The following is a 112,969-nucleotide window of genomic DNA, read 5'->3' on the forward strand; positions in this document are numbered from 1 at the left end:
GCGGAACTTGATCGCCTGCATGTCCTCGCGGTTGGCGCGCAGCGTTTCCTCGGCATAGGAGCCGCGGTCGCAATAGTCGAAGAACGCCTTCGGCACGCGACGCTGGTGCAGCGTGCGAAGATCGTCGATACACGTGATATGCTTCATGTCGTTTCCCCGGCCCGTCTTACTCGGAAGTCTTGCATCGGAAGATTTCGGGGTCATCTAGCATGGTTGGATGCACAGCCAAATCGTTTGCAGAGCGTTTTGCAGGAGGGCGCCATGACGCGGCCGCACACTGGACCTTCGCCGGAAGAGATCAAGGAGAAGCACGATCTCGAGGAGGCGCTGGAAGAGGGACTGGAAGAGACCTTTCCGGGCTCCGATCCGGTCAATGTGACCCAGCCGGCGCCGAGCCGTGAGGACGGTCATGTGAAGCGCAAGGGTTAGAGGCGGGTTCCGCCCCGGTGCGGCCTTCCGTCAGGAATTATAATATTAACAGAAGCTTACTGAGCCCGCCGGTCTCGGTTCCGTAATGATTTATCATATTTTTTGAAGCCAAGTTAGCCGCAATGGCATTATAAGAACCCCAGCAAATCAGGGATGCGGGCCGTCTTCGAGCAGCCCGTGGTTGTCGAGGGGATACCCCTGGTTGTTGCCTTGGGGGACGATATGAGCCGCAAATATTTCGGGACGGACGGGATCAGGGGCCGCGCCAACGGACTGATCACGCCGGAGCTCGCGCTCAAGGTCGGCCAGGCCGCTGGCCTTGCGTTTCAGCGCGGCGACCACCGCCACCGGGTCGTGATCGGCAAGGATACGCGGCTGTCCGGCTACATGATCGAATACGCGATGGTCGCAGGCTTCACCTCGGTCGGTATGGACGTGCTGCTGGTCGGCCCGATGCCGACACCGGCGGTCGCAATGCTGACCAAGTCGATGCGCGCCGATCTCGGCGTGATGATCTCGGCCTCGCACAATCTGTTCGAGGACAACGGCATCAAGCTGTTCGGGCCGCAGGGCTTCAAGCTTTCCGACGACGTCGAGAGGCAGATCGAGCAGTTGCTCGACGAGTCTCTCGACAAGCGGCTCGCACAGAGCGCGAGCCTCGGGCGCGCCCGCCGTATCGACGGCGTGCACGATCGCTACATTGAATTCGCCAAGCGCACGCTGCCGCGCGATCTGTCGCTGGACGGCCTGCGCGTCGTGGTCGATTGCGCCAACGGCGCCGCCTACAAGGTGGTGCCGGAGGCGCTGTGGGAGCTGGGCGCCGACGTCGTGCCGATCGGCGTCGAGCCCGACGGCTTCAACATCAACAAGGAATGCGGCTCCACCGCGCCGGAAGCGCTGTCGAAGAAGGTGCGCGAGATGCGCGCCGACATCGGCATCGCGCTCGACGGTGACGCCGATCGCGTCATCCTGGTCGACGAACGCGGCCACATCGTCGACGGCGACCAGCTGCTCGCGGTGATCGCGCAGAGCTGGAAGGAAGACGGCCGGCTGTCGCGGCCGGGCATCGTCGCCACCGTGATGTCCAATCTCGGGCTCGAACGCTTCCTGCAAGGGCAGGGACTCGAACTCGTGCGAACGCCGGTCGGCGACCGCTACGTCCTGGAGCAGATGCTGAACGGCGGCTACAATCTCGGCGGCGAGCAGTCCGGTCACATCATCCTGTCCGACTATGCCACCACCGGCGACGGCTTCGTTGCCGCCTTGCAGGTGCTGGCCGTGGTGCAGAAGCTGCGCCGGCCCGTCTCCGAAGTCTGCCACCGCTTCGATCCGCTGCCGCAGATCCTCAAGAACGTCCGCCACAAGGGAGGCAAGCCGCTCGACGATTCCGACGTCAAATCGGCGATCTCCGACGGCGAGAAGCGGCTCAACGGACACGGCCGCCTCTTGATCCGCTCCTCGGGCACGGAGCCCGTGATCCGCGTCATGGGCGAAGGCGAGGACCGCATCCTGGTCGAAGACGTCGTCGACACCATCGTCCTGGCGCTCGGCCAGGCCGCGGCCTGAATTCTTTTCCTTCTCCCCTTGGGATTGGCCCGGCAGATCGCGGCACGTGGCGGCTGGCTGCGCTGACGGGGTTTGCCCGCGTCTGGTAGCCCCGCGCTGTACGGCCTTCCAGGGCCGCCCCCGCTGGGGCGGCCCGGCTCCCGTGCTTGGCCGAAATGAACGGCCTACTTTTTCTGCCCTGTGGTGGTCGTCGTGGCAGCAGGGGTGCCGTCGCGAGCGTCCCGCCGCTCGTCGCGCCCGGTGCGCCGTTCCTGACGCCGCTCGGCGCGTCCCGTGCGGCGTTCCTGTCGTCGTTCTGTGCGTCCGCTTCGCCGTTCCTGACGCCGCTCCGTGCCAGACTTCACCGCGTCTGCGGGCGGCGTCGTTGGCGTGGCAGGCGTGGTGGTGGCTTGGGCTTCCGCCCCAGACGCCGTCAGAATTGCTGACGAGGCGACAACTCCAAATGCAGCCGCGCATCCAAGAAAAGCAAGCGCGCCGCGCCGGCAGACCTGCTTGGCCTTTGAAGCTTGATCCATTTCCTTGCTCCGGTTTCCTGCCACGGAGCATGTCATTATCGTTGCGAGCCGAGTTATTGATCTGGATCAACTTGGCGCGCGCTTCCGAGCCACGCTGGAATATCCACTGACGGTATCGCCACTCTCGGAACGTGAGGGATGATGGTCCCCGCAGTGACAATCAGCCCGTCGTTGAATTTGGCTCGCGCAAAATCCTTAGCCGCAGCTTCGGTCTCAACAAACATAGCGTGAGCGCAAAGGGTGCTGACGTTGACGCAAATCAAAGAAGCGTCCCGGTGGCGCGCCTGCCGTCCGCTATCGGTGCGGTGCACGCCGTCCCGTCGCCTGCCGTGGTGAGGGTGACGCGGTGATGGTGCGAGCCGTTGCCCCCGGTCCCGCGCCTGCCCGCTACTGCCGGTCGCGAGCGCTGACGATGACGCGCCGGCGGTGGGAGGTTTTAATCCATCGTGGGTAAACCAGTGCGCGGGTTCGATTGATCTACATCAACCTCCCGCGCGGAGAGAGCCGCACTCTCGCCAGCGGGGCTCAACGAATTCATGGAAGGGTTCCGTCATGCTCCGCTATATTCTCGCTCCTCTTGCGGCTCTCGTTTTTCTCATCGTCTGCTTGATCCCCGATGATGCCGAGGCTCGGCGCGGCGGAGGTGCCTATCGGGGTGGCGGCGGTTACCGCGGCGGTGCGGTCGCAGTTCGAGGACCGCGGGGCGGCGGCGCTGTTGCAGTGCGCGGCGCAGGCTACCGGGGCTACGGCTATCGGGGCGGCTATCGCGGCTATGGCTATCGGGGCTACGGTGTAGGAGCGGCAGCGGTAGGCGCGGCTGCCGTTGGCGCTGCTGCGTACCGCCGCAGTTGCTACGATGCTTACGGAAACTATATTTGCGCCTATTAATCCGTGGCGACACCCGATAGCGCGGCTCGGCCCTCAGCGGGTCCTTCTGAGGGCGTGGTTTTGTAGGGGGACCGCGCGACGGCCCCGTATGAGCCGTCTCGCCGCTCACGCGGCGAGCCATCCTCTCCCACGAGGGCCACAAGGGGAGAGGGTAAGATGAGGACGCTCGCGCATCCCAGCCATCGACGATTGGCGGTGGTTCGGCGGCTGCCATCATCGTAACCAGCAGGTCGCGGCAGCCTGCCGCGCCGGAATGCTGCATTGAACAAGCCTGTCGTCGTCTCCGAGGAAACGCTGACCGAGCCCGTCGTCGTCGCCGACGTGGCGCCCGCTTCCGTCAATGGCGCGGGGCCGGCCTATGTCGTGCTTGCCGGCATCAGCTTCTCGCACTTCCTCAACGACACCATGCAGTCGCTGATCGCGTCGGTGTATCCGATCCTGAAGGACACCTACGCGCTCGACTTCGCGCAGATCGGCATGATCACGCTGGCCTTCCAGTTCACGGCCTCGCTGCTGCAGCCGGTGGTCGGTCACTACACCGACAAGAAGCCGCAGCCCTATTCGCTGGCGATCGGCATGGCCTCGACCTTCTTCGGCCTGCTGCTGCTCAGCGCCGCGCATCAATATCTCGTCATCCTCGTCGCCGCTGCGCTGGTCGGTCTCGGTTCGGCGGTGTTTCACCCCGAGTCGGCGCGCATCGCCCGGCTCGCGTCCGGCGGCCGCTACGGCTTTGCGCAATCGGTGTTCCAGCTTGGCGGCAGTTTCGGCACCTCGATGGGACCGGTGCTGGCGGCGCTGATCGTGGTGCCGTTCGGTCAGGGCAGCATCGCCTGGTTCTCTTCGATCGCGTTCCTCGCGATCCTCATCCTCTGGCGCATCGGCCGCTGGTATGCGCCGCAGATCAAGGCGAAGAGGGCGACCCCCGTTCACACCCAGCCGGGCGGGCCGAGCTCGCGGCGTGTCGCGGCGGCGCTGCTCGTGCTGGTCGCGCTGTTGTTCTCGAAACAGCTCTACGTATCGAGCCTGTCGAGCTACTACATCTTCTATCTGATCGACCGTTTCGGCGTGTCGACGCAGGCAGCCCAGATCTATCTCTTCGTCTTCCTGGCGGCGAACGCTGTGGGGGCGTTTCTCGGAGGTCCGTTGGGCGATCGCTTCGGGCGCAAGATCGTGATCTGGATCTCGATTCTCGGCGCGCTTCCGTTCACGCTGGCGCTGCCCTATGCCGGGCTCGTCGGCAGCGCCGTTCTCAGCGTCGTCATCGGTCTGATCATCTCCTCGACGACGTCGTCGATCATCGTGTTCGCGCAGGAGCTGGTGCCGCACCGCTTCGGTATGATTTCCGGAGTGTTCTTCGGCGTCGCCTTCGGCATCGGGGGCCTGGGCGCGGCCGTGCTCGGCAAGCTCGCCGACCACACCTCGATCGCGTTCGTCTACCAGGTCTGTGCCTGGCTTCCGGCGATCGGGCTTCTCGCGGTATTCCTGCCCAAGCTGCCGCGGCACGTGCGTTGACGCATCCCGTCTCGCCGTCTTCCACCTTCACACACCGTTAGGAATTGCGGCGAAGTCGCCGCATTCGGCACGGCGTTCTTGCAACGCTGGCGAGGGGCGCGCGCGTGCGTAGAGAAAAAATCAACCTTAAAAATTAGGGTTAAGTGGCGCTTAAACATTTGCTGGCATCGTCCGGGCCGTGAGTTTCCAGAACGTGAGGCGCCCGTCTTTGCCTCACCGGCCAAAAGGACGAAGCCAATGCGTAGCGTTAAGTCTCTCCTTGCCGCGGGTGCGGCAACCCTGATCTCGTCGATGGCGTTCGCCGCCGATATGCCGATCGCGGCGCCCCCTCCCATGTACGCTCCGCCGGTTCCGCCCGCTGATTTCGGCGGCTGGTATCTGCGCGGCGACATCGGCATGACCAACCAGAGCGCCAAGCGCATCGATAGCGCGCTGCCGGCCGGATATACGAAGTCCACGGAAGGTCTCGGCTTTGACTCTTCGCCGCTGTTTGGCCTGGGCGTCGGCTACCGTTTCAACAACTGGTTCCGCGGCGACGTGATCGGCCAGTACCGTGGCAAGGCCAATCTGCACGGCAGCGACAACGTCGTTGGACCCGGCTTCGTCGGCGTCAACAATTATAGCGGCAGCAAGTCCGAGTGGGTCGTCATGGCCAATGCCTATGTCGACCTCGGCACCTGGTGGTGCATTACGCCGTTCATCGGCGCCGGTGTTGGCGGCTCCTACAACAAGATCAGCGGCTTCCGCGACGACGGCGTGTCGTACAGCCCCGGTCTGAACAACAGCGTCGCCTACTTCGCCGACAACGGCAAATGGAACCTTGCCTGGGCCGCTCATGCCGGTCTTGCCTACAAGGTCAATCCCGGGTTCACCGTCGAACTGGCCTACAGCTACATGAACCTCGGCGATGCAGCGCCCGGCAACTATCGCTTGTTCGACAACAGCGCCTCCGGCCCGACTTCGATCAAGGTCAAGGACATCACCTCGCACGACGTCAAGATTGGCGTGCGCTGGGATCTCAACAGCCCGCCGGCCTACATGCCCCCGCCGCTCATCACCAAGGGCTGATCGCCAAGCCGATCGGTTAGGACTTCTTAACGGCGTGGGACCATCCCGCGCCGTTTTGCTTTGCGTATTTTTCATTGCTCGCAGCGGCGAGGGCGCCTGACGCAACCATTGATTAAGGTTAACAGGCCATGATCATCGCAACGGTTCGAGTCCGATGGAGCGTGGTGATGCGTAGGCTTTTGTTGGCGGCGGCGATGTTGGGGACGGTGTCTGCCGCGCATGCGGCCGACATGCCTGACCTGCCGATCCTGCGCGGCAGCTTCACCGACGGCCTGTCGACATCCGCGGTCAACTGGCAGGGCTACTACGTCGGCGGCCAGGGCGACTACGGCACCGTCACCTCGAAGATCTCCTCCGGCATCAACAGCGACCTGCAGTCGACCTTCGTCACACCCGGCCCGACCTACAACTGGCAGCCGCTCGCGGCGGCGACCAGCAACAGCGGCGGCTACGGCGTCTTTGCCGGCTATAACGGGCAATGGGACGATGTCGTGATGGGCATCGAGGCGAATTATATTCATGGCGGTTTCAAGTCGACATCGAACTCGGTGGGACAGACGTTCAACAATGCGAACGCGCTGATCGCCACCACCGCATCCTCGGCGGTCGTCGGCATCTCCGACTTCGGATCGCTGCGCGCCCGCGCCGGTTATGCCTGGGGATGTTTTCTGCCCTATGCGTTCATCGGCGGCGGCGTCGGCTATCAGACCGTCGATCGCTACGCGTCGGCCTCGCCTTCGCCGGTGCTGCCGGCGACGACCTATGCGAGCAAGAGCAAGCTCGTCTATGGATATTCCGCCGGCCTGGGCGTCGACGCCATGCTGGTCGGTGGGCTGTTCTTCCGCGCCGAATACGAATTCCAGCGCGTGACCTCGGACATCGAGTCGAACATTAATTCCGTCCGCGCCGGGCTCGGCTACAAGTTCTGACGCGTGCGCATGGCGCCGATTGACAGGGCAATCCGACCCTGATGCTGTGTCGTCCCAACGGGGCGGCAGCGATGAAGATCTACGGCGATTCGAATTCCGGAAATTGTCTCAAGGTGAAGTGGGTCTGCGACAGGCTCGCGCTGCCTTACCAATGGATTGAGATCGACACCCGCAAGGGCGAGACGCGCACGCCGCGATTCCTCGCCATGAATGGCGCCGGCCAGGTGCCGACAGTCGTATTCGACGACGGCCGCACGCTGGCGCAGTCCAACGCCATCATCCGCTATCTCGCCCGCGACAGCGCGCTGATCCCGCCCGACGCGTTCATGGCGGCCAAGATGGACGAATGGCTGTTCTGGGAGCAGTACAGCCACGAGCCCTACATCGCGGTGTGCCGCTTCCTGCTCGTCTATCTCGGCAAGGACGTATCCGAGCTCGATCTCGAGAAGGTCAAGCGCGGCTATGCGGCGCTCGATCGCATGGAGCAGCATCTTTCCACCAACCGTTTCTTCGCCGGCGGTGAGGTTTCGCTCGCCGACGTGTCTCTGCTCGCCTATACGCGTGTCGCGCACGAAGGCGGCTTCGATCTCGCCCGCCATGCGTCCGTCCGCCGCTGGATCGGCGAGGTCGAAGCGTTTCTCGGCCTTGCGCCGGCACGCTGAGTCCGGAGTTGGATGACATGAAGGCCGCAGCCGTCTCCGTCCGTCCCGCACGCCGCGAGGACGTCGCCGCCATCGTGGCGATGCTGGCCGACGATCATCTCGGCCGCGCGCGCGAGCGCGTGGAGGATCCGTTGCCCGCTTCCTATTACGAAGCCTTCGCTCGGGTCGAGCGCGATCCGAATCTCGCGCTCGTGGTGGCCGAGAGCGCGGGCAGGGTGGTCGGCTGCCTGCAGCTCGCGATCCTGCCGGGTATCAGCTCGCAGGGCGGCGTGCGCGGTCTGCTCGAGGACGTTCGCGTTGCTTCCGATTGTCGCAGCCGCGGCATCGGCGAGCAGCTGGTGCAATGGGCGCTGACGGAAGCGAGAGCACGCGGCTGCAATCTCGTCGAGCTGCTCACGCATCAGACGCGAATCGATGCGCAGCGCTTCTACAAGCGCCTCGGATTTACGGCGAGCCATGTGGGCATGACTGTCCGCTTTTGAGGCAGCGGAAGCGTTTTCGAGCGAAGTAGATGCCGGTTCGCGTAAAGAAGCCGCGTCAATACAAGAATCCAGAGTCCATTTCCGATTGTATCGGAATGGGGCTTCGGCCGCGCGCGTTGCGCAATCAGCAAATTCGGATCGCGCATTCGTTCATCTTAATGGGTGGTAAACTACGCAGCCGTCGTTCACGTTGAACCGGGAACGAACGATGCTAGGGCAGCGTCAGACACCGGGCTCGGTCGGTTCGGGGATTTCGATGACAAGCTATTCAATGATCAAGGTCGGCAACGACTACGTCGTGCAGGCCAATGACAAATGCATTTTGAAGGTCGGTAGCCGCCGCAGGGCCGCGCAATTGATCAGCGATGCCACGGACTTGCTGAATGCGCTTGCCGCGGTCGAAGCCCCGGAGATCGCACCGGAGGCGCCATCACTCGCCCGTGAGGCCCCGGAACTTCCTTGACTGCCCTTCCCGATTCCCGTATCAGCCGCGGCGGGACACCTCCCCCCAACGGGAGGCTTACTATCTGGAAGGGTAGATCATGACTGTAGCGAAGCCCGCTTCGCGGCCGAACGTGCCGCATTTCTCCTCCGGCCCCTGCGCCAAGCGCCCCGGATGGAACGCCCAAAATCTCGAGGACGCAGCACTCGGCCGGTCGCATCGCGCGAAGGTCGGCAAGACCAAGCTCAAGCTCGCGATCGATCTGACGCGCGAAGTGCTCGAGGTGCCCGCCGACTACCGCATCGGCATCGTGCCGGCGTCCGATACCGGCGCGGTCGAGATGGCGCTGTGGTCGCTGCTCGGTGCGCGGCCCGTCACCACGCTCGCCTGGGAATCCTTCGGCGAAGGCTGGGTCAGCGACATCGTCAAGGAATTGAAGCTCAAGGACGTCACCAAGCTGAACGCGGCTTACGGTGAAATCCCCGACCTGTCGAAGGTCGATCCCAAGAGCGACATCGTCTTCACCTGGAACGGCACCACCTCGGGCGTGCGCGTGCCGAACGCCGACTGGATCAGCGCGACGCGCGAGGGCCTGACCATCTGCGACGCGACCTCCGCCGCATTCGCGCAAGCTCTTGATTGGCCGAAGCTCGACGTCGTCACCTTCTCCTGGCAGAAGGCGCTCGGTGGCGAGGCCGCGCACGGCATGCTGATCCTGTCGCCGCGTGCGGTGGAGCGGCTGGAAACCTACAAGCCGGCCTGGCCGCTGCCGAAAATCTTCCGCATGACCAAGGGCGGCAAGATCAACGAAGGCATCTTCGTCGGCGAGACCATCAACACGCCGTCGATGCTCTGCGTCGAGGATTATCTCGATGCGCTGAACTGGGCCAAGTCGATCGGCGGCCTCAAGGCGCTGATCGCGCGCGCCGATGCCAACACCAAGGTGCTCGCCGACTGGAAGGCGAAGACGCCGTGGATCGACTTCCTGGCCAAGGACGCCTCGATCCGCTCCAACACCTCGGTGTGCCTGAAGTTCACCGATCCCGCGATCACCTCGCTCTCCGACGACGCGCAGGCGGATTTCAGCAAGAAGCTGGTCGCGCTGGTCGAGAAGGAAGGCGCGGGCTACGACTTCGCCTATTACCGCGATGCCCCGGCCGGCCTCCGCATCTGGTGCGGCGCCACCGTCGAGGCCAAGGACGTCGAACTGCTGACGCAGTGGATCGACTGGGCCTTCGCCGAGACCAAGGCCACGCTGGCTAAGGCGGCGTAAGTTCTTACCCTCCCCTGGAGGGGGAGGGTCGACGCACCGGCGAGCATGATCCGGAAAAGTGGTTTCCGGTTTTCCGACAAGATCATGCTCAAACAAGCAGGTGCGGCGGGTGGGGTGATCTCTCCACACGGCGCACCGGCGATTTTCTTCGTTGCAGCTTCACCCCACCTTGGCGCTTCGCGCCGACCCTCCCCCCTCCAGGGGAGGGTGTGAAGGACACATCCCCATGACCAAGCCCAAAGTTCTCATTTCCGACGCGCTCTCGCCCGCCGCCGTGCAGATCTTCAAGGACCGCGGCATCGAGGTCGACTTCCAGCCCAATCTCGGCAAGGACAAGGACAAGCTCGCCGAGATCATCGGCAATTACGATGGCCTCGCGATCCGTTCGGCGACGAAGGCGACCGCCAAGATCCTCGACAAGGCGACCAACCTCAAGGTGATCGGCCGCGCCGGCATCGGCGTCGACAACGTCGAGATCCCCGCCGCCACGGCCAAGGGCATCATCGTGATGAACACGCCGTTCGGCAATTCGATCACGACTGCCGAGCATGCCATCACACTGATGCTGGCGCTGGCGCGCGAGATCCCGCAGGCGGACGCCTCGACCCAGGCCGGCAAATGGGAGAAGAACCGCTTCATGGGCGTCGAGATCACCGGCAAGGTGCTCGGCGTCATCGGCTGCGGCAATATCGGCTCGATCGTCGCCGACCGCGCGCTCGGCCTGCGCATGAAGGTGATCGCGTTCGATCCGTTCCTGTCGCCGGAGCGCGCCAAGGACATTGGCGTCGAGAAGGTCGAGCTCGACGATCTGCTCAAGCGCGCCGATTTCATCACGCTGCACACGCCGCTGACCGACAAGACCAGGAACATCATCGATGCGGCCGCGATCGCCAAGATGAAGAAGGGCGTGCGCCTCGTCAACTGCGCCCGCGGCGGTCTCGTCGACGAGCAGGCCGTGGTCGATGCGCTCAACTCCAAGCACATCGCCGGCGCCGCCTTCGACGTGTTCGTCGAGGAGCCCGCCACCAAGAACGTGCTGTTCGGCCACCCCAACGTGATCTGCACGCCGCATCTCGGCGCCTCCACCACAGAAGCGCAGGAGAACGTCGCGCTGCAGGTCGCCGAGCAGATGTCGGACTACCTCCTGACCGGCGCCATCTCGAACGCGGTCAACTTCCCCTCGATCACGGCGGAAGAGGCGCCGAAGCTGAAGCCGTTCATCGCGCTTGCCGAGAAGCTCGGCTCCTTCGCCGGCCAGCTCACCGAGACCGGCATCCTCAAGGTCGAGATCACCTATGAGGGCCACGTCGCCGAGATGAAGATCAAGGCGATCACCTCCGCGGTGCTGTCGGGCCTGTTGCGGCCGATGCTGGGCGAGGTCAACGTCGTCTCCGCGCCCGTCGTCGCCAAGGAGCGCGGCATGGTGGTGGACGAGATCGTGCGCGCCGCCCAGAGCGACTATGAGAGCCTGATCACCGTCACCGTGACCACCGAGCGGCAGGAGCGTTCGGTCTCCGGCACCGTCTATGCCGACGGCAAGCCGCGCCTCGTCGACATCAAGGGCATCCGCGTCGACGCCGAGTTCGGCAAGTCGATGATCTACGTCACCAACGAGGACAAGCCGGGCTTCATCGGCAGGTTCGCGAGTCTTTTGGGGGACGCCAAGCTCAACATCGCCACCTTCCATCTCGGCCGCGTCGCGCCCGGCAGCGATGCCATTGCGCTGGTCGAGGTCGACGGCGCCGTGCCGGCGGACCTGCTCGCCAAGGTGCAGGCCCTACCGCAGGTCAAGCAGGCCAAGGCGCTGACGTTCTAGTCGTACCCTCACCTCCGTCATGGCCGGGTCTAGCCCGGGCATGACGAGCGGATGGAGTGACGCTCATATATTCCGACCCGCGGAACAACGCCGCCTCCGTCACCGGAGGCGGCGTTTTTTGTTTCCCGCGCCCGCCGAACTTTGTGTACCAATGGCGCCAGGAACGCTTCGTACCTGCACTCCGTTCAAAATCGTTCGACAAGGGAGAAACACATGCGTGAAGCCGTCATCGTTTCCTATGCGCGCACGGGCCTCGCCAAATCCGGCCGCGGCGGGTTCAATATCACGGCGCCGATGTCGCTCGCGGCCCACGCCATCCAGCACGCGGTCGACCGCGCCGGCGTGGAGAAGGACTATGTCGAGGACTGCTATCTCGGCAATTGCGCCCATGGCGCGCCGAATATCGGCCGCCAGGCGGCGCTGCTCGCCGGCCTGCCGAAGACCACGGCCGGTGTCTCGGTGAACCGCTTCTGCTCCTCGGGGCTGCAGACCATCGCGATGGCCGCCAACTCGATCCGCTCGGACGGCGCCGACTGCATCGTCGCCGGCGGCGTCGAGAGCATCTCGATTCCGGGCGGCGCCACGCCGAAGGAATCGATCGATCCGGAGCTGCTCAAGGTCGCGCCCGACATCTTCATGGCCATGATCGACACCGCCGACATCGTCGCCGAACGCTACAAGCTCAGCCGCGAATACCAGGACGAGTTCTCGCTGGAATCGCAGCGGCGCATGGCCTCGGCGCAGCAGGCCGGCAAGTTCAAGGACGAAATCGTCCCGATGAAGACCAGGATGAAGGTCGTCGACAAGCAGACCAAGGCCGAGAGCATCGTCGACTACGTCGTCGATCGCGACGAGTGCAACCGGCCCGAGACCACGATGGAAGGCCTCGCCAAGCTCGAGCCGGTGAAGGGCCCCGGCAAATCCGTCACCGCCGGGAACGCCAGCCAGCTCTCCGACGGCGCAGCCGCGGTGGTGCTGATGGAAGCCAAGGATGCCGAGAAGCGCGGCCTCAAGCCGCTCGGCCGCTTCGTGGCCTGGGCGACCGCCGGCTGCGAGCCCGACGAGATGGGCATCGGCCCGGTGTTCGCGATCCCGAAGCTGCTGAAGCGCACCGGCCTCAAGATCGACGACATCGATCTGTGGGAGCTCAACGAAGCCTTCGCCAGCCAGTGCCTGTATTGCCGCGACAAGCTCGGCATCGACCCCGCCAAGTACAACGTCAACGGTGGCTCGATCGCGATCGGCCATCCCTTCGGCATGACCGGCGCCCGTCTCACCGGCCATCTGCTGCAGGAAGGCGCCCGCCGCAAGGCCAAGTGGGGCGTGGTGACGATGTGCATCGGCGGCGGCCAGGGCGGCGCCGGCCTGTTCGAGATCTACAGCTGAGACCAGGCGATTGAAATGCAGAGGGGCACGGCAAGCGCCGTGCCTTTTTGTTGTCCGGCATCAGGCCGAGACGCGGCGCCCGGGCGCTGAACGCGTCGCAGGACCTGTACAGCGCGCCACCGTCTCGAACAGCCAGGCTACACCGGCATCCGCCATTGCGGCTTGCGAGGCGACGACACGCACCGGGTCGGGCGTCCACGGAAACGGCACGGGACGCATCACCAGGCCGAAGCGCGCGGCATGGCGTTCGACCAGATGGCGCGGCAAGGTCGCAATGAAATCGCTCTCGGCGAGCTGCGCCAGCGCCATCATGAAGTTGGGCACGGTCAGCGCCACGCGCCGGGAATGGCCGCGTTCGGCAAGCCTCACGTCGACGATCCCGAGCGCATCGCCGATCGCTGAAACCAGCAGGTGCGGTGCCGCCAGATAGGTCGCGAGAGTGACCTTGCGGGCCATGCGGTGGTCCTTGCGCATGGCGACGACGAAGTCTTCTTCGAACAGCAATCGCTGGACGTAACGTGACGGCAGCGGACCGATCGGCAGCACGGCGAGGTCTAGCCGGTGCGAATCGAGCTCCGAGAGCGTGTCCTGCCACACCTGGCTCGACGACTTGCCCTGACGTTGCGGCATCAGCTGTAGCAGCCGGATGTCGATGCCCGGTCCTTCCCGGGCCAGGGCCTTGAGGAGAGGAGCGAGAAACACCGCGGCCAGCGCATCAGGTGCGCCGATCGTGAACGAGTGCCTCGCCGTTCTTGCGTCAAACGGCGCGGCTGCCGACACGATCGCGTCGAGGCGCGACAGGAGCTCTGCGACGGGACCGGCAAGCGCGCGAGCACGCTCCGTCGGCTTCACGCCGTTCGGCGTCTTCAGGAACAACGGATCGTGGAAGATTCGCCGCAGCCGCCGCAATCCGTGGCTCACCGCGGACGGCGTGAGATTGAGCTTGTCCGCCGCGCGCAAGACCTGACGCTCCTCCAGCACCGTGCTGAACACGACGAGGAGGCTGACGTCGATCCGGGCGAGCTGAGCAGGATTCAGCATGGTCATGAGTTCTTATCACTGGATTCATGATGTTCAAAGCGGCATCCAGGGTCTCGTACGGCCACGTGAACCCTCAACAACGGAGCCCTCGAATGAACAACGATCAAGCCTCTCGCGCGGCAACCCCCGCCGCGGTCTCCAGGCGTCACACGCTCGCAGGGATGGCATGCATGCCGCTCGTCGTCGCCGAGGCGGCCACGGCCGACGACGTGATCGCAAAACTGATCGACCATACACAGCGATCGAACGCGGCGCTGATGCGCGGCGACGTCGGCACGTACCGGCGGATGATCTCCCTCACCGACGACTTCGTGCTGATGTCTCCCTTCGGCGGCGTCCCGTCAAAAGCCGCGGAGTACACGCCCGAAAGGTGGGAACGGATGGGGCGGTTCTTCAGGAACGGCACGCACAGGCAGGAGGTGGTCCAGACCTATGGCTCGCAGGACATGGTCGTTCTGGCGCTGATCGAGCGGGACAGTGTCGAGGTCGGAGGGTTGCCCGCGCAGGAGTGGGCCTTGCGCGTGACGCTCGTCTACCGCCGGGTGGGAAGCGAGTGGCACCTGGCGCATCGTCACGCCGATCCGCTCGCGAACGGCATCAGCCTGCAGCAGGCGGCCGTGCTCGCGCGCGGTCTACCCGCCAGCCAGTGAGCGCCTCAGGCCTTCGCCAGCGCCGGCGCGAACACCACTTCGATCAGCGTGCCGTGGCCCGCGTTCTTGATGTTGAACTGGGCGCGGTTGGCTTCGACCAGCGCCTTGGTCAGCGACAGGCTGAGCGCCGAGCTGTCCGCGGCGTCGCCGGGCGGCGGCGTGCGGAACGGCTCCATCGCGGCGGCGACCTCGCGCTCGCTGAGGCCGTGGCCGGTGTCGCGGATGCGCAGCGCGATCTCGCCGCGGTCGGTCAGCGCGGTCGAGACGATGACCTGGCCGCCGGCGCTGGCGAGCCGGATCGAGTTCGAGATCAAATTCATGGTGATCTGCCGCATCGCGCGCGCGTCCGCCGCGACCTGCGGCAGCGCATGGGCGAGCGAGGTGCGGATGATGATGCGCTCGCGGTTGGCCTGCGGCTGCATCACCGTGACGCAGGCTTCGACCAGGTCGTTGAGGTTGAGGTTGGCGAAGGTGAGGTCGAGCTTGCCGGTCTCGATCCGCGACAGCTCCAGCAGGTCGTCGATGATCGCGATGACGCGCTCGCCGGAGGCGCGGATGTCCTTCATGTATTCGCCATAGCGCTCGTTGCCGAGCGCGCCGAAACGCTCGGAGATCATCACCTCGGCAAAGCCGATGATGGCGTTGAGCGGCGTGCGGATCTCGTGGCTGATCCGCGCCAGCATGTCGGCCTTGGCATTGGCCGCGCCGTCGACGAGATGGCGGGCCTGCGTCAACTCGCTCTCGCCCGTCTTGCTCTGCGAGAGGTCGCGGAACACGGCGAAGAAGTTCGGCCCGTCGGGCCGCGTGCGGCCCATGATCATGGCGAGCGGAATCGCGCCGCCCTTCTTCTCGCGTCCCAGCACCTCGCGGCCGTGGTCGAGCAGGCTCGAAATGTCCTGGCTCTTCAGGCTTTCGAGATAGTCGGCGACGATCTGCTGGCTCTCGGGCGCGAACAGCGTCATCAGGTTCTGCTCGCGCAGCGCTTCGCCGTCATAGCCGAACAGCGCCTCGGCGCTGCGGTTGCAGGCGTGGATGTTGCCTTCGGCATCGAACATCACGATGCCCTCGGCCGTGGTGTCGAGGATCGCGGCGAGATCCTCGGCCTCGGCTTCGCCCGCCATGGGCTCGGCATCGTAGAGATAGGACTCTGCGGCGACGGACTCCGTGATGACGGTCTTGGCGATGACGGTCTCTGCGACGGCCGGCGCCGCGGCATCGGGTGCCGCCTGCGGCAGCGCGCAGATCAGGGCATGCGCGCTCTCGCCGTCCCAGTCGATCGTGTGCAGATGCGCTTCGGTGGTCGCGAGCGGCGCTTGCCCGTTCGCGAGCGTCGCGCTGATCGTGACCGGCGTGCCGTCTTGCGAGGTGCTGCTCGCCGCCGACACGCCCGGCTCGACATAGAGCGCGTCCAGCCCGCCGGCATTCTCCAGCGCGTTCACGCTCGCATAGCCCATGCGCGCGAGGAAGGCGGGGTTGGCGTAGAGCAGGCGGTCGAGCCGGTAGATCAGGATGCCCGATGGCAAGAGATCGAGCAGCGCGCGGTCGCGCGCGCTGGCGCCGCGCGGTGCCGGCGCGGGCTCGCTCAGCCATTCGGCCGCAACTCGCGGCGTCTCGGGCTCCGGCGCGGCCGGTTCGGACGGCATCTCGGCCGCCGGCGGCTCGGCCGTATCGACCGCGATCGTCTCGCGCTCGCGTTCGAGCCGTTCGGACAATTGCCGCGCGAGCTCGTTGAACGCGCTGTTCTCGACCGGCGTCAGCGTCGGCGGTCGCGTGTCGCCGGGCGAACGGAACGGCACGACATTCGGAGGCGTTTCCACGGGCGTTTCCAGATCGGTTGAGTGTGAATTCGCGTCGCTTGTGGGCTCTTGCAGTTCAGGCTTGGCTGTTGGCACAGGCTCGGGCTCGGCCTCGGGCGGCTCGATCGGCGGAGGCGCTGCCGCCGCTTCGGGCTCAGCTTGGGCCTCTGCTTCCGGCTCAGCTTCGGGCGCCGTTTCCGGCCTGGCCTCAGGCTCGGGACCGGGTTCGGCGACGTCGGCGGAGAGGTCGTGCTGCGCCGGCGCGGCGAGCAGTTCGAAGCGGCGCAGCGCCTCGAGCCGGTTGAGGCCGTCGAGATCGCGGCAGACGCCGAAGCCCTTGAAGCCGGCGAACCTGCGCTCGCCATCGTAGACCGGAAGCCCCGCAAGCTCGACCGCCAGGCGCTCGCCGCCGTCGGCCGGCCAGTTCACGGTGATGCCGGCCCAGGTGTCGCGGCTTTCAAGCGCCGCTGCGACGCGCCCTTCCGGATCGAGCGAGAACTCCTCGGCGATCTCGCGCCAGGGGCGGCCGAAGCCGGCCGCGCTGCGCGCGCCCATCAGGCGGATGAATTCATCGGAGTCGAGCACAAAGCGGCCGTCTGCATCCATCTGCCAGAGGAAGCGCAGCGGATGCTGGCGCGGTGCGGGCGGCTCTTGGGCCGATGGCGGCTCGACCATGCCGGCAGTGATCGGGGCAGCCTGCGGCGACACGATGGCTTCTGCCGGGTTTTCAACCGGAGTCTTGGGCGAGGCTTCGATCGCCTCGGGCGCGATCATCTCGTTGATGGCCTGGTCCGGCACGAGATCCGGTGCCGCCGCGTGAGCCGGCTCGGCGGGCGTGTGCGCCATCGGCTCGGCCGGTTCAGCCGTTTCGGCGGGGTCGGCGAAGGGGTCGAACAGCGCGATGCCGGACGCAGCCTCGCTTGATGGCGCAGGCTGCGCGTCGTCAGGCTCGGCCGCCGGCGGCTCGATCGGTGCGGCCTCGGGCGCGGGCTGGGCCGGCTGGTCGCGTGCGATATCCGGCGCGGTCTCAGGCGCGGCATCGCGCGCCGCCGTCGCGGCGGCCGGCTCGATCAGCGCGACCAGGCCGACATCCGCGCCCGTGCCGACCCGTTGCAGCACCATCTGGCCGATCCCGATCGACGTCGCGGCGCGGCCGTTCGCCAGCGCATCGCTGCGCGCGCGGTCGAGACCCGCCTCAAAGAGATCGCGGAAGCCGAGCAGCGAGCGGGCGGTCTCGCTCGCCCCGATGAACAGTCCGTCCGGTGCGAACGCCGCCATTGGCACGTTGGCGCCCGCGACCAGCCGGTGCAGCCGCTCGATCAGCGGCATCGTGCGCTGCGTCGGGTCCATCGCGGTGACGAGCACGGCATGGCCGCCATCGGCGAATTCGAGCCGCGCGCAGGCGCAGGTCATGAGTGAGCCGAGCCGGGCGCCGAAGCCGCGCAGCCGTTGCAGCCGCACGGTGCCGCCTCCCGGCAGTAGCCGCACGAGCCGGACGATCTGGCGGCGATGGCTGTCCGCCGGGCCGAAGGTCTTCTCCGCGAGCGCTGCGCCATTCGCCGCGCCGAACAGCCTGGCGCCGACCGGATTGGCCCACAGCACGCGCGCGCCGTCGATCGACCACAGCCAGGTGGCCAGCGGCGAGGTCGCATGCACGGCCAGCCGCGGATCGCCCACACCTCGCAACTGGAAATCCGAACGCGTCATGAGGCCGGCTGCAGCTCTCGCATCAGGTGTGGCGGCTGCCGGGAGTGGCAGCCTTAAGAAAGGGTTAGTATCGCCCGAGAGGTGCGGACAGGTCCACGGTCGCAGCCCTGGAGAGACGCCCCTAAGCGGCGATAACCTTAATGATGCCAACCCCGCAAGGCGCGCCAATGTTGCATCCAAGGGATTCGAAGAGGGATCGCCGCATGGCAGCGTGATGACTCGACGCACACTCCGGGAAAGCTGCGTTCCCTCCCCCCTTGTGGGGGAGGGCTAGGGAGGGGGGTAGCTCAGGAGACGGTGCAAGTTGCGAACTGACAAGCCGGTGCCCGACGAAGGAGTCCCCGTGTGGCACCCCCCTCCCTGCCCCTCCCCCACAAGGGGGGAGGGAACGGAGAAATCGAGATCGCGGCCGAACTCAATGCCGTCTCCACCCATCTCAACCCCCGGTTCCCCCGTACCGGAACCTCATCCTTACCTAGATTAAATTTCGCAGCGCACCCGTCTGGCGCGTTGCGATGCACAATGTTGACATGATAGGCAGCCATAGTGCTGGGCGCTGGGCGAGCCATCTCATTCGTTTCGCGTTTCCAGTCTTCGTTCCCGCTGAATGCAAGGGCCCAGATGGGGGCCGGCGGGCGCGCCAGAAGGCTCACTCCATTTTTTCAATTAGCGTGAGGGACAAGCATGACAGGTGCGACTGATCCGTTTTCTGCCTCGATCATCCCGTTCGAGGTTCCCGAGCAGATGCGTGCGTTCGCCGAGAAGGGCGTGTCGCAGGCCCGCGAGAACTACGCCAAGTTCAAGGACGCCGCCGAGACCCACAACGGCACCGTGGAAGCCGTGTTCACCTGCGCCTCCAAGGGCGCGAGCGAATACACCGCCAAGCTGGTGGAGTTCATGAAGGCCAACACCAGCGCCCAGATGGACTTCGCCCAGCAGCTGTTCGGCCTGAAGTCGCCGACGGAAGCGATGGAGCTGTGGACCGGCCACACCCGCAAGCAGCTTGAGACCTTCCAGTCCCAGGCCAAGGAGCTGGTCGAACTCACCCAGCGCGTCGCCGCCGAGACCGCCGAGCCGATCAAGGCCTCCGCCTCGAAGTACTATCCGTCCGCCGCCTGAGCGACGAGGCCGGTTTGAGCTTTAGGAAGCCCGGGCCGAAACGCCCGGGTTTTTCTTTCCTCTCCAGCGCGCGCAGGCAACCGCCGGAGCGCACGCCTCGTCCTTCGAGATGACCGCTTCCAACGGTCTCCTCAGGAGGAGGCTAATGGACGCCGGTGTCCGCTTGAATTGCCGCCGCGCACTCCGCCCTCATCCTGAGGAGCCCGCGGAAAGCGGGCGTCTCGAAGGATGGCCGCAGGGAGCCTTGCCGAGGTGAGGGCTTTCTCCTCAAGGGAGTCTGCCAGCAGCGGGGGAGAGATACCCTCATCATCGCCATCGCCTCGATTTCCTCGCCCGGCGGGCAATTTCACCCGGTTTTTCGCCCCTCTGCGGCCTTGCCAAAAACGCCCGTTGCACCTAGTTTCCGCCCCGTCCAGCCCCCTCGGCACCGGCCCTTCTCAAGGGCGTCCCGAGGCGCGGCTCGCCAGGATGCAGTTGTAGCTCAGTTGGTTAGAGCGCCTGTCTGTGGAACAGGAGGTCGGTGGTTCGAGCCCACCCAACTGTACCAATGATCCCTTAGCTGGTCCGACATCGCACTTCCGTGTGGTTCCGACCGCGCCCCTTAGTAGGCCGGTTTGGCCTCTGATTCCGTTCGCTGCCTTTCCTTGCCAACCGGCCAGCCATCAACCAGTGTGGCGGTCTCCTCATCGAGAGGAAAAAGCGATCATTCCAAGGTGGCAAGTATTCGGCCACTCAACCCAAATTCCAAATCAAGTTCTGGAATATCGATGTCAGTGCCGAAGGGGTGCTAGGCGTCGGTGCCGCATGATTCCTCGTCATCGTCCTTGTCGCTGCTTACCGCTGGTTCTAGCGGTTGAGCTAGATGCTGATAGCGGTTGACGACTGAGGTCTTCTGCAAAAGGCTCTCGTGCGTCCAGTACTTCGCCTCCCAGCTCTTCACACCGATGCGGCGATACTCGTTACCGTGACAGTGCACAAAGCTATCGACGCTGAGAGTGCCCTATCCGCAAGCTGCTCAAAGCCAATCTTGTGCGCTGTCACCGTAGCTCCACGGTTCGCAATGCGCTATCTGTAGCGAAGCAAAGGCGTTCCAAGCCGGGCGAAAACATCGTGAGTTTCTTCGAGCGTCTCAAGACAGAAGCATCCGTTGAGTGGCGGGCCTACACCGAGCATCCCTTCACGAACGGATTGGCAGACGGCTCGCTCCCCGAAGCGGCCTTCCGTCACTACCTCGTTCAAGACTACCTGTTCCTCATCGAGTTTGCTCGCGCGTACGCGCTCGCGGTCTACAAGTCGCCCAGACTTGCCGACATGCGTGAAGCAGCGGCCGGCCTGTCGGCCATCCTCGATGTCGAGATGAACCTGCATGTGAAGCTCTGTGCCGAATGGGGCCTATCCCCGAGCGACCTAGAACAAGCCCCTCCGGCGGCCGAGATGCTGGCCTATACGCGCTATGTGTTAGATGCGGGAATGCGCGGCGATCTGCTGGCACTCAAGGTGGCGCTTGCCCCCTGCGTGATCGGGTACGCGGAGATCGCGACGCGGCTCGCCTCGAGTCCCGCTGCCGACGCGGCGAGCAACGCCTATCGCGTCTGGATCGACGAATATGCCGGCGCGCCGTACCAGGAGGTCGCTGCCAAGGCGCGGGCGCACATGGAGCATCTCGCCGATCTCTACGCCACGCCGGCCCGCGAGGCCGAGCTGATTGCGATCTTCAAGGAAGCCACCCGCCTCGAGGCAGACTTCTGGGAGATGGCCTGGCGCGCGGGCCAAGCTGTCGCATAACGGTGTCGGCAATCGTCAGGCGCCCGTACCTCCCTCCCGCCACCCCCAAACCACCACCGGCAACATCACCGCCGCCCAGCAGCGTGCCCCGCGCCACCGCGCCGACACCGGATTCACCAGCCGCTGATACTGCACAGCAAAGATGTACGCATTCGCGCCGGTCGGCATCGCCGCGAATAGCACGACGACGCTGGCGGCGATCGGCGGCAGGTCGAGCAGCTTTGCCAGCACGAACGCCGCCGCCGGCAACGCCATCAGCCCATCAGCTTGAGCGCGCACATCACCAGGATGCTCAGCTTCTCGCCCTTCACATCGAAGCGAAACAAGTTGATACCAAGCGCGATCAGCGCCGTCGGCGAGCCCGCCTGCACCAAGGACGCGATCGGTGGACAGAGATTACCGAAGTAGCGACTCGCGCATCAGGTAAGGCAGTCGATCTTACTCTCTGGATGCGGCTTCCGAGTTGTTTCGACGATGGCAGGAACGGGTGTAAGCTGTTTCACAGCAGCCGGCTTGCTGCGACCTTAAGATCGCTCTGCACTTCCACGTTCTTGTGCGGTCCGTCCGTACAAGATGTCGCTCTCTGTTGAAACAAACGAGGAGCACGAAGATGAAGACTTTTCTTGCAACGAGATCTCCATTCCTGATCATCGCCGCGCTTGCAGCTTGCGTCGGCACCGCGCGTGCCGATGTCATCATGGACTGGAACGCGAAAGCGGATGCGATTGCCGCTGAAAAGAAGGTTCTACCGGCGCCGCAGGCCCGCACGATGTCGATGCTTCACGTTGCCATGTTCGAGGCCGTCAACGCGATCGAAAGGCGGTACGCTCCATACAGACTGGATCTCGTCGCCGACCGCTCAACGTCCAAGGAAGCCGCAGCGTCGACTGCGGCTTACAACATTCTTCTGACGATCTACCCGGACCAAAAATCAGCCCTTGATGCGGCCTTGCTTGCATCGCTTTCCGGCATTCCAGATACGGAGGGAAAGGCGAATGGAATCGAGCTTGGAAAGATTGCCGCTTCCGGCGTGATGGCGTTGCGCAGGGATGACGGCAGTGACGCTCAGGAGACTTATCGCCCCTCCACAGCCCCGGGTGTCTATGTGCCGACCGTGGTGCCGGCCTTCACGACGTCTGGAGCAACTTCCCCTTGGGTCATCACGTCGGGCTCGCAATTCCGTCCAGCGCCACCACCGGCGCTCGATTCCGAGACCTGGACCAGAGACGTCAATGAGATTCGAGAACTCGGTGCTCGCAACAGCACCACCCGAACAGCAGAGCAGACAACGATCGGACGATTCTGGATCCTGGTCGGGCCTCCCAGTTTCAATCCAATCATCCGGCAAGTCGCTTCGGCCAAGCACATGGACGTCGTTGACTGCGCCCGTCTGTTCGCCCTTGCCGAGATCGCTGCGAACGACGCCATCGTCGCTGTCTTTGATGCGAAGTATCATTACAATTTCTGGCGGCCAATGACGGCCATTCGCAGCGCGGACATCACGCCCAACCCCATGACGCCACGCGAATCGTCCTGGTTGCCGCTGGGTGAAACGCCGATGCATCCCGAATACCCCTGCGCCCACTGCATCATATCGGCTTCGGTTTCCACGGTCCTCCGGTCCATCGCCGGCGACGAAATGGAGTTGTCGATGACCAGCCCCACTGCGCCAGGGGTGACTCGCAGATGGTCCAAGCTCCAGGATTATAGCGACGAGGTCGCGAATGCGCGAATCTATGCCGGTTTCCATTATCGTTTCTCGACAGAAGTCGGAAAGGACATGGGCCGAAAAATCGGTGATCTGACTGTCGGGACACAGCTTCGCGGGCTGGAAGCGCGAGCTGATCCGAAGCAGTAGGCCGGCGTGCAGCTCAATTGCGAACCATACAGAGATTGAGAAGAGCTCGAAATCGAGGCATCCACGCTTTCGATAGCAGAACAAGTCGCCTTTCGAACATGGTGGGCGGGGCCGTCAGTGCTCTGCCTACTTTTTCATGGCGGCTTGGCATCTCCAGCGCTTCAGCGCGCGATCACCGCCTCAAGCCCCGATGCTCCTCAATCCAAACTCACCCAGCGTCAGGAGATCATCGCCTTGACCTGCGCCGTATCCGCGAATTCGACCAGCTCGACGATCTTGCCATCCTGAATTCTGAACAGGTCCAGGATCTCGGTGCTGAACGTCTTCCCAGTTGCATGGTATTTGACGTTGACGCGGGAATGGATCGCGACCCGATCTCCATCGACCAACTCCGCCAGGATTTCGCGACCTTCGAACCCAAAGCTTTTGATCAATTGACCGAAGCCGCCGCGCAAGATCGGATGACCCTGCATGCTCCCCGTCAGCTCGAGCGCGTTCTTGTCGCCCTTTAGGGTGAAGAGGCCGTCGGGATGAAAAGCCGTCACCAGGCCTTCGGTGTCGCCGCCGTCCCGCGCGGCATAGGCGCTCCTGATCAATGCGAGCATGTCTTCGCGCTGTGCCATGTCACCCTCCCTGCAACACGTATCTGGCCAGTCTAACCACCTTTGCGTGTAAAGGCAAAATGATCGCGAGATGGTGTCGGCCGAAACAGGATCGTTCGTTTTCGTTCCCCGGTTTTGGAAGAAAACGGCGGGCGCACCGGCGAACCTTTTCATGACCCCAGGTGTTTTTGTAGCTGCGGCAGGACAGACAATGCTGAGGGAGTCGAGCTATGAACGGTATCATCTATATCATCGGGCTTGTCGTCGTGATTGCTGCGGTGCTCTCGTTCTTCGGCCTGCGCTGATTGGCAATTGGGCGCGGGGAGGCCGTGCGGCGTCGCCTGCAAAGCCTCGGAATGCCTCACCGCGTCACCACCCACACCACCACCGGCAACGTCAGCGCCGCCAGCAGCGTGCCCAGCGCCACCGCGCCTGACACCGGATTCACCAGCCGCTGATATTGCACCGCGAAGATGTAGGCATTCGCGCCGGTCGGCATCGCCGCGAACAGCACGATGACACCGGCGGCGACCGGCGGCAGGTCGAGCAATCTTGCCAGCACGAAGGCTGCTGCCGGCATGGCCGCGAGCTTGAGTGCGCACATCAGCAAAATGCTCAGCTTCTCGCCCTTCACCTCGAAGCGGAACAAATTGATGCCGAGTGCGATCAGCGCCGTCGGCGAGCCCGCCTGCGCCAATAGTTCGATGGTGCGGTCGACCACGGGGGTGAGGCCGAGTCCGGCAAGGCGCCAGATCACGCCGAGGCCGATCGCCAGCATCAACGGGTTGCGCGCGAGGTCCGCGATCACGGGCCAGACGATCGCGAGCGGCGAGCTCGCCTGCTTGCGGCTGACGAACTCCATCTGGAGCGTGCCGCAGAGCCAGAGCAGCGGCGTGTTCACCGACAGGATCAGCGCCATCGGTCCTGCCGCCTCGTTGCCGAGCGCGGAGAGCACGAGCGGAATGCCGAGCATCACGATGTTGCCGTAGACCGAGCCGATCGCGAACACGACGCCGTCCTCGCTGCCGCCGCGCCCGCGGCGCAGCAGCGCCGAGACCGCCATCGCCGCGATCCAGGTGAGCGCGAGCGCGCCGTAATAGGCGCCCCACATCCTGTAGGGGCTGACATCGGGGAATTCCGAGACGACGATGGTGCGGAACAGCAGCGCGGGGATCGCGATGCTGAAGGCGAATTCGCTGATGCCCTTGTGCGCGCTTTCCGAGACGAAGCGAAACAGCACCGACGCATAGCCGGCCGCGATCAGCGCAAACACCGGCGCGACGATCAAAAGAGTGGCCATGCGCGATCAATCTCCATGGCTATCGCAATCGAGAGCTTTCTCTGCGGCCATCCTTCGAGACGCCCGCTTTAAGCGGGCTCCTCAGGATGAGGACGGAGTGTGTGTTGCAGTTTAAAGGGCGCCGACGCTGATGAGCCTCATCCTGAGGAGGCGCGTCAGCGCCGTCTCGAAGGACGAGGCGTGCGCACCGGCCGCCGTTACAAGTCATGTGCGATCGCCCTGGCTACGACCCCAGCTCGATGATCCGCCTTGCCATCCGCACATTGGCATAGTCGATCATCTTGCCGTCCAGCGTCACCGCGCCCTGGCCTTGCGCCTCGGCCTGCTCCATCGCCTCGACGACCCGCCGCGCCTGGGCCAGCTCCTCGGCCGACGGCGTGAACGCGCACAGCGTCGGCTCGATCTGGTCAGGGTGGATGACCTGCTTGCCGTCAAACCCCATCGCCGCGGCCTTTTGCGCGCTGGCCTCAGTCAGCCTGGCATCGCGGAACGCGCCGCAGGGGCCGTCGATGGCGCGGAGGCCGAAGGCGCGCGCGGCCACCAGCAGGCGCATCATGGGATAGGCGAACAGGTCGAGCGGCGCGGAGGCGTAGCCGCTCTGCGCCGATCCGAGATGGCGATAGCCGTCCGGTGAAATGCCGATGTCCGAGGTGCGGGCGCCGAGCGAGGCCGCGAGATCGCCGACGCCGAGATGCAGCGCGGCCACGCTCGGGTGCGCGGCGGCGAGCGCGTCGACATTGACGAGGCCCAGCGCCGTCTCGATCAGCAATTCGAGCGCCACCGGCGAAGTGCGATCCGGCGCCGCCGCGCGCAGCTGGCCGGCGATGGCGACGATGTCGCTCGGGCGCTCCGCCTTCGGCACGATCACCGCATCCAGCCGCGGCAATGCCGCGAGCGTGCGGATTTCCTCCGCGATGAACGGGCTGTCGACGGCGTTGAGCCTGACCGCGACGCGCTTGTCGCCCCAGTCGAGCGATGACAGCGACCGCACCGCCTCCTCCAGCGCCACGCCCTTCTCGGCGGGCGGAACGGCGTCCTCGAGATCCATGAACACCGCGTCCGCCGCTGATGCCGCGGCCTTGGCGACGAGGCGGGCGCGATGCGCGGGAACGGCCAGATAGGCCCGGCTCGGCCGGAGCGAGACCATCTTCAATTCTCCCCGCCGAGGCCGAGCTCACTGAGGATGGCGTCGTTGTGCTCGCCGACATCGGGCACCGGGTCCATCCGCGGCGAGACGCGGGGCAGGGTGAGCGCGGGCAGGAAGCTCATCACCGGGCCGCTGGGCGAGCCCACCGTCTGCACCCGCCCGCGGGCGTGCAACTGCTCGTGCTTCAGGAAGGCCTCGACCGAGTTCAGGTGGGCGTTGGCGATCGCGGCCTCGTCGAGCAGCCGCAGCACCTCCTCGCCGGTCATGGCGGCAAAGCGCTGCTCGATATGCGCCTGCAGATCGTCGCGGTTCTGCATGCGCAGCGGATTGGTGCGGAAGCGCGGATGGTCGGCGAAGCCGGCATCGCCGAGCACGATGCGGCACAGCGAGCGCCATTCCCGGTCGTTCTGGATGCCGAAGAAGATGGTGTTGCCGTCGCCGACGCGAAACGGCCCGTAGGGCGCGATGGTCGCGTGCTTTGCGCCGGTGCGCGGCAGCGGCCGGCCCGTGCTCTCGGTGTAGAAGGCGGGATAGCTCATCCAGTCCGTGATGGAATCGAACAGCGAAGCCTGGAAGGCCGTGCCCTTGCCGGTGCGCTCGCGGGCGTACAGCGCCATCAGCACGCCGTTGAGGATGTACATGCCGGTGGCGATGTCGACCACGGAAAGCCCGACCTTGGCGGGCTCCGCCTCGGTGCCGTTGATCGCGAGCACGCCGGCCTCGCACTGCACCAGGAGATCATAGGCCTTCTTGTTGCTGTAGGGCCCGCCGGTGCCGTAGCCCGAGACGTCGCAGGCGATGAGGCGCGGAAATTTGCGCAGCAGCGACGCCGCATCGAGGCCGAGCCGCTCCGCCGCGCCGGGCGCGAGATTCTGGATGAACACGTCCGCTTTTGGCAGCAGGGCGTCGAGCACCTTGCGGCCCTCGGGGCTCTTGATGTCGATGGCGAGGCTTTCCTTGGAGCGGTTGGTCCAGACGAACTGGCTCGACATGCCGTTCATCACGTGATCGTAGTCCCGGCAGAAATCGCCCGCGCCCGGCCGCTCGATCTTGATCACCCGCGCGCCCCAATCCGCCAGGTGCCGGCTGGCGAGCGGCGCCGCGATCGCCTGCTCCAGCGAGACCACCGTCACGCCCGATAGCGGCAGCTCCGCCTCATTCCCCACCATGCGATCGCCTCCATTCCCAACGCTTTTGATCAGCGCAGGAGACAGGCCGGCCACCTCACGCGCATCTTTTGATCGTGCCATCATGCCCCTGTTTTGCCCGACAAGTCAAATTCGACTTCGAAAAATCCTAAAAAGTGAAATCAGCAGCGATTGCCGTGACTTGGCTACTGTGCATGGGGTTGTTTTCGCAGTTTTCACATTCGTCGCTGCCACGGGACCTCTTGCCGGTGGGGCTCTATGAAAGCTGTCCCTGCGGCCATCCTTCGAGACGCCCGCCTTTGGCGGGCCCTCAGGATGAGGACACGAGTGCGCGGCAGCAGTTCCACCGGGCACCGATGCCACCTAGCCTCATCCTGAGGAGACCGCGAAGCGGTCGTCTCGAAGGACGAGGCGCGCGCTCAGGTCCTGCCAAGAACTCAGATGCGATGTCCCAGCGATTGCGGGGGAGAACTCGGCCACCGCCCTGTTGCCGAGACCGCACACGTCGCGGCTTTCGCATCTGCCCTCGTTGCCAACGCACCGCCGTTCACCCACTATTCCCCTGACTCATCATGTGGGGGAATCAATGCCGGCGTTGCGCTTCAAAACATCCTTGGCCGCTGCAACCCTCGGGTTGGCCTTGGCCGTCCTGGCCCTGCCGCGCGCCGGTTTCGCCTACACCCAGGAGGAGCAGCAGGCCTGCTCCCCCGATGCGATGCGGCTGTGCAGCGAGTTCGTGCCGAACGTCGATGCCATCACCGCCTGCATGATCAAGAAGAAGGCACAGCTCTCGCCGCAGTGCCGGGTGTTCTTCCGCTCCGGGCCGGAGCGCAGCGAGGTCCGCGCCGGCAAGCCGACCAACATCGCGCCGAAGGCCACGAAGAAGAGCACCAAGTCGACGCCGAAGAAGAAATCCAGCGAAGGCTGAGCCCAGGCGGCCGCGTTTCCGTCTTGAAGCTCCGTCGCGCCGGACGTCCCACATCGTGGGCCCGGCTCGCCGTGGGCGGCGATATCAGCTTCGCGCCAGCCACCGGACTCGTTTTGTTCGCCCAGCGCAGCGCAAACCCGGGGCAAATGCAGCCGGGCGCGGTCGAAAAGAGGCGTTGCAAGGTTTGCCCGGCAAGGTTGCATTCCTTACGGTGCCGTCGCCGCTCAAAAAACGCACGATTGCAGGCGCGCAAAGCGCTTTGCTGCGGTTCGTGTGTGACGTCACACCGCCCACTGTGACTCAAAAGCCAGTGCGCCCCGTTATTTCATGGCTTTTGCGCGGCTCTCGATAAATTTATCTTTCACGAATCAGCGCGCTGATTCATTTTCGCGGCCTGGGGTCAATCTGGAGGCCGAAGGTATGAACGTTATTGTTTTTGCATCGCGTAAAGGCGGCTCGGGCAAGAGTACCCTGGCTGCACATCTTGCCGCGCAGATCAAGGCAAGCAAGCAAGTCATGCTCGTGGACGCGGACCCGCAGGGCTCGCTCACGCTGTGGCACAAATTGCGCGGCACCAACGAGCCGCCGATCAAGTCTGCCGTGAACTCGGTCAGCGGCATCGTCTCCGCTGCCAAGCGCGACGGCTATGAATGGGTGTTGATCGACACGCCGCCGAACCTGTCGGCCGTCGTCGACGACGCGATCCGCAACGCCACGATGGTGATCATTCCGGCGCGTCCCGGCGTGTTCGACGTCAACGCGGTGCAGGAAACCATCCAGATGTGCCGCGCCGCGCGCAAGCCCTACGCGGTCGTGCTCAACGGTGCGCCGGCGCGCCGTGACGAAGCCGAAAGCCCGATCGTCACCATCGCCCGCGAAGCGCTGGCGAAATTCCGTGCTCCGGTGTGGGGCGGCCAGATCACCAACCGTTCCGACCTGCTGATGGCGCTGAGCCACGGCGAAGGCGCGCGCGAGTATCAGGCCGAGAGCCGTGCGGCTCAGGAAATTGCAAGGCTGTGGGCGGCGATCGAGCGTTCGGTGAAGGCTATTCGCGGCACGGCGTCGGCTTCCGGCGCAATGCACAAGCAGGCGGCTTGATTTTTCATTGTTCATTCCCCGGACGAAGAACGCGCGGACAAGCCGCGCGTTTTGCGTTTCTGGACCCGGTGGAGACGAGCTACGCCACCATCAGCATGTAGAACACGATGACCGGCGACAGGGTCAGGATCACCGACCAGATGCCGACGGCCCAGAGAATGTCCTCGGTGGTAAAGCCTTGCTGTCCGGCGTCGTAATGCGACGCCATATCATTCTGACTACTCACAAACGCCCCCGCGATTTCTTCGCTTATGGGCGTCAGGGATATCAGGGATGTTTTAAGATCCGGATCGCAGCTGCCAGTGCATTTTGAACACAGGTGCTACTACGGATTAACCATCCCGCGCTCCCGTCCGTCAGCCGACCAGCCAGACGCGAAACAGCAGCACCGGCATCAGGCCGAGCATCACCGCCCAGAACCCGAACGACGACACCACCAGAATTCCCTGCAAGAGATCGGCAGGCGCGAATTGCCGCGCGGCCGTCGGCCGGATGCGATGCCCCATGGTCATTCCCCCCTTTGAAGGTGTTGAACGACGACGATAGGCGCGATCGCGTAAACGAGCCGTGGATGCGCCATGCGGCAACGGCGAAGGCCGTTCGTGCGCGGTTAACCACCCCTCCTCTTACCCTCTCCCCTTGCGGGAGAGGGTGGCTCGCCGCGGAGCGGCGAGACGGGTGAGGGGTCTCTCTCCACGCACGCACTTTTTGCCGCGTGGATAGACACCCCTCATCCGGCGCTTCGCGCCACCTTCTCCCGCAAGGGGAGAAGGGACGGCAGAGAGCGCGTTGAGAGAAGCCGCTACGCCGCGACTTTCGTCCGCCGCTCGATCTCGCGATCGATCGCCGCCGCGAGCTCGCTGCTCACTTCCACCATCGGCAGGCGCACCTCGGGACTGTCGATCAGGCCCGTCCGCCACAGCCAGTACTTTGCCGGCGCAGGGCTCGGCTCGGTGAACAGCAGCCGCGTCAGGTCGGCGACCTCCTGCCAGCGCGCCTGCGCCGCGTCGTGGTTGCCGCGCCTCAGCTCGGCACGGACGGCCGCAAAGGTCGCGGTCTCGACATGGGCCGACAGCACGATGCCGCCGTCGGCGCCGTCGGTGAGTGCTTCGAAGTAATTCGCGTCCTCGCCGGTCAGCACGCGAAAGTCCTTCGGACGGTCGCGCAGCAGCGCGATCGACTGCTCGCGGCTGGCGCCGCAATCCTTCAGGCCGACGATGTTCCTGTGCTCGGCGAGCCGCAGCATGGTCTGGTTGGTGATGTTGACCGCGCAGCGATAGGGAATGTTGTAGAGCGCGATCGGCCATGCCGCGTGATCGGCGAGCGCCTCGAAATGCGCCAGCAGCCCGCGCTGCGACGGCCGCACGTAATAGGGGCTGGCGATCAGATAGCCGTCGATTGGCCAGTCCGCGGTCTCGTCGAGACGCTCCATCAGGCGCGAGGTGTCCGCGCCCGAGAGTCCGAGGCAGATCGGCAAGGTGCGGCCGCTGGCCGCCATCTCGTCGCGCACCACGGCGACGAGCCGTTCGAGCTCGGCCTCGCGCAGTGTCATGCCTTCGCCCGAGGTCGCCCCCAGGATGTAGCCGTCGACGCCGCTCGCGCCGTAGTGCCGCGTCAGCCGCCGCAGCGACCTCTCGTCCAGCGCGCCGCCCTGAAACGGCGTCACCAGCGGCAGCCACAGTCCACACAAATGATCTTCAAGTCCGGTCATGTTTCCATCTCCTTCTCGGGAAAAAAGCCTGAGACGGAGGGCACATGAAAAAACCCCGTCCAGGCGGCGGGGTTTTCGGGATTTGCAGCGATGACGAAGTCAACTAGTGCGCGCAAAAATCCGAGGTCCCCGAATGGGGGCCTTTTTTCGAATTGGCTGCGCACGACTTCGTGATCATTTGTAAATGATGCGGGGTAGGCCTGGAACTGTCAATACACGCGGAGGGCGAAGGCTCATACTGCAGAAAAAAAGCCGGACCCGAAGGGCCCGGCTTAGGTATTGGCCACGTGAGGCCGACACAATCACCTTCCAAGAGGGATTACTGAACTCTCGCGCCACTGGAGGAGGGGGACAAATGCGCAACGCGAAGGCTCAGCGTGCAAACATTATGAGCTTGCCGAGCCTCATGCAGCAACAGCCGAGGCCGCATGTCAGTCATGCGGAAATCAGGACGGCCAGCGCTGCGCCTTGCTCACCACGAAGTCGCGGAACACCTGCACGCGCGCGACCGTCTTCAACTCCTCGGGATAGACGAAGTAGGTGTCGAGCTGGATCGAATCCGACTCGCCGAACAGCTGCACGAGTTTGTTCTGTTCCTCGACGAGATAATCCGGCAGCGCGGCGATGCCGAGCCCCTGCTGACAGGCGCGCACGAGACCGAGGATGTTGTTGACCTTGAAATAGGCTTCGCGCGGGCCGGAGCCGTTGCGACCGGCTTCGATCAGCCAGTTGCGGTTCTGCAGGTGCGGGGCGAAGCTGCCGTCGCTGAGCGTGATGATGCGGTGGGAGTCGAGCTCCTCCAGCGTGCGCGGCGTGCCGAAGCGCTTGATGTATTCCGGCGAGCAATAGGCGTGGAAGCCCATCGCGAACAGCTTGCGCTGGATCAGGTCCGGCTGCGTCGGCTTGCGCGTGCGGATCGCGACGTCGGCCTCGCGCATCGACAGATCGAGCTCCTCGTCGGTGACGATCAGCGAGATGCGGATCTCCGGATAGAGCGCGGTGAACTCGCCGAGCCGCGGGATCAGCCAGTTGATGCCGACGCCGGGCGTTGTGGTGATCTTGAGATCGCCGCTCGGCCGCTCGCGGCTGTCGGTCAGCTTGGCGCGCGCCGCCTGCAGCTGCATGAACACGTCATGCGCGGTGCGGAAGAGAAGGTCGCCCTGCTCGGTGAGGATCAGGCCGCGGGCATGGCGGTGGAACAGCGAGACCGAGAGCTCCTGCTCCAGCGCCGAGACCTGGCGCGACACTGCCGATTGCGACAGGCCGAGCTGCTCGCCCGCATGCGTGAAGCTGCCCGCTTCAGCCGCCGCGTGAAACACCTTCAGCTTGTCCCAATCCATATCCGTAAATCCGTCGCGTGTTCGAGGCATGATTCTATTCCGCTGCCGCGCGCTCGCTGGCGCGAAGGGCCAAGAAACGTTCGGCTTCGAGTGCGGCCATGCAGCCGAGGCCGGCGGCCGTCACGGCCTGGCGATAGGTTTCGTCGGCGACGTCGCCGGCGGCGAACAGGCCGGGCACCGAGGTGGCGGTCGAGTTCGGGGCGACCTCGACATAGCCCGACGGTTTGAGCTTGACCTGGTCCTTCACGAGTTCGGTCGCCGGCGCATGGCCGATGGCGATGAACACGCCGTCGGCCTTCACGTCCGTGAGCGCGCCGGTCTTGACGTTCTTGAGCCGGACATGGGTGACCTTGTTCGGGTTCTCGGTGCCGCAGATCTCGTCGACGGCGCAGTCCCAGATCACCTTGATCTTCGGGTGCCTGAACAGGCGTTCCTGCAGGATGCGCTCGGCACGGAAGTGATCGCGACGATGCACGATGGTGACCTGCGAGGCGTGATTGGTGAGGTACAGTGCTTCCTCGACCGCGGTGTTGCCGCCGCCGACCACGATCACGTCCTTGCCCCGGTAGAAGAAGCCGTCGCAGGTGGCGCAGGCCGATACGCCGCCCCCCTGGAACTTGGCTTCGGACGGCAGGCCAAGCCAGCGTGCTTGCGCGCCGGTGGCGAGGATCACGGTGTCGGCGAGATAAACGTCGCCGCTGTCGCAGGTAAGGCGGAATGGCCGCTGCGCCGTCTCCAGCCTGGTGACCAGGTCGGTGACGATCTTTGTGCCGACATGGACCGCCTGCTTCTCCATCTGCTCCATCAGCCAAGGGCCCTGGATCACGTCGGCGAAACCCGGATAGTTCTCGACGTCGGTGGTGATGGTGAGCTGGCCGCCGGGCTGAATGCCCTGGATCAGGATCGGCTCCAGCATCGCGCGTGCGGCGTAGATCGCCGCCGTATATCCGGCGGGGCCGGAGCCGATGATGACGACCTTTGCATGAACAGGACCGGACATTTCGATGGACGCCTTTCACGGGGGATTTGCAGCGCGGGCGCGGAACGTGCCGGGAGGCCTCGCGGAGGCGCTGAAATGTCAGAGCTAATCTAAGCCATCTGGTGAGCTATGCAAGAATTGCATTCCCTCTCGGCGGATTTTTCCAATGGGGAACAAAAGTCGATTGCGCTGCACGCGCAATAAAATTGCGCTGGGCGGGCGGACTGGGCTATGAGAATTCCGATAAACCACCCAATACCGCCGCCAAGGGCAGGAGTTCCAATCACGTGTCGCGGAACCTGGACGAGATCGACCTGAAAATTCTCGCCGAGATTCAGGCCGACGGTCGAATCACGAATGTCGAGCTGGCCAAACGCGTCGGCATCTCGCCGCCCCCCTGCCTCCGCCGTGTCCGGGCGCTGGAGGAGGAGGGCTATATCCACGGCTATCGGGGCCTGCTCGATGCCCGCAAGCTCGGCTTCGACGTCACCGTGTTCGCGGCCGTGCACCTGTCCAGCCAGGCCGAGGCGGACTTGCGTGCCTTCGAGGACTTCGTCCGCGCCGAGCCCCTGGTGCGGGAATGCTGGATGCTGTCGGGCGAGGTCGATTTCATCCTCAAATGCGTCGCCCCTGACATGGCGACCTTCCAGAATTTCGTCACGCATCTGACTGCCGCGCCACACGTCCGCAACGTGCGCACGTCGCTGGTGCTGCACAATTCGAAATACGAGGCAGCCGTGCCGCTGGATGTGAAGGGGCGGAGGTAAGTCGTCCTCCGTCATTGCGAGCGCAGCGAAGCAATCCAGACTGTGGCTGCGGAAAGATTCTGGATTGCTTCGCTACGCTCGCAATGACGGGTGGCGAGAATACGCGCTCCCCCACGCAAGTAACGGTCAGCAACAAAAAAGGCCGCGCAGTTGCGCGGCCCTTTGAACGGTCATGCGCAACGGCAAATTCCTACCGCCACTCTACCTTGGTGATCTCGTACGCCTTGGCGCCGCCGGGCGTGTTGACCTCGACGGAGGCGCCCTTCTTCTTGCCGATCAACGCGCGCGCGAGCGGCGAGGTGATGGAGATGCGGCCCTTCTTGGCGTCGGCCTCGACCTCGCCCACGATCTGCCACACCGTCTTCTTCTCGGTGTCCTCGTCGACCAGCGTCACGGTGGCGCCGAACTTGATGGTGTCGCCGGAGAGCTTGGAGATGTCGATGATGTCGGCGCGCGCGAGCTTGTCCTCGAGCTCGGCGATGCGGCCTTCATTGTGGGACTGCTCTTCCTTCGCGGCATGATATTCCGCGTTCTCCGACAGGTCTCCGTGCGAGCGCGCCTCCGCGATGTGCTCGATGATCCGCGGACGGTCCTCCGACTGACGCCTCTTCAATTCTTCCCCGAGCGCGACAAAGCCGGCCTGGGTCATCGGAACCTTTTCCATCTCTTCTCTCGTCCTTCAGCTGCGCGCCCTACGATCGAGAGGCGCGGCAACCTTGATTCGTCGGTATTCCCGGGCTGAACATGCGCCCTCCGGGATCTCATGTGCGTCTGGCGCCGGAACAGAACAACCACATGGCCGGACAGTTCCTCCGGCCATTGTGGTTCATTGCCAATCACTTAGCGGAAGCTTCGCCGCCGCTGGCGATCAGGTTTCCGAAAAGTAGCTCTGCAGGGTACGAACCTCAAGGTCCCCACCCAAATAGGCGCGGATCCCCTGCGCGGCCGCCACGGCCCCGGAAAGAGTGGTGTAATACGGCACTTTATGCAAGAGGGCCGCGCGCCGCAGCGAACGGCTGTCCGCCAGCGCCTGCGGGCCTTCGGTGGTGTTGAAGACGAGCTGGACGTCGCCATTGGTGATGGCGTCGACGATGTGCGGCCGCCCCTCCAGCACCTTGTTCACCTTCTCGGTCGGGATGCCCTGGTCGGTCAGGAAGCGCTGAGTGCCCGAGGTCGCCAGCACCTTGAAGCCGAGCGAATGCAGTTCGCGAACGGCCTCGGCGATGCGCGTCTTGTCGCTCTCGCGCACCGAGACGAACACCGTGCCCTTGCGCGGCACCCGCGTGCCTCCCCCGAGCTGGCTCTTGGCGAAGGCCACCGCGAACGAGCGGTCGATGCCCATGACCTCGCCGGTCGAGCGCATCTCGGGTCCGAGCACCGTGTCGACGCCGGGAAAGCGCGCGAACGGAAACACCGATTCCTTGACGCCGACGTGCTTGAGCTCGGCCTTCGTCAGCTTGAAATCGGCGAGCTTCTCGCCCGCCATGATGCGCGCCGCGATCTTGGCGACCGGCGTGCCGACCACCTTGGCGACGAACGGGACCGTGCGCGAAGCGCGCGGATTGACCTCGAGCACGTAGATCTCGCCGTCCTTGATGGCGTACTGCACGTTCATCAGGCCGACGACGTCGAGGCCGAGCGCGAGCTCGCGGGTCTGCCGTTCCAGCTCCGCGATCATCGCGGCATCGAGCGAGTGCGGCGGCAGCGAGCAGGCGCTGTCGCCGGAATGGATGCCGGCTTCCTCGATGTGCTCCATGATGCCGACGATGAAGGTATCCTTGCCGTCGCAGAGGCAGTCGACGTCGATCTCGGTCGCGTCCGACAGGTAGCGGTCGAACAGCAGCGGGTTCTTGCCGAGCACGGTGTTGATCTGCCCGGTCTTGTCGTTCGGATAGCGCGCCTTGACGTCGGCGGGCACCAGCTCCGGGAGGGTGCCGAGCAGGTAGTCGTTGAGCTGGTTCTCCTCGCGGATGATCTGCATGGCGCGGCCGCCGAGCACATAGGACGGGCGCACCACCAGCGGCAATCCGAGATCGGCCGAGACGAGCCTCGCCTGTTCCACCGAATAGGCGATGCCGTTCTTAGGCTGCTTCAGGCGGAGCTTGTCGAGCACGCGCTTGAAACGGTCGCGGTCCTCGGCAAGGTCGATGGCATCGGGCGAGGTGCCGAGGATCGGCACTTCGGCGGCTTCCAGCGCGCGCGCCAGCTTCAGCGGCGTCTGGCCGCCGAATTGCACGATCACGCCATGCAGCGTGCCCTTGCTGCGTTCCTTCGCGATGATCTCCAGCACGTCCTCGGCTGTGAGCGGCTCGAAATAGAGCCGGTCGGCGGTGTCGTAGTCGGTCGACACCGTCTCCGGATTGCAGTTGACCATGATGGATTCGTAGCCGGCGTCATGCAGCGCGAAGCAGGCGTGACAGCAGCAATAGTCGAACTCGATGCCCTGGCCGATGCGGTTGGGGCCGCCGCCCAGGATGATGACCTTCTTCTTGTCGGATGGCGTGCTCTCGTCCGCCGGTGCGCCGGCAAACGGCGCCTCATAGGTCGAATACATGTAGGCGGTCGGGGAGGCGAATTCGGCCGCGCAGGTGTCGATGCGCTTGTAGACGGGGCGAACGCCGAGCGCGTGGCGCTTCGCCGTCACCTCGGCTTCCGTCGTCTCGGCGAGCACCGCGAGGCGCGCGTCGGAGAAACCCATGGCCTTGAGCGTGCGCATGCCGAAGGCGTTGCCGGGCAGGCCGTTCTTCCTGACCTTCTCCTCCATGTCGACGATGCCGCGCATCTCGCCGAGGAACCACGGATCGATCTTGCAGGAGTTGAAGATGTCCTCGTTCGACCAGCCGAGCCGCATGGCCTGGGCGACCTGGAGCAGCCGGTTCGGCGTCGGCGTGCCGAGCGCGGCGCGGATCGCATTCTTGTCGTCGTCGCGGCCAAGTCCTTCGATCTCGATCTCGTCGAGGCCTGTCAATCCGGTCTCGAGCCCACGCAAGGCCTTTTGAAGGCTTTCCTGGAAGGTGCGGCCGATCGCCATGACTTCGCCGACCGACTTCATCGAGGTCGTCAGCGTGGTCGAGGCGCCCGGGAATTTCTCGAAGGCAAAACGCGGGACCTTGGTGACGACGTAATCGATCGTCGGCTCGAACGAGGCCGGCGTGGCGCCGCCGGTGATGTCGTTGGCGATCTCGTCGAGCGTGTAGCCGACCGCGAGCTTGGCGGCGACCTTGGCGATCGGAAAACCGGTGGCCTTCGAGGCGAGCGCGGAGGAGCGCGACACGCGCGGATTCATCTCGATGACGACCATGCGGCCGTCGTCGGGATTGACGCCGAACTGGACGTTGGAGCCGCCGGTCTCGACCCCGATCTCGCGCAGCACCGCCAGCGAGGCGTCGCGCATGATCTGGTATTCCTTGTCGGTCAGCGTCAGCGCCGGCGCCACGGTGATGGAATCGCCGGTGTGCACGCCCATCGGATCGAGGTTCTCGATCGAGCAGACGATGATGCAATTGTCGTTCTTGTCGCGCACCACCTCCATCTCGTACTCTTTCCAGCCGAGCACGGATTCCTCGATCAGCACTTCGTTGGTTGGAGACGCATCCAGGCCGCGTTCGATGATGTCGAGGAACTCTTCCTTGTTGTAGGCGATGCCGCCGCCGGTGCCGCCCATGGTGAAGGAGGGGCGGATGATCGCGGGCAGGCCGATCTCGGACAGCGCCATCATCGCCTGTCCGAGCGCATATTCCTGATAGCGCTTGCGGCGGTCGGCTTCGCCGAGAGTCCATTGCCGGTCGAGCTCTTCGAGCTCGGCGCCGGAGGCCTTCGCACGCGCGGCCTGATACTTCTCGCGGAAGGATTTCTTCAACTCGGAGGCATTGGCGAGCCGCGACTTCGGCGTCTCAAGCCCGATCTTGGTCATCGCCTCGCGGAACAGCTGGCGGTCCTCGGCCTTGTCGATCGCATCGGCCGTGGCGCCGATCATCTCGACGCCGAACTTCTCCAGCGTGCCTTGCCGGCGCAGCGACAATGCGCAGTTCAACGCGGTCTGTCCGCCCATGGTCGGCAGCAGCGCGAAGCCGCCGGGAATGACGTGTCGTTCCTTCTCGATGATCTTGGCGACGATCTCGGGCGTGATCGGCTCGATATAGGTCGCATCGGCCAACTCCGGATCGGTCATGATGGTGGCCGGGTTGGAATTGACGAGGACGATGCGGTAGCCCTCTTCCTTCAGCGTCTTCACCGCCTGCGTGCCCGAATAGTCGAACTCGCAGGCCTGGCCGATCACGATGGGACCGGCGCCGATGATCAGGATGGTCGAGATGTCGGTTCGTTTGGGCATCACCGCTCACGGGCTGGGATCTGGGCACAAAAAAAGGGCGCGCTTGCCGCGCGTCCCCATTTGGCGAGAGCGCGGGGTCTCCCTCGCGCGCGGGTGGGTCTTAGACCAGTTTTAGGGGCGGCGAAACCCCGAAAAATACCCATCAACTGGCAATTTTGACGGGAAAGGGGAGGCCCGCGTTGGCAAGGTCCGTCTTCGCTTCCGCTACGCGGACGCGCTTCGTCCCGATGGGTCCAGCATGGCTGCGCCACGCGTAGCCCCATAGGGGCGAAGCGTGGAGACCCGGCCTGGATTTGAACCAGGATGAAGAGCGATGCACCGCCCCCGCGTAGACACTTCCGCCACCGGGCCGCGGCGATCATGACCGATCGGGGTGCGACAGGCCACCTCGGCTGACCGTTATGCTTAACGAACCAGAGGCGGCCGCGCGATGAAGGTCATGCGCCAGCGATTATGGCCGATATTGCTGTGGGCGCGCTGGACAGCGAAGCCCGCCGCCTTCAGCTTGGCGGTGATCTCGTCCTCGCTGTAGCGCTGCAGCCCGATGCGCGTGCGCAGCTGGCGGTAATCCGACAGCGCGGTGCTGATCAGCCCGACCAGCGCGTCCTTCAGGAAGCCGTGGCGCAGTCCGAAGCTGAGAAGCGCCATGACATCCCTGACCATGCCGACATTGGGCTGGAGAATGTCGCCGAGCACCAGCTTGCCCGAGGGCTTCAGGATACGGCGGATGTTGAGGAGGGCGGCATCGAGCTCCTCCGGGGTCATGTATTGCGCGACCGAGTTCATCACCACGAGGTCGATCGACTGGTCCTGCATCTTGCGCACGTCTTCGAGGGAGCGCACGCGGATCCTGGTGTCCGGGGCAAACCGCGCGATCAGCCGGCCACGCACCCCCGGGGCGGGCTCGGCCAGAATCAGCTTGCCGCAGGCGGCCGCCACCTGGCTCGCCGACAGCGCTTCCCCGCAGGCATAGTCGAGCACCGTCGCATCGGGCGAAGGGATATAGCCGACGATGTCCCGCGCAATGATCTGGAAGTGCAAGTCGCGATGCAGCTTGCTGACATAGATCGTATGCGTGGAATCGTAATAATCGATCCAATCATCCATGGTATTCGAAGGTCCCGGCCAAGCGGTTCCGACGGAGGAACCGGCGCTGCCGCCTTGCGTTAGGGGTGCGACGGCGCGCCGTCAATGTCCGCGTCTAACAGGAAGGTCTCCCGTGAGCAAAACCAGCAAGGTCTCGCCCGATCTCGATACCCCCACCGATCTGTCGCCCGAAGGGGTCAAGAAGGTCTCGGAGGCGCTCAACGTGCTTCTGGCCGACGCGTTCGCGCTTTATCTCAAGACCAAGAATTTCCACTGGCACATCAGCGGGCGTCACTTCCGCGATTATCATCTGCTGCTGGACGAGCAGTCCGACCAGATCTTCGCGACCACCGACCAGCTCGCCGAGCGCGTCCGCAAGATCGGCGGCACCACGCTGAAGTCGATCGGCCAGGTCGCAAAGCTCCAGACCATCAAGGACAACAACGAGGACTACGTCCCGCCGCGCGAGATGCTGCGCGAGCTGATGCAGGACAACAAGCACGTCGCGGCCGCGATGCGCAAGGCGCACGACGTCTGCGACGAGGCCGGCGACGTCGCCAGCGCCAGCATCCTCGAGAACTTCATCGACGAGACCGAGCGCCGCACCTGGTTCCTGTTCGAAGCCACGCGCCAGGAAGGCGGCAACGAGGCGTAAGGCCCGGCTGTCATATGGTGGGCAAGGTGCGCATCTCGAGCGCCGTGCCCGCCATCCTTTCTTGACGGTTTGGATCAATTGGTGGGCACGCTTCGCCTTGCCCGCCCTCCAGCACCGCGCCTGCAGCTATCGCCACAACCGCATCAACGCCCCGTCCTTGCCCGTCACGGGATCGGCCGGCGGCAGCGCCACGTTCGGAATCGTCGTCAGCGCCTTGGCATGGTTTTCCGGCGTCGCCCGCGTGATCTCCATCTTTGCGCCCGGCGGATAGGCGCCGATCACGCAGAAATCGTCGCTTGCGTTGATGCGTTGATGGCCGGTGCCGGCCGGCAGGATCGCGACGTCGCCGGCCTTGATCTCAAGCTCCTGGCCATGATCGCCGCCGAAACGGACGCGGGCCCTGCCGCGCGCGACGCCAAGCGCCTCATGCACCGTCGCGTGGTAGTGCAGATAGTCGTAGACGCCGTTGCGCCATGTCCCGCCCCATCCGTTCTGTTCGAAGAGGTTTTCGATCGTCTCCTCCGGCTGCTTCGGATCGAGCTCGACCGCGCCCCGATAGACCAGAAACGGAAGAATGTTATTCGGCACGAGCCCGTCATCCTCGAAAACGATGGTGAGGGGTTCGGCCTTGTCGTGGACGACGGACATGGCAGGGCTCCGAGCGGCAAAAGACTGGGAATCAAGACGGCGCAGCTCCCTTGGTTCCTGACGCCAGTCCATTCGCCGGCTTGACGGAGATCAAGGCGCAGTCGGCCATTGGCGGGCACGCCAATCAAATCGAAAGAGGGGAACGCCATGTACGCATCCGACGTTGCGCAGCGTCATTTCTCGGCGGCCATCGACGAGGCGGAGACGACCGGCCTCGGACACGAGGCCGTCTGCCGCGCCTTGCTCAGTCTCGTGATCTCGAAATATCTGGAGACGAGATCGGTCGCCGACATCCAGGCGGAGCTGCGCTTCATCGCCGAGAACTGCGATCCCGACACCGACTTCATGTTCATGCGTCCGTGAGGGAGCCGGACCCGGCGGGACCATCCGCCGGAAGCTGTTGTCGGTTTACGCGCTCTTCCTCTGCCGCATCAGGTCGGCGAAGCGCTGAAACAGATAATGCGAGTCGCGCGGGCCGGGCGATGCCTCCGGGTGGTACTGAACGGAGAACACCGGCTTGCCGTCGAGCTGGATGCCGCAATTGGAGCCGTCGAACAGCGAGATGTGGGTCTGCGTCGCGCCCTTCGGCAACGTCTTTTCGTCCACGGCGAAACCGTGGTTCATCGAGGTGATCTCGACCTTGCCGGTGGTCTCGTCCTTGACGGGGTGATTGGCGCCGTGATGGCCCTGATGCATCTTCTTCGTCTTCGCGCCGACGGCAAGGCCCAGCATCTGGTGGCCGAGGCAGATACCGAAGGTCGGCGTGCCCGACTTGATCACGTCCTGGATCACCGGCACCGCATACTTGCCGGTCGCGGCCGGATCGCCCGGACCGTTGGACAGGAACACGCCGTCCGGCTTCATCGCCAGGATGTCCTCGGCTGATGTCGTCGCCGGCACGACCGTCACCTTGCAGCCGACGCCGGCCAGCAGGCGCAGGATGTTGCGCTTGATGCCGTAGTCGATGGCGACGACGCTGAATTCCGGCTTCTCCTGGCGGCCAAAGCCTTTGTCCCACAGCCAGGGCGTCTCGTCCCAGGTGAAGCGCTGGCCGGAGGTCACCATCGGCACGAGGTCCATGCCCTCGAGGCCCGGCCATTCGCGCGCCTCTTCCTTGAGGCCATGCAAATCGAACTCGCCGGTCCGGGAATGCGCGATCACGGCGTTCGGCATGCCCTTGGAGCGGATCAGCGCGGTCAGCGCGCGGGTGTCGATGCCGGAGAGGCCGATGATGCCGCGGGCCTTCAGCCAGGCGTCGAGATGCCTGGTGGCGCGGTAATTCGAGGGATCGGTGATCGCGGTGCGGAGGATCACGCCGCGCGCGCCGGGCGTCGCGGCCATGTTCACCGTCTCGATATCTTCGTCGTTGGTGCCGACATTGCCGATATGCGGGAAGGTGAAGGTGATGAGCTGTCCGGCATAGGAGGGATCGGTCAAGATCTCCTCGTAGCCGGTCATCGCGGTGTTGAAGCAGACCTCGCCGACGGCGTGGCCTTCGGCACCGAGACCGAAGCCTTCGAGCACCGTGCCATCGGCAAGCACGAGGAGCGCGGTCGGTTTATGGTCCGGCCAAGCGGGATCGTTGTCATGTTGTGTCATGAGCCCGCTTCATAGTCCCCGCGGGCGCCGGCGTCAAAGCGGAGAAGGGCCGATTCACATGCGTTTTTGCATATTTGACAGCCCGCCTCGGGCACTTAAGCTTGGCTGCACAATTTCCGGCAATTTCCTGGGCTTGCGAGGCAATAATGGACCAGACCACCCCGATTCTGCTGGTTCCGGGGCTGGCCTCCTCGGCCCGGATCTACGCCCCGGTGATCCCGCCGCTATGGCGGTTTGGCCCCGTGATGATCGCCAACCACATCCGCGACGACGGCATCGCGGCAATCGCCCGCCGCATCCTCGCCGAGGCGCCGCCGCGCTTCGCCCTCGCCGGCCATTCCATGGGCGGCTACATCGCCTTGGAGATCATGCGCCAGGCGGGCGAGCGCGTGACCAAGCTGGCGCTGATCAACACGCAGGCGCGGCCCGACACGCCGGAGGCGACCGCGCGCCGCCGCAGCCTGATGGAGCGCGCCAGGCGCGGCGAGCTCCGCGCCATTCGCGAGGAGAGCCTTCCGGAGCTCGTGCATCCGTCGCGGCGCGATGACGCCGATATCCTCAAGCTCGTGCATGCGCAGGACGAGGACGTCGGCGTCGAAGGCTATCTGCGGCAGCAGACTGCGATCATCGCACGGGTGGATTCGCGCCCGACGCTTTCAGCCATCAAGTGTCCGACCCTGGTGCTGACGGGCGATGCAGATCACACGATCCCGAATGCGTTCTCGAAAGAGATGGCCGAGGGCATCGCCGGCGCAAGGCTCGTGATCCTCGACCGCTGCGGGCACCTGCCGCAAGCCGAACAGCCGGAAGCGACCGTGCGGGCGCTCACCGAATGGCTGGAGAGCTAGGCGTTCACCCACAATAGGCGGCCTTGGTCCATAGCGGCAGGAGGAGAAAGCCCACCACGGTGAAATCGACCACGTAAAGGAGGCGCTGTGTCTTCGCTGATACCGAATTTGTTGAGTGCTCACCCTCGTAAAGGACAAGCTGGTCAAACTTTGTCTCCCAGCCGAGCTTGACCGTTACTAGGGAAATGAAGTCGTAAACTGGCAGGTACAGCAGAAGGATCAGAAGGAGGCCACTCACGGCTTTGGCGAGCCAGGAGGAGCTGGTTTCGCTGGCAAAGCCCGGGAGCGTGCTGCAGGCATAGGGACCGTAACGGCTCGCCCAGAGCACTACAAGGCAAACGGCCAACATGGCGAGATGCTTTCCGGTCTTCATGCAAGCACCTATATTGGGCCCGGATCTTGTTGTAGACCACGAGTCTTACTGTTTCCAAACGAGGCGATCATGCTGCGCGACGACATCAACAATGCGGTCAAGGAGGCCATGAAGGCCAAGGACGAGCGCAAGCTGTCCACGCTGCGCATGGTCAACTCGACCATCAAGAATGCCGACATCGACGCGCGTGGCAACGGCAAGCCGCCGCTGTCGGACGCCGACATCCTCGCCGTGCTGCAGAAGATGATCAAACAGCGCCAGGAGGCGGTCGAGCTCTACGACAAGGGCGGCCGCGCCGAGCTCGCTGCGCAGGAGCGCGAGGAGATTGCGGTGATCTCGGCCTACCTGCCGAAGCAGATGTCGGACGACGATGTGAAGAAGGCGATCGCGGACGCGATCGCGGAGACGGGCGCCGCCGGCATGAAGGACATGGGCAAGGTGATCGCAGTGCTGCGCGCGAAATACGCCGGCCAGATGGATTTCGGCAAGGCCAGCGGTTTGGTGAAGGCGGCACTGTCGGGCTGAGCTGTCGTTCCGGGGCGACGCGAAGCACGAACCCGGAATCCATCGCGCTGCTGAATCCGTTGCTCAATGGATTCCGGGTTCGTGCTTCGCACGCCCCGGAATGACAAAAGAAACTGGAAGGCAACCGATGACCGTCATCAAACCGTTCCGCATCGACATCAGCGACGACATCCTGTCCGATCTCAAGTCACGCCTGGTCCGCACGCGCTGGCCGGATGCGGAGCTGGTCGATGACTGGAGCCAGGGCGCGCCGCTGCAATGGATCCGGGAGATCTGCACCTATTGGGCGAACGATTACGACTGGCGCGCCCGCGAGGCGAAGCTCAACCGCTTCGAGCAGTTCACCACCGAGATCGACGGGCTCGACATCCACTTCGTGCATGTGCGCTCGAAGGAGCCGTCGGCGCTGCCGCTGATCATCACCCATGGCTGGCCCGGCTCGATCGTCGAATTCCAGAAGGTGATTGCGCCGCTGGTCGATCCCGCCGCGCATGGCGGCAATCCCGCGGATGCCTTCCATGTGATCTGCCCGTCGCTGCCGGGCTTCGGCTTCTCGGCCAAGCCGAAGACCACCGGCTGGGGCGTCGACCGCATCGCCGCGACCTGGGCGAAGCTGATGGATCGGCTCGGCTATACGCGCTACGGCGCGCAAGGCGGCGATTGGGGTTCGGCGGTAACGACCTCACTCGGCGCGCAGGACCCCGCGCATTGCGCCGGCATCCACATCACGCTCGCCTTCAGTGCGACGCCCAAGGTCGAGGGCGAGCCGACCGCGGAGGAAAAGCGCGCTCTCGCCGGCCTCAAGCACTATGCCGATCTCGACTCCGGCTACTCAAAGCAGCAGTCGACGCGCCCGCAGACGCTCGGCTATGGACTGACGGATTCACCGAGCGGGCAGGCGGCCTGGATCCTGGAGAAATTCTGGGCCTGGACCGACAGCGACGGCCATCCCGAAAACATCTTCAGCAAGGACGAGCTGCTCGACAACGTCATGCTCTATTGGGCGACGGAGACGGCGACCTCCTCGGCGCGGCTCTATTGGGAAAGTTTCGGTAAGCGCCGCACCACGCCGGTGGTGAAGGTGCCGACGGGAGTCGCCGTGTTCCCCAAGGAGATCATCACGCCGGTGCGGCGCTGGATGGAGCCGAATTTCCCGGACATCACCCACTGGAGCGAGATGGAGAAGGGCGGCCATTTCGGCGCCTTCGAGCAGCCGGAGCTGTTCGTGCGCGATGTCAGGAAGTTCTTCGCGACGCTGCGGTAACTCTCCGCTGTCATTCCGGGGCGCCCGCAGGGCGAACCCGGAATCCATCGGGCCGCAGGAAATGTCGCCCGATGGATTCCGGGCTCGATGCTTCGCGTCGCCCCGGAATGACGCGGCGGGACTTGTCCCGAGCCTTGGCCGCTCTAGACTGGGCGATAACAACGAGACACCGTGGAAACGCCTGCCCATGCTGACCGAAGCCGCAACCTACGACGAGCTCTATCGCAATTTCCGCTGGGACGTCCCGGCGCGCTTCAACATGGCGGAAGCGTGCTGCGATCGCCATGCTGACGGCACGGGGCGGCTTGCGCTGATCTATGTCGACGAGACCGGCGCCACCAGCCGCACCTCCTTCGACGAGATCGCCGAGATGTCTCGCCGCTTCGCCAACGTTTTGAAGGCGGATGGGCTCATGCGTGGCGACCGCGTCGCGGTGTTCCTGTCGCAGTCGCTGGAATTGCCGATCGTGCACATGGCGGCGTTCCGCTCCGGCATGATCTCGATCCCGCTGTTCGCACTGTTCGGCGAGGACGCGCTGGAATTCCGCCTGTCGAATTCGGAGGCGAAGGCCATCGTCACGGACGAGAGCGGCTGGGAGAAGCTCGCGAAGATCCGCGATCGCCTGCCTGAGCTCAAGAACGTCTACATCGTCGGCGAGCGCGCGCCCGCCGGCACCAAATCGTTCTGGGATGCGCTGAAGGCCGCATCGCCCGACTTCGAGCGGGTCGATACGTCGTCCGACGATCCCGCGCTGATCATCTACACGTCAGGCACGACAGGGAATCCGAAGGGCGCGCTGCATGCGCATCGCGTCGTGCTCGGTCATCTGCCGAACGTCGAGATGTGCCACAACTTCCTGCCGCGGCCCGGCGATCTCATGTGGACGCCGGCGGACTGGGCCTGGATCGGCGGCCTCGTCAACGGCCTGCTCGCATTCTGGTACCACGGCATTCCCCTGGTCGGCCACCGCGCGCGCAAATTCGAGCCGCAGGCGGCGATGCAGATGATGGCAGACCTCGGCGTCCGCAACGTCTTCCTGCCGCCGACCGCGCTGAAGCTGATGCGGCAGGCCGGCGTGAAGCATCCGGGCGTCAAGCTGCGCAGCATTTTCACCGGCGGTGAATCGCTCGGCGGCGAGCTGCTCGGCTGGGTGCGCGAGACCTTCGGCATCGACGCGCACGAGGTGTTCGGCCAGACCGAGTGCAATCTCGTGATCGGCAGCAACTCGAACCTGTTTCCGATCCGCCCCGGTTCGATGGGCAAGGCGACGCCGGGCTTCGACGTCCGAATCGTCAACGACAAGGGCGAGGAATTGCCGCGCGGGCAGCGCGGCATCATCGGCGTGCGCCAGCCTTGTCCCGTCACCATGCTCGAATATTGGCGCAATCCGGAGGCCACGGCGAAGAAATATGCCGGCGAGTTCCTGCTGACTGGCGACCTCGGCGTGCAGGACGAGGACGGTTATTTCTGGTACGTCAGCCGCGAGGACGACGTCATCACCACCGCCGGCTATCGCGTCGGTCCCTCCGAGATCGAGCACACGCTGATGAAGCATCCGTCGGTGGCGATGGCCGCCGTCGTCGGCATCCCCGATCCAATCCGAACCGAGTCCATCAAGGCCTGGATCGTGCTGCGGCCCGGCTTTGCCGGCAGCGATGCGCTCGCGCGCGAGATCCAGGAGTTCGTCAAGGTGCAGCTTGCAGCCCACGAATATCCGCGCTTCGTCGAGTTCGCCGAGACGCTGCCGATGACGGCGACGGGCAAGGTGCTGCGGCGCGAGCTGCGGGCGAGAGGTTAGCTTTCCGGCAATGGCAAAGGCGGGCGTCTCGAAGGATGGCCGCAGGGAAAGGCTCTCAAATGTGATAGCCCTGGGTGCGGACAGGTGGATGGGCGTGATGGAGGCGATCGCCGACAACAACTGACGGAAGTCTCTTGATCTACCGCGACGGCTCCGAGAGGGCGGCCCGCAGCATCGCAGCGAGATCCTTGCGCCGGAACGGCTTGGTCAGAATGCGGGCGTCGCCGATTTGGTCGGGCGTCTTCACGGGACTCTGGCTATAGCCGGAGGTGAAGAGAACCTTGAGACCAGGCCGCAGGCCGGTCGCCTGCCTCGCCAGCTCCGGTCCGAACATGCCGCCGGGCATCACGACATCAGTGAACAGCAGCTGGATGTCTCCGGGCTGGCGCAGCACATCCAGCGCCGCAGGCCCGTTCGATGTCGCAATGACTCGGTAGCCGAGCGTCTTCAGCTCGCTCTCGACATAGGCTCGCACCATGTCGTCGTCCTCAACGACGAGGATCGTCTCGTGTCCGTCGTGTGCGGTGCCCCGCTCCGCCGGTGGCGGCTCTTCGCTCGGCGGCGTCGCGAGGCGGGGAAAGAACAGCCTGACGACGCTGCCTTGGCCCGGTTCGGACTGCATCTGCACAAGTCCGCCGGATTGCTGCGCAAACCCGTAGACCATGCTGAGGCCGAGGCCGGTCCCTTTGCCGACCTCCTTGGTGGTGAAGAATGGCTCGAACGCGCGCACCAGCACCTCGTTGCTCATGCCGGTCCCGGTATCCTGCACAGCCAGCATGACGTAGTCGCCCGGCCGCGGTTCGCCGTTGACGTCGAGGTCGGCTTCACTGAGCGAGATGTTGCGCACCTCGACCATCAGCTTGCCGCCGTCGGGCATCGCGTCGCGCGCGTTGAGCACGAGGTTGAGCACGGCCGTCGCCAATTGGCCAGGATCGATGCTGGCGAGCCATAGATCCGGTGCGAATGTGAAGCTGCAGTCGATGTGCTCTCCCAGGGTCCGCCGCAGAAGCTGCTTCATGCCGGTCACCTGCTCGGCGATGTCGATCTCTCGCGGTCGCAGCGGCTGCTTGCGCGCGAAGGCGAGCAGGCTCCGCGTCAGGTCGGAACCGCGCTCGGCGGCGGTCGCAATGTCGTCTGCGATCCGCTGCAATTCCTTGTTGCCCGCAAGCCTGTCGGCGAGGTGCTCCGAATTGCCGAGAATGACGGTCAGGAGATTGTTGAAATCGTGCGCCACGCCGCCGGTGAGCTGGCCCATGGCTTCCATCTTCTGGGACTGGCTGAGCTTGTGGCTGAGATCCGCGATGGCGGCGCGCTGCTGTTCGAGCGATTCGGCCGTGCCGTTGAGCAGGGCCATTAATCCGCCGAGCTCGCCGCTCGGGTGGGGCTCCGGAATGCGTGCGCTGAGATCACCATGCCCGAGACTCCTGGCCATGGCGGCGAGCCGTCCGACCTGGCGTCCGACGCTCACGGTCGCAAGGATCCAGACACCGGCAAGCAACAGCAGCGAAGCCACCGCAAGGATTGCCATGTCCTCCAGCAGCCGGCGATTGGCCGCCGCCACCAATCCGTCCTTGGACCGTCCGACCAGGATGTAGAGGCCGGCCTTGCGGATCGAAGGTGAGCGGGCAACGGCCCAGATCTGTGTGCGGCCCTCGCGGTCGCTCACCTCGCGAAATTGCTCGCGATCGGGCGCTGCCGCAAAGCGGAAAAGGTCCGAACCAGCAATGGACCCACCGACGGGCTCGCTCCAGCCGCCCTTGGGAGCAACGAGCACTGTACCCTTGGCGTCGATCAGCAGGACGTCCTTCTCGGCGAGCAGCCGCTTGTCGTGAAATTCTGCGAACTTGTTGAGGTTGAATGACGCGAGCAGCACGAATTTCAGCGCCCCCGCCTCCGATCGCACGGGATAGGCGATCTGCAGCACCGATAGTCCGGTGAGCCGGCCGAACACCGGCTCCACCGCAACGACGCCATGAAGACCCTTCACCTGCTTGAAATAGCCGCGGTCATTCAGGTCGAGCGTGCGGTTGGTCCGCAGCGAGTCGCAGAACAGACTGCCGTCGGGATCGATGGTCAGGATGCCTGTGAACTGCGGATACTCTTCGCGGACATCAGACAGAAACGTCGAGCAGGCCGCCTTGTCGCGCGTGTCGAGGTCGCGGGCACGGGCGAGCCCATAATGAAGCTGGGCGGTGCCCTTGATCTTCTCGTCCAAATCGCCCGCGATGTCGTCGGCCGATGCGGCCAGATTGGCCAGTGCCGCGTCGATCTCATTGGCCCGGTTCTGCACGAAACGCAGCCCGACCAGGATCGCCGGCACGAGCATGGCTGCGATGACGAGGATCAGTAACCGGGTACGCAGGCTCATCGATGGACGATCCGCTCTCGGGCGAGGGTGCTCGGAGGTACAATTTGAGGTACGATTATCTGCCCCGTCCATAGTCATGGTCGCGAATATCGCACCAAAGTCCAAAGATTTCGCATCGCGAGCATTGTTGCGTCGCCGCTCTCTTCGCGCCGGCCGGCATCAAGTTGCGCCTCCGCGCGGCGGCGCTAATATCGCGGCATGCGCGCGACGAAAGATCGCGCCGATTTGCGGAGGAAGCTGATGTCCATTTCGGGCAAGGTCGATCCGGTGGTGCGTCCCGTTGCGGCGACCGACATTGCCGAGGCGCTGGTCGAAGGCCTGCGCGATTTCCAGTCGCTGCCGATCTACGGTCTCTGCTTCGGCGTGCTCTACGCTGCCGGCGGCATCGCCATCATGCTTTGTCTCACCGCCTTCGGCATGATCTATCTGGTCTATCCCCTTGCTGCCGGTTTTGCGCTGATCGGGCCGTTCGTGGCGATCGGCCTCTACGAAGTCAGCCGCCGCCGCGAGCGCGGCGAGCCGGTCTCGTTCGGCGCGATCTGGTCGGCGATACGCTCGCGCAGCGAGATCGGCTGGATGGCCTTCGTGACGCTGTTCATATTCGTGGTCTGGATGTACCAGGTGCGGCTCCTGATCGCGCTGCTGCTCGGCCTCAATGCCTCGTTCTCCAGCCTGCAGGAATTCATGACGGTGGTTCTGACCACGAATGAAGGCCTGCTGTTCCTCGGCATCGGCAACGCCGTCGGCGCCGTGCTGTCGTTGATCCTGTTCTCGCTGACGGTGGTGTCGTTTCCGCTGCTGCTCGACCGCGACGTCGATTTCGTCACGGCGATGGTGACCAGCGTGCGCGCGGTGGTGACGAGCCCGCTGCCGATGATCTCCTGGGCCGCGGTAATCGTGATGCTGCTGATCGTCTCTGCGCTGCCTTACTTTCTCGGGCTGATCGTGACGCTGCCCGTGCTCGGGCACGCGACCTGGCATCTCTATCGGCGGCTGGTGGCGCCCATGCCGCAACTCTGACGTGGTCCTGACGAGGGACTGACAAATACGTGTGATGCATCGATTTGCAGTGCCTACGGCATCTTGATCCCCATCGCCTTCAGCGCTTCCAGCAGCTTCACGGGAGGCGACATCGTGATCTGCGGCGCCTTGCCGGTCTCCAGCAGGCTCTTCAGCCCCGACAGGATTGCGGGCCAGCCGGTGCGGCCGCCGGAGAGGATGTCGTCGCTGAGCGGGCGATCATGGCGCTGGCTCAGGGTCAGGCGGACGGTTTCGCCGGCCGGCTCGATCTCATAGGTGACAACGGTCGAGCCGAGTTTTTCGACGAGGCCGGGCCAGTTCACGTTCCACGTCACCGTCAGCTTCCTGGGCGGATCGTATTCGAACACCTCACCGGAGATGTGCTCGGAGCCGTCAGGTGTGCGCACGATGAAAGTGCCGCCGAGCTTCGGCTCCATCTCCACCGCGAAGCCGGAGAAATACTGCCGGCTGAACTCGGCCGAGGTCAGCGCCTCCCATACCTTCTCCGGCGTAGAGACGATGTAGATGGTGTAGACGGTGAGAGGCTTGAATTGGTCGAGGTTCATCGTGCATCAAATCCTTCGTTGAGCGGTCTCACTCGTCGCCCTTCTCTAACTGACGCTTCAGCTCGCTGAGTGCGGCGAGCTTGCTGCGCTCGAATTTCCTGATCCAGCGTTCGCCGATCTGATGGATGGGCACCGGGTTGAGGTAATGCAACTTCTCGCGGCCATGCCTGATGGTGGTGACCAGATTGGCTTCCTCGAGAATCAGAAGGTGCTTGGTCACGGCCTGACGCGTCATGTCGAGCCCTGCGCAGAGCTCATTCAGCGTTTGGCCGTTCCTGGCGTGAAGCCTGTCGAGCAGCGACCGTCGCGACGCGTCGGCCAGCGCTTTGAAGACCTCATCCATGGCAGCGACAATAGGCAACTAAAAGGTTGCGTGTCAAGCGCCCGCTCTTGCTGGAACAACAAATGCGGCGCCGGCTTCCGTTCTCGCCTCCGCCATGCATTAATGCGCTCAAATCGCAGGTGAGTCCTCCCATGATGTCCATGCAAGCCTATTTCGCCTTCGTCGCCGCCTGCATTGCGCTGGCGCTGCTGCCGGGGCCGATCGTCACGCTCGTCATCGCCAACGGCCTGCGCCACGGCACGCGCGCGGCGCTCATCAACGTTGCCGGCGCGCAAGCGGGGCTTGCCATCGTCATCGGCATCGTGGCGGTCGGCCTGACCTCGCTGATGGCAACCATGGGCTACTGGTTCGACTGGGTGCGCTTCGCAGGCGCCGCCTATCTGGTCTGGCTCGGCATCAAGCTGATCTGGGCGCCGGTCGAGGGTGTCGATCTCGATGCACCGCCACCGCCGCCGCGCGGCGGCTTCTTCCTGCAGGGGTTCCTGGTGTTGCTGTCGAATCCGAAAGTGCTGGTGTTCTTCGGCGCGTTCATCCCACAGTTCATGGACATGAACCAGCCGCACTTCCCGCAAGTCGCGCTGCTGGGCGCCACCTTCATGGTCACCGCCGTGATGACGGATGCGCTCTACGCCATCGCCGCCGGGCGCGCCCGCAAATTCTTCTCGGCCCGCCGCACCCGCATGATGTCGCGCATCTCCGGCGGCTTCATGATCGGCGGCGGCATCTGGCTGGCGCTGACCAGGGCGAAGTAAGGCCTACACCAGCAGCTGCGCCTTCAGCTCCACCTCGATCTCGGCAAAGATCCGCGCCAGCCGTTCGGCCCATTGCTGCTGGCCGGACTGGTCCGCGATGAGATCCTGGCGGATCTCGATGCCGGTGTTGATGAGGCCGCGCGCCTCGCCGTGCACCGGAATGGTGTAGTCGGTAAGGTCGTTCACCGCATAGGGCTCGTTGTCGCCGACGACGAGGTCGCCTTCGGCGCGCAGATGTTTCAGCAGCAATTGCGGCAGCACGCTGTCCCGATTGTAGAGCGCGCCGATGTGCCATGGCCGCGCGATGCCGGCATAGACCGGCGTGAAGCTGTGCAGCGAGACCAGCACGGTCGGCCGCTCGACGTGCAAACGGCGATCGATCGCGTCGTCGATGCGGCGATGATAGGGCTCGAAGATCTCGCGCGCACGCGCCTTCCGCTCCTGCTCCGAAATGCCTTCGTTGCGCGGAATTGCAGTTGCCTCGGAGATCACGGGAATCGAGCTCGCGGCGCCCGGCGGACGGTTGCAGTCGATGACGAGGCGCGAATAGCGCTGTGCGATCAGATGCGCGTCGAGCATCCTGGCGAGCCGCTCGGCGACGCCGGCGATGCCGATGTCCCAGGCGATGTGCCTGACGAGCTCGCGTTCCGCGACGCCGAGATCGCCGAGCGCGCGCGGCAGCACCCGCCCGTAATGATCCGCGGTGAGCAGGAACGGCGATTGACCGCCCACATTCACCTCATGCACGGGCGGAATGTCGCCCTCGCCGAGCAGTTGATCGGTCGCCTCGGCTGGGTCCAAAGCCATCCTCGTTTGCCTATGGAACGATATCCTGTGTAAACGGAGTAGCGGTATTGCGCCGTCGTCGCAACGTTGGAAGACCATGAGCTCCGATCGACTCTTCGTTTACGGCACCCTGATGCGCGGTTTCGATCATCCGATGGCGCGGCTGCTCGCGGGCCATGCGGAATTTCTGGGCGAAGCGACCTGCCGCGGCCGGCTCGTTCTGGTGAAGCACTATCCGGGATTGCTGCTCTCCGACGTGGCGGCGGACATCGTGCATGGCGAGCTCTTTCGGCTGCGCGTGCCCGACGAGCTCTTGCGCGAACTCGACATGTACGAGGCCTGCGGCGACGGCTTTCCGGAGCCGACCGAATATCTGCGGCAGATGATCGACGTCACGTTGCCCGGCGGCGCCGCCACGCGGGCCTGGACCTACGTCTACAACTGGCCCGTCAGCGATCTGCCGTACATCGAGTCCGGCCGCTTCCTCGATCATTAGAATGCTCGTCGAGCGTGATCTTTTGCGCTCACGCGGCCCTTCCGGTCCGGATCATGCTCTAGGCCGACAGCACTTCCTTCACCACGCGCACATCGACCTCGCGCTCGACATAGGTCCACTCTTCGGTCTGCCTGAGTATCGCCACCAGCTCCTCGAACAGCGAAGCGTGCGCGGGAGCGAATTCGAACCAGGTCAGGAAGTCGAACGGACCGCCGAGATCGCGGCAGTGATAGAGTTGGCGCGCAATCGCCGGCAGGAAACGCAGGCTGCTCGCGATGTGGTGCGACTTGTCCTCGAAAATCCTGCGGCGCTCTTCCTGCGTGAGCTCCCACCAGGCTTGCGACTTGCGGATCGGGATCAGCGCTGCGCTGGTCGCCTCGATGCGGCCGAGGCCGGCCTGCACGGCGAGGAGCTGCTGCTTCTCGGGCCGCTCGGTGTAGCGCAGGCTGCTGGCGACGCCGACCAGCCGCCAGGCTGTGCGCGAGGGCACCAGCGGCAACGAGACGGCCTCGCTGTCGGTCACCGACAGCGCCGGCACGAAGGGCAGGGGCTCGCCCGTCACTGATGAAATCGAGGTCACGCGCCAGCCCCCGCTCTGGCCGCCTCGAAAGATCCTGAACATGACGCCATGGAAGCGTGGAACCGGGCGCGGTTCAAGAGTTCTTGTCATTCCGGGTGACGGGGCGCGCCCGAATGACGGGCCAGGGCCCCTGTGCATAGGTCGAATAACCCGGATAAGCCGGACAAACCTGACTTTTGGGCAGGCCATACCTATATCCCTGATCCTTCGCCCGACTCAGACGGTTACGCGCTACACACATATCATGCGCTTCACGCCCCAATTCCTCGACGAGCTTCGTGCCCGGCTTTCGGTCTCCGAAGTCGTGGGCAAGCGCGTCAAGCTGAAGAAGGCCGGGCGGGAGTGGAAGGGTCTGTCGCCGTTCCAGCAGGAGAAGACGCCGTCCTTCTACGTCAACGACCAGAAAGGCTTTTACCACGACTTCTCCTCCGGCAAGCACGGCGACATCATCACCTTCGTGATGGAGACCGACGGCCTGCCGTTCGCGGAGGCCGTGGAACGGCTCGCCAACATGGCGGGCCTGCCGCTGCCGGCGGTGACACCGGATGCGGCGCGGCACGAACAGCGGCGCAAGTCGCTGCACGACGTCATGGACCTCGCCGCAAAATTCTTCGCGGAGACGCTGGCCTCGCGTGTTGGTGCGAAAGCGCGCGGCTACCTTGCCGATCGCGCCATCTCACCGGCGACGCAATTGCAGTTCCGCCTCGGCTATGCCCCGCCCGACCGCTTCGCGCTGAAGGAGCATCTCGGCAAGCTCGGCGTCTCGGTCGACGACATGGTCGAGACCGGCCTTTTGATCGGCGGCGACGACATCCCCGTGCCGTACGACCGCTTCCGCGATCGGGTGATGTTTCCGATCACGGATTTGCGCGGCCGCGTCATCGCCTTCGGCGGACGCGCGCTGGAGAAGGACGTTCCGGCAAAATACCTGAATTCGCCGGAGACGCCGCTCTTCCACAAGGGCGACAATCTCTACAACCATCAGACCGCGCGCAAAGCCACGCATGACGGCAGTGCCTTGGTCGTCGTCGAAGGCTATGTCGACGTCATTGCCATGGTCACTGCCGGCTTTGCCGGAGCGGTCGCGCCGCTCGGCACTGCGCTGACCGAGAGCCAGCTCGCGCTGCTCTGGAAGATGGCGGACGAGCCGATCCTCTGCTTCGACGGCGACCGGGCCGGACAGAAGGCGGCCTACCGTGCCGCCGATCTCGCGCTGCCGTTCCTCAGCCCCGGCAAGAGCCTGCGCTTTGCGCTGCTGCCGGAGGGGCAGGACCCCGACGATCTCGTCCGCTCGGGCGGGCGCGGCGCGATCGAGGAGGTGATCGGAGCTGCCCGTCCGCTCGCCGACATGATCTGGTCGCGCGAGCTCGAAGGCGGCAATTTCGCCACCCCCGAACGCCGGGCCGCGCTGGAGGCGCGCATCAAGGAGCTCACCAACGGCATCCGTGACGAGGTGGTGCGGCGCTATTATCGCGACGAGTTCGTCGAGCGGCTTCAGCGCACCTTCGCCCCCGAAGGTGGACGCGGCTTCGGCGGCCGGGGCAATTTCCGCTCCGGCGGCGGCCGGCCGTTCCAGCCGAGGGCGGGGGGGCAGCCGAATCGATTCGGCGGTCAAGGATTCGGCGGCGGCCGCCGCGGCCAGTCCGGTCCCCTCCCGCTGCCGTCCGGCCCCTACCAGGCGGCGAGCCCCCAGCTGGCGGCAAGCCCGATCATGCGGGGACAGCGCAGCGGCATCTCCCGCCGGGAGGCCCTGATCCTCCAATGCCTGATCAACCACCCCTGGCTCCTGCACGATCACCTCGAGGAGGTCGCCGCCCTGGAGCTGGCCCATCCCGAGGCCCATAAGCTCAGGGCCGGAATCATCGCTGCCTTCGCCAACGACCATCACCACTCGCCGGACCCCGGCGAGCTGGCCGAAAAGATGCGCGGCGATCTCGAGAAGGGCGGATTTTCTCAGGTTCTTCAAAGGGTTGAGAACGTGATCACGACCCAGGCGGTGTGGGCCGCCCTCGAGGGCGCAGCAAGGGACGACGTTCTTGCCACGTGGCATCAGCTGGTTGCCTTGCATCGGCAATGGCATTCACTACTTAGAGAGCTGAAAGACGCCGAGCTGGCCTTGGGGGACGATCCCAGCGAGGCCAATTTGGCGTGGCTGCGGGACGTGAAGGCTCGGATAGGGGAAGTCGACGGCACCGAGGCCCTGATCGAGGGGTTCGGCGAACTGTCGGGCCGGCTCCAGAAGAGCGTGTGATGAAAGAATCATGCGGACGGCCGGGGCCGGAACCGCTAAAAGACTCGCCAAATCCAAGGTTTGGCGGCAAAAACAGGGTTAATCGAGGCTTAACGGTCTTGTAGCACTTTGGCCCAGAAGCGGTCGCAGGCATAACAGACGCGTCAGGAATGAATCCGCGCAATTGCTGTTGGCACTACACCTGCATCCGCCGCGACAAAGAGGCTGACGAAGCGTTAGGCAATTCCGGCGAGAGAAAGTTGGGGGTGGCGAGAGGTTTGTGCGCCGCCCTTTCCGTGTCGAGAGCTGCCGAAGCGAGAGCGTCGAGCAACAGGTTCAAGTGAATTCACGCGGGCGCGGCGAGCGTCTCGCATGAAGCGCGTTTAGGAGCAATGGATGGCCACCAAGGCAAAGACGCTGCAGGCGAAGGACAAGGAAAAGGACGACAAGGCAGCGGATGCGCCGGAGAAGGACTCCCAGGACGCGCCCTCGCCCTTGCTCGACCTGTCCGACGCCGCCGTTAAGAAGATGATCAAGCAGGCCAAGAAGCGCGGCTTCGTGACCTTCGATCAGCTCAACGAAGTCTTGCCATCCGACCAGACCTCGCCCGAACAGATCGAGGACATCATGTCGATGCTCTCGGACATGGGCATCAACGTCACCGAGGCCGACGATTCGGAAGGTGAGGAAGAGAAAGACGAGGCCGACGACGAGACCGACAACGAGCTCGTCGAAGTCACCCAGAAGGCCGTCACCGAGGTCAAGAAGAGCGAGCCGGGCGAGCGCACCGATGATCCCGTGCGCATGTATCTGCGCGAGATGGGCACCGTCGAGCTGCTCTCCCGCGAAGGCGAAATCGCGATCGCCAAGCGCATCGAGGCCGGCCGCGAGGCGATGATCGCAGGGCTCTGCGAAAGCCCGCTGACGTTCCAGGCCATCATCATCTGGCGCGACGAGCTCAACGAAGGCAAGATCTTCCTCCGCGACATCATCGATCTCGAAGCGACCTATGCCGGCCCCGACGCCAAGGGCGGCATGAACAATGCGATGATCGCCGGCCCCAACGGCGAGAACGGCGAAGCGCCGGCCGAGGGCGGCGAGCCCACCGCCTCTGCGCCCGCGCATGTGGCGCCGCCCGCCGCGCCCCCGGCGCCGACCCCGTTCCGTGCCGCGCCTGCCGCCGGCGCCACCGAGGCCGTCGAGGAGAAGGATCCGGGCGAAGCTGCCGCCGAATCCGACATGGACGACGACGAGTTCGAGAACCAGATGTCGCTCGCGGCGATCGAGGCCGAGCTCAAGCCGAAGGTGGTCGAGATCTTCGACAAGATCGCCGACAGCTACAAGAAGCTGCGCAAGCTTCAGGAGCAGGACATCCAGAACCAGCTCCAGAACGAGTCGCTCTCGCCGCACCAGGAGCGCAAGTACAAGAAGCTGAAGGACGAGATCATCGTCGAGGTGAAATCGCTGCGCCTCAACCAGGCCCGCATCGACAGCCTGGTCGAGCAGCTCTACGACATCAACAAGCGCCTCGTCTCGCACGAGGGCCGCCTGATGCGCCTCGCGGACAGTCACGGCGTCGCGCGCGAGGACTTTCTGCGCAATTACACCGGCTCGGAGCTCGATCCGCGCTGGCTCAACCGCGTCTCGAAACTCTCGGCCAAGGGCTGGAAGAACTTCGTCCATCACGAGAAGGATCGCATCAAGGATCTTCGTCACGAGGTGCATCAGCTCGCCGCCCTCACTGGCCTCGAGATCGTCGAGTTCCGCAAGATCGTGCACTCCGTGCAGAAGGGCGAGCGCGAGGCCCGTCAGGCCAAGAAGGAGATGGTGGAAGCCAACCTCCGGCTCGTGATCTCGATCGCCAAGAAGTACACCAACCGTGGCCTGCAGTTCCTCGACCTGATCCAGGAAGGCAACATCGGCCTGATGAAGGCGGTCGACAAGTTCGAGTATCGCCGCGGCTACAAGTTCTCGACCTACGCCACGTGGTGGATCCGGCAGGCGATCACGCGCTCGATCGCCGACCAGGCCCGCACCATCCGCATCCCCGTGCACATGATCGAGACGATCAACAAGATCGTGCGCACGTCCCGCCAGATGCTCAACGAGATCGGCCGCGAGCCGACCCCGGAAGAGCTCGCCGAGAAGCTCGGCATGCCCCTGGAGAAGGTCCGCAAGGTCCTCAAGATCGCCAAGGAGCCGCTGTCGCTGGAGACGCCCGTCGGTGACGAAGAGGATTCACACCTCGGCGATTTCATCGAGGACAAGAACGCGATCCTCCCGATCGACGCCGCGATCCAGTCCAACCTGCGCGAGACCACCACGCGCGTGCTGGCCTCGCTCACCCCGCGCGAAGAACGCGTCCTGCGCATGCGCTTCGGCATCGGCATGAACACCGACCACACGCTGGAAGAAGTCGGCCAGCAGTTCAGCGTGACGCGCGAGCGTATCCGCCAGATCGAGGCGAAGGCGCTGCGGAAGCTGAAGCATCCGTCGCGGAGCCGGAAGCTGCGGAGCTTCCTCGATAACTGATCGTAGACAGCGATCCAAAGCAAAACGGCGGGTATTGGCCCGCCGTTTTTTGTTCGTCATTGCGAGCGAAGCGAAGCAATCCAGAGTCTTTCCGCAGAGGGATTTCTGGATTGCTTCGCTGCGCTCGCAATGACTGAAGAAGCTGAATGCCTACTTCTTCTTCACCCCCACCCGCTCGAGCCGCTTGATCTCCAGCGGCGGGCGGCCGCTCTTTTCGGCGATCTCGCGGTCCTGCTCCATGATGAAGCCGCGGGCGGGTTCGTCGCCGTCGAGTCCACCGAGCAACTCGGCGGGCACGCGGCGATTGGAGCGTTGGGAATCGTCTTCATAGACGACGTTGAAGAAGGCGAATTCGCCTTTGGGGTTGGTTCCGGGTTTCTTGGCCATGGGCGGCTTGTCCTCGATCACGGCGCCGCAGTCAAATGAGTTTGGCGCAGATCTGCCTCTGCCGTGATCGAAGGCGGCAGGGCTTGACGAGGCTGAGTGAGGAAACCCGGTGCCAGGGGGCTGAGGCCTGTTGCAGCTCCGCTGGGGCCGTTGGCCGTTGGAGCAGACCCTCGTCTCAATAAACGGCGGGCCGAAGCCCGCCGTTTATCTCTCCAGTGTCGCCCGGGGCTGGCAGGACGACAACCTTAAATAGAATGCTACAGAAGGCGCCCAGCGATGGCAAGGTAAATCGTGATGGCGTCGATGTCGCAGCGAGCGCATCTGATATGCGTCGGTCGCGACGTGTGATGCAGCAAGATGCAATCGTTTCGGCTGTCAAATTACTTCGTTCATCTTTCTTGCGCTTGCAATGCAGCGAGAGCGAGCCGCTCTGCAGGAAAGCGCGTCAGCCTGCACGTCTTCCAGCCCGCGTGCAGATGATGTGACCCGCGCTACGCAAGCGAGTTCCATCGCCGCGACGCGCTTCTCAATGCGTGCGCGCGCGCTGCGCCGCTTTCTGGACGGCGAGACGCGACCGGTGTCCGCCGTCGTTGCCGCTGTCCTCCTTGCGCCCTTGCGCCATGATCGCGCTGCCCATCGCTGCCGAACCAAAGGTGATGAGGAAGGAGGCGAGCAGCAGGAGGAGTGCAACGCCGGGTGCGCGGTCGGCGAAGACCAGCTCGCGCAGATGTCCAGGATTGAGCCAGAGCAGGCCTCCGACCAGCAGCGCGGCGGCACAGGCGCCGATCGCGAGATTGATGGCGAGCAGACGGAACAGCGGGATGCGGAGGAGGGACCGCGTTGGTCGATCAGGCTGCTGGTGGTTGGGCATCGCTGATTGCTTCATGCTGGCTTTGATACAGTGACTGACGGTTGCTCAGGCATCGGTATTCTAGCGCCAACACTCTCCCTCGTCATTCCGGAGCGCGACGAAGTCGCGAGCTACGGTGCGCAATTGCGCACCCGAGAATCCATCTATCCACCGTCTCTGCCGCCTGAGGGATTCCGGGCTCGCGCTACGGCGCCCCGGAATGACGAGCAGTGGTCCTGGCGATGCCATCCGCCTCACGCCGCCGGCGCCACCCGGCCGTCGGCGGCGCTTTCCTGTGCCTGCTGGCGTTCCATCAACGTCTGCCACAGTGTTGCGATGCTCTCTTGCGTCTGCGGCGCGATCAGGCAGTGGCCCTCATTGTCGAAGCCGCAGAACCGCACCGACGGGTCCTTCTTCACTTCGGTCAGCGCCGTGTTGATCATCTCGAGGCACGTCATCACCTGACCGACGTCCTGCAGGCGCGTGTGGTGCAGGATGTCCATGAGGCGGAACGTCATCACCGCGGGGCGGCCGAAGCTGATGCCGGGGCGGCCGAGCTCGAACAACACATTCACCGCAGGAAGCACGCCGCGGATGTGCTCGAGCACGCCGGCCATGTCTTCCACGCTGCAGGCGACGAGATGGGCGGCCTGCCCCGGCGCAGCCACCGGCGTCCGCGGTGCAAGCCCGAGTGTGGCGATCACCTCCTGCTCGATCCATTGCCGCACCGGGGCGGGGGCATTGCGGATCTGCTCGGCCGTCAAGGTTATTCCGGTCATGTGCGGTTCTCCTGTTGGCCTCAATCTAGAAAGCACGGCGTGAGACAGTTTGATGCGGATCAAGCTTGCCGCTTTGACGCTCGGACCGTTCCCGGGCATGATCGCATGCTGCTTCGCGCAAGGATGTTTCTGGAGGATTGCTCCACATGCTGAGACTGCTTCTCGCCGCCGCGCTCGTCCTTAGTCTGGCCGGCGGGACGGCGCAGGCCGCACGCTGCGGCGGCGATTTCGATAGCTTTGTGGCCAGCATGGCGCAGGAAGCGCAGGCCGCCGGCGTCTCGGCGAGCGTGACCAATGCGGCGCTCAGCGGCGTGACCCAGGACGCTGCTGTGCTCGCCTTCGACCGGCGCCAGCGCTACACCTTCAAGAAGAGCTTCGAGCAGTACGTCTCCACCCGTGTCGGCCCCGGCCGCATCAATGGCGGGCGCGCGATGCTCCAGCGTCACGCCGCGCTGCTTTCGCGGATCGAGCAGCAATTCGGGGTGCCCCGCCATATCCTGGTCGCGATCTGGGGGCTGGAGAGCGATTTCGGCAAGGGCGATACCGGCAAGATGCCGGTGATCCGCACGCTGGCGACGCTCGCGCATGATTGCCGCCGCACCGACCTGTTCCAGGGCGAGCTGCTCGCGGCGCTCAAGATCGTGCAGCGCGGCGACCTGCAGCTGCGCGACCTCATCGGCGCCTTTGCCGGCGAGATCGGGCAGACCCAGTTCCTGCCGTCGTCCTACATCAAATACGGCGTCGATTTCGACGGCGACGGCCATGTCGACCTCCGCCGCAGCATCCCCGACGTGCTCGCCTCGACCGCGAACCTCTTGCACACCAGCGGCTTCAAGATGGGCCAGCCCTACGGCGAAGGCACGCCGAATTTCGAGGCGATGCGGGAGTGGAACAGGGCGGTGATCTACCGCAAGACGATCGGGTATTTCGCCGATCGGCTGGCGGGGGAGTGAGGGTTTCCATATCTAGCCCCGACCGTCATTGCGAGCGCAGCGAAGCAATCCAGGATCTTTCCGTTGAGGCACTCTGGATTGCGTCGTCGCTACGCTCCTCGCAATGACGGTGTAGAGGCACTGTCGTTCCACTCACCTTATTTCCCCGTCCCCTTCGCCATCTTCTCCAGCTTCCTTTGCAGCGGCGCCCAATACGTTCCCGGGCGGAACCGCTGCAACAGGTCCATGAAGCGGGCGTCGTTGCCGATCAGGATGCGCGGCTCGTTCTTCTCGATGCCCCTGATGATGCGCAGCGCCGCGTCCTTCGGCGTGGTCTTCGCCGCGTTCTCGAACCGCTCGATCGACTGCGCGCGACGGGCATTATCGGTGACGCCGACCCCGGTGCGCGCGTTGCGGGCGATCGCGGTGGCGATGCCGCCGGGATGGACCACTGACAGTTTCACCGGGCTTCCCGCCGCCGCCAGCTCGTGCCGCACGCTCTCGGAAAAGCCGCGCACCGCGAACTTCGCCGCCGCATAGGCCGATTGTCCCGGCGGCGCGATGATGCCGAAGACCGAGGAGAGGTTGACGATGTGCGCCTCTGCCAGTGTCTTCAGATGCGGCAGGAAAGCGCGCGTGCCGTGCACCACGCCCCAGAAATTGATGTCGAACAGCCAATCCATCTGCGCCTGGTCGATCTCCTCGAACGAGCCCATGAGCGCCACGCCGGCATTGTTGACGACGATGCCGAGGGCAGGATGCGCGGCGACCGCCTCGCTCGCGAATTGCGCGACGTCGGCGGGCTCGCCGACATCGACGTGATGCATGCTGACTTTGCGCGCTCCTCCGATCTCGGCCGCGAGCGCCTTCAGTCCGGCCTCGTCGCGATCGGCCAGGGCGAGATCGCAGCCACGCTGCGCCAGTTCGATGGCCAGCGCCCGGCCGATGCCGCTTGCAGCTCCCGTGATGGCGGCGGCGCCGCGAATCGTCGTCATGGATTCCCCCGTCAAGTCCTCATTCGTGGAACTATGAGTTACTTTTTTTTGAAATGAAACCGAACCGTTGCCGGCTTCGGCTTTTAACATTCGTTATGCGGGCATGCAGTTGGAGCCGCCGATGGGACAAGCAAGGCCATTTCGCGCGACAGCGCTGATCGTTGAAGACGACGTCATGCAACGGGAGATGCTCTGCGTTCTCCTGGAAGAAAGCGGCTACCAGGTCATCCAGTGCGAAAGCGCGGAGGCAGCCGAGCGCGTCCTCGACAAGAGCGCCGGCGTACTCTGTCTGATGCTGACCGACGTCCAGCTTGCCGGCCGCATGAACGGCGTCGAGCTCGCGCACGTTGCCAAGGACCGCAATCCGAAGCTCGACGTCGTCGTCACCTCCGGCCGCCCCCTGAAGCAGCCCTTGCCCGACGGCGCGAAGTTCTGGGCCAAGCCCTGGGCGCCCCTCGACGTGCTGCGCGAGGCCGAGCTCGCCCAGCTGTCCTGATTGCTGTCCGCCGGGGCAGGCTTTCTCGACGCGAGCCGCGATGATAGGGTCCGCCCATGACCCTGTCCTTCCTGCTCACCTCGCTCATCGTCGTCGCATCGCCGGGAACCGGCGTGCTTTACACGCTTGCCGCGGCGCTGACCCGCGGCTCGCGGGCCAGCATAGCGGCCGCCTTCGGCTGCACGCTCGGCATCGTGCCGCACATGGTGGCGGCGATGCTCGGCCTTGCCGCCGTGCTCCACACCAGCGCGCTCGCCTTCGCCGTGCTGAAATGGTGCGGGGTCGCCTATCTGCTCTACATGTCCTGGCAGGCGCTGCGCGAGACGGGGACGCTCGCGGTTGGCGGGGCGATCAATGAGCGGTCGAGCGGCCGTGTCATCGTCACCGGCTTTTTGATCAACATCCTCAATCCAAAGCTGTCGATCTTCTTCCTCGCCTTCCTGCCGCAGTTCATCGCAGCGGACGAGGCCCATGTGCTGGCGCGCATGCTTGAATTGAGCGGCGCCTTCATGGCCATGACCTTTGCGGTGTTCGTCCTCTACGGCCTCTGCGCCGCCTCGGTGCGCGAGCGCGTCATCTCCCGCCCGCACGTCATGGCCTGGCTGCGGCGGAGCTTCGCCGCGGGATTTGCCGCGCTCGGCGCCAAGCTCGCATTGGCGGAGCGGTAGGTTCTTCTTTCGGCGCGCGAAAAGGCCGTGACGCCCGCGACAAACCCGGCCACGAGGCTGTCGGAGCGCGTACGCCTCGAACACTCACCCAATAAAAAAGCGGGCCTTGCGCCCGCCACCTCGACCTTGCTCGATTCTTCTCCGACGCCCGGGCGGAGCGAGACCCCACCCGGGCAAAGAAACAGAAGCCTCGTTACTTCTTCTTCGCCGCCTTCTTGGCCTTTTTCGCCTTCTTCTTCGCCGCCTTCTTCGCTTTCTTAGCCATAGTATCCTCTCAAGGGTTAATGGTGGAACGCGACACGAGGGATGCTCGGCGGAGGGCCAGCCTCGCAACATCCTCGATGACAAACTCAGCAGATTCGGAGGCGGCTGCCCCGCGCTGTCATATCTCCGTCATGGCGTTATCCACAGCTCAGATGCATTTTCGGGTGATTTCTGTCCGCGAATCCGCTTCGCGGCACGCCGTGGCACGGCCCGCTCGTCCGCCGCAGGGCTTGCTTAACGATGCCGGTATCCGTTCGCGGGATTCATCAATCCACAACCAATGCGCAAGTTTGTGCGATTGCGGTGAGACTCCATTAAGCGCGCCGCGGGCATGATCGCCGCAAGAACACGGGGGCGGGTATGTACGGGCAGTTGCCAAACGAAGAGGGCGGGACCATGCGCGTCCCGCAGTCGCCATGCTGAGCGTGCCGACACTCTGGACCGTCATCGTCATCAACTTCCTGGCGCTGGGCCTGATCTGGGCCTATGTGGCGCACGCCTATCCCAAATTCGAGGCGGCGCGGTACTGGACGGCCGCGGCGGTGCTGGCTGCGGCAGGCGCGGCGATCTCGATGCTGCGCGACGTGATGGATCCGCGCTTTCCGCTGATCGGCGGCGGCGGCCTGATGATCTTTTCGTCGTGGCTCGCCTGCATGGGCGTGATCCGCTTCTATCACCGGCCGGTGTCCTGGCCGGCGGCGATTGCCCATTCGCTGCTCTGCGGCGCCGGCCTCGCCTTCTTCCTGGTCGTCGTCGACAACATGCCGATGCGGGTCGTGATCTACTCGCTGGCGCAATCGACCCCGATCGTGCTCACGCTGCCGCTGCTCCTCAGCCAGCAGAACGGTCGCGAAAATCCCGGCGCTCGCCTCGCCGCGATCGTTGGATTTCTGCTCCTGTCCATTCACGTGATCCGCTCCAGTGCGGCGCTACTGGGCTATGGCGGCGCCATCACCGCGATCAACTTCAACGGTTTGCAGTCCGTGATGATCCTGCTCCTGGTGTTCCTGGCCATGGGCTGGAATTTCGCCTGTCTCCTGATGGCGATCGAGCGGCTGCGCAACGAGGTTGCGGACCTTGCGCTGCTCGACGATCTCACCGGCGTTGCCAACCGGCGGCATCTGCTGCAGCGCCTGACCGAGGAGTGCGCCCGCTCGGAGCGCAGCGGCGCGCCGTTCTCGCTGCTGCTGATCGATATCGACGGCTTCAAGGCCATCAACGACACCCATGGCCACGCCGCGGGCGACGCCTGCCTGAAACACTTCAGCCTGATGGCGCAGACGCGCCTGAGGCCAGGCGACATGCTCGCCCGGACCGGCGGCGACGAGTTCTGCATCGTGCTGCCGTCCTCCTCCCTGCGCGACGCTGCCGCGATCGCCCGCCGCGTGCTCGAGGTCTGCCGTCAGGATGCCGCCAGCTGCACCGGCAGCGACATTCCGATCGCGATCTCGATCGGGGTCGCACAGTGGGATCGCGGCATCGGGCAATTCCCGGACCGTCTGATGGCCCATGCCGACCACGCCCTCTATGCCGCCAAGAAGAACGGCAAGAACGATTTCGCGATCCATGATCCCGCCCCGCCGCTTTCGCCCGACCAGGTCGAGGCCTTGAGGCAATTCGCATAAAGCCCGCGAAAGCGCGACGCGATCAGGATGAATCGTCATCGCGCTTCGGGTTGTTGTTCGAGCATGATCTTCTCGGAAAACGGCTGCACACTTTTCTGATCATGCTCTAGGCTTGGGCCGCATTGGACCTCGCATGATGATGTTTCGCCTTTCCGCGGCCGTCTTGGCCGCTCTCCTTCTGATCGCCCCCGCCGCTGCCACGGATGCCGAGCTCGCAAGGCTCGCGCGTGCCTCCGGCACGCCCGACATTCCCGGCTTGAAGATCGTCTGGCTCGCGCCATGGGGCGACGTCCGCAACGCGAGACCCTGGCGCAACATCATCGTGCACCAGACCGAGGGACCTGCGGGCTCGGCGCGCGGCGGCGCACAAGCGCAGGCGAAGAACCCGACACGGCGCGGCGTCACGGTCTGGGTCGAGACCGACGGCACGGTCTACTGGGCGGTCGACGAAAACATGGTGCCGACCCATGGCGACGGCGCCAACCGCAACGACAACAAGTACATCGACAACAGGTCGACCTACCGCCAGGTGGTGCGCGACAACTCGATCGGCGTCGAGTTCGCCGGCAACTTTCCCGACGTCGCGACGGGACCGACCGAAGCGCAGGTCGCGGCGTGGAAGATCCTCGTGAAGGTGCTGCGCGCGCGCTACGACATCCCGCTCGACCACGTCTACGCCCACAACTGGATCGACTACAAGGACGCCCGCTATTGCGAAGGCTGCTGGCTCGCGACGCTGGCACGGGTTTGGGGTGAGTAGGCGAGGAGTCCCGCCACGGGCGCGTTCGGCGATCGGCGGCCGAAGCCGCCGTGCCGAACGGCCATCAAGGACGGCCGAAGTCCAGCCAGCCTTCCCATTCAGCGGAATGCCTTGGGAAGGTCGGCCGAAGGCTTCGTGACGATCTGATGCGCATCGCGCCAGATCACTTCGCGCTGGTGCGAAGTTGTGATCGCACGCACCGGCAGGCCCCCTTCCTCGAGCAGCCAGGCGCAGTAGCGCGCGCGGCTGACCGCTTCGCGGGCCTGGGGATCGAACCAGCAGATGCCCCAGATCGAATCGCGCCGCTTGAAGTGCCGCGCAATGCGCCCCGGGATCGGCAGATGCTGCGCAAACCAGGTGAACTGGTCTGATAGCTCGTGCCGAATCCAGTCGGGGCAGTTGGTCCGGTCAAGATACCAGGACGCGCGAAAGAACCCGCTCTCCACGCGGCTGTGCGGGTGGACGAGCGGTGTGACGAACCGCAAATACATGACGACACGGCGCGACGCCGTGTTGCGTCACGCTCCTCGTAGCCAAACTAAATGAACGGAAGAACAGCCGCGAAGCGGCGTTCAGCTCAGGAACGGTCGCCGGCGACCTGTGGGCGGCGGTCGGAACGTATCGATTTCAACTTCATGCCGCCTCCCTTTGAAAGCGCGCGGCGCTGGATCGCGCCGGGGCCGCAGCACATGCACGAGCCGGTGGCTTGCGACAAGCACCATCAATCTCGACGGACTGACACATCCGGGCGACCCACGGGGGTAATGCCATCACAAGAAAAAAAGCCGGCGTTGCCGCCGGCTTTTCGTCTCGATCGATCCGCCAATTTCTAGCGCTGGACCCGCCCCGCTTTAATGCGCCGCTTCCAGTGCGGCCTGTTCGGCCTTTGCGATCGTGCCCTTGACCGCGGACTGCACCTTCTCGAAGGCGCGGACCTCGATCTGGCGGACGCGCTCACGCGACACGCCGAACTCGGCGGCAAGGTCTTCCAGCGTCATCGGCTCATCGGCGAGGCGGCGGGCCTCGAAGATGCGGCGTTCACGCGGGTTGAGCACGCCCATCGCGCCATTCAGCGCGTCACGGCGGTGATCATATTCCTCGTGCTCCGCCATCATGGCTTCCTGGTTGGGCGTGTTGTCGACCAGCCAGTCCTGCCATTCGCCGGCTTCGCCGTCGTCGCGGATCGGAGCGTTGAGCGAAGCGTCACCGCCGAGGCGGCGGTTCATGTCGATCACGTCCTGATTCGTCACGCCGAGGCGCTTGGCAATGGTCGCGACCTGGTCGGGGCGAAGATCGCCTTCGTCCAGCGCGTTGATCTTGCTCTTCGCCTTGCGCAGGTTGAAGAACAGCTTCTTCTGGTTCGCGGTGGTGCCCATCTTCACGAGCGACCAGGAACGCAGGATGTACTCTTGAATCGACGCCTTGATCCACCACATGGCGTAGGTAGCGAGACGGAACCCCTTCTCGGGTTCGAAACGCTTCACCGCCTGCATCAGGCCGACATTGCCTTCCGAGACGACCTCGGAGATCGGCAGGCCGTAGCCGCGATAGCCCATGGCGATCTTTGCCACGAGACGGAGGTGGCTGGTGACGAGTTGATGTGCCGCGTCGCGATCGTCATGCTCGCGCCAACGCTTGGCGAGCATGTATTCCTGCTGGGGTTCCAGCATCGGAAACTTGCGGATCTCGGCGAGGTAGCGAGATAGGCCGGATTCTCCATTAAGGACCGGCAAAGAAGCGGTACGGGCCATAGTGCGCCCTCCAAAAAGGTTCAGGCCCCCGATAGCGGCGGGCCAGGCAGACGACCGCTGTGTTAAAGCCGGCCGTAGCTGCGATGTTCCGCGTTGGTCATTTCAACGCAGGCGCAATATACCCCATCAGGGGTCAAAAAGGGAAGGATTGCTGACGTCACGTCCCCGTGTGGCAGCTATAACTTTTTGTAATGTAAAGGCTTTCTGAAGCGGCCTGCGTCATAGCGCCGCTTTCAGGGCGTGTTCGAGGAGAAGCAAATCCTCCGGCAGAGGCGCCTCCCAGTGAAGAAGTTCTCCCGTCCTCGGGTGCTCCAATACCAGCAGGTAAGCATGTAGGGCCTGCCGCCCCAGCGCCACCAAAGCGGTTTGTGACTGAGGGCCAAGCTGGTTGGCCTTGGTCTTGAAATGCGGGCCATAGACAGCATCCCCCATCAGCGGGTGGCCGATATGGGCGAGGTGCACGCGGATCTGATGGGTGCGGCCGGTCTCGAGCTCGCAGGCGAGCAAGGCGGCCACCGGCTGACCGTCGCGCCCGGCAAAACTCTCCAGGATTTCCCAATGCGTCACCGCCTCGCGGCCGCCTTGGCGCACCGCCATCTTCTCGCGGGCATGCGGATGGCGGTCGATCGGCGCATCGACAGTGCCGCGATGCCGGCCGGGCACGCCCCAGGCGAACGCCATGTAGCCGCGCCGCATCGCGCCGGTGCGGCCGTGGTCGGCGAACTGGGCGGTCAGCGAGGCGTGGGCGAGGTCGTTCTTGGCCACCACCATCAGCCCCGTCGTGTCCTTGTCGAGCCGGTGCACGATGCCGGGCCGGCGTACCCCGCCGATGCCCGACAGCGAAGCGCCGCAATGGGCGATCAGCGCGTTCACCAGGGTGCCGGTCTCGTGGCCGGCCGCGGGATGCACCACCAGTCCCTTCGGCTTGTTGAGGACGACGATGTCGTGGTCCTCGAACACGATGTCGAGCGCGATATCCTCCCCCTTGGGCTCGGCGGGGGCCGCCTCCGGCACGTCGATTGTGATCGTATCGCCGGGATTGACGTGATAAGCGGGGTCGCGGACCGCGGAGGCCTTCAGGTGCACTGCGCCCGCCAGGATCAGGGCTTTCAGCCTCGATCGCGACAGCTCGGTGAGGCGCGCCGCCAGCACGCGGTCGAGCCGGGCCGAGCCCTCGTTGCCGGCGACCACGACCTCCAACCTTTGCGCAGATCCAAGACTCTTAGGGCCGAGACTTTCCATGACGACGTCTGATACCGCTGTTCCCGAACCGACCCCCGAACAGGCCGCGCTGTTCGCGCGGGTGCGGCGGATGATGCTGATCGCGGGGTTGACCACGGCGCTGGCGTTCTGCGCCGTGCTGATCGCGGTGGGCTACCGCCTTTTCAAGTCCGAGGGAAGGGCGCCCGAACCGTTGGGCGACGTCACAGCCACCCTGCCGAAGGGCGCCAGGATCGTCTCGACCGGTGTCGCCGGCGACCGCCTCGTGGTTACGCTGGACGTCGGCGGGATCACCGAGATCCGCACTTTCGACGCCCACACCCTCAAGCCGGCCGGAAAGCTGAAATTTGCCAACGAGCCGTAAAACGGCCTTTCGGTCCTTGCGGCGGACAAATTTCGAGGTTATTGGCTAGCCCTCACGCTCCCTTCGTCTAGCGGTTAGGACGCGGCCCTCTCAAGGCTGAAACAGGGGTTCGATTCCCCTAGGGAGCGCCAGTTCGGAGCCCTTTCCCCTAAGTGCACTGCCGCGCGTCCGGATTGATTGTTCGGGGAGTGTCGGTACTGGCGGCCAATCTGAGCGATCCGTGTAAGCCCTCCCGATCGCGCTCTGTTCTCGCAAGGCTCAGCTAACGCTTTCCCGAAACTCATGCGTAGTTAGGGACTTGATGATTGACCCTTCGCTTCGTGCCGTACTCAAGTGTCGCTAGCCAAACTACGTTTCATCGACAGGAACTCAGCTCTGAGGAAATCGCTCGCTACAGAGCCGCCCTCGTCGAGGCGCTCCAGGATTAGGAAGCGGGTTGGCCCTGGGCATCGAGAAAGCTACAGCGGCAAAAAGCCTTCCCCACGGGCCGGCACGGCCCGTCCCTCAGCCGTCATGCGGTCGATTGAACGGCGGGTTACCCGCTGCACCTCCGCAATCGACAGGACAGGTCGTGGTTGATGATCGCCCAGCCTTCCGCTGAGGCATCGACCACACACCGAGCCGCATTATCGTGACCTTCTCGGCGGCGCCCACCCTGTTCATTCCACCCGCGGTCTGTCCCGACAGCGCGAATGCCCGGCATTGACCCGCGGCGAGATACGCCTCACGCCACGCCAGCCGGCTTCTCCAGATCGGCCCATATCTTCGCAAAATAATCCTGAAACTGCGGGTCGGTGCGCAGGGCGGCGGGATCGCGGCCTTGCCGCGGCAGCTCGATCAGGTGCAGCGCGCGCACCGTCGCAGGCCGTGCGCTCAGCACCAGCACGCGGTCGGCCATGGCGATGGCTTCGCCGATGTCGTGGGTGACGAGGATCGCGCTCTTGCCGCGCTCGGCGATGATGCGGGAGACGTCGGCCTGCATCAAGAGGCGGGTCTGGAAGTCGAGCGCTGAGAATGGCTCGTCGAGCAGGATCACCTCGGGATCGAAGGCGAGCGTGCGCATGATCGCGACGCGCTGGCGCATGCCGCCGGATAGCGCCGCCGGCTTGGCGTGCTCGAAACCGGCGAGGCCGTAAGCCTTGATCAGCTCCAGGGCGATCTCGCGTGCACGCGGCTTCGGCGTTTTGCGGATCTCCAGCCCGAGCATGACGTTGTCGAGCACGCTGCGCCACGGCAGCAGCAGGTCCTTTTGCAACATGTAGCCGACATGGCCGGCGGCATCGTCGACGCGGCGCCCGGCCACCTCGACATGGCCGCGGGTCGGCCGCAGCAGGCCGGCGATGGCGTTGAACAGCGTGGACTTACCGCAGCCGGACGGGCCGACGATCGCCAGCGTCTCGCCGCGGTGCAGCTCGAAATCCACCTTGCGGATCGCCTCGACCGGCTTGCCGGCGCCGTCGAAGGTGACGCCGATATTCTCGGCGCGCAGCACGATCGGCTCCAGCCCTGACATGTTCTGCGCCAGTGCGTTCATTGGTCCACCTCCTTCAGGAAGTCGAGCAGCGTGTCGTTGAATATCTTTGGCGTGACCACGCTGAAGGCGTGCGCGCCCCAATCGATCTCGTGCACCCGCGCGCCGGGAATGGCGGCGGCGAGCTCGCGGGTGAGATAGGCCGGCACCAGCGCATCGTCCTTGGCAGCCGACAGCAGCGTCGGCACGTTGATCTCACGCAGGCGTCGGCCGCCCTCGAAGGCCAGGAACATGTCGATGCGCTCATTCATCGTCTCGACTGAGGGGAAGTGCTTCAGGATATTCTCTTCCTCGGCATCGAGATGCGCGATGTTCTCCGAGATCCATTGCGGCGGATAGAGGAACAGCGGCTGCGCCCGGACATAGGCCTTCGGGCCGGACTGGTTGAGCAGTGCTTTCCGGATCTCGAAGCAGCGCCGAAGGAACGGATCGGCGCGGCCCCAGCCGTTGACGACGGTGAGGCTGCGCAGGCGCTTCGGATGGCGCAGCGCCAGCTCGATGCCGACGATGCCGCCGATGGCGTGGCCGACGACGTGGGCCGCATCGACATTCGCATGGTCGAGCACGCAGGCGACGTCGTCGGCCATGCCGGCGATGCTGCGATGGCTGGCCGCGCTGCGGCCGGTGCCGACGTGATCGTAGAGAATGACCTGATGTCGCGCGGCGAGCGCCTCCAGCTGCGGCGCCCAGAACGAGCCGCTGCCGCCCATGCCGGCCGAGAGCAGAACCGGCGTACCGCGCCCGTGAACTTCGTAATAGATCTCGGCATCCTTGCCGCGTGCAAAAGCCATGACGTCCCAGCTATCGAGGTGTTGCGTGTCGGGTCAGGAGGGCAGGCGACGTTCGATCAGGTCGATCGCGCCGTACATGAGCAGCGCCACCGCCATCAGCGTGGCGATGCCGACCCACACCGCGTTGAGGTCGTAGAGCACGCCGGCGTAGTAGATCATGTAGCCGAGGCCCTCCTTGGAGGCGATGTACTCGCCGACCACGGCGCCGATCAGCGCAAAGCCGACATTGAGGCGGAACGCCGCGACGATCCACGGCATCGCGCCGGGCACGATCACGGTGCGCCAAGTCTTCCACCTGGAGGCGCCGAGCGAGCGCAGCAGCTTGACGAGATCGGGGTCGACCTCCTTGGCTCCTTGCAGCGCGGTGATGACTGCGACGATGAAGGTGATGATCGCTGCGATCGCGATCTTGGAGGAGAGGCCGATGCCGAACCAGACGATGATCAGCGGTGCCAGCGCGATCTTCGGCAGGCCGTTGAGCGCGACGAGGTAGGGCCGCAGCACCGCCGCGCCGGTCGGAAACAGCCACAGCGACAATCCCGCAGCGCTGCCGAGTACCGTGCCGATCAGGAAGCCGGCGACGGCTTCCCATGCGGTGAGCGCAGCATCCCGCAGCAGCTCGCCGCTGGCGATCAGCTTGCCCGCCTTCGCGATGATGCCGCTCGGTTGGCCGTACAGATAGACGGCGATGAAGCCGAAGCGGATCGCGAGCTCCCACGCCGCCAGCAGCGCGGCCAATAGCGCGATCTGAAGCAGCGCGATGCGAAGCGCGGGCGGCAGCTTGAAGCGCGTGCCGCCGGTCATCGCAGTCTGGCCCGCGTCGAGCACGGCCACCTCACGACCTCTTGTGCGCGATCGAGGCGATCTCGACGAGGCAGGCGGGCTTCACGAGGCCGCACTGGATGCAGTAGCGCGCTGGCTTCTCGCCGGGGAAATATTCGGCATAGACCTTGTTGACGGCCGCATAGTTCGCCCAGTCGGTGATGAAGATCGAATTGAAGGTGACGTCGGCCAGGCTCGAGCCTGCCGTCTCCAGGACGCGCTTGATGGTCTCGAGGATGTGCCGCGTCTGGCCGGCGGCGTCGCCCTCGTGCACGACGTCGTTGTTGGCGTCGAACGCCAGCGTGCCCGAAACGTAGATCACGTTGTCGGCCATCATGCCCGGCGAGTAAGGGGCGATGGGAGCCTGAGTCCCGGTTGGGATGATGGCGCGGTCGGTCATGGCGAGTCCTCTTTTGCTGGAACGGCCTCGGTCTGGGCAAAGGCGCGGCGGAAGTCGCTCGCGGTCGAGACCCAGCCGAAGAATGTCTCGATGTTGAAGATGGAGGCCTTCTGGATGTAGTCGGGCCCGGCCTGGTGCGTTGCGTCCTCCAGCATCACGCCGAAATATTCGAGGTGAAAGCCGTCGCGCAGCGTCGATTCCACGCAGACATTGGTGGCGATGCCGCAGAACACGAGGTTGCGGATGCCGCGGGCGCGCAAGATGCTGTCGAACTGGCTGTTGAAGAAGCCGCTGTAGCGCGTCTTCGGCACCACGATGTCGCCGGGCTGCGGTTGTAGCTCGTCGACAAGCGCATAATCCCAGCCGCCCTTGGCGAGCAGCTTGCCTTGCAGCTCGGGCCGCTTTCGCATGGTCTTCAGCGCGTTCGACTTGTGCCAGTTCGGCGAACCCGGCCCGCCAGCTTCGACATAGTCGGCATCCCAGCCGTTCTGGAAGAAGATCACGGGAACGCCCGCCCCGCGCGCAACGCTCACCACATCCTGGATCGCCGTGATCGCGGCCTTGGCGCCGGAAATGTCGAAGCCGGCGAGGTCGAGATAGCCGTTCGGCGAGGCATAGGCATTCTGCATGTCGACGACGACGACCGCCGTCTGGTCGACCGCGAGCCGGAGCGGCTCGGGCCGTGCCGGCAAGGTGACGAAGCGCTGATCGCGCGCGGGCGAGGTGTCCACGGTCATGACGCCAGCCCGAACTGCCGGGTGGCCTGCTCGGCAAAGCGGTTGTCCACCATCTGCGCATAGGGCAGCGCGGATTGCACCGCGCCGCCGCCCTGCTCGAGCTGCATCGCGCGGTCCCATTCGTCCGCCGAGATGGTGGGGTTGCGCGGGATTGCGGTCTTCGAGCCGAAGAAGTTCTTTGTTGCGCTGGCGACGACCGACGGCGTGACCTTCGGGAAGTATTTCTCGGCGACCTCGGTGAAGACCGAATTGTTCTGATGCATCAGCTTCTGCGCTTCGGCGATCGCGTTGCAAAAGCCCTGAACGGCGGCCGGGTTGCTCGCGATGGTTTCCTCGGTCGCCATCGCGGTGGTGAAGCAGAGCGATCCCAGCACGTCGGCGAACGACAGCACCGGCACCAGGCCGAACTGCTCGGCGGCGATGCTGACGTCCCACTCGAAGGCCGTGGCGATGTCGGCGCGGCCGTCCTTCACGGCGGCGGCTTGCGCGCCCGGCGGCAGCTCGAGGAAGGTGACGCCGGCTTCCTTCGGATCGAACTTGCCGACGGTCTTGATCGCATAGGTCGGCACCTGGATGGTCGACGAGGGGAATTTCAACGTGGCGATGGTCTTGCCGCGCAGATCCTCGATCGTCCTGATCTTGCTGTCGGGTTTCGCAATGCCCCACATCGACACGCCGCCGACGATCTTGGCGATGTTCTTGATCTTGCCGCCCTCGCGCACCGCGTTGACCGACATGCCCGGGCTGGTCACGCCGATCTGGCCGCGTCCCGACAGCAGGATCGGCACCGGCAGCGCGATGCCGCCCGCGGTGGAGAGATCGGCATCGAGACCGTGCTTGGCGAACAGGCCCTTGTCGGCCGCGACATAAAGCGAATTGTACATGCCGAGCCGCAGCGCTTCGGCGATCGCCACCTTGCCGGCTGCGAAGCTCGGGGTCGAGAAACCGGCCAGGGGGGCCGTCGCAGCGCCCAGCAGGGAATATTTCATGAGGTCGCGTCTGGTGATCACGTCGCGTTCCTTCGAATTGTGAGAACAGGGGGATAGCGCCCCATCTGCTCAATTTCTGATCATTTCCGGTCTTCGCCCAAAATCCTTGCACCAGCGATTTTCATTAGCAATCCGGAATAGAGAGATATATTTATTAGCAATGCTGATAGATCAGCTCGACCTAAAGCAGCTCCGCGCCTTCGTCCGTGTGGTCGAGACCGGCAGCTTCAGCGCCGCGGCGCGGTCGCTGGGCCTGTCGCAATCCTCGGTCAGCCAGCTGGTGCGCCAGCTCGAAGACGGCTTGCGCGTGCGGCTGCTCGATCGCACCACGCGAAAGCTTCAGCTCAGCAAGGTCGGCGCGGATTTCATGCCGGGCATTCAGCGCCTGCTCGCCGATCTCGATCGCCAGCTCCAGGATTTGCGCGACCTGCGCGAGCACCGCCGCGGTCACGTCACGGTGGCCTGCGTGCCGTCGGTGGCGCTGCGGCTGATGCCGCGGGTGCTCGCCGCGTTCCAGCGCGAGCATCCGATGGTCGCGGTGACGCTGAAGGAGATCTCACGGCATCAGATCTTCGCGGCGCTGCGCGGCGGCGACGTCGATCTCGGCATTGCCAACGTTCCCGGCGACGATCCCGAGCTCGATGCCTCGCGGCTGCTCGTCGACAGTTTCGCACTGGTGATGCGCCGCGACCATCCGCTTGCCGCGCGGGACGCCGTCAGCTGGGCGGAAGCCTCCAAGGCCGGCCTCGTCGTGATGGCATCGGGCACCGGGATCCGGCTCGAGATCGAGCGCGGCGTCGCCGAGCTCGGTCAGGGCACGCCGATCCACGAGGCCGAGCATCCGGCGACGCTGCTGGCGCTGGTCGAGGCCGGAGTCGGCGTCGCACCGCTGCCGAGCCTGGCCTGGCCGGAGGCCAGCCATCCCGTGCTCACCTGGCGCAAGCTGGTCGAGCCGGTGATCGAGCGCGAGCTCTACCTGATCTGGCGCATCGGGCGCGATCTCTCGCCGGCCGCACGCGCGCTCCAACGCGGCATTCTGGCGGGCGCGCAGGCGATCCGGGATCGAGCGGTCTCGGGCTGACGGCGGTCACGAACGGCGATCACGGCCGTCGGGAAGGGCAACCGGCCGACCAGATTCGGTACGATCGGGAAATCGTAGTGCAATCAACCTCATGGCTACTATGCATGGGGTTGTTTTTCGACTTTATGTTTCAGCCGGCCGGGGCATGGATGATCCGCCGCTCCGGACAAATCCCAACCCATTGAAAACCTGCACTCTTTAGGCAACCATGCAGCCTGGAGAGACCACGCTGCGACAGATCTGGCGCACTGTGGTCCGCAATGGCATTCGCTGTCGTCACATGGCCATCCTGATCCCCAGTCTGGGCTTCGCACGTTTCGACAGCCGTGGGGAGCTACGCCTCGCGGAGCGGCTCAAGGACTTCCTCGAAGAGAACGCCGTCGTCTGGCACAACCTCCCGATCGGCCCTCTCAACCGGCATCCGGATTTCATCATTGTTCATCCCGCGAACGGGTTGCTCGTGCTCGAGGTGAAAGACTGGCGCCTGGAGACGATCGTCTCGGCGGACAAGACCAAGGTCGAGTTGCTGACGAGCCGTGGTGTCGTGCGGGAGAGCAATCCGCTCGAGCAGGCGCGCAGGTATACGTTCGACGTCGTGCGCACGCTGGAGCGCGATGGGCATTTGTTGTTTCCGCCCGGTCATCGCTTGGCCGGCCGCCCCGTCATTCCCTTCGGCTTCGGGGCCGTGTTCACGAACATCACGCGCAAGCAGTTCGATCAGACCAATCTCAAGGAGGTGCTGGCCGAGCATCTATGTCTCTTTAAGGATGAAATGACGGAGGCCGCAGATCCCGAAGAATTCCGCGAGAGATTGTGGCGCATGGTCTATCCGCGTCTTGGAGAGCCGCTATCGATGCCGCAGTTCGACCGGCTGCGTGCACTGCTCTTTCCCGAGATCCGCATCCGACAGATTGCCCTGCCCCTGGACGAGGCGACTGGCAATCCCTCGGACCGGACGCTTGCGGTCATGGACCTGCATCAAGAGCAGTTCGCGCGCAGTCTGGGAGAGGGCCATCGCATCATTCGAGGCGTCGCCGGATCGGGCAAGACGCTGATCCTTGCCTTTCGCGCCGAGTATCTGGCACGGGCGGCGGCAAAGCCGGTGCTCATCCTGTGCTACGCCAATGGCATCGCCGGGCGCCTTGAAGATGCCATGCAGAGCAGGGGCGTGGAGAACCGCGTTCAGGTTCTCACCTTCCATTCATGGTGCTACCGGATGCTGCGGACTTATGGGATTCCCGCACCATCCGAGCGAGACTATCCGGACTATGCCGAGCGACTGGCTGCGAGCGTATCGGAGGTCATGAAGGCCGTAGACGAAGGCCACATCCCGATGGAGCAGTACGACGCCGTCCTGATCGACGAGGCACACGATTTCGAGCCGCAATGGCTCGCGCTTGCGGCCAGGATGGTGAACCCGCGCACGAAGGCGCTGATGGTCGTCTATGACGATATTCAGGCCATCTACAAGGGGCGTGAGCGCCCGGTGTGGAGTCAGCTCGGGATCGAGGCGAAGGGCAGAACGACCGTGTTGAAGGTCAACTACCGCAACACGGCGCAAATCGTCGCCTTCGCGAGACGCTTCGCGGCAGACGTGATCGGCGCTCCCGGCATCACGGCCGACGACGAGCACGCCATCCTGTTGCCCGAAGATGCGGGTCGGCAGGGACTGGAGCCGGCCGTGCGGCGTTGCGTGAGCATCGACGCGGAAGCTCACTGCGTCGCCGAGTGGTTTCTCGACCGGAAAAGGGCCGGTTACGAATGGTCGCAGATGGCGTGTCTCTACCCGGAGCACTGGGTCGGCGGGCGGGTCGCGCAGATCCTCGCCAGGCACGACGTGCCGATCGACATGGCCAAGGACAATCGCAACAGAGTTTCGATCAAGCGGGTGGCCGTGCGGTTCCTGAGCATGCACAGTGCGAAAGGGCTGGAGTTTCCCTGCGTCGCCATCGCCGGCCTGGGCTTGCTCGGACGCCACGGCGAGACCGTCGAGGAATGCGTCCGGCTGACATATGTTGGGGTGACCCGGGCAACTCACGAGGCGCTCCTGACGTATTCGAGCGAGTCGGCATTGGTGCAGCGCTTGATCGCCTAGAGCAACGCCGCGGTATCTCCCTCACGCCATCGTGCCGTCGATCGAGCGGCGGATCACCCGCTGCACCTCCGCATTCGACAGGAACAGGTCGTGGTTGATGATGCCCCAGCCTTCCGCTGACGCATCGACCACGCGCACGCCGAGCCGCGCGATGGCGGCCTTCTCGGCGGCGCCGACTCTCGTCATTCCGCCTGCGAGCTGTCCCGACAGCGCCAGTGCACGATCGTTCGTCGCGGCGATCACCGTGATCTTGCCGGCCAGCGGGCCGATCCGCTGGACCGCCGACGAGAACACGTCCATGTCGATGTCGGGCGCGGCAAACACGACCCCTCCGATCTTGCTCGTCACCGTGTCGCCGTATCTTGCATAGAGCTGACGCAGGCTTTCGAGCGTCAGCATGGTTCCCATGCTGTGTGCGACGATGTGCACGCGGCCGCCACCGGGGGCCGACACGAGGGAAGAGAGCACGCGTTCGAAATCGTCGCGCGACCACATCGCGCTGTCGCGGTCATAGGCATAGTCGAACAATCCTGCCTTCGAGGGCCAGGAGAACGCCATGGTCCGTCCGCGGAACTTGATTCCATCGGAGAGATGGGCGGCATCCAGCACTGCCGTCTCGAACGTCTGCTTGAAGCCGTGCACATAGATCAGCACGTCTCCGCCGCCGGCCTGGGCAGCGAGATCGCCGGCTTCGGCCGACACCGGTTCGATCCGATCGAGACGCCAATTCCCGAGTCCGACGGAGGCGAGGGAAAGACGGCTCTCGTCCGGGGCGACCAGCCTGGCCTGCGCGACCGTCATGCTCGTCGCGCGCTCCGGTCCGAACCAGGGTTTGCTGCGGCCGCCGTTCACGGGCTTGCGCGTGGTGATGACGAGCAATGTTGGGTCAGCGGAGAGCGAGGACGCGTCGAAGCGTGCGCCGGTCGCACCCAGGCCGGCGCATCCGCCGAGCGCGAGGGCACTCCCGGCCGACGCAAGTCCGCCGAGGAAAGCGCGGCGAGAGAGGGAATGACGGGAATCGCGTAGCAGGAGACGTCGGTCGATCACATGGAACCCTTGGGAACTTTGCCCACCATCACGCCGCCCCGACGTCTCCCTGAATGACAATGGGGGCGAGAAGACGGCGGAGCCTGCTTTGCGAAGTCATGCACATGACATGGCGTCGCGCTGGTCCTTGGAAATTACCGGTCCGGAGTGCGGTATCGGCCAAGTCGCGGATGGAGTTCCTGACGGTAAGCGAAACAGCGCAACGTGCTGTCAACCCCCGTCCTCGAAAATATTCCACTTTACCGAAATTCGGATTTGTCGTAGATTTTGGCCATCCCAGCCCACCCAAGGGGCGGTCGTACGTCGTTTCGAGCGCGGGCTGGGAATGCGGTGGACGTGGGCGGCGTTGAAGGCGGAGCTTGCACGTGCAGGGCGAGATGAACCTCGTGAGCATGGCGTGACCCGCAAAGACGAACGGCGCCCCTGCGTACGGCGAAACCGTGTGGTCCTGGCCGTCGTTGCTACGGTCAAGCCTTGGCGAAGGCGTCAGCGCGTCAACCGGCGCGGTGCCGTGCATTTCGCGGAGGTGAGGGAGGCCAGAAGGAATTCGGCTCCCGGGAGAGCGCGGCATAGGCCGTCAAACCATCGCGCAGGGAAGGCCTGGTCTCGGCTGCCCTGTGTCTCCCCTGTGCATTGCGCGTGCATCCGTTCAGCATGGGGGTCTTATGGGTGCCAGTCGGCGCCCGGTCTTCCCTGCGCCCTTTCGTTTCGGAAAGGGTGAGGAGAAAGCATGACTCGGGCAAAAACTGCCGCGAGAACGCAGACGCGCGGTTGCGAGCATGCTCGAGTGCCCCGCAGGACCATAGGCGGATTCCTGATGGCGCGAGCAATGCGAAACACAATTTCAATGCAAACCGTGTAGCACCGGCCCATCCTCTCTCAATGGGTCCCTGCATGACATCGCTCTGGCGCTCTTTCCTCCTCGTCCTGCTTCACGTCATCACCATTTGGCCGGCGGAGGCACAGGATGGTGAGCCCGTCAGATTGTCTGCTGCGATACAGTATCAGTTCGTTGCGCGCTGGGATGTCGATCGGCTGAACAGGATTCTGCAGGTCGATACGCCCGCCTTCGCCGGTATTACCGTAACCTACAGTCGGGCGCGCAATCCCGTCCGGCTCTATCGCGTGACCTATTCGTCAGTGGTGCCCGAGCGCGACAACAAGCCGACGGTCGCGTCCGGCCTGATCGCGATTCCGGAAGGACAGGCCACGTCGTTTCCGCTGTTGTCCTACGAGCACGGCACGGTCTACGGCAAGCAGCAGGTGCCCTCATTTCCCGACCAGTCGCCCGAAACCCAGCTGATGATCGCGCAGTTCGCGGGCCAGGGATACATCGTCATCGGCGCCGACTATTTCGGGCTGGGCACGTCGGCCGAGCCGGAAGGCTACATGGTGAAGGCGAGCCACCAGCAGGCGACCTACGACATGCTGACGGCAAGCCGTGCCGTGCTCGATCATCTCAAGCTCACCACGACCAAGTTGTTTCTCGCCGGATGGTCGCAAGGCGGGTTCGTGACCATGGCGATGCTGGAGAAGCTGGAGCAATCGGGCATCAAGGTCGACGCCGCCGCGACCGCGAGCGCGCCGGTCGACGCATTCGTTGCGCTGAACGGCTTTCTCAGCTTCCCGCGCAAGAACGATGCGAGCTGGGTGAATTCGCTGTTCATCCTGACGGCGTTTGCCTTCGAGAATTATTACGGCGTGCCCGGGCTTGCGCGTTCGCTGATCGCGGATGCCTATTACGACGTGGCGCGTAAGGCCTACATGCGCGAACCTTTCACTGCCGCGGACGTGCCGACCGACCTGCACAAGCTGATCCGCCCGGACTATTTCGATCCGCAGTTCTTCGCGGCATCGGCCTATGGGCGGCTGGTCGCGCAGACGCAGGCGTATCGCTGGATCGTCAAGAGCCCGGTCCGCAATTATTACGGCGAGAGCGATGAAGCCATCACGGTCGGTCTCGGTCAGCTCCCCATGACCTATCAGCGTGCGATCGGGAACGGCAATCCGGCGGTCGAAGCCGTTTCCACCGGTCCGACCACCCATCGCGGCACCTTTGCGACGGCTGTGCCGAAGTGGAAGGCGTGGTTCGACGGGCTTTGATGCGGCCGTCAGGCCGGGACGAGCCCGGCCAGACGCTGTGTATCCATCACGCATGTCCGAGGGCATACAACGCTCTGCATGCCGCCTTGGCATCGCTGGAGGTGGTCGTTGCCGTGAAAATCTGTCTTGATGAGGCCGGGATGAGGCCGGCAGATGCGACGGCTTTCGTGGTGGAGTGACGATATGGGCGGCTTGGTGATCTCGGGCGGACGGGTGGTGGATCCCGCGAGCGGCATGGACGCGGTGGGGGATATTGCCGTGATCGACGGCAAGATCGCCGCGGTCGGCACGGGCCTCGGCGGCGCCGAGCGGGTGATCGACGCGACCGGACTCGTGGTGGCGCCCGGCTTCATCGATCTGCATGCGCATGGCCAGTCGATCCCGGCCGACCGCATGCAGGCCTTCGACGGCGTGACGACGACGCTGGATCTCGAGGCCGGCGTGCTGCCGGTCGCATCCTGGTACGAGCGGCAGGCTCGGATGGGACGCGTGCTGAACTACGGCGCCGCCACCAACTGGGCCTTTGCCCGCATCGGCGCGATGACGGGCTCCAACGCGGAGAGCTCGCTCGAGGCGTTCGGCAACGCCATGCGCGACCGCCGCTGGATCGACAATGTCGCGAGCGAAGCCGAGCTCGCCGGCATCCTCGATCGCCTCGCGCGCGGCCTGAACGAGGGCGGCATCGGGATCGGCATCCTCAACGCCTATGCGCCGGGCGCCGGCGTGCAGGAGCTGACGGCGGTCTGCCAGCTCGCCGCGGCCAAGGACGTGCCGACTTTCACCCATGTCGCATTCATGTCGCGCATCGACCCCGAGAGCGCGGCGGAAGCCTATATCCGCCTGATCGGCTATGCCGGCGCCACCGGCGCGCACATGCACATCTGCCATTTCAACTCGTCGAGCAAGACCGACGTCGAGCGATGCCGCGTTCTGATCGAGAAGGCGCAGGCGCAGGGTCTGCCGATCACGGTCGAGGCCTATCCTTACGGCACCGGCTCGACCGTGCTGGCTGCCGCCTTCTTCAGCGATCCCGAGTTCGTCGAGCGCAACGGCACCGGCTATGATTCCGTGCAGCGCGTCACTGACGGCTATCGCTTCCACGATCGCGAAGAACTGCTCAAGGCGCAGGCCGAGGAGCCGTCCTCGCTGGTGCTCTGGCACATCCTCGACACCGAGCACAATGCGCATCACCGCGACCTGCTCGACATGTCCGTGCTGTATCCCGGCGGCGCGATCGCGTCCGATGCGATGCCGTGGACGCTCTCCGACGGCAGCACCTATACCGGCGATGCCTGGCCGCTGCCGGAGGACGCCACCTCGCATCCGCGCTCAGCCGGCTGCTTCACGAAGTTCATCCGCGAATGGGTGCGCGAGCGCAAGACCGTGTCGCTGCTGGAAGGCGTGCGCAAATGTGCGCTGATCCCGGCGGAGATCCTGTCGCAGAGCACGCCCGCGATGCGCGCCAAGGGCCGGCTCGCGAAAGACGCGGATGCCGACATCGTGGTGTTCGACTACGAGAAGCTCAGCGACCGCGCCACCTTCACGGCGATGAACCGCCCGTCGGAAGGCGTGCGCCATCTCATCGTCAGCGGCCAGCCGCTGATCTCCGGCGGCGTGCTGGACGAGGCGGCGCGGCCGGGTAAGGCCGTGCGCCGTCCCGTGGTCGAGGGCTGAGCCGTGCCGGTCCCCATTCTCCTGGTGACGGGATTTTTGGGGGCGGGCAAGACCACGATCGTGAACCATCTGCTGGCCCATGCGGAGGGGCGGCGGATTGCCGCCGTGGTCAACGATTTCGGCGCGATCAACATCGATGCGGAGCTGATCGTGGGCGCCAGCGACGGCGTGGTCAGCCTTGCCAATGGCTGTATCTGCTGTTCGCTCGAGGGCGATCTTCTGCGCACGCTCTCGACGCTGCTGCGGCGCGATCCCAAGCCCGACTATATCGTCATCGAGACCAGCGGCGTCGCCGATCCCGCCGACATCGTCCGCAATCTGATGGACCCGGTGATCCTGCGCGAGGCGCCGCTGGAGACGGTGCTCTGCGTGATGGATGCGACGGCGCCGCCTGCCGCGCTCGACGACGCGCTCCAGCGTTCGCAGCTGCGCGTCGCCGATATCGTGGCTTTGAGCAAGCTGGATCTGGCGGACGCGGGCGCGGGGGCGCGCATGCGCGCGGCCATCCGCGCGATGCGTGTTCCCGCCGTCGTGGTCGATGCGCAGAATGGCGAGATTCCCGCGGCGCTGCTGTTTCCCGCGGACGTCAACCGCCCGCCCGCGCCGCGCGAACTGGGCCCGCGGCGACCGGCAGAGGAGCGCTTCGAGACGCTGAGCTGGACCTCGGACAAACCGGTCTCGCTGCCCCGCTTGCAGCAGGCCATCAACCGACTGGCTCCGAAGCTCGCGCGCGCCAAGGGACTGTTCGAGAGCATCGAGCAGCCGGGACGCCCAATGGTGTTTCAGTTCGCCGGCGGCCGCGCCACGCTCGCGCCGGGCGATGCGCCGACAGCAGGCGCGGCACGGACGCGGATCGTCTTCATCGCCGAGCTTGGGCTGCTCTCGAAGGCGGAGCTCGACGGCATCATGGAGGCGTGCGTTGCGGGCGGGTAGCGCGATCCGCCCCCAACCGTGCGGCGCCATCCAGAACGACGATCCCAGCGGTGGTTGCGCTGGGATCGTCTGGAGGTTTCATGGAGGGCATCGAGCACTGCGCCTCCATGGCGATATGCTAGCGCAAGGCCGCTCCAGATGCGACTGGAACCCGTCAAAGCGTCAGCAGAACGCCAGCGCGTTGACTGCCCGCGTGGTCGCAATCTCGTTCTCATTGCCGACAAACTGGCAGACGGCGGATTCCAGCTCGCCCGGCTGCCTGCGGCGTGCGACCGCCAGCAGGCGCATCAATTCTGCCTCGTCTTTCGAGAGGCGCCGGCAGGACGGCGGCATGAAGCACAGTTCGCACGGCCGGCCGCTGCGCAGGATTCGGACGAGCGCGGCAGCCCGTGCGACCAGCAGCGGGCTGTCGGCAACGCCGGGTGCCTCGTCAGCGAAGCGATAGGCCGCTTCCCAGCAATCGGAAGCGCCAGTGGCGTAAGCCGCTCCGATGAACCGGCACAGCGACAGTGCGACGCGGCAGAACTCATCGTAGCTTTCGACGCAGGGCCGCGCCGCAAGCGCGACCTTGAGTGGACAGAGCTGCGACTGGCCGGCGTCCGCGATCGCCACGCAATCGCGCGCATCCTGCATCATGAGACGTCCTCGTCAGTGCAGCGTGGGGCTCCCGACCAGCCAGCTCTTCATCGCCATGATCCGATCATGGTCGAGAGACCGCACGTGCCGGTCGGGCAGGATGAGACCGGCCATGCGGAAGATCGTTGCAAGCCCCAGCACCGGCGCGAGCGCCCAATCGGCGCCGACCGGCGGCAGCCAGCATTCAAACTGCTCGCGGGCAACCTCGACGCGGTCCTGCTGCGCGGCGGCGATGGCGCGCAGAAGTCCGTGCTCGCTGTCCGACATGCGTGGACAAGTCGGGCAGTGCACTTCAATTGCCGTATGGGCCGTGCAGGCGAAGATCTCGATGATGGACTCCAGCGAGGGAACGGCGTCGCCCACGCGGAAATGGTCGTACACTTCCTTGATGTCGGCCGCAGTCGGAACGGCGCCTCCGCGGCGTGCCTTCGCCCTAAATCCCCAGATGAAGAGCCGCTCCGCTGCGCTCAGCGCAGGAAGATCGAGCGGCCTGGTATGTGTCGATTGATGCATTGAGCCTCTGGCCTTTGGCTGTGCTCGCGTCAAAGCTGGCGCGGATGATCTGCGCCGATCGTTCAGCCAGAGAGCTTTCCAAGTCAACGCTCGCAGAGGCGATGTCGAGGTGTTCTAGATTGGAAGAACTCGCATCTCGGAAGGAGCGTGCAGGCAGCTCTCCCGCGGAATTGCGGGGCAAAACATCTCCGGCGTCACCGACGCGATCGCGGAGACCGGCATGGCCGCCGGCCTCGTGCCGCGAGCGCCCGGCTGACGAACAAGCTGCGCAGGACAACGTCGGCACCCTCGCTGCGGGCGTGCGGGCCGCCTAGCGCGCGACTTGACGAAAATGCGCCGCGATGTCGGCGCGTGTTGCGACCCAGACCCGGCCCTCCAGCCGCGCCAGTTCGGCCAGAATGGTCTTCACGGCGCGGAAGCGCGCCGGGCGGCCGCAAATGCGCAGATGAAATCCGACCGACAGCATCGCGGAGCGGCCACGCTCTGCCTCCTCGACCAGCGTGGCGAGTGCGGCGCTGACATAGTTTGAAAAATCCTCCGGCTGCACAAAGCCGTTCGGGTGGAAGAACTTCATGTCGTTGGTGTCGAAGCCATAGGGCAGGACCAGCATCGCTCCCTGCGGCGACGGGCTCCAATAGGGCAAATCGTCGTCGAGCGCGTTGGAATCGTATGCGAAGCCGAGCCCGATCAGGATATCGCGCGTCCATGCGCTCTGACTGCCGCGCGACATGAAGCCGACCGGCGTGAGGCCGGTCGCGCGGGCGATGACGTCGCGCGTCTTCTCAATGTCACGGCGTTCCGTCTCAGCATGCCCATAGAGCGCGTGCGGCAGCCAGCGCCAGCCGTGCACCGCCGGTTCGTGGCCAGCCTCGACCACGGCGCGGGCAAGCTCCGGCACACGCTCGACGGCGCGGCCGCACATCATGAAGGTGGAATGGATTCCGGCCTCGCTGAAGGCGTCGAGGAATCGCCACAGGCCGGCGCGCATGCCATAGTCGAACACCTGCTCCTGCACGAGATCGCGCACGCCCGGCGGCGAAGCCGAGGCGACCTCGCCATAGTGCTCCGTCTCCGCATCGCCTTGCTCGACCGCGAGCTCGGCACCCTCCTCGAAGTTCACCACCAGCGACACCGCGACGCGGGCGCCGTTGGGCCAGACGATATCGGGCTGCGCCCGGCCATATCCGCGAAGATCGCGTTCGATCGGCATGATCAACGGCTCCCGATCTGGCGGCTTACGCCGCCGAAGATTTCGGCGCAGACGAGGCCGGCGAGGGTCAGCAGCACGATCACGCCGGAGACGGCGGCGACGCGCACGTCGAGGCTGCCTTCGAGGATCGCCCAGAGCTTGATCGGCAGGACCTCGGTGCGCGCATCGGCGAGGAACAGCGACACCGGAACATTGTCGAACGAAGTGAGGAACGCGACGAAGCAGCTCGCGACGATGCCGCGGCGGATCAGCGGCAGCGTGACGCGCCGGAAGGTGTACCAGCGGCTGGCACCCAGGCTCAGCGAGCAGGTGATCAGCACCGGATTGAGCTGCTGCACCGAGGCGCCGACCATCCGGATGACGAAGGGTACGCAGATGATTGTGTGGCCGAGCACCAGCGTCCCCGCCGACAGGCGGATGCCGAGCAGGTTGAAGACCAGCAGCAGCGACAGGCCGAAGGCCATCGCCGGCAGCACCATCGGCGACATGAACAGGGCGTCAAGGACGCGCGCGATCTTCAACCGGCTCCGTGCCAGCCCGAGTGCCGCCGCGCCGCCCAGCACAGCAGAAAGAATGGTCGCTGCCGCTGCGACCTTGAGACTCGTTAGCGCGGGCTCGACAATTTCCTGCGATTGCAGCAGCTCGACATACCAGCGCAGCGACCAGCTCGGCGGCGGGAATTTCAGCGTGATGCCGCCGGTGAAGGAAATGATCAGCACGACCAGTGTCGGTGCCAGCAGCAGCAGCATCCCGAAGCCGGTGATGGCACCAATGATGGCGGAATAGGCGCGATCAATGAGGCTACGCTGCATCGACGCCTCGCACGCAGCGGCGCGACAGCGCGCCGATGGCAAGGACGATCCCGGTCACGGCCAGCGTGAAAATCAGCGACAGGGCCGCCGAGAACGGCCAGTCCTGCACGCCGACCGCCTGTTGGTAAATATAGGATGGCATCAGGATAATGCGCCCACCGCCGACCAACGTCTGGGTGATGAAGGCGGTCGCAGCGGCAGCGAAGACGAGCAGCCAGCCGGCGATGGCGCCCGGCAGCGTCAGCGGCAGGATGATGGTGATGAAGACGCGGGCGCGGCTTGCGCCCAAACCTTCAGCCGCGCGCGTCAGATTGCCGTCGAGCCGCAGCAGGCTGTTGATGACAGGCAACGCCATCAGAGGGAGTTGGATCTGGGTCAGCGCCAGAACCATGCCCTCCCAAGTATAAAGCAAGCGAGCCGGGGTCTGCCAGAGCCCGAGCGACAGCATCGTCGTGTTGATGATGCCGTCGCGGCCGAGCAGGACGATCCAGGCGAAGGTGCGCACCACCGTGCTGGTCAGGAGCGGCAGCATGATCAGGAACGTGATCAAGGTGCGCATGAGCTGGCCGCTCGCGGCGTAAACAAGCGCGAGAGGGTAGGCGAGGATCAGCGTCGCCAGTGCGACCTCCGTCCCCAGCCAAAGCGTGTCCGCAAGCACCTTGATGCTGAACGGGTCCGAGAAGAAGCGCAGATATTGCGCCGGCGACAGCTCTGCGAATTGTGGCGTGCGGAACAGACTGATCGCGACAAGCGCGATCAGTGGCAGCACGAAGGCGGCCAGGAACAACGCCGCCAGTGGGATCACCGGCAGCATTTGTCGTGATGCAGTCGTGCTTGCCGGCGTCATTTAGATCTTCACCTCCTTGCTGAAGCGGGTGATCCATTCGCCGCGCAGCGGCTGGAACTTTGTCCAGTCGAGCAGCACATTGTTGGCAATGAGGTCGTCGAGGCCCTTGGCGACGGTGAGATTGGCGCCGGTCAGCGCCACCTTGCCGTTGGTCGGCATCATCATCCAGGGCGCCGCCTCGAGGCCTTTCTGCGTTTCGACCGACATCACCGTGTCGAGATAATCCAGCACTGCCTTCGGATCCTGGTTGTTCTTGACGATCTGGGCGCTGGTGCGGATCACGACCGCGCCGGATTTCGGCTTGGCGAAGGCGATGTCGACGCCCTTGGCGGCGAGCAGTGCCACGTTGTTCCAGAAATTGAAGGCGATATCGATCTCGCCCTGCTGGAACAGCGCAGCCAGCGCGCCGGGCGACGCCGCGATCGCACCGACGTTGGGCAGCAGCTTCTTCATGGCCTCGAAGGCCGGCTCGATATTAGTCTCAGAACCGCCATTGAGCTTCGCGATCTCGACCATGAAGGCGGTGCCGAGGCTCGACCCCAGACCGGTGATGCCGACGCGGCCCTTGTATTCCGGTCTCCACAGATCCTCCCACGAGGTCGGCGGCGTCGTGATCTTCTTCGGATTGTAGGCGATGCCGATCAATTGCGCGGTGATGACAGGGGCGTAGCCGTCGGGATGGCGGAATACGCTGGGGATGTCGGCATATGACTTCGACTGCTCGACCGGAAATTTCTCCAGCACGCCGCTCGCGATCGCCGGGATCAGCGGTCCCTCGTCGAACAGCACGACGTCGAAGGGCGGCATGTTGCGCGAGGCCTGGATCTTGCCGATCTGGTCGACGCCGAGCAGGGGCGTAAAGGTGACGCTGCTGTCGCTGGCTCTCTTGAAGGCCGGCCCGACCACGGCGCGGAAGGCTTCGTCGAAACTGCCGGGATAGGTTGTCGCCACGATCGAGGCCGCGGCGCGCGACGATGTCGGCCATCCCAGGCTTGCCGCCGCGAGCGCGGCCGAACCTGAGGTGAGCAGCGATCTCCGGGATAGGCTCATGTCAAACACTCCTTTGCTGATGCTTGGAAACGTCGTCGACTGGCGTGCTGAAGATGCTGACGCGCGAGACGTCGGAGATCGCGAGCCAGGCCGTCTCGCCGGCCTGCGCTTTCGCGAGGCCGGCGGCGCGGGCCTGGCTGACCTTCACGGCTTCGCCGCTCGCGGTGACGCCCTCGGTGACGCTGACGGCGCCGAGCGGCACAGTGGCGCGGATCGTGACGGGGATGGCGCCGGGCCGTTCGGCGTCGAACGTGATGTTCTCAGGCCGGACCGAGATCGTCACCGGCGTGCCGCGCCTTCGCTGAGCCGAACGGCCGAGATCGATCTCGGGCCCGGCGTCCAGTTGCACGCGATCGGCGTCGGTGACGGTGCCGCGCAGGAGATTGGTGTGGCCGATGAAGCTCGAGATGAACAGGCTCGCCGGGCGGTCGTAGAGCGCGTCCGGGCTGTCGATCTGCTCGATGCGTCCCTTGTTCAGTACGACGATGCGGTCGGCCATCGACAGCGCCTCCTCCTGGTCGTGCGTGACGATGATGGAGGTGACGCCAAAGGTCTTCAGCAGGCTCTTGATCTCGATCTGCATGTCGAGGCGCAGATTCTTGTCGAGGGCCGAGAACGGTTCATCGAGCAGGACGAGGCCCGGATCGATCGCAAGCGCCCGCGCCAGCGCGACGCGCTGCTGCTGTCCGCCGGAGAGCTCTCCGGGCAGCCTTCGCGCGAACGACGCCATCTGGGCGAGGCCGAGCATCTGTTCGACCTTCGCCGCCACCACGTCCTTCGCCGTCTTGCGCGCCCGCAGGCCGTAGGCGACGTTTTCGAACACGGTCAGATGCGGAAACAGCGCATAGTTCTGAAACACCATTCCGATGCGGCGGCGATTGGCCGGAATATGCTCGACCCGCGCGCCGTCGAAGCGCACCTCGCCCCGGGACGGGCGCAGGAAGCCCGCGATGATCTGGAGCATCGTGGTCTTGCCGCAGCCGGACGGACCGAGGAGGGCGATCAACTCACCGGCTGCGACGGTGAGATCGATGTCGTCCAGCGCAACGATCGCGCCGAAGGCGTGGCCGATGCCTTTCAAATCCAGCGAAAGTCCGCGTACATCGCTCAACGCCAGCTCCATCCTTCGCGTTGTCCTGCGCGAGGGGAGTTAGCAATCGCCGTGCCAGCGCGGCTCATTCGCTAAGGCCTTGCCAGCGTTGTAATAGTTTTGAGGCGCCAAATATTGGCGCCAATTTCTCGACTACATTGTAAACACGATGTCCGCCAGTTTGTATAAAAAATAGGCTCCGGCGGCACTCCAGAATCCTGTAAAAGCGACGCATGAAGCGAACCCGTCCCCTCAAGCGCAAGCCGAAGCGCTCCGAGCCGAAGCTCAGGGAGCCGGAGGCCGCGGATCCGCGCAGCATCGACGACGATCCGGTGGTCCAGGGCATCCTGACCGCGATCAGCCAGAAGCGGCTCAAGCCGGGTGCCAAGCTCGGCGAGGACAAGCTCGCCGCGGCCTTCGGTACCACGCGGATTCACATCCGCCAGGCGTTGTCCCATCTCGCCTCGCGCAAGGTGGTGATGCAGATCCCCAACCGCGGCGCCTTCGTGTACCGGCCGAGCTGGGAGGAGGCGCAGGACATCTTTGCCGCGCGCCGGATCATCGAGACCGCAGCTGTGAGCGCCGCGGTCGACCGGCTGGACAAAGCCGGCAAGGCGGAGCTGAAGGCGCATATGGAGCGCGAGGCGCGTCACGATCGCAATGACCGCTGGGCCTCCCTGTCGCTGACGGCCGAGTTCCACATTCTGGTTGCCAAGCTCGCCGGCAACCGCGTGTTGCTGGAAATTTCGCGCGAGCTGATGCTGCGGACATCGCTGGCGATCGCGACCTTCGAGCAGCCGGGGGAGCCGGATTGCTCGCCCGATGCCCACCCCGATATCGGCGCGTTGATCCTCGCTCGCGACAAGGCCGGTGCGGTCCATGCCATGCATCATCACATCGAGGAGATGGAGCAGCGGATCCGGCCGAAGGAAGGCGAAGACGAGGTTGACGAGCTCACCGCGATCTTCCAGGAGATCGGCGCGCGGGCGCGGGCTGGCGGATAGCATGGCGGGCCGCCGTATCCTCCTGATCAATCCGAACAGCCTCGAGGCGACCACCACGATGATGGTGGCGATTGCCAAGTCTGCAGCCGCGGATGGCTTCGACATTGCCGGTGCCACGGCAACGCGTGCGCCCACGATGATCGTCTCGGCGGATGCGCTGGAGGCAGCCGCGCCGGAGGTCGAGGAGATCGCGCGTGCCCAGAGCGGCGAGTGCGACGGCATTATCGTCGCGGCATTCGGCGATCCCGGTCTCGCCGGGATCAAGGTGACAATGAAATTGCCTGCCGTAGGCATCGGCGAGTCTTCGATGCTGGAAGCCGCGGAGAATGGCCGCCGCTTCGGCGTGGCGACCACGACGCCGCTGCTGAAAGCGAAAATCGATGCACTGCCGGACGCGCTGGGATTGCGATCGCACTACACCGGCACGCGCTTCGCCGAAGGCGATCCGCATGAGTTGATGCGTGATCCATCGCTGTTGCGCACCGCTCTGGCCGGGGCGGTCGAGGCTTGCATTGCGCAGGACGGCGCGGAGGCGGTGATCATCGGCGGCGGGCCGCTGGGTGAAGCAGCACGCGAGCTTCAGCCGATCTTCACCGTGCCGGTCATCGCGCCGATCACGGCAGCCGTGCGGCGGATCATTTGCCTCGTCGCGACGTAATGTCTGGTTTTTCCGCGCCGCGGCATCGGCCGTGCTGCGGAAAACTGTTTTCCTTGACATGAACTCTGCCGTGCTCGACGTGTAGCGAGGTCGCGTGACGGCACGTTGCGTCTCTCGCGATAAGAAAAGCAGCACGGGAAAGACGCCATGAGTGCAGGCCTCGACGAAAACGACTACCTCACCGCCTTGCGCGGGTTGTGGGACAAGGCCTGGCCGAAGGGCATGCCGCGCTCGCCGAACTATCTGCACGGCGAAGTTCCCCTGACGGAATCTCTGCGTGCCTGGGCGAAGCGGAATCCCGAACGGCCCGCGGTGATCTTCTACGGTCATGTCACCACCTACGCGGAGCTCTACCGGCAGAGCGACCGTTTTGCCGCGTTGTTGCAGGCCAAGGGCGTGCGCAAGGGCGACCGCGTCGCGGTCTTCCTGCCCAACTGCCCCCAGTTCCACATCGTGTTTTTCGGCATCCTGAAGCTCGGCGCGATCCACGTTCCCGTTAGTCCGCTGTCGCGCGCGTTCGAGCTGTCCTACGAGCTGAACGATACCCAGGCCGAAGTGATCGTCGCGTTGGACCAGCTCATGCCGGTCGTCGAGCAGGTGAAGGGCGAGGTTCGGCTGCGCGAGACCATCGTCACCAGCTTTGCCGATGTCGTGCCCGCAACGCCGGCATTTCCGGCGCCAGACTCGATCCGCGCGCCGCGCGTCGCGATCCCGGGCGCGACCGATCTGTTGCCGGCGCTCGCTGCGATGCCGACACCTGTGCCGCTGCCGCCGCCCGGCCTCGATGACGTCGCCGCGCTCAACTACACCGGCGGCACCACCGGCATGCCCAAGGGCTGCGTCCATACCCATCGCGACATGGTCTACACGGCCGCGGCCAATTACGGCATCTCGGTCCCGTCGGACGAGAGCAGCGTGTTCCTGTCGTTCTTTCCGGAATTCTGGATCGCGGGCGAGAATTTCGGTTTGATCTTCCCGCTGTTCTCCGGCGCGACGCTGGTCCTGCTCGCGCGGTGGGATGCCGTCGGCGCGATGGCCGCGATCGATAAATACAAGGTCACGATCATCGCGATGCCGGTCGACGGCGCGGTCGAGCTGATGGACCATCCGCGCTGGAGCGAGTTCGACCTGTCGTCCTTGCAGCAGGTGCGCGTGGTCTCCTTCGTCAAGAAGCTCAACGCGGACTATCGCAAGCGCTGGAAGGATCTCACCGGCACGATCCTGATGGAGGCGGCCTGGGGCATGACGGAAACCCACACCTCCAACACCTTCACGGCCGGCTTCCAGGGCGACGATTTCGACCTCAACAACCAGCCGATTCGTCGGGCTGCCGGTCCCCGGTGCCGAGTTCAAGATCACCGATTTCGAGACCGGTGCATTGCTGCCCCTTGGTGCAGAGGGCGAGATCCGCGTGCGCACGCCGTCGCTACTCAAGAGCTACTGGAACAAGCCGGAGGCGACCGCGGAGTCCCTGATCGATGGCTGGTTGCGCACCGGCGACATCGGCACCATCGACAAGGACGGTTTCCTGCACTTCCTCGGCCGCCGCAAGGAGATGCTGAAGGTCAAGGGCATGAGCGTCTTTCCGCCGGAGATCGAGGCGCTGCTCGGGCAGCATCCGAAGGTGCTGGGCTCGGGTGTGGTCGGCCGCGACGATCCCGACAAGGGGCAGGTGCCGGTGGCCTATATCCAGCTCAAGCCGGAGGCGGTCGGCACCGTATCTGCGGAAGACCTGCGCAGCTGGTGCGCCGAGCGCATGGCCGTCTACAAGGTTCCGGAGATCCGCATCATCGAAGCCCTGCCGCTGACGGCCACGGGCAAAGTGAAGAAGCAGGACCTCGATCCCAACCGTCCCGCTGCAGTCTGAGTGAGAGACCGATGTCGTTCAAGAAACTCCTGATCGCCAACCGCGGCGAGATCGCCATTCGCATCGCGCGCGCGGCAGCCGATGCCGGCATCGCGACGGTCGCGATCCATCCTGCGGACGATGCACTGTCGCTGCATGTACGCGTTGCGGACGAGGCGGTCGAAATTCCCGGCCGCGGCGCGCGGGCCTATCTCGACATTGACGCCGTGGTGAAGGCGGCCAGAACGGTGGGCTGTGACGCCATGCATCCCGGCTACGGCTTTCTCAGCGAGAATGCGGCCTTCGCAAAAGCCTGCTCTGACGCGAGTATCACTTTCGTCGGCCCCAAGGCGACAGCGCTCGAACTGTTCGGTGATAAGGTCGCGGCACGGCAACTGGCAAAGCGCTGCGGCGTGCCGATCATCGCCGGCACCAGCGGACCGTCGAGTCTCGAGGAGATCACGGCCTTCTTCGCGTCGCTCGGCAGCAACGCGGCGATCGTGATCAAGGCGATGGCCGGTGGCGGCGGTCGCGGCATGCGCGTGGTGGAGAAAGTGTCCGACCTGGCGGAAGCCTATGCGCGCTGCCAGTCCGAGGCCAAGGCGGCGTTCGGCTTCGACGGCGTTTATGCCGAGCGGCTGATCCGGCAGGCGCGCCACATCGAGGTGCAGATCATCGGCGATCGCCACGGTGCGATCTCCCATCTCTGGGAGCGCGAATGCACCATCCAGCGCCGGCATCAGAAGCTGATCGAGGTGGCGCCGAGCCCGTCGCTGAGCGAAGGTTTGCGCGGCCGCATCATCGAGGCGGCGAAGCAGCTTGCGGCTGCGGCTTCTTACGACAATCTCGGCACCTTCGAGTTCCTGGTCGACGGCACGGCAGACGACAGCTTTGCCTTCATCGAGGCCAATCCGCGGCTCCAGGTCGAGCACACCGTGACGGAAGAGGTGCTCGGGCTCGACCTCGTCCGCGCCCAGATCGCGGTCGCGGCAGGCAGTTCGCTGGCCTCGCTCGGCCTTGCGCAGGGGACGATCCCCAAGCCGCGCGGCCATGCCATGCAGCTCCGCGTCAACATGGAGACGTTGGACGAGACTGGCGCGACGCATCCGACCGGCGGTGTGCTTGGCGTGTTCGAACCGCCATCGGGTCCGGGAGTCCGCGTCGATAGTTTTGGCTATGCCGGCTACAAGACCAGTGCGGCTTTCGACTCGCTGCTGGCCAAGGTCATCGTGCACACGCCGGGCGAGGCCTGGCAGGACGTCGTCGCGAAGGCCTCGCGCGCCTTGCGCGAATTCCGGATCGATGGCGTCGTCACCAACATCGCCTTCCTCCAGGCGGTGCTGGCGCATCCCGATTTCAGGACCAACCGCATCGCGACCGATTTCATCGACCGCAACATTGCAAAGCTCGTCGAGGCGACGGAGGGCGCCGCCAAACCGCTCTATTTTGCGGCGGCCGAGCGAAGCGGCGGACATGGCGCAGAGGCGCACGTCGCACAAGCCGTCCCCGAAGGCGCGGTGATCGTCGCAGCGCCCCTGCAGGGAACCATCGTCATCATCCAGGTGAAGGAAGGTGAGATCGTCCGCCCCGGCCAGCAGCTTGCCGTGATCGAGTCCATGAAGATGGAGCACCTCGTCATGGCCGAGCAGGGCGGCAGGGTGATGAAGCTCGTCGCCGGCGACGGCGTCACGCTGATGCATGGCGAGCCGATCCTCTATCTCGAACCGCTCGATGTCGCGGCTGACAGCACGGCGGCCGAAGCCGACATCGATCTCGATCACATCCGTCCCGATCTCGCCGAGCTGATCGCGCGCCAGGCCAATACGCTCGACGAGAACCGTCCGGCCGCGGTCGAACGCCGCCGCAACACCAATCAACGGACTGCGCGCGAGAACGTTGCCCAGCTCGTCGATGAAGGCTCGTTCATGGAGTACGGCAGCCTTGCGATCGCGGCACAGCGCCGCCGGCGCAAGCTCGACGATCTCATCAAGAACACGCCGGCCGACGGCCTCGTCATGGGCGTCGCCACCGTGAATGCCGGGAAATTCGGCCCCGAGGGCGGCCGCTGCATCGTCGTGGCCTACGACTATACCGTGCTCGCGGGTACGCAGGGCCACATGAACCACAAGAAGATCGACCGCATGCTGACGCTCGCGGAAGATTGGCGCGTGCCGCTGGTGTTCTACGCGGAAGGAGGCGGCGGCCGACCCGGTGATACCGACCGGCTCGGCATGACCGGGCTCGACGGTCCGTCCTTCGTGCAGTTCGCTAGGCTCTCGGGCCTCGTGCCGGTGGTTGGCGTGGTCTCCGGCTATTGCTTCGCCGGCAATGCCGCGATGCTCGGCTGCTGCGACGTCATCATCGCCACCAAGAACGCCTCGATCGGCATGGGCGGTCCGGCCATGATCGAGGGCGGCGGGCTCGGCGTCTATCACCCGGCCGAGGTGGGTCCGGTCTCGTTCCAGGCGCCGAACGGCGTCATCGACATCCTGGTCGAGGACGAGGAGGAGGCGACACGCGTCGCGCAGAATTACCTGTCCTATTTCCAGGGCACCGTGACGGAGTGGGACGCCGCCGACCAGCGCCTGCTCCGCCGCGCGATCCCCGAGAACCGGCTGCGCGTCTACGACATTCGCAGCGTGATCGACCTCGTCGCTGATGAGGATTCCGTGCTGGAGCTGCGCCGCGACTACGGTGTCGGCATGATCACCGCGCTGATCCGCATCGAGGGCAAGCCGTTCGGCCTGATCGCCAACAATCCGCGCCATCTCGGCGGCGCCATCGATGCCGATGCCGGCGACAAGGCCGCACGTTTCCTCCAGCTCTGCGACGCCTTCGATCTGCCGATCGTCTCGCTCTGCGATACGCCCGGCTTCATGGTCGGCCCGGAGGCCGAGAAGACTGCGATCGTGCGCCACGTCTCCCGCATGTTCGTGACCGGCGCGAGCCTCACCGTCCCGCTGTTCGGCATCGTGCTGCGCAAGGGCTATGGCTTGGGGGCACAATCGATGATCGGCGGCGGCTTTCACGCCTCCTTCTTCACTGCGGCCTGGCCGACCGGCGAGTTCGGCGGCATGGGTCTGGAAGGCTATGTCCGCCTCGGCTTCCGGAAGGAGATGGAGGCGATCGCCGATCCCGAGGAGCGCGAGACCTATTACCGCAACAAGGTCGCCGAGCTCTACGCAAACGGCAAGGCGGTCTCGATCGCCTCGGTGTTCGAGATCGACAACGTCATCGACCCCGCCGAGACGCGGCGCTGGATCATGGCCGGACTGCGCTCGGTGCCGAAGCCCGAGCCGAGGAAGGCGAAGAAGCGGCCGTGCATCGACACGTGGTGAGGGCGATGCAGCAAATCGGCCCTGTCTGAGCATCCGGGCCTTCTGCCTTCCACACCGTCATGCCCGGGTTGTCCCGGGCATCCACGTTCTTTCGCAGGTGCGGCAATACGTGGACGGCCGGGACGAAGCCCGGCCATGACGGCGCGTTGGGGCTTTGTGCCTCCAACCCCGTTCTCGGTTCCCGATTGACATCCCCGCCTGTGGTGCCAGACTTTGCACAATAATACAGGGTGGAGACGTCCGCGATGGCCAGCCTTTCGGCCTCGAACCATGTCGCCCGTGTCTTGTCCGTCGCCAATCATGTGGCCGACGTCGACGCCTCTTCGCGGATTGCCGGTTCCTGGCGGCGCTGCCTCGTCAATCACAAGCTCGATCCCGCCCGTCAGGGACCGCCGCAGACGCTGACCGAAGCCGAGGTCCGGCATGCCGCCGAACCGATGGAGGAGACGATCCGGCTGGCAACGCCCGAGCTCGACGATCTCGCCCGCGTGCTGCGCGACGCCGGCTATTGCGTCAATCTGGCGGATGCGAACGCGACCATGCTGTTCAGCCGTCTGCCGGGCGAAGCCGACGCAAGGATGTTTCTGGACTGGAAGATCTACACCGGCTCGAATTTCGCCGAGACTTTCGAGGGTACCAACGGGCTCGGCACCGCGCTGGCCGAGAAGAAGCCGATCCTGGTGCATCGCGACGAGCATTTTCGCGCGCAATGGCACATGTTCTCCTGCGCCGTGGCGCCGCTGTTCGACCAAGCCGGGCGGCTGGCTGGTGCCATCAACATCACCTCCTGCCGCGAGGATCTTGAGCGAGCCGCGCACCAGCTTGCGCTCGCGGTGACGATGGAGGCGACGCGGCGGATGGAGGGCGCGATCTTTCGTGGCCATTTCCGCGACGCGTGGATCGCGACCGTGCCTGGGGACGGCGGCAGCGGTCTCATCGCCTATGACGACGACCGGCGCGTCGTCGGCGCGTGCCGTTCCGCGCGCGCGCTGCTCGGTCTCACCGACGGCATGATCGCCGCCGGCATTGATCTGTCGCGCTACATCAAGTTCGATCATCATGCCGCGCGTGGCACGGACGAACTCGTCGAGCTGCGTCGCGCCGATGGCAGTCCGTTGGGCCAGGGGCGTGTCGCGCCGCCGCTGCGCACGAGGACGCGCCCGCTTGCGCCGCGCCGCGATGCCTCTGTCGATCGCTTCGACGCGATGCACCGGCTCGCCGGTCGCGATGGCGGCCTGATCAAAAGCGTGAACCGGCTCAGGCGCATCGGCGATCACAATCTGCCTGTGCTGCTGCATGGCGAGACCGGGGTCGGCAAGGACGTGTTCGCGCGCGCCATTCACGCCGCCAGCAACCGCGCACGCAACAACTATGTCGCCCTGAATTGCGCGGCCATGCCCGAGAGCCTGATCGATGCTGAGCTGTTCGGCTACGAGGCCGGCGCCTTCACTGGCGCGCGGCGCGAGGGGTCGAAGGGCCTGATCGTGCAGGCGGATGGCGGCACGCTGTTTCTCGACGAGATCGGCGACATGCCGATCTCGCTGCAAACGCGGCTTTTGCGCGTTCTGGAAAACCGCGAGGTCTGGCCGCTCGGCGCGCTCAAGCCCGTCGCCGTCGACATCCGCCTGATCAGCGCCACCCACCGCGACCTCGGCCGCATGGCGGAGCAAGGCGCTTTCCGCGCCGATCTCTATTTCCGCCTGCGCGGAATCGAGGTGCGGCTGCCGGCGTTGCGCGAGCGTGCCGACCGTGACGACATCATCCGCCAGATCGCGCGCGAGGAGGCACCGAACTGCCACCTCTCCGAGGATGCCTGGTCGCACCTCGCGGCCTATCCGTTCCCCGGCAACATGCGCCAGCTCCGCCACGTGCTGCGGCTCGCGGGCTGCACCGCGGATGATGGTGTCATCACGGATGCCGATCTCGATCTGCCGGCGTTCGGGGGACGGGCGGCGGAGCCCGACCTCGCGGCCGCCGAACGCGGGACGATCGTCGGGGCGCTGCGCGCGCATGGTGGCCGCGTCACCGAAGCGGCTCGCGCCCTGAAGCTCAGCCGCGCGACGCTGTATCGGAAGATCAAGCAACTGAAAATCAAGGCCGTTTGATCCTTGGTCCGGCGCGACGTCCCACTTCCGCCGAAACAAGCTTGGAACGTGGGCGACGCTTGTAACGTCCCGCGCCGAAGGGGCCGCCGCGAACGGGCATTGCCGCTTACTGCGAGAGAGAAGGAGGCTCGATGGAGGAGATCGAAGTCTTTCTGGCTGTCGTCGAAGCTGGCAGCCAGACCGCGGCTGCGCGGCGGCTGGGGCGCTCGCTCCAGTCGGTTAACCGGGCACTGGCTGCGCTGGAACGTAGCGTCGGCGTCGAGCTGGTGCGGCGGACCACGCGGCAGTCGGTGGCGACGGAGGCGGGACTTGCGTTCTATCGTCGCGTCAAGCCAGCCTTCGCCGAGATCGGTGAAGCGCGCCTCGAGGCGGCAAACCGGCGCGTCGAGCCCTCCGGGCTGCTCAGGGTCGCTGCGCCGATCCTGTTCGGGGCCACGCATGTCGTGCCGGCCATTGCCGAGTTCATGGCGCGTTTTCCGCAGATCGAGGCCGACGTCAACATGTCCGACCGGCCCGTCGACGTCGTTGGCGACGGCTTCGATCTCGCCGTCCGGATCAGGGAATTGCCCGACTCCTCGCTCAAGACTCGGCGGCTGGGAGAGTTGCGCACCGTTGTTTACGGCGCGCCCGCTTATTTCAAGCGCCACGGCCGCCCGCGTCAGCCCGGTGATCTCGCCGATCATCAGTGCATCCTGCGCAGGACTGCCCAGGGCGAAGCCGATGCATGGCGGTTTCGGATCGACGGCCGCTTGACTACCGTGCAGGTGAATGGCCGCTTTCGCACCGACAGCATGACGGCGGCGCATGCTGCCGCTCGTCATGGCATCGGTGTCGGATATGGTCCGTTCTGGCAGATCCGCGACCTCGTCGACCAGGAGGCTCTCGAAATCGTGCTCGAGGATTTCGAGGCACCGCGAACGCCCGTGCGGGCAGTGTTCCCGCCGAGCGCGATACCGCCGGCCAAGACGCATCTCTTCGTCGATCTTCTGGCGGAGAGGCTGAAGCTCGAGCGGCTTTGAGCGACGTCCTGGAACGCATTCTACCGATTGGCGGGAATGTCTATCCCGCACTGGGCCCGTTGTCCCGGCGCGGGGGCCATCGCAGCTTGAAGCGCAAGGGCACTTTCGCCCCGCGAAAAGGACTGCGCCATGACTCCAAATCGACGGACACTCCTCCATGCGGGCGTCGGCGTCACCGCGACGCTGGCTTCCGCTACTCTTGCCGGGCAGTCGTCCGGCGCACGTGGTTCGCAATCGCTTGAGCCCTTGCTCGCGAATGATGCAGAATCTCGCGCGGCAGCCGCGCAGGATTTCGGCCACATCCTGGATAGACCGCCCCGGGCCGTCTGCAAGCCTGCGACGAGCGGCGAGGTCGCTGACGTCGTGCGCTGGGCAAAAGACCAGGGGTTGAAGGTTGCAGCGCGCGGGCAGGGTCACGCAACCTACGGCCGGGCCATGGCCGAAGACGGCATCGTGATGGATCTTGGCACGTTGGCCACGATCCATCGGATCGAGCCCGATCATGTCTTGGTCGATGCCGGTGCGACCTGGCACAAGGTGGTGGATGCGACCTTGGCCAAAGGGCTCGTCCCTCCGGTCCTGACCAACTACCTCGAACTGTCGGTCGGTGGCACGCTTGCCGTCGGGGGAATCGGGGGATCATCATCCCGGCACGGTCTCCAGACCGATCAGATTCTGGAACTCGACGTCGTCACGGGCGAAGGCGTGGAACTGACCTGTTCGCCGACCTCGCATCCCGAGCTCTTCGATGCCGTTCGAGCCGGCCTTGCGCAATGCGCGATCATCATCAGAGCGACGCTTCGGTTGATGCGCGCACCCGAGCGGGTTCGGCGATTTCAGCTGTCTTATCCCGATCTTGCCTCACTCACGGCAGATCAACGGCGCGTTCTGGAGGAGGCGCGGTTCGATCAGCTGCAGGGGGCTGTCGTGCCCGACGGCACCGGTGGCTGGCGCTATCAACTGGAGGCGGGTGTCTTCTACGACGGCAAGATGCCTCCTGACGACGGGGCCTTGCTCGCGGGCCTGGTGGACAAGCGCGAGACCGTCTCCGACCTGACTTTTGGCGAGGACGCGAACGCATTCGCCAAGCTCGAAAAGGTCCTGCGGGCGAACGGCCAATGGCTGAATCCGCATCCCTGGCTTCTGACCTATTTGCCCGGCAGCAAAGCGCTGAAGATCGCGAGCGATGTCATTGCCGAACTGAACAGCGATGATCTGGGCCCGTTCGGCCGCCTTACCTACTATCCGATGTTCACTGACGGATGCCGTACGCCCCTGCTTCGGCTTCCTGACGAACACGTTGTGTTTCCGTTCAATCTCATCCGTATCCCGACGTCGGCCGACCAGTCGAATGCGGAGCGGCTGGTCAAGCGAAACCGCGAGCTCTATGACCGCATTCGCACCGCAGGTGGTGTCTTGTATCCAGTGAGCGCGCTTCCGATGTCGTCCAGCGATTGGGCGGATCATTTCGGTGTGCGATGGTCGCTTTTGCGCGAAGCCAAGGGGAAACATGACCCCGGTAGCCATCTCACTCCGGGTTATGAGCTGTTCTAGGTCGCCATATCCGGCATCGACAACGGCTTCTTCAGGAGAAATCCGTCCAGCTCAGATGCCGTGCGTCGAGATTGCCGATCGTCACGCCCTCGCGCATCTCCCGCGGCGTATGAAAACTGCTGCGCAGATAGACCAGCGGCGTGGCGGTCGCCGCATGCGACACGCTGCGCACCTCGCCGACGAAGATCGAATGCGTCTTCGTCTCGAATTCCTGCGCCAGCACGCAGTCGAACGCCGCAACCGCGTCCGTCAGCACCGGCGCACCGGTGGCTCCCCACGTCCACTGCCCGAAGGCGAAACGGTCGTCGCCGTTGATGCCCTTCTGGCCGCTGAAGGTGAGCGCGAGCGCCGCGTGATCCTCGTGCAGGAAGTTGATCGCGAAGGCGCCTTCCTCGCGGATGCGCGCATGGGCGCTGGCGTTGCGGTTGACGCAGACGATCAGCGAGGGCGGGTTGTCCGACAGTGAGCAGGCCGAGGTTACCGTCAATCCCGTGCGCTTGCCGTGCTCGGCGCCCACGGTAACGAGCGCCACGGCGCCGGCGCATTGGCGCATCGCCTGCTTGAAATCCTTCGTGTCGACCGTCAAGTGGAGATCTCCGAGATGAACGCGGGTGCGGCACGATCGCGCCGCACCCGCATCTGGTCAAGCTGCCTTGCGCGCGGAGCCGAGATGCGCAAGACGCGGCATCACCTCGTTCTTCAGCAGCGAGAGCGAATGGTGCCAGGCTTCCGGCTTGTGCTTGTAGTCGAAGCCGAACACGCAGAGCACGCCGAAGCCGCCGACCTCGTCGTAGATCTTCTCGATCTTTTCGGCGACGGTCGCCGGCGAGCCGACGATCCAGTTCCGCTTGGCGCAATATTCGACGGTGACGTCGCTATCGGGCACGTCGGGCGCGTGCTTCAGGTAGTCCTTGAAGCCGAAATGGCCGAGCAGCGGCAGGAAGTACTCGCCCATCATCCGGCCCATCATGTCCCCGGTCGAGAGCTTCCAGGCCTCCTCGTCGGTATCGGCGACAAACACCTCGCGCACCAGCCGCCAGTCCTGCCGGTTCGGCTTGCGCCCGGTCTTGGCGGCGCCGATCTCGACCGAGTCCCAGTGGCTGCCGACATAGGCCGGGTTGAGGTTGAGGCTCATCGGAATGAAGCCGCGCTCGCCGGCGAGCTTCAACGTGTCCGAGTTCTTCGAGAGCCCGGCCACGCCGATCGGCGGATGCGGCGCCTGCAACGGCTTGATGTGCGGCTTGAGGAAGTCGAACATCGTGTCCGGCTTGGTCACAGTCCAGAACTTGCCCTTGTAGGTCCAGGGCGCGGGATCGCTCCACATCTTCAGGATGATCTCGAGCGCCTCGCGGGTCATGTCGCGGTTCTGCCCGCTCATGCCGTCGACGTTGAACATCGCCCAGTCGCTGGGAAGTCCCGATGCGGCGACACCGAAATTGAGCCTGCCCTCGGAGAGATGGTCGAGCATGGCGACGCGGTTGGCGAGCTCGGCCGGGTGGTGGTAGGGCAGCAGGAACCCGCCCGGTCCGATGCGAAGTTTCTTGGTCTGCATCAGCGCCTGCGCGATCAGCAGGTCCGGCGTGGGGTTGGGTTCCCAGGGCGCCGTGTGGTGCTCGCCGATCCAGGCCTCCTGATAGCCGAGTTCGTCGAGCCAGCGCAGGACCTGCAGGTCCCAGTCGTGTCCTTCCTTCAGGCCGCACTCCGGCGGATGCGAAGGCATCGTGAAATAGCCGATCTCCATGGGTTTCCTCATCTGATGTTGACGCGTCTTGTCGCGCGTTGACGGAGTTGAGCGACGAAGGCTTCAGCAAGCCGTGTGCCAGCCTGGCGACACCTCGACTTGAAGAGAAAGGGCTGGTTTGCCCGCGCAATAGCCGGTATCTCGGCGGGAGCCTGCAAGACATCGTCTCATGTGTCGCGAGACGGCGTCTTAGCCGTGAGACGAGGACGAGACCTGACATGACCGATCCCGCTTACGTCGCGGTGGACTGGGGCACCAGCAGCTTTCGGCTCTGGCTGATCGATCGCGCCGGCCAGGTGCTGTCGGAGCGCCGCAGCGGCGAGGGCATGCTGGCCGCGGCGAAGGCCGGTTTCCCGGCGGTGTTGCGGTCGCATCTTGCGGCCGTCGAAGCGCCGGATCATCTGCCGGTGCTCGTCTGCGGCATGGCCGGTGCCCGCACCGGCTGGGTCGAGGCCGGCTATGTCGATACGCCGGCGCCGCTCGCTGCCGTTCTGAAGCAGGCCGTGCGCGTGCAGGGCGAGGTGCGCGACATCCGGATCCTGCCGGGCATCGCGCAGCGCGACGTCAAGGCCCCGGACGTGATGCGCGGCGAGGAGACGCAATTGCTCGGCGCGCTCGGCCTCGATGCGGCGGGGGAGACGCTGGTCTGCATGCCCGGCACGCATTCGAAATGGGTTCGCGTACTGGACGGCACTGTCGAACGATTTTCCACCTTCATGACTGGAGAGATCTTCAGTGCGGTCTCGCGCGAGACGATCCTGTCGCTCGCGGTCGCCGGCGCAGACGACGCCGAGGATGTCGCGACCTTCAAGGCGGCGGTGAAGGCCGCGTACGAGGCGCCCGCTTTCGCGGCCAATCTCCTGTTCCGTGCGCGATCGCGGCAGCTTCTGTTCGGCGGCACGCCGGCTGCGGCGCGCGAGGCGCTATCGGGCACGTTGATCGGCGTTGAGCTCGCGGCGGGGCTCTCCTGCACCGTGCCGCAAGCGGGCGTCATGCTGATTGCCTCGGGACGGCTTGCCATACTGTACCGAGTGGCTTTCGAGGCGCTGTCGGTGACTGCAAGGCCCGTCGATGCAGATGAAGCCGTCCGCCGCGGTCTCTCGATGGCGGCTGCCGCGATCTGGACGAAGTAGAGGGATTGTCGAGATGAACGTTCCTTTTCCGTCGATGAAGCGGCCGCTGGTCGCGATCCTGCGCGGCGTCAAGCCGGAGGAGACCGAGGCCATTGTCGGCGAGTTGATCGAAGCCGGCATGACCGCGATCGAGATCCCCTTGAACTCGCCCGATCCGTTCCGCTCTATCGCGATGGCGGTGAAACAGGCGCCGGCCGGCGTTTTGATCGGCGCCGGTACGGTGCTGACCACAGCAGATGTCGATCGTCTCAACGACGTCGGCGGCAAGCTCATGGTCTCGCCCAATGTCGACACCGAGGTGCTCGCTCGCGCGCATCAGCACGGCATGGTGACCATGCCTGGCGTGTTCTCGCCGACCGAGGCGCTGCTCGCCGCGCGATCGGGTGCCTCTAGCCTGAAATTCTTCCCGGCAAGCGTGCTCGGCGCCTCCGGCATCGCCGCGATCAGAGCCGTGCTGCCATCAGGCGTGATGATCGCCGCCGTCGGCGGTGTTTCCGACCAGAACTTTGCAGAGTACATCAAGGGCGGCGTGACGGCGTTCGGGCTCGGCTCCAGCCTCTACAAGCCCGGCATGTCGGCAGCGGATGTCGCAGCTCGCGCGAAGGTGACGGTCGCGGCCTACGATCGGGCGATTGCAAAAAATTGAGCCGAAACAGACAAGTCATGATCGTGTCATAGCTTATTGTCACTCGCGGCACCGCAAACCGATGTTCGCGCATCGTATACATTCGACTGGCTGAAGCAGGAGACCGACATGGCGATCAACAACGTGGCCGATCTGTTCGTTGCGACGCTCGAGCAGGCCGGCGTGAAGCGCATCTACGGCATCGTCGGCGACAGTCTGAATGCGCTGACCGAAGCGCTGCGCCGTCGCGGCACCATCGAGTGGATCCACGTCCGGCACGAGGAGGTTGCAGCGTTCGCGGCGGCCGGCGAAGCGGAGATGACCGGGAGCCTCGCAGTCTGCGCCGGCTCCTGCGGCCCGGGCAATCTGCATCTGATCAACGGGCTGTTCGATGCGCATCGCAGCCGCGTTCCGGTGCTGGCGATCGCGGCGCAGATTCCCACCGCCGAGATCGGCGGCGGCTATTTCCAGGAGACGCATCCGCAGAACCTGTTCCGCGAATGTAGCCATTATTGCGAGCTGGTCTCGGATTCGAGCCAGCTTCCCTACGTGCTGGAGAACGCGATCCGCGCGGCGGTAGGCCTGCGCGGCGTTGCCGTCGTTGCCATGCCCGGCGACGTCGCCTTCCGCAGTCCGCCAAAGCGCACGTTGTCGACGGCGCGCGGGCTTGCCGTGTCGGCGCCGAAGGTCGTGCCAGAGACCGATGAGCTGAAGGCGTTGGCCGACCTCCTCAACGGCGCCGAACGTATCACACTGTTCTGCGGCCGCGGCTGTGCCGGCGCGCACGCGCCGCTGATGCAGCTCGCTGAAGCCTTGAAGAGCCCGATCGTGCATGCGCTCGGCGGCAAGGAGCATGTCGAATACGACAACCCTTACGACGTCGGAATGACCGGCTTCATCGGCTTCTCCTCGGGCTATGCCGCCATGCATGCCTGCGACGCGCTGGTGATGCTCGGCACCGATTTTCCCTACAAGCAGTTCTTCCCGACCGACTGCCAGATCGCGCAGATCGACATTCGCCCGGAGAACCTGGGGCGGCGCTGCAAGATCGATCTCGGCCTCGTCGGCGACGTCAAGCTGACCATCGAGGCGCTGCTGCCGCTGTTGAAGGCCAAGACGCAGCGCAAACATCTCGACGATGCCGTCGCGCACTACAAGAAGGCGCGCGACGGGCTCGATTCTCTCGCCAAGGGCACGCCGGGCAGCAAGCCGATCCACCCGCAATATCTTGCAAAGGTCGTCAGCGACCACGCGGCCGAGGATGCCGTGTTCACCGCCGATGTCGGCACGCCGACGGTGTGGGCCGCGCGCTATCTCGACATGAACGGCCGGCGCCGGCTGATCGGCTCCTTCGTTCATGGCTCGATGGCCAACGCCATGCCTCAGGCGATCGGTGCCCAGGCCGCGCAGCCCGGCCGCCAGGTGATCTCGCTCTCCGGCGACGGCGGCTTCACCATGCTGATGGGCGACCTCATCACGCTGACGCAGATGAAGCTGCCGGTGAAGGTGGTCGTCTTCAACAACGGCGTGCTCGGCTTCGTTGCGCTGGAGATGAAGGCGGCCGGCTTCGTCGACACCAATGTCGACCTGGAGAATCCGGACTTTGCCGCCATGGCGCGTGCGATGGGTATCTTTGCGAAACGCGTCGAGGATCCCGGCGAGCTCCCCGGCGCGATGAAGGAGATGCTGGCGCACGATGGGCCGGCACTGCTCGACGTCGTCACCGCCAAGCAGGAGCTGTCAATGCCGCCGACCATCACGGCCGAGCAGGTCAAGGGTTTCAGCCTCTGGGTGCTGCGCGCGGTGATGAACGGCCGCGGCGACGAGGTGCTGGACCTTGCGAAGACGAATCTCTTGCCGCGCTAAAGCGTGACGAGATGAGGCTTGATCGTTGCAACGACGCAGGTGCGTTCCCTCTCCCGCAAGCGGGAGAGGTGAAGGAGCCGCGGCAACCGAGTCAACCTTGAGCCGTTCGCGCTAGCCCCGCTTCACCGCCGGCAGAGGCGACCGCTCATGGCGGCGCTGCAAGCGTTGCCAGTGCAGCGCGATGCCGGTCAGCAGCGCCGGCACAAAGCCGAGCGCGATCAGGAAATGCGGCAGCGCCTTCGCTGAGACGAAGGCAATAGCAATATCCGAGATCAGCCATAGCGCTGCGAACATGACCGCAAAGTCCGTGCGCGGGCAGCGCAGGTAATAGAACACGGCGGTGATGATGATGGCGGGACCGATGGCGACCGCGATCATGATCGCCGTCAGCTCCTTCGGCGTCAGCGCGTCGAGCACCATCGATGCCAGCAGCCAGAGCGCGGCGAACATGGCGACGATGTCGAGCGGATGCCGCAATCCAATACCTCTCGCGGAGACACACTATCGTTGGGGCCGGAACTACGGCCGTCAAGTCAAAATGCGCTTATTCCTCATCACTTCCCGGCGTCGGGCGCAGCATGAAGTGACCGAAAGCGGTGGCGATCGGCTTGGCCGCGTCGTCCTGCCAGGCCCGCGCCTCGAAGGCAACGATGCGCCGGCCCTGCTTCACGATCGAGACGTCGGCAAACGTATCGAGGGCGCGGCCGGAGCGCAGATAGTTGACGGTGAGGCCGATCGGCTTGGGCGGCGCCGCAGTGCCGAGCTCGCGCGCCACCCCGAGGATTGCGGTGGTCTCCAGGAAGGCTCCTGTCATGCCGCCGTGGATTGCGGGCAGGATCGGGTTGCCGATGATCTGCGGCGAGAACGGCATCGTCAGCGTGCCGTCGTCGTTGACGCGAATGCCGAGGCAGCGCGCGAACGGGCTGTTCGCGAACGGGCCATCCGGATCCTCCGGCGCTTCCAGCGTCGGAATGCTGCGCGCGTCCATCCTCCGGTCCGCGAGCATGTTGGTGCGGTTGGCGCCGATCATGAAGCAGGCGGTTGCGGTCGCGACGGGATCGTCTTCGGACTCCTGATAGGCCGTGGAGCGTACGAAGGCGATCGAGCGCGTCGTGCGGTAGCAGACCGAATGCGCCTTGATGTCGAGGCCAGGCGTCGCCGGCTTCTGATAGTCGATGCGCAAGTCCAGGGTTGCGATCGCGCGCGTGCCGTCAAGCGCAAGTTGCACGGCCATGCCGCAGCTCTCGTCCAGCATCGCCGTGACGACGCCGCCATGCAGAACGCCGGTCTCGGTGTCGCCAACGAAGACGGGACGATAGGGCAGACTGGACCAGGCCTCGGCAGGCGCGAAGCGGTCGAGCTGGAGCCCGCTGATATGACCGTAATCGGAACGGCGGCCCTTGATCGCCTCGGCGAGTTCCTCAAACGGGAGCGTGACGGATGGAGTGGACATGGCGCTGTTCTAGACCAGTGCCGGGCGCCGCGCAAAACCCCGAATGGGCGTCGCAGGTCGGTTGGGCCTCGACAGGGCAGGCCGAAGCGACGATGGTGGGCGCTTCGTTCGTTCGAATAGCCGCAAGGAGCGCCCATGGCCGATCCCGAAACGCCCTCGACCGCCCAGGGGCCCGTCACCATTTCGACCTCCAGTGCTGAGCGGGCGCCGATCATCTATTTCGACGGCGCCTCCTGCTTCGGCCACCACAACGGTGCGATCCAGATCGAGCTTGCCGCGAACCTGTTGATGCCGGTCGGCGCGGCCGTCCGCGTCGACGTGGTCCAGACCGCGCACTTGCGTTGCAGCGTGGCTGCGGCGCTGGCGCTACGCGAAGCGCTCGACAAGGCGCTGGCGATGTATCAGCAGGGCCAGCAGCAGCCGCGGCCGGAGGAAATTCCGGCGGTGAAGAACTGAGGCCGGAAATGCGATCGCCCGTCAGCGCGATGGCAGCTTCTCAGCTCACATGCACTTTCGGCTTCCTGCCGCCGTTCCACTTGCCGTCGAGCGCGCGTTCGATCTGAGCGGCGAGTTGCAGCAAGAGGCCGTCATTGGCCTGCTTGGCGATGGCCTGGATGCCGAGTGGCAGGCCGTGATCCTGGCTCGCCATCGGCATCGAGATCGCCGGCATGCCGCAGAGATTGGCGAGCGGCGTGAAGGCGAAATTGCGCCAGAGATTGCCGAACCAGTCGAGCACATCGGGATTGTCAGAGATGGTCAGGTACTCCTTCGTGCCGACTTTCGGCGTCGGCAGTGCCGTGATCGGCGTCAGGATCACGTCCCACTGCTCGAAGAAGGCGCCGAAGCCGCGCGAGGTCGTGTTGAACACGCCCTGCATCTTCGCCCGCTCGGCGAAGCTCGTGTGCCGGCCGGCTTCCCAGATGCGAATGTTCACGGGTTCGATCAGATCTTCCGGCGGTCTTTCCAGACCGCGCGCTGCGAGCAAGTTGGAGATCACCACCGCAAAGTTCGAGATGTAGCAGGTGGTCTGCGCCGCGAACGCGGCGCGGAAATCGATCTCGGGCAGCGCGTGGTCGACGTGATGGCCGAGGCCTTCGAGGAAGCGGCCGGCTTTCTCCAGCTCGGCGGCGATCTCCGGCGTTGCGGTGTAATCGCCCCATGTGTGCGAGAGCGCAATGCGGAGCTTGCCGGGATCGCGCTTGATCATCTCGGAATAGGGCTGCGCCGTGGTCCAGAACGGCATGAACTCGCCGGGCGCCGGTCCCCTTGCGTGGTCGACGAAGGCGGCGGTGTCGCGCACCGAGCGCGACTGGCAGCCCTGGATCGAGACCAGGCCGGTGAGGTCGGACATGTGCGGGGCGAGCGAGAACACGCCGCGCGAGACCTTCAGCCCGATATTGCCGTTGACGCCGGCGGGAATGCGGATCGAGCCGCCGCCATCGGTCGCATGCGCGATCGGCACCACGCCGGCCGCGACCATCGCGGCGCTCCCTGCCGATGAGCCGCAGGTGGTATAGTCGGTGTTCCAGGGATTGCGCGTGACATAGACGGCAGGATTGTCGGCCGAGCTGCACACGCCGAACTCCGGCGTCGTGGTGCGGCCGATCAGGTTGAGGCCGGCCTGGCGGAATTTGCCGGTCAGGAACGTGTCGGCGCTGGCGCGATTGCCGCGCATCAGCAGCGAGCCCATCTCCTGGAGCCGGCCCTTCATGGTCGGGCCGAGATCCTTCATCAGGAAAGGCAGGCCGGCGAACGGGCCGGAGAGGTTGGCGCCGTCCTTGGCAGGGTCGGCGATCACGTCCTCGAACAGCTCGACCACACCCGACAGCGCTGGATCGACCTTGGCGACGCCTGCCGCGGCCTGTCGCGCCAGTTCTTTCGCCGTCAGCTCGCCCTTGCGCACGCGCCCCGCCAGCGCAACGCCGTCGTGCTGCGCCCATTCATTCCAGGTCATCGGCAAAGTCATGTCGTCAAAATCCCCTTGATGCGGCGCCACCTTCGTTTCGCAAGGGGCATGAATCAACCGAGCCGGCGCGAGGGGCAGGGTTGCGTGGCGCGGAGGGGTGGGCTCTCAATCGGAGAGCTGCGCGATGACCGCAACCGGGCCGCCGCCCGGAGGCCCCTGGTGCTCCGCGCCGCCGGATACGTAGACCGCGCCGGTGCCGGCGAGCCCCGCGATCAGGCCGCCGACTGCGGCGCGGGCGTGGCGTGTCGAGCTGATGTCGGTGTCCTCCAGCATGGTATGACGCGAGCCGCGCACGCTGCCGTCGGGCGAAGCCTCGGCCTTGGCGAAGATGTTGACGAGTTGACGGCCCTTCGTCGCCTGCGGCGCGACAGCCAGACCGACGCTCTGCAATGCGGATATCACCGCCGCGGCGTCGATGGCATCGCTCATCACGTCATGCCCGATCTCGAACGGGCTCACTGAAGCCGTTGAATTGCCGAGCACGATGTGACGTTGTGCATCAGCTCGATCCCGGCCGAGGTGGAGGCAACCTTCGAGAACAGGTCGTGGCGCCGCAGCACGTCCGCGTCGTCGACATCGGGCCCTATTTCGCCGAGCGCGACCGCAACCCCGAGCGCGGAGGCGCCGCGCGAATAGGACATCGAACCGTAGGAGCTCGCCGTCGCCGTTTTGTTGCCGCGCCCGGCCGCGGCTTCGACGCGGTCGCTGGTCAGCAGCGGGCACTTGATCTGCACGAAATGAACGTCGGCAGGGTCGGTGATGCCGGCATCTTCCATCGCGGCCTTCACGGCCCTCGCCGTCTCCGTGATCTGCGCGGAGCGGCCGAGCTCCTCGGGCAGGAAATCCCGCGTGTGCGCCATGCCGATGCTCAGGCGCTTGCCGGAGACGCGCGCGGGACGTTCGGCTGCGCGGCGGGTGAACACGGTGATGTGGGGACTGAGGACACCTTCGGTGCCGCCGGACATCACGAAGGCGATGCGCTGGGCGACGTCCTCCCGGGACAGGCCGAGCAGCGGCGCGAGCGCCGTACACAGCGCCGCGACGGCGTACTCCCTGGTAAAGTCGTTGACGCCGCCATTGCCCTCGGTCTTGCCGAGGATCGCGATGATCTCCGTTGGATCGATCGCGCCGGAGCCGATCATGCTCATCAATCCGGAGATGTCGCCGGGGCCCTTGGTGGCGATCCTGATGACGCCGACCGATGTCGTCTGCATAAGAGTCCTCTTGAGGCATTCGGTGGTCCGGCACGTGAAACAGTCGTCGAACGGGGACCCCTGTCAAGGTGCCGGCATCGATCGTTTGCATCTCTCCCGAGGTCGGGTCGGAAGGCCAGGGCCATCGGTTTTACGCGCCATCTTCGCCATTTCAATGATTGTGGCGAGATCGCATCGGTTCGATAGAAAAATCCTCTGTCGACGATTGACCGCCGCACCTTGATGAATCAACCTCGGCTGGTCCATAAGCGGCGTCCCGCGAGCGGGTGGTTCGCCGGCGCATCGCGTGCTTGGACAGAGGGAATTTCGCGTGGCAAATATCAACCAGAAAATTGCGCAGGAGCTTGGGGTTCGCGCCGAGCAGGTCGACGCGGCGGTGACGCTGCTCGACGGCGGCGCTACGGTTCCCTTCGTCGCCCGCTACCGCAAGGAAGCGACCGGTGCGCTCGACGACGCGCAATTGCGCACCCTGGAGGAGCGTCTGGTCTATCTGCGCGAGCTGGAAGACCGCCGCAAGGCCGTCCTCGAATCGGTCCGCGAGCAGGGCAAGCTCGATGCAGCCCTCGAAGCCTCCATTCTCGCCGCCGACAGCAAGGCACGCCTCGAAGACATCTATCTCCCGTTCAAGCCGAAGCGGCGTACCAAGGCGGAAGTTGCCAAGGAAGCCGGCCTCGAGCCGCTCGCCAATCAGCTGCTGGCGGAGCCCGGCAACGATCCGAAGGTGGTGGCAGAAAGCTTCGTCAACGCCGAAAAGGGCGTCGCGGATGCTGCCGCCGCACTGGATGGCGCGCGCGCCATTCTGGTCGAGCGCTTCGACGAGGACGCCGACCTCATCGGCGCATTGCGCGAGGAGATCTGGACCAACGCGCGCATGGCCTCCAAGGTGCGCGACGGCAAGAAGACCGAGGGCGAGAAGTTCGCCGACTATTTCGATTTCTCCGAGCCGCTGACCAAGCTGCCATCGCACCGCATCCTCGCGATGTTCCGTGGCGAGAAGGAAGAAATCCTCGATCTCCAGATTCAGGCCGAGGCCGAAGCGCCGCCGCCGGGCGTGCCGAGCGCCTACGAAATGAAGATCATGAAGCGCTTCGGCATCGCCGACCTCAAGCGCCCCGGTGATCGCTGGCTGATCGACACCGTGCGCTGGGCCTGGCGCACGAAGATCCAGGTGCATCTCAACATCGATCTGCGCATGCGGCTGTGGAATTCGGCCGAGACCGAGGCGGTGCGCGTGTTCGCCTCGAACTT

At 64.9% G+C, this 112,969-nt stretch carries 102 protein-coding genes, 2 tRNA genes and 2 pseudogenes (2 of these 106 running past the window's edge); 55 read left to right on the top strand and 51 right to left on the bottom strand.

Features of this window, described 5'->3' with window-relative positions:
- Nucleotides 1-147: the 5' end (the start) of an alpha-hydroxy acid oxidase gene (locus ACYCVF_RS06570; RefSeq protein WP_459599826.1), read on the bottom strand. 990 nt of this gene lie to the left of the window's left edge; the window shows 147 of its 1,137 coding nt (coding positions 1-147); the start codon lies at nt 145-147; its stop codon lies off the left edge, out of view.
- 114 nt (nt 148-261) lie between these two features.
- On the opposite strand from ACYCVF_RS06570, the gene ACYCVF_RS06575 reads away from it, so the two are divergent.
- The 12 genes from ACYCVF_RS06575 to ACYCVF_RS06630 all read left to right on the top strand — a co-directional run bounded on the left by ACYCVF_RS06575 (nt 262) and on the right by ACYCVF_RS06630 (nt 12,968).
- Nucleotides 262-429 carry a hypothetical protein gene (locus ACYCVF_RS06575; RefSeq protein WP_459599824.1) on the top strand — a complete coding sequence of 56 codons (168 nt, stop codon included), beginning with the start codon at nt 262-264 and terminating at the stop codon, nt 427-429.
- A gap of 222 nt (nt 430-651) precedes the next feature.
- On the top strand, nt 652-1,995 hold the full coding sequence (gene glmM / locus ACYCVF_RS06580; protein ID WP_459600847.1) for a phosphoglucosamine mutase: 1,344 nt from the start codon (nt 652-654) through the stop codon (nt 1,993-1,995).
- 1,067 nt (nt 1,996-3,062) lie between these two features.
- A complete protein-coding gene (locus ACYCVF_RS06585; RefSeq protein ID WP_459599822.1) occupies nt 3,063-3,398 on the top strand; it encodes a hypothetical protein in 336 nt (111 codons plus the stop codon).
- A 261-nt stretch (nt 3,399-3,659) separates the two neighbouring features.
- Nucleotides 3,660-4,910, top strand: a complete 1,251-nt coding sequence (locus ACYCVF_RS06590) for an MFS transporter (RefSeq protein ID WP_459599820.1) — start codon at nt 3,660-3,662, stop codon at nt 4,908-4,910.
- Nucleotides 4,911-5,147: 237 nt separating this feature from the next.
- Entirely contained in the window at nt 5,148-5,978 is an 831-nt protein-coding gene (locus tag ACYCVF_RS06595; protein WP_459599818.1) for an outer membrane protein, read from the top strand.
- A gap of 167 nt (nt 5,979-6,145) precedes the next feature.
- Nucleotides 6,146-6,907: an outer membrane protein gene (locus ACYCVF_RS06600; protein ID WP_459599816.1), complete on the top strand. Its 762-nt coding sequence runs from the start codon at nt 6,146-6,148 to the stop codon at nt 6,905-6,907.
- A gap of 71 nt (nt 6,908-6,978) precedes the next feature.
- The gene (locus ACYCVF_RS06605; RefSeq protein ID WP_459599814.1) at nt 6,979-7,569 is read left to right on the top strand and encodes a glutathione S-transferase family protein; all 591 of its coding nucleotides are present in this window, start codon (nt 6,979-6,981) and stop codon (nt 7,567-7,569) included.
- Nucleotides 7,570-7,586: 17 nt separating this feature from the next.
- Nucleotides 7,587-8,051: an N-acetyltransferase family protein gene (locus ACYCVF_RS06610; RefSeq protein ID WP_459599812.1), complete on the top strand. Its 465-nt coding sequence runs from the start codon at nt 7,587-7,589 to the stop codon at nt 8,049-8,051.
- Nucleotides 8,052-8,307: 256 nt separating this feature from the next.
- Complete coding sequence (locus tag ACYCVF_RS06615; RefSeq protein ID WP_459599810.1) at nt 8,308-8,514, top strand: hypothetical protein; 207 nt, start codon at nt 8,308-8,310, stop codon at nt 8,512-8,514.
- A 79-nt stretch (nt 8,515-8,593) separates the two neighbouring features.
- On the top strand, nt 8,594-9,766 hold the full coding sequence (locus ACYCVF_RS06620; RefSeq protein WP_459599808.1) for a phosphoserine transaminase: 1,173 nt from the start codon (nt 8,594-8,596) through the stop codon (nt 9,764-9,766).
- A gap of 226 nt (nt 9,767-9,992) precedes the next feature.
- Complete coding sequence (gene serA / locus ACYCVF_RS06625; RefSeq protein ID WP_459599806.1) at nt 9,993-11,582, top strand: phosphoglycerate dehydrogenase; 1,590 nt, start codon at nt 9,993-9,995, stop codon at nt 11,580-11,582.
- Between the two features lie 213 nt (nt 11,583-11,795).
- A complete protein-coding gene (locus ACYCVF_RS06630; protein WP_459599804.1) occupies nt 11,796-12,968 on the top strand; it encodes a thiolase family protein in 1,173 nt (390 codons plus the stop codon).
- A gap of 60 nt (nt 12,969-13,028) precedes the next feature.
- Here ACYCVF_RS06630 and ACYCVF_RS06635 read toward each other — a convergent pair whose 3' ends face one another.
- Nucleotides 13,029-14,015 (bottom strand): LysR substrate-binding domain-containing protein, encoded by a 987-nt coding sequence (locus ACYCVF_RS06635; protein ID WP_459599802.1) that lies wholly within the window; start codon nt 14,013-14,015, stop codon nt 13,029-13,031.
- 164 nt (nt 14,016-14,179) lie between these two features.
- Here ACYCVF_RS06635 and ACYCVF_RS06640 point away from each other — a divergent pair, with 164 nt between their 5' ends.
- Nucleotides 14,180-14,659 (top strand): YybH family protein, encoded by a 480-nt coding sequence (locus tag ACYCVF_RS06640; protein WP_459599800.1) that lies wholly within the window; start codon nt 14,180-14,182, stop codon nt 14,657-14,659.
- Between the two features lie 5 nt (nt 14,660-14,664).
- Here ACYCVF_RS06640 and ACYCVF_RS06645 read toward each other — a convergent pair whose 3' ends face one another.
- The gene (locus tag ACYCVF_RS06645; RefSeq protein ID WP_459599798.1) at nt 14,665-18,162 is read right to left on the bottom strand and encodes a PAS domain-containing sensor histidine kinase; all 3,498 of its coding nucleotides are present in this window, start codon (nt 18,160-18,162) and stop codon (nt 14,665-14,667) included.
- A 684-nt stretch (nt 18,163-18,846) separates the two neighbouring features.
- Here ACYCVF_RS06645 and ACYCVF_RS06650 point away from each other — a divergent pair.
- The 3 genes from ACYCVF_RS06650 (at nt 18,847) to tenA (ending at nt 21,066) form a co-directional block, all read left to right on the top strand.
- Nucleotides 18,847-19,281 carry a phasin gene (locus ACYCVF_RS06650; protein WP_459599796.1) on the top strand — a complete coding sequence of 145 codons (435 nt, stop codon included), beginning with the start codon at nt 18,847-18,849 and terminating at the stop codon, nt 19,279-19,281.
- A gap of 470 nt (nt 19,282-19,751) precedes the next feature.
- Nucleotides 19,752-19,828: transfer RNA gene (locus tag ACYCVF_RS06655), tRNA-His, on the top strand.
- Between the two features lie 563 nt (nt 19,829-20,391).
- Nucleotides 20,392-21,066 carry a thiaminase II gene (gene tenA, locus ACYCVF_RS06660; RefSeq protein WP_459599794.1) on the top strand — a complete coding sequence of 225 codons (675 nt, stop codon included), beginning with the start codon at nt 20,392-20,394 and terminating at the stop codon, nt 21,064-21,066.
- A 15-nt stretch (nt 21,067-21,081) separates the two neighbouring features.
- Here tenA and ACYCVF_RS06665 read toward each other — a convergent pair whose 3' ends face one another.
- The gene (locus ACYCVF_RS06665) at nt 21,082-21,321 is read right to left on the bottom strand and encodes a hypothetical protein (protein WP_459599792.1); all 240 of its coding nucleotides are present in this window, start codon (nt 21,319-21,321) and stop codon (nt 21,082-21,084) included.
- Nucleotides 21,322-21,676: 355 nt separating this feature from the next.
- Between ACYCVF_RS06665 and ACYCVF_RS06670 the strand changes: the two genes are divergently transcribed.
- Nucleotides 21,677-22,924: a vanadium-dependent haloperoxidase gene (locus ACYCVF_RS06670; RefSeq protein ID WP_459599790.1), complete on the top strand. Its 1,248-nt coding sequence runs from the start codon at nt 21,677-21,679 to the stop codon at nt 22,922-22,924.
- Nucleotides 22,925-23,142: 218 nt separating this feature from the next.
- Here ACYCVF_RS06670 and ACYCVF_RS06675 read toward each other — a convergent pair whose 3' ends face one another.
- From ACYCVF_RS06675 to ACYCVF_RS06690, 4 genes are all read right to left on the bottom strand, one after another.
- Nucleotides 23,143-23,700 carry a nuclear transport factor 2 family protein gene (locus ACYCVF_RS06675; protein ID WP_459599788.1) on the bottom strand — a complete coding sequence of 186 codons (558 nt, stop codon included), beginning with the start codon at nt 23,698-23,700 and terminating at the stop codon, nt 23,143-23,145.
- A 187-nt stretch (nt 23,701-23,887) separates the two neighbouring features.
- Nucleotides 23,888-24,826: an AEC family transporter gene (locus ACYCVF_RS06680; RefSeq protein WP_459599786.1), complete on the bottom strand. Its 939-nt coding sequence runs from the start codon at nt 24,824-24,826 to the stop codon at nt 23,888-23,890.
- A gap of 223 nt (nt 24,827-25,049) precedes the next feature.
- A complete protein-coding gene (locus ACYCVF_RS06685; RefSeq protein ID WP_459599784.1) occupies nt 25,050-25,973 on the bottom strand; it encodes an HpcH/HpaI aldolase/citrate lyase family protein in 924 nt (307 codons plus the stop codon).
- Nucleotides 25,974-25,975: 2 nt separating this feature from the next.
- Nucleotides 25,976-27,142 (bottom strand): CaiB/BaiF CoA transferase family protein, encoded by a 1,167-nt coding sequence (locus ACYCVF_RS06690; protein WP_459599782.1) that lies wholly within the window; start codon nt 27,140-27,142, stop codon nt 25,976-25,978.
- A gap of 565 nt (nt 27,143-27,707) precedes the next feature.
- Between ACYCVF_RS06690 and ACYCVF_RS06695 the strand changes: the two genes are divergently transcribed.
- Both ACYCVF_RS06695 and ACYCVF_RS06700 read left to right on the top strand, forming a co-directional pair.
- Nucleotides 27,708-28,049 carry a hypothetical protein gene (locus ACYCVF_RS06695; RefSeq protein WP_459599780.1) on the top strand — a complete coding sequence of 114 codons (342 nt, stop codon included), beginning with the start codon at nt 27,708-27,710 and terminating at the stop codon, nt 28,047-28,049.
- 420 nt (nt 28,050-28,469) lie between these two features.
- Nucleotides 28,470-29,147 (top strand): AAA family ATPase, encoded by a 678-nt coding sequence (locus tag ACYCVF_RS06700; protein ID WP_459600845.1) that lies wholly within the window; start codon nt 28,470-28,472, stop codon nt 29,145-29,147.
- 79 nt (nt 29,148-29,226) lie between these two features.
- Here the strand turns inward: ACYCVF_RS06700 and ACYCVF_RS06705 are convergent, their stop codons facing one another.
- From ACYCVF_RS06705 to trxB, 5 genes are all read right to left on the bottom strand, one after another.
- Nucleotides 29,227-29,409, bottom strand: a complete 183-nt coding sequence (locus ACYCVF_RS06705) for a hypothetical protein (protein WP_459600843.1) — start codon at nt 29,407-29,409, stop codon at nt 29,227-29,229.
- Nucleotides 29,410-29,503: 94 nt separating this feature from the next.
- Complete coding sequence (locus ACYCVF_RS06710; protein ID WP_167406957.1) at nt 29,504-29,653, bottom strand: hypothetical protein; 150 nt, start codon at nt 29,651-29,653, stop codon at nt 29,504-29,506.
- 296 nt (nt 29,654-29,949) lie between these two features.
- The gene (locus ACYCVF_RS06715; protein WP_459599778.1) at nt 29,950-30,858 is read right to left on the bottom strand and encodes a 4-hydroxy-tetrahydrodipicolinate synthase family protein; all 909 of its coding nucleotides are present in this window, start codon (nt 30,856-30,858) and stop codon (nt 29,950-29,952) included.
- Nucleotides 30,859-31,304: 446 nt separating this feature from the next.
- Entirely contained in the window at nt 31,305-32,228 is a 924-nt protein-coding gene (locus tag ACYCVF_RS06720) for a LysR family transcriptional regulator (RefSeq protein ID WP_028178742.1), read from the bottom strand.
- Between the two features lie 4 nt (nt 32,229-32,232).
- A complete protein-coding gene (gene trxB, locus ACYCVF_RS06725) occupies nt 32,233-33,198 on the bottom strand; it encodes a thioredoxin-disulfide reductase (protein WP_459599775.1) in 966 nt (321 codons plus the stop codon).
- Between the two features lie 266 nt (nt 33,199-33,464).
- On the opposite strand from trxB, the gene ACYCVF_RS06730 reads away from it, so the two are divergent.
- The gene (locus ACYCVF_RS06730) at nt 33,465-33,944 is read left to right on the top strand and encodes an Lrp/AsnC family transcriptional regulator (RefSeq protein WP_319339360.1); all 480 of its coding nucleotides are present in this window, start codon (nt 33,465-33,467) and stop codon (nt 33,942-33,944) included.
- 190 nt (nt 33,945-34,134) lie between these two features.
- Here ACYCVF_RS06730 and greA read toward each other — a convergent pair whose 3' ends face one another.
- The 3 genes from greA to ACYCVF_RS06745 all read right to left on the bottom strand — a co-directional run bounded on the left by greA (nt 34,135) and on the right by ACYCVF_RS06745 (nt 39,384).
- Complete coding sequence (greA, locus tag ACYCVF_RS06735) at nt 34,135-34,608, bottom strand: transcription elongation factor GreA (RefSeq protein ID WP_024340382.1); 474 nt, start codon at nt 34,606-34,608, stop codon at nt 34,135-34,137.
- A gap of 204 nt (nt 34,609-34,812) precedes the next feature.
- Entirely contained in the window at nt 34,813-38,277 is a 3,465-nt protein-coding gene (carB, locus tag ACYCVF_RS06740; RefSeq protein ID WP_459599772.1) for a carbamoyl-phosphate synthase large subunit, read from the bottom strand.
- A 405-nt stretch (nt 38,278-38,682) separates the two neighbouring features.
- The gene (locus tag ACYCVF_RS06745) at nt 38,683-39,384 is read right to left on the bottom strand and encodes a class I SAM-dependent methyltransferase (protein WP_459599770.1); all 702 of its coding nucleotides are present in this window, start codon (nt 39,382-39,384) and stop codon (nt 38,683-38,685) included.
- A 112-nt stretch (nt 39,385-39,496) separates the two neighbouring features.
- Here ACYCVF_RS06745 and ACYCVF_RS06750 point away from each other — a divergent pair, with 112 nt between their 5' ends.
- Nucleotides 39,497-40,018, top strand: coding sequence for a Dps family protein (locus ACYCVF_RS06750; protein WP_459599768.1), 522 nt, complete (start codon nt 39,497-39,499; stop codon nt 40,016-40,018).
- A gap of 126 nt (nt 40,019-40,144) precedes the next feature.
- Here ACYCVF_RS06750 and ACYCVF_RS06755 read toward each other — a convergent pair whose 3' ends face one another.
- Nucleotides 40,145-40,666 carry a cupin domain-containing protein gene (locus tag ACYCVF_RS06755; RefSeq protein WP_459606502.1) on the bottom strand — a complete coding sequence of 174 codons (522 nt, stop codon included), beginning with the start codon at nt 40,664-40,666 and terminating at the stop codon, nt 40,145-40,147.
- A 147-nt stretch (nt 40,667-40,813) separates the two neighbouring features.
- Here ACYCVF_RS06755 and ACYCVF_RS06760 point away from each other — a divergent pair, with 147 nt between their 5' ends.
- Entirely contained in the window at nt 40,814-41,029 is a 216-nt protein-coding gene (locus ACYCVF_RS06760) for a hypothetical protein (protein WP_459599766.1), read from the top strand.
- A gap of 45 nt (nt 41,030-41,074) precedes the next feature.
- Here the strand turns inward: ACYCVF_RS06760 and carA are convergent, their stop codons facing one another.
- A complete protein-coding gene (gene carA / locus ACYCVF_RS06765) occupies nt 41,075-42,265 on the bottom strand; it encodes a glutamine-hydrolyzing carbamoyl-phosphate synthase small subunit (protein ID WP_459599764.1) in 1,191 nt (396 codons plus the stop codon).
- A gap of 146 nt (nt 42,266-42,411) precedes the next feature.
- On the opposite strand from carA, the gene ACYCVF_RS06770 reads away from it, so the two are divergent.
- Nucleotides 42,412-43,113, top strand: a complete 702-nt coding sequence (locus ACYCVF_RS06770) for an alpha/beta fold hydrolase (protein ID WP_459599762.1) — start codon at nt 42,412-42,414, stop codon at nt 43,111-43,113.
- A gap of 4 nt (nt 43,114-43,117) precedes the next feature.
- Here the strand turns inward: ACYCVF_RS06770 and ACYCVF_RS06775 are convergent, their stop codons facing one another.
- The gene (locus ACYCVF_RS06775; RefSeq protein ID WP_459606503.1) at nt 43,118-43,486 is read right to left on the bottom strand and encodes a hypothetical protein; all 369 of its coding nucleotides are present in this window, start codon (nt 43,484-43,486) and stop codon (nt 43,118-43,120) included.
- Between the two features lie 69 nt (nt 43,487-43,555).
- Here ACYCVF_RS06775 and ACYCVF_RS06780 point away from each other — a divergent pair, with 69 nt between their 5' ends.
- The 3 genes from ACYCVF_RS06780 to ACYCVF_RS06790 all read left to right on the top strand — a co-directional run bounded on the left by ACYCVF_RS06780 (nt 43,556) and on the right by ACYCVF_RS06790 (nt 47,073).
- Nucleotides 43,556-44,011, top strand: a complete 456-nt coding sequence (locus tag ACYCVF_RS06780; RefSeq protein WP_459599758.1) for a GatB/YqeY domain-containing protein — start codon at nt 43,556-43,558, stop codon at nt 44,009-44,011.
- 127 nt (nt 44,012-44,138) lie between these two features.
- Nucleotides 44,139-45,275, top strand: a complete 1,137-nt coding sequence (locus ACYCVF_RS06785; RefSeq protein ID WP_459599756.1) for an epoxide hydrolase family protein — start codon at nt 44,139-44,141, stop codon at nt 45,273-45,275.
- A gap of 187 nt (nt 45,276-45,462) precedes the next feature.
- A complete protein-coding gene (locus tag ACYCVF_RS06790) occupies nt 45,463-47,073 on the top strand; it encodes an acyl-CoA synthetase (RefSeq protein ID WP_459599754.1) in 1,611 nt (536 codons plus the stop codon).
- Between the two features lie 139 nt (nt 47,074-47,212).
- Here ACYCVF_RS06790 and ACYCVF_RS06795 read toward each other — a convergent pair whose 3' ends face one another.
- Complete coding sequence (locus tag ACYCVF_RS06795; RefSeq protein WP_459599752.1) at nt 47,213-49,441, bottom strand: ATP-binding protein; 2,229 nt, start codon at nt 49,439-49,441, stop codon at nt 47,213-47,215.
- Between the two features lie 240 nt (nt 49,442-49,681).
- On the opposite strand from ACYCVF_RS06795, the gene ACYCVF_RS06800 reads away from it, so the two are divergent.
- On the top strand, nt 49,682-50,461 hold the full coding sequence (locus ACYCVF_RS06800; protein WP_459599750.1) for a DUF2189 domain-containing protein: 780 nt from the start codon (nt 49,682-49,684) through the stop codon (nt 50,459-50,461).
- Nucleotides 50,462-50,514: 53 nt separating this feature from the next.
- Here the strand turns inward: ACYCVF_RS06800 and ACYCVF_RS06805 are convergent, their stop codons facing one another.
- Both ACYCVF_RS06805 and ACYCVF_RS06810 read right to left on the bottom strand, forming a co-directional pair.
- Complete coding sequence (locus ACYCVF_RS06805; RefSeq protein WP_459599748.1) at nt 50,515-51,027, bottom strand: SRPBCC family protein; 513 nt, start codon at nt 51,025-51,027, stop codon at nt 50,515-50,517.
- Between the two features lie 28 nt (nt 51,028-51,055).
- Nucleotides 51,056-51,370, bottom strand: coding sequence for an ArsR/SmtB family transcription factor (locus ACYCVF_RS06810; RefSeq protein ID WP_459599746.1), 315 nt, complete (start codon nt 51,368-51,370; stop codon nt 51,056-51,058).
- Nucleotides 51,371-51,501: 131 nt separating this feature from the next.
- Between ACYCVF_RS06810 and ACYCVF_RS06815 the strand changes: the two genes are divergently transcribed.
- The gene (locus ACYCVF_RS06815) at nt 51,502-52,122 is read left to right on the top strand and encodes a LysE family translocator (protein ID WP_082770602.1); all 621 of its coding nucleotides are present in this window, start codon (nt 51,502-51,504) and stop codon (nt 52,120-52,122) included.
- A gap of 3 nt (nt 52,123-52,125) precedes the next feature.
- On the opposite strand, the gene ACYCVF_RS06820 is transcribed toward ACYCVF_RS06815, so the two are convergent.
- Nucleotides 52,126-52,929: an N-formylglutamate amidohydrolase gene (locus ACYCVF_RS06820; RefSeq protein ID WP_459599744.1), complete on the bottom strand. Its 804-nt coding sequence runs from the start codon at nt 52,927-52,929 to the stop codon at nt 52,126-52,128.
- Between the two features lie 76 nt (nt 52,930-53,005).
- Between ACYCVF_RS06820 and ACYCVF_RS06825 the strand changes: the two genes are divergently transcribed.
- Nucleotides 53,006-53,404 carry a gamma-glutamylcyclotransferase family protein gene (locus ACYCVF_RS06825; protein ID WP_459599742.1) on the top strand — a complete coding sequence of 133 codons (399 nt, stop codon included), beginning with the start codon at nt 53,006-53,008 and terminating at the stop codon, nt 53,402-53,404.
- A 58-nt stretch (nt 53,405-53,462) separates the two neighbouring features.
- Here the strand turns inward: ACYCVF_RS06825 and ACYCVF_RS06830 are convergent, their stop codons facing one another.
- A complete protein-coding gene (locus tag ACYCVF_RS06830; protein ID WP_459599740.1) occupies nt 53,463-54,026 on the bottom strand; it encodes a chlorite dismutase family protein in 564 nt (187 codons plus the stop codon).
- Nucleotides 54,027-54,228: 202 nt separating this feature from the next.
- Here ACYCVF_RS06830 and dnaG point away from each other — a divergent pair, with 202 nt between their 5' ends.
- The gene (dnaG, locus tag ACYCVF_RS06835; RefSeq protein WP_459606504.1) at nt 54,229-56,235 is read left to right on the top strand and encodes a DNA primase; all 2,007 of its coding nucleotides are present in this window, start codon (nt 54,229-54,231) and stop codon (nt 56,233-56,235) included.
- Between the two features lie 375 nt (nt 56,236-56,610).
- Nucleotides 56,611-58,746 carry an RNA polymerase sigma factor RpoD gene (gene rpoD / locus ACYCVF_RS06840; protein ID WP_459599736.1) on the top strand — a complete coding sequence of 712 codons (2,136 nt, stop codon included), beginning with the start codon at nt 56,611-56,613 and terminating at the stop codon, nt 58,744-58,746.
- Nucleotides 58,747-58,896: 150 nt separating this feature from the next.
- On the opposite strand, the gene ACYCVF_RS06845 is transcribed toward rpoD, so the two are convergent.
- The 3 genes from ACYCVF_RS06845 to ACYCVF_RS06855 form a co-directional block, all read right to left on the bottom strand.
- Nucleotides 58,897-59,133, bottom strand: coding sequence for a hypothetical protein (locus ACYCVF_RS06845; protein ID WP_028178714.1), 237 nt, complete (start codon nt 59,131-59,133; stop codon nt 58,897-58,899).
- Between the two features lie 526 nt (nt 59,134-59,659).
- Nucleotides 59,660-60,004, bottom strand: coding sequence for a hypothetical protein (locus ACYCVF_RS06850; protein WP_459600840.1), 345 nt, complete (start codon nt 60,002-60,004; stop codon nt 59,660-59,662).
- A 233-nt stretch (nt 60,005-60,237) separates the two neighbouring features.
- Nucleotides 60,238-60,762 carry a hypothetical protein gene (locus ACYCVF_RS06855; RefSeq protein WP_459599734.1) on the bottom strand — a complete coding sequence of 175 codons (525 nt, stop codon included), beginning with the start codon at nt 60,760-60,762 and terminating at the stop codon, nt 60,238-60,240.
- 146 nt (nt 60,763-60,908) lie between these two features.
- On the opposite strand from ACYCVF_RS06855, the gene ACYCVF_RS06860 reads away from it, so the two are divergent.
- Complete coding sequence (locus ACYCVF_RS06860; RefSeq protein WP_459599732.1) at nt 60,909-61,715, top strand: lytic murein transglycosylase; 807 nt, start codon at nt 60,909-60,911, stop codon at nt 61,713-61,715.
- Between the two features lie 137 nt (nt 61,716-61,852).
- Here the strand turns inward: ACYCVF_RS06860 and ACYCVF_RS06865 are convergent, their stop codons facing one another.
- The gene (locus tag ACYCVF_RS06865; RefSeq protein WP_459604507.1) at nt 61,853-62,689 is read right to left on the bottom strand and encodes an SDR family NAD(P)-dependent oxidoreductase; all 837 of its coding nucleotides are present in this window, start codon (nt 62,687-62,689) and stop codon (nt 61,853-61,855) included.
- A gap of 121 nt (nt 62,690-62,810) precedes the next feature.
- Between ACYCVF_RS06865 and ACYCVF_RS06870 the strand changes: the two genes are divergently transcribed.
- From ACYCVF_RS06870 to ACYCVF_RS06885, 4 genes are all read left to right on the top strand, one after another.
- On the top strand, nt 62,811-63,185 hold the full coding sequence (locus tag ACYCVF_RS06870; RefSeq protein WP_459604508.1) for a response regulator: 375 nt from the start codon (nt 62,811-62,813) through the stop codon (nt 63,183-63,185).
- A gap of 56 nt (nt 63,186-63,241) precedes the next feature.
- Complete coding sequence (locus ACYCVF_RS06875; RefSeq protein ID WP_459604509.1) at nt 63,242-63,853, top strand: LysE family translocator; 612 nt, start codon at nt 63,242-63,244, stop codon at nt 63,851-63,853.
- A gap of 680 nt (nt 63,854-64,533) precedes the next feature.
- Nucleotides 64,534-65,742, top strand: coding sequence for a GGDEF domain-containing protein (locus ACYCVF_RS06880; protein WP_459604510.1), 1,209 nt, complete (start codon nt 64,534-64,536; stop codon nt 65,740-65,742).
- A gap of 133 nt (nt 65,743-65,875) precedes the next feature.
- Nucleotides 65,876-66,502, top strand: coding sequence for a peptidoglycan recognition protein family protein (locus ACYCVF_RS06885; protein ID WP_459604511.1), 627 nt, complete (start codon nt 65,876-65,878; stop codon nt 66,500-66,502).
- Between the two features lie 98 nt (nt 66,503-66,600).
- Here ACYCVF_RS06885 and ACYCVF_RS06890 read toward each other — a convergent pair whose 3' ends face one another.
- The 3 genes from ACYCVF_RS06890 to ACYCVF_RS06900 form a co-directional block, all read right to left on the bottom strand.
- Nucleotides 66,601-66,993 (bottom strand): hypothetical protein, encoded by a 393-nt coding sequence (locus ACYCVF_RS06890; protein WP_459604512.1) that lies wholly within the window; start codon nt 66,991-66,993, stop codon nt 66,601-66,603.
- A 360-nt stretch (nt 66,994-67,353) separates the two neighbouring features.
- Nucleotides 67,354-68,253, bottom strand: a complete 900-nt coding sequence (rpoH, locus tag ACYCVF_RS06895) for an RNA polymerase sigma factor RpoH (RefSeq protein ID WP_459604513.1) — start codon at nt 68,251-68,253, stop codon at nt 67,354-67,356.
- A 219-nt stretch (nt 68,254-68,472) separates the two neighbouring features.
- Nucleotides 68,473-69,495, bottom strand: a complete 1,023-nt coding sequence (locus ACYCVF_RS06900; RefSeq protein WP_459604514.1) for an RluA family pseudouridine synthase — start codon at nt 69,493-69,495, stop codon at nt 68,473-68,475.
- Between ACYCVF_RS06900 and ACYCVF_RS06905 the strand changes: the two genes are divergently transcribed.
- Complete coding sequence (locus tag ACYCVF_RS06905; RefSeq protein ID WP_459604515.1) at nt 69,494-69,838, top strand: hypothetical protein; 345 nt, start codon at nt 69,494-69,496, stop codon at nt 69,836-69,838. The two genes, ACYCVF_RS06900 and ACYCVF_RS06905, sit on opposite strands and share 2 nt — an antisense overlap.
- A 56-nt stretch (nt 69,839-69,894) precedes the next feature.
- Nucleotides 69,895-69,969, top strand: a tRNA-Glu gene (locus tag ACYCVF_RS06910).
- A gap of 593 nt (nt 69,970-70,562) precedes the next feature.
- Here the strand turns inward: ACYCVF_RS06910 and ACYCVF_RS06915 are convergent.
- The 6 genes from ACYCVF_RS06915 to ACYCVF_RS06940 are packed head-to-tail and all read right to left on the bottom strand — an operon-like array spanning nt 70,563 to nt 75,129.
- Nucleotides 70,563-71,372 (bottom strand): ABC transporter ATP-binding protein, encoded by an 810-nt coding sequence (locus ACYCVF_RS06915; RefSeq protein WP_459604516.1) that lies wholly within the window; start codon nt 71,370-71,372, stop codon nt 70,563-70,565.
- A complete protein-coding gene (gene rutD / locus ACYCVF_RS06920; protein WP_459604517.1) occupies nt 71,369-72,160 on the bottom strand; it encodes a pyrimidine utilization protein D in 792 nt (263 codons plus the stop codon). The genes ACYCVF_RS06915 and rutD overlap by 4 nt, the downstream gene beginning before the upstream one ends.
- A gap of 33 nt (nt 72,161-72,193) precedes the next feature.
- Nucleotides 72,194-72,994, bottom strand: a complete 801-nt coding sequence (locus ACYCVF_RS06925) for an ABC transporter permease (protein WP_459604518.1) — start codon at nt 72,992-72,994, stop codon at nt 72,194-72,196.
- A 1-nt stretch (nt 72,995) separates the two neighbouring features.
- A complete protein-coding gene (gene rutC, locus ACYCVF_RS06930) occupies nt 72,996-73,382 on the bottom strand; it encodes a pyrimidine utilization protein C (RefSeq protein ID WP_459604519.1) in 387 nt (128 codons plus the stop codon).
- A complete protein-coding gene (gene rutB / locus ACYCVF_RS06935; RefSeq protein ID WP_459604520.1) occupies nt 73,379-74,119 on the bottom strand; it encodes a pyrimidine utilization protein B in 741 nt (246 codons plus the stop codon). The genes rutC and rutB overlap by 4 nt, the downstream gene beginning before the upstream one ends.
- Nucleotides 74,116-75,129: an ABC transporter substrate-binding protein gene (locus tag ACYCVF_RS06940; RefSeq protein WP_459604521.1), complete on the bottom strand. Its 1,014-nt coding sequence runs from the start codon at nt 75,127-75,129 to the stop codon at nt 74,116-74,118. Before ACYCVF_RS06940 ends, rutB begins: the two co-directional genes overlap by 4 nt.
- 139 nt (nt 75,130-75,268) lie before the next feature.
- Between ACYCVF_RS06940 and ACYCVF_RS06945 the strand changes: the two genes are divergently transcribed.
- Nucleotides 75,269-76,189: a LysR family transcriptional regulator gene (locus ACYCVF_RS06945; protein ID WP_459604522.1), complete on the top strand. Its 921-nt coding sequence runs from the start codon at nt 75,269-75,271 to the stop codon at nt 76,187-76,189.
- Nucleotides 76,190-76,397: 208 nt separating this feature from the next.
- The gene (locus ACYCVF_RS06950) at nt 76,398-78,284 is read left to right on the top strand and encodes a DEAD/DEAH box helicase (protein ID WP_459612927.1); all 1,887 of its coding nucleotides are present in this window, start codon (nt 76,398-76,400) and stop codon (nt 78,282-78,284) included.
- Nucleotides 78,285-78,305: 21 nt separating this feature from the next.
- Here the strand turns inward: ACYCVF_RS06950 and ACYCVF_RS06955 are convergent, their stop codons facing one another.
- Nucleotides 78,306-79,331 carry an alpha/beta hydrolase gene (locus ACYCVF_RS06955; RefSeq protein WP_459604524.1) on the bottom strand — a complete coding sequence of 342 codons (1,026 nt, stop codon included), beginning with the start codon at nt 79,329-79,331 and terminating at the stop codon, nt 78,306-78,308.
- An 894-nt stretch (nt 79,332-80,225) separates the two neighbouring features.
- Here ACYCVF_RS06955 and ACYCVF_RS06960 point away from each other — a divergent pair.
- The 3 genes from ACYCVF_RS06960 (at nt 80,226) to ACYCVF_RS06970 (ending at nt 84,041) form a co-directional block, all read left to right on the top strand.
- Entirely contained in the window at nt 80,226-81,434 is a 1,209-nt protein-coding gene (locus tag ACYCVF_RS06960) for an alpha/beta hydrolase family protein (RefSeq protein ID WP_459604525.1), read from the top strand.
- A gap of 183 nt (nt 81,435-81,617) precedes the next feature.
- Nucleotides 81,618-83,108, top strand: a complete 1,491-nt coding sequence (locus ACYCVF_RS06965) for an amidohydrolase family protein (RefSeq protein ID WP_459604616.1) — start codon at nt 81,618-81,620, stop codon at nt 83,106-83,108.
- Nucleotides 83,109-83,111: 3 nt separating this feature from the next.
- Nucleotides 83,112-84,041 carry a CobW family GTP-binding protein gene (locus tag ACYCVF_RS06970; RefSeq protein WP_459604526.1) on the top strand — a complete coding sequence of 310 codons (930 nt, stop codon included), beginning with the start codon at nt 83,112-83,114 and terminating at the stop codon, nt 84,039-84,041.
- A gap of 162 nt (nt 84,042-84,203) precedes the next feature.
- On the opposite strand, the gene ACYCVF_RS06975 is transcribed toward ACYCVF_RS06970, so the two are convergent.
- The 7 genes from ACYCVF_RS06975 to ACYCVF_RS07005 form a co-directional block, all read right to left on the bottom strand.
- A complete protein-coding gene (locus ACYCVF_RS06975; protein ID WP_459604527.1) occupies nt 84,204-84,677 on the bottom strand; it encodes a hypothetical protein in 474 nt (157 codons plus the stop codon).
- A gap of 12 nt (nt 84,678-84,689) precedes the next feature.
- A complete protein-coding gene (locus tag ACYCVF_RS06980; protein WP_459604528.1) occupies nt 84,690-85,190 on the bottom strand; it encodes a hypothetical protein in 501 nt (166 codons plus the stop codon).
- 310 nt (nt 85,191-85,500) lie between these two features.
- Nucleotides 85,501-86,400, bottom strand: coding sequence for a polysaccharide deacetylase family protein (locus tag ACYCVF_RS06985; RefSeq protein WP_459604529.1), 900 nt, complete (start codon nt 86,398-86,400; stop codon nt 85,501-85,503).
- Between the two features lie 2 nt (nt 86,401-86,402).
- Nucleotides 86,403-87,212, bottom strand: a complete 810-nt coding sequence (locus tag ACYCVF_RS06990; RefSeq protein WP_459604530.1) for an ABC transporter permease — start codon at nt 87,210-87,212, stop codon at nt 86,403-86,405.
- The gene (locus ACYCVF_RS06995) at nt 87,202-88,059 is read right to left on the bottom strand and encodes an ABC transporter permease (protein WP_459604531.1); all 858 of its coding nucleotides are present in this window, start codon (nt 88,057-88,059) and stop codon (nt 87,202-87,204) included. The genes ACYCVF_RS06990 and ACYCVF_RS06995 overlap by 11 nt, the downstream gene beginning before the upstream one ends.
- Nucleotides 88,060-89,109, bottom strand: a complete 1,050-nt coding sequence (locus tag ACYCVF_RS07000) for an extracellular solute-binding protein (RefSeq protein ID WP_459604532.1) — start codon at nt 89,107-89,109, stop codon at nt 88,060-88,062.
- Between the two features lies 1 nt (nt 89,110).
- Nucleotides 89,111-90,232: an ABC transporter ATP-binding protein gene (locus ACYCVF_RS07005; protein WP_459604533.1), complete on the bottom strand. Its 1,122-nt coding sequence runs from the start codon at nt 90,230-90,232 to the stop codon at nt 89,111-89,113.
- Nucleotides 90,233-90,432: 200 nt separating this feature from the next.
- Between ACYCVF_RS07005 and ACYCVF_RS07010 the strand changes: the two genes are divergently transcribed.
- The 7 genes and pseudogenes from ACYCVF_RS07010 (at nt 90,433) to ACYCVF_RS07040 (ending at nt 101,723) form a co-directional block, all read left to right on the top strand.
- On the top strand, nt 90,433-91,203 hold the full coding sequence (locus ACYCVF_RS07010; protein ID WP_459604534.1) for a GntR family transcriptional regulator: 771 nt from the start codon (nt 90,433-90,435) through the stop codon (nt 91,201-91,203).
- Between the two features lies 1 nt (nt 91,204).
- Nucleotides 91,205-91,861 carry an aspartate/glutamate racemase family protein gene (locus tag ACYCVF_RS07015; protein WP_459604535.1) on the top strand — a complete coding sequence of 219 codons (657 nt, stop codon included), beginning with the start codon at nt 91,205-91,207 and terminating at the stop codon, nt 91,859-91,861.
- Between the two features lie 147 nt (nt 91,862-92,008).
- A pseudogene (locus ACYCVF_RS07020) lies at nt 92,009-93,728 on the top strand (AMP-binding protein).
- 11 nt (nt 93,729-93,739) lie between these two features.
- On the top strand, nt 93,740-97,045 hold the full coding sequence (locus ACYCVF_RS07025; RefSeq protein ID WP_459604536.1) for an acetyl-CoA carboxylase family protein: 3,306 nt from the start codon (nt 93,740-93,742) through the stop codon (nt 97,043-97,045).
- A gap of 245 nt (nt 97,046-97,290) precedes the next feature.
- The gene (locus tag ACYCVF_RS07030) at nt 97,291-99,150 is read left to right on the top strand and encodes a sigma-54-dependent Fis family transcriptional regulator (RefSeq protein ID WP_459604537.1); all 1,860 of its coding nucleotides are present in this window, start codon (nt 97,291-97,293) and stop codon (nt 99,148-99,150) included.
- Between the two features lie 131 nt (nt 99,151-99,281).
- Nucleotides 99,282-100,169, top strand: coding sequence for a LysR family transcriptional regulator (locus ACYCVF_RS07035; RefSeq protein WP_459604538.1), 888 nt, complete (start codon nt 99,282-99,284; stop codon nt 100,167-100,169).
- Between the two features lie 246 nt (nt 100,170-100,415).
- Nucleotides 100,416-101,723, top strand: coding sequence for an FAD-binding protein (locus ACYCVF_RS07040; RefSeq protein WP_459604539.1), 1,308 nt, complete (start codon nt 100,416-100,418; stop codon nt 101,721-101,723).
- A gap of 31 nt (nt 101,724-101,754) precedes the next feature.
- On the opposite strand, the gene ACYCVF_RS07045 is transcribed toward ACYCVF_RS07040, so the two are convergent.
- Nucleotides 101,755-102,309 carry a flavin reductase family protein gene (locus ACYCVF_RS07045; protein ID WP_459604540.1) on the bottom strand — a complete coding sequence of 185 codons (555 nt, stop codon included), beginning with the start codon at nt 102,307-102,309 and terminating at the stop codon, nt 101,755-101,757.
- 57 nt (nt 102,310-102,366) lie between these two features.
- Entirely contained in the window at nt 102,367-103,464 is a 1,098-nt protein-coding gene (locus tag ACYCVF_RS07050; RefSeq protein WP_459604617.1) for an LLM class flavin-dependent oxidoreductase, read from the bottom strand.
- Between the two features lie 218 nt (nt 103,465-103,682).
- On the opposite strand from ACYCVF_RS07050, the gene ACYCVF_RS07055 reads away from it, so the two are divergent.
- The 3 genes from ACYCVF_RS07055 (at nt 103,683) to poxB (ending at nt 107,088) form a co-directional block, all read left to right on the top strand.
- Nucleotides 103,683-104,597 (top strand): 2-dehydro-3-deoxygalactonokinase, encoded by a 915-nt coding sequence (locus tag ACYCVF_RS07055; RefSeq protein WP_459604541.1) that lies wholly within the window; start codon nt 103,683-103,685, stop codon nt 104,595-104,597.
- 13 nt (nt 104,598-104,610) lie between these two features.
- Entirely contained in the window at nt 104,611-105,243 is a 633-nt protein-coding gene (locus ACYCVF_RS07060) for a 2-dehydro-3-deoxy-6-phosphogalactonate aldolase (RefSeq protein WP_459604542.1), read from the top strand.
- A 108-nt stretch (nt 105,244-105,351) separates the two neighbouring features.
- Nucleotides 105,352-107,088 carry a ubiquinone-dependent pyruvate dehydrogenase gene (gene poxB, locus ACYCVF_RS07065; RefSeq protein WP_459604543.1) on the top strand — a complete coding sequence of 579 codons (1,737 nt, stop codon included), beginning with the start codon at nt 105,352-105,354 and terminating at the stop codon, nt 107,086-107,088.
- 111 nt (nt 107,089-107,199) lie between these two features.
- On the opposite strand, the gene ACYCVF_RS07070 is transcribed toward poxB, so the two are convergent.
- Complete coding sequence (locus ACYCVF_RS07070; RefSeq protein WP_459604544.1) at nt 107,200-107,565, bottom strand: hypothetical protein; 366 nt, start codon at nt 107,563-107,565, stop codon at nt 107,200-107,202.
- A gap of 67 nt (nt 107,566-107,632) precedes the next feature.
- The gene (locus tag ACYCVF_RS07075; RefSeq protein ID WP_459606505.1) at nt 107,633-108,541 is read right to left on the bottom strand and encodes a PaaI family thioesterase; all 909 of its coding nucleotides are present in this window, start codon (nt 108,539-108,541) and stop codon (nt 107,633-107,635) included.
- A gap of 135 nt (nt 108,542-108,676) precedes the next feature.
- On the opposite strand from ACYCVF_RS07075, the gene ACYCVF_RS07080 reads away from it, so the two are divergent.
- Complete coding sequence (locus ACYCVF_RS07080; protein WP_459604546.1) at nt 108,677-108,997, top strand: hypothetical protein; 321 nt, start codon at nt 108,677-108,679, stop codon at nt 108,995-108,997.
- Nucleotides 108,998-109,037: 40 nt separating this feature from the next.
- Here ACYCVF_RS07080 and ACYCVF_RS07085 read toward each other — a convergent pair whose 3' ends face one another.
- Both ACYCVF_RS07085 and atzD read right to left on the bottom strand, forming a co-directional pair.
- Complete coding sequence (locus ACYCVF_RS07085) at nt 109,038-110,507, bottom strand: amidase (RefSeq protein WP_459604547.1); 1,470 nt, start codon at nt 110,505-110,507, stop codon at nt 109,038-109,040.
- A 105-nt stretch (nt 110,508-110,612) separates the two neighbouring features.
- Nucleotides 110,613-111,721 (bottom strand): annotated as a pseudogene (atzD, locus tag ACYCVF_RS07090) (cyanuric acid amidohydrolase).
- A 310-nt stretch (nt 111,722-112,031) separates the two neighbouring features.
- Between atzD and ACYCVF_RS07095 the strand changes: the two are divergent.
- Nucleotides 112,032-112,969, top strand: partial view of a Tex family protein gene (locus ACYCVF_RS07095; RefSeq protein WP_459604548.1) — the 5' portion only. It continues 1,402 nt past the right edge of the window; 938 of the gene's 2,340 nt are visible here — the first part of the coding sequence; the start codon lies at nt 112,032-112,034; its stop codon lies beyond the right edge, outside the window.

It is taken from the genome of Bradyrhizobium cedriense (assembly GCF_054602315.1).

Coding starts and splice junctions, on each gene's coding strand:
- ACYCVF_RS06985 (WP_459604529.1), bottom strand. CDS start 86,400: ATGCCGATCGAACGCGATCTTCGCGGATATGGCCGGGCGCAGCCCGAT.
- ACYCVF_RS06775 (WP_459606503.1), bottom strand. CDS start 43,486: ATGAAGACCGGAAAGCATCTCGCCATGTTGGCCGTTTGCCTTGTAGTG.
- carB (WP_459599772.1), bottom strand. CDS start 38,277: ATGCCCAAACGAACCGACATCTCGACCATCCTGATCATCGGCGCCGGT.
- ACYCVF_RS07025 (WP_459604536.1), top strand. CDS start 93,740: ATGTCGTTCAAGAAACTCCTGATCGCCAACCGCGGCGAGATCGCCATT.
- ACYCVF_RS06645 (WP_459599798.1), bottom strand. CDS start 18,162: ATGACGCGTTCGGATTTCCAGTTGCGAGGTGTGGGCGATCCGCGGCTG.
- ACYCVF_RS06745 (WP_459599770.1), bottom strand. CDS start 39,384: ATGGATGATTGGATCGATTATTACGATTCCACGCATACGATCTATGTC.
- ACYCVF_RS07075 (WP_459606505.1), bottom strand. CDS start 108,541: ATGTCCACTCCATCCGTCACGCTCCCGTTTGAGGAACTCGCCGAGGCG.
- ACYCVF_RS06630 (WP_459599804.1), top strand. CDS start 11,796: ATGCGTGAAGCCGTCATCGTTTCCTATGCGCGCACGGGCCTCGCCAAA.
- ACYCVF_RS06680 (WP_459599786.1), bottom strand. CDS start 24,826: ATGGCCACTCTTTTGATCGTCGCGCCGGTGTTTGCGCTGATCGCGGCC.
- ACYCVF_RS06805 (WP_459599748.1), bottom strand. CDS start 51,027: ATGAACCTCGACCAATTCAAGCCTCTCACCGTCTACACCATCTACATC.
- trxB (WP_459599775.1), bottom strand. CDS start 33,198: ATGTCCGGTCCTGTTCATGCAAAGGTCGTCATCATCGGCTCCGGCCCC.
- ACYCVF_RS06885 (WP_459604511.1), top strand. CDS start 65,876: ATGATGATGTTTCGCCTTTCCGCGGCCGTCTTGGCCGCTCTCCTTCTG.
- ACYCVF_RS06665 (WP_459599792.1), bottom strand. CDS start 21,321: ATGGCGTTGCCGGCGGCGGCGTTCGTGCTGGCAAAGCTGCTCGACCTG.
- ACYCVF_RS06600 (WP_459599816.1), top strand. CDS start 6,146: ATGCGTAGGCTTTTGTTGGCGGCGGCGATGTTGGGGACGGTGTCTGCC.
- ACYCVF_RS06995 (WP_459604531.1), bottom strand. CDS start 88,059: ATGACGCCGGCAAGCACGACTGCATCACGACAAATGCTGCCGGTGATC.
- ACYCVF_RS06960 (WP_459604525.1), top strand. CDS start 80,226: ATGACATCGCTCTGGCGCTCTTTCCTCCTCGTCCTGCTTCACGTCATC.
- rutC (WP_459604519.1), bottom strand. CDS start 73,382: ATGACCGACCGCGCCATCATCCCAACCGGGACTCAGGCTCCCATCGCC.
- ACYCVF_RS06640 (WP_459599800.1), top strand. CDS start 14,180: ATGCCGCTCGTCGTCGCCGAGGCGGCCACGGCCGACGACGTGATCGCA.
- ACYCVF_RS07060 (WP_459604542.1), top strand. CDS start 104,611: ATGAACGTTCCTTTTCCGTCGATGAAGCGGCCGCTGGTCGCGATCCTG.
- ACYCVF_RS06780 (WP_459599758.1), top strand. CDS start 43,556: ATGCTGCGCGACGACATCAACAATGCGGTCAAGGAGGCCATGAAGGCC.
- greA (WP_024340382.1), bottom strand. CDS start 34,608: ATGGAAAAGGTTCCGATGACCCAGGCCGGCTTTGTCGCGCTCGGGGAA.
- ACYCVF_RS07030 (WP_459604537.1), top strand. CDS start 97,291: ATGGCCAGCCTTTCGGCCTCGAACCATGTCGCCCGTGTCTTGTCCGTC.
- ACYCVF_RS06670 (WP_459599790.1), top strand. CDS start 21,677: ATGAAGACTTTTCTTGCAACGAGATCTCCATTCCTGATCATCGCCGCG.
- ACYCVF_RS06975 (WP_459604527.1), bottom strand. CDS start 84,677: ATGATGCAGGATGCGCGCGATTGCGTGGCGATCGCGGACGCCGGCCAG.
- ACYCVF_RS06605 (WP_459599814.1), top strand. CDS start 6,979: ATGAAGATCTACGGCGATTCGAATTCCGGAAATTGTCTCAAGGTGAAG.
- rpoH (WP_459604513.1), bottom strand. CDS start 68,253: ATGGCCCGTACCGCTTCTTTGCCGGTCCTTAATGGAGAATCCGGCCTA.
- ACYCVF_RS06900 (WP_459604514.1), bottom strand. CDS start 69,495: ATGGAAAGTCTCGGCCCTAAGAGTCTTGGATCTGCGCAAAGGTTGGAG.
- ACYCVF_RS07080 (WP_459604546.1), top strand. CDS start 108,677: ATGGCCGATCCCGAAACGCCCTCGACCGCCCAGGGGCCCGTCACCATT.
- rutD (WP_459604517.1), bottom strand. CDS start 72,160: ATGGCTTTTGCACGCGGCAAGGATGCCGAGATCTATTACGAAGTTCAC.
- ACYCVF_RS06945 (WP_459604522.1), top strand. CDS start 75,269: ATGCTGATAGATCAGCTCGACCTAAAGCAGCTCCGCGCCTTCGTCCGT.
- ACYCVF_RS06880 (WP_459604510.1), top strand. CDS start 64,534: ATGCTGAGCGTGCCGACACTCTGGACCGTCATCGTCATCAACTTCCTG.
- ACYCVF_RS06830 (WP_459599740.1), bottom strand. CDS start 54,026: ATGTTCAGGATCTTTCGAGGCGGCCAGAGCGGGGGCTGGCGCGTGACC.
- ACYCVF_RS06800 (WP_459599750.1), top strand. CDS start 49,682: ATGTCCATTTCGGGCAAGGTCGATCCGGTGGTGCGTCCCGTTGCGGCG.
- glmM (WP_459600847.1), top strand. CDS start 652: ATGAGCCGCAAATATTTCGGGACGGACGGGATCAGGGGCCGCGCCAAC.
- ACYCVF_RS06760 (WP_459599766.1), top strand. CDS start 40,814: ATGTACGCATCCGACGTTGCGCAGCGTCATTTCTCGGCGGCCATCGAC.
- ACYCVF_RS07055 (WP_459604541.1), top strand. CDS start 103,683: ATGACCGATCCCGCTTACGTCGCGGTGGACTGGGGCACCAGCAGCTTT.
- ACYCVF_RS06855 (WP_459599734.1), bottom strand. CDS start 60,762: ATGACCGGAATAACCTTGACGGCCGAGCAGATCCGCAATGCCCCCGCC.
- ACYCVF_RS07010 (WP_459604534.1), top strand. CDS start 90,433: ATGAAGCGAACCCGTCCCCTCAAGCGCAAGCCGAAGCGCTCCGAGCCG.
- ACYCVF_RS06950 (WP_459612927.1), top strand. CDS start 76,398: ATGCAGCCTGGAGAGACCACGCTGCGACAGATCTGGCGCACTGTGGTC.
- ACYCVF_RS06850 (WP_459600840.1), bottom strand. CDS start 60,004: ATGCCCAACCACCAGCAGCCTGATCGACCAACGCGGTCCCTCCTCCGC.
- ACYCVF_RS07050 (WP_459604617.1), bottom strand. CDS start 103,464: ATGGAGATCGGCTATTTCACGATGCCTTCGCATCCGCCGGAGTGCGGC.
- ACYCVF_RS06980 (WP_459604528.1), bottom strand. CDS start 85,190: ATGCATCAATCGACACATACCAGGCCGCTCGATCTTCCTGCGCTGAGC.
- ACYCVF_RS06825 (WP_459599742.1), top strand. CDS start 53,006: ATGAGCTCCGATCGACTCTTCGTTTACGGCACCCTGATGCGCGGTTTC.
- ACYCVF_RS06810 (WP_459599746.1), bottom strand. CDS start 51,370: ATGGATGAGGTCTTCAAAGCGCTGGCCGACGCGTCGCGACGGTCGCTG.
- ACYCVF_RS07085 (WP_459604547.1), bottom strand. CDS start 110,507: ATGACTTTGCCGATGACCTGGAATGAATGGGCGCAGCACGACGGCGTT.
- ACYCVF_RS06585 (WP_459599822.1), top strand. CDS start 3,063: ATGCTCCGCTATATTCTCGCTCCTCTTGCGGCTCTCGTTTTTCTCATC.
- ACYCVF_RS06650 (WP_459599796.1), top strand. CDS start 18,847: ATGACAGGTGCGACTGATCCGTTTTCTGCCTCGATCATCCCGTTCGAG.
- poxB (WP_459604543.1), top strand. CDS start 105,352: ATGGCGATCAACAACGTGGCCGATCTGTTCGTTGCGACGCTCGAGCAG.
- ACYCVF_RS06820 (WP_459599744.1), bottom strand. CDS start 52,929: ATGGCTTTGGACCCAGCCGAGGCGACCGATCAACTGCTCGGCGAGGGC.
- ACYCVF_RS06615 (WP_459599810.1), top strand. CDS start 8,308: ATGACAAGCTATTCAATGATCAAGGTCGGCAACGACTACGTCGTGCAG.
- ACYCVF_RS06675 (WP_459599788.1), bottom strand. CDS start 23,700: ATGAAAAGGTTCGCCGGTGCGCCCGCCGTTTTCTTCCAAAACCGGGGA.
- ACYCVF_RS06700 (WP_459600845.1), top strand. CDS start 28,470: ATGAACGTTATTGTTTTTGCATCGCGTAAAGGCGGCTCGGGCAAGAGT.
- ACYCVF_RS06710 (WP_167406957.1), bottom strand. CDS start 29,653: ATGGGGCATCGCATCCGGCCGACGGCCGCGCGGCAATTCGCGCCTGCC.
- ACYCVF_RS06595 (WP_459599818.1), top strand. CDS start 5,148: ATGCGTAGCGTTAAGTCTCTCCTTGCCGCGGGTGCGGCAACCCTGATC.
- ACYCVF_RS07000 (WP_459604532.1), bottom strand. CDS start 89,109: ATGAGCCTATCCCGGAGATCGCTGCTCACCTCAGGTTCGGCCGCGCTC.
- ACYCVF_RS06755 (WP_459606502.1), bottom strand. CDS start 40,666: ATGTCCGTCGTCCACGACAAGGCCGAACCCCTCACCATCGTTTTCGAG.
- ACYCVF_RS06610 (WP_459599812.1), top strand. CDS start 7,587: ATGAAGGCCGCAGCCGTCTCCGTCCGTCCCGCACGCCGCGAGGACGTC.
- ACYCVF_RS06690 (WP_459599782.1), bottom strand. CDS start 27,142: ATGGTGGGGAATGAGGCGGAGCTGCCGCTATCGGGCGTGACGGTGGTC.
- serA (WP_459599806.1), top strand. CDS start 9,993: ATGACCAAGCCCAAAGTTCTCATTTCCGACGCGCTCTCGCCCGCCGCC.
- ACYCVF_RS06890 (WP_459604512.1), bottom strand. CDS start 66,993: ATGTATTTGCGGTTCGTCACACCGCTCGTCCACCCGCACAGCCGCGTG.
- rpoD (WP_459599736.1), top strand. CDS start 56,611: ATGGCCACCAAGGCAAAGACGCTGCAGGCGAAGGACAAGGAAAAGGAC.
- ACYCVF_RS06860 (WP_459599732.1), top strand. CDS start 60,909: ATGCTGAGACTGCTTCTCGCCGCCGCGCTCGTCCTTAGTCTGGCCGGC.
- rutB (WP_459604520.1), bottom strand. CDS start 74,119: ATGACCGTGGACACCTCGCCCGCGCGCGATCAGCGCTTCGTCACCTTG.
- ACYCVF_RS06905 (WP_459604515.1), top strand. CDS start 69,494: ATGACGACGTCTGATACCGCTGTTCCCGAACCGACCCCCGAACAGGCC.
- ACYCVF_RS06965 (WP_459604616.1), top strand. CDS start 81,618: ATGGGCGGCTTGGTGATCTCGGGCGGACGGGTGGTGGATCCCGCGAGC.
- ACYCVF_RS06695 (WP_459599780.1), top strand. CDS start 27,708: ATGCCGGCGTTGCGCTTCAAAACATCCTTGGCCGCTGCAACCCTCGGG.
- ACYCVF_RS06870 (WP_459604508.1), top strand. CDS start 62,811: ATGGGACAAGCAAGGCCATTTCGCGCGACAGCGCTGATCGTTGAAGAC.
- ACYCVF_RS06865 (WP_459604507.1), bottom strand. CDS start 62,689: ATGACGACGATTCGCGGCGCCGCCGCCATCACGGGAGCTGCAAGCGGC.
- ACYCVF_RS06875 (WP_459604509.1), top strand. CDS start 63,242: ATGACCCTGTCCTTCCTGCTCACCTCGCTCATCGTCGTCGCATCGCCG.
- dnaG (WP_459606504.1), top strand. CDS start 54,229: ATGCGCTTCACGCCCCAATTCCTCGACGAGCTTCGTGCCCGGCTTTCG.
- ACYCVF_RS07005 (WP_459604533.1), bottom strand. CDS start 90,232: ATGGAGCTGGCGTTGAGCGATGTACGCGGACTTTCGCTGGATTTGAAA.
- ACYCVF_RS06620 (WP_459599808.1), top strand. CDS start 8,594: ATGACTGTAGCGAAGCCCGCTTCGCGGCCGAACGTGCCGCATTTCTCC.
- ACYCVF_RS06785 (WP_459599756.1), top strand. CDS start 44,139: ATGACCGTCATCAAACCGTTCCGCATCGACATCAGCGACGACATCCTG.
- ACYCVF_RS06795 (WP_459599752.1), bottom strand. CDS start 49,441: ATGAGCCTGCGTACCCGGTTACTGATCCTCGTCATCGCAGCCATGCTC.
- ACYCVF_RS06575 (WP_459599824.1), top strand. CDS start 262: ATGACGCGGCCGCACACTGGACCTTCGCCGGAAGAGATCAAGGAGAAG.
- ACYCVF_RS07035 (WP_459604538.1), top strand. CDS start 99,282: ATGGAGGAGATCGAAGTCTTTCTGGCTGTCGTCGAAGCTGGCAGCCAG.
- ACYCVF_RS06845 (WP_028178714.1), bottom strand. CDS start 59,133: ATGGCCAAGAAACCCGGAACCAACCCCAAAGGCGAATTCGCCTTCTTC.
- ACYCVF_RS06715 (WP_459599778.1), bottom strand. CDS start 30,858: ATGACCGGACTTGAAGATCATTTGTGTGGACTGTGGCTGCCGCTGGTG.
- ACYCVF_RS06770 (WP_459599762.1), top strand. CDS start 42,412: ATGGACCAGACCACCCCGATTCTGCTGGTTCCGGGGCTGGCCTCCTCG.
- ACYCVF_RS07015 (WP_459604535.1), top strand. CDS start 91,205: ATGGCGGGCCGCCGTATCCTCCTGATCAATCCGAACAGCCTCGAGGCG.
- ACYCVF_RS06685 (WP_459599784.1), bottom strand. CDS start 25,973: ATGGTCTCGCTCCGGCCGAGCCGGGCCTATCTGGCCGTTCCCGCGCAT.
- ACYCVF_RS06815 (WP_082770602.1), top strand. CDS start 51,502: ATGATGTCCATGCAAGCCTATTTCGCCTTCGTCGCCGCCTGCATTGCG.
- carA (WP_459599764.1), bottom strand. CDS start 42,265: ATGACACAACATGACAACGATCCCGCTTGGCCGGACCATAAACCGACC.
- ACYCVF_RS06635 (WP_459599802.1), bottom strand. CDS start 14,015: ATGACCATGCTGAATCCTGCTCAGCTCGCCCGGATCGACGTCAGCCTC.
- ACYCVF_RS06720 (WP_028178742.1), bottom strand. CDS start 32,228: ATGCCTCGAACACGCGACGGATTTACGGATATGGATTGGGACAAGCTG.
- ACYCVF_RS06790 (WP_459599754.1), top strand. CDS start 45,463: ATGCTGACCGAAGCCGCAACCTACGACGAGCTCTATCGCAATTTCCGC.
- ACYCVF_RS06990 (WP_459604530.1), bottom strand. CDS start 87,212: ATGCAGCGTAGCCTCATTGATCGCGCCTATTCCGCCATCATTGGTGCC.
- ACYCVF_RS06915 (WP_459604516.1), bottom strand. CDS start 71,372: ATGAACGCACTGGCGCAGAACATGTCAGGGCTGGAGCCGATCGTGCTG.